The sequence below is a fragment of the Kitasatospora sp. NPDC001095 genome, assembly GCF_053598615.1.
On record NZ_JBSFKQ010000006.1, the window covers coordinates 1 to 115343 of the forward strand.

The following is a 115343-nucleotide window of genomic DNA, read 5'->3' on the forward strand; positions in this document are numbered from 1 at the left end:
GGACGCTTCCTTCGGACCGCCTTCCAGCGGACCCTCCGGGCTTCGTTCTTTCGTGTTTCCAGCTTATCAGACGCTTTCCGCTCCATTTACCGGAGTTTCATTCATCGGATTCGCTTTCCGCTTTGCCGCCCCGGTCTCCCGCGGCGACTCCGGAACTGTACGGGGACGGACCCGCCACATGCAAATCGTCCCGCCCCGCTGTCGCGGGACGGGACGATCCGTCGTTCGAGCGCCGTCAGGCGCGGCCCATCTCCTCGACGACGGCCGCCGCGAAGGCGTCGATGTCGGCCTCCGTGGTGTCGAAGGCGCACATCCAGCGGACCTCGCCGGTGTGCTCGTTCCAGAAGTAGAAGCGGTAGCGCTTCTGGAGTCGCTCGCTCACCTCACGCGGGAGGATCGCGTACACCGCGTTCGCCTGGACCGGGCGGACGACCTCGACGCCGTCGATCTTCCGGACCGCGGCCTCCAAGCGGCGGGCCATCGCGTTGGCGTGGCCGGCGTTGCGGAGGTAGAGGTCGCCGGAGAGCAGCGCCTCGAACTGGACGGAGACGAAGCGCATCTTCGAGGCGAGCTGCATCGAGGTCTTGCGCAGGTACTTGATGTTGCGCACCCGCTCCGGGTTGAGCACCACCACGACCTCGCCGAACAGCAGGCCGTTCTTCGTCCCGCCGAAGGAGAGCACGTCGACGCCCACGTCCGTGGTGAAGGCGCGCAGCGGCAGGTCGAGCGAGGCGGCGGCGTTGGCCAGGCGGGAGCCGTCCACGTGGACGAGCATGCCCAGCTGGTGGGCGTGCTCGGTGATCGCGCGGATCTCGTCGGCAGTGTAGAGGGTGCCGAGCTCGGTGCTCTGGGTGATGGAGACCGCGAGCGGCTGCGCGCGGTGCTCGTCGCCGAAGCCCCAGGCCTGCTGGTCCAGCAGCTCGGGGGTGAGCTTGCCGTCCGGGGTGGGGACGGTGAGCAGCTTGATGCCGCCCATCTTCTCCGGCGCGCCGCCCTCGTCCACGTGGATGTGGGCGGTCTCGGCGCAGACCACCGCGCCCCAGCGCGGGAGCAGCGACTGGAGGGCGACCACGTTGGCACCGGTGCCGTTGAAGACGGGGTAGGCCTCGGCCTTCTCGCCGAAGTGGCGGCGGAAGACCTCCTGGAGGTGCTCCGTGTAGTCGTCCTCGCCGTAGGCGACCTGGTGGCCGCCGTTGGCGAGGGCGATCGCGGCGAGGATCTCCGGGTGGACGCCGGCGTAGTTGTCGCTGGCGAAGCCCCGGACGGCGGGGTCGTGCCGCCGTACCGCGTCCGTACGGGTGGGGTCGGTCATCGTGGGGTCAACCACAGGTGCTGTCCGTTCAGTTCTGCTGCGGGGCGGTCCCAGAGGCCCGCGAGGTGTCCGGCGAGGTCGGCGGTGTCGGTGAAGCCGGCGAACTTCGCCTCCGGCTTCTCGGCCCGCATCTCGGGGCTGACCAGCGCCTTGATGACCAGGATCGCAGCCGCCGCGGTGGGCTCGCCGTCGGGGTCGGTGGTCTCCTTCTTGAAGGAGTCGGCCATGGCGAGGGTCCACGCCTCGGTGGCGGCCTTGGCGGCCGCGTAGGCGGCGCCGCCGGCGGTGGGCTTGTGCGCGGCCGAGGCGGAGATCATGGCGTAGCGGCCGGCGGTGCTGCGGACCAGCGCGGGCTGGAAGGCCAGCGAGGTGTGCTGGAGGGTGCGCACGACGGTGTCGTGCAGGAAGTCCCAGTCGTCCAGCCGGGTGTCGAAGAAGGTCTTGCTGCCGCGCCAGCCACCGACCAGGTGGAACAGGCCGTCGACGTGGCCGTGCTCGGACTCGAGGTGGTCGGCCCAGTCGTGGACCTCCTGCGGGTCGAGCAGGTCGATCACCTGGCCGCTGACCTTGGCTCCGCGGACGGCCACCCGGGTGGCGTCCAGGGCGGACTCCAGCCGCTGGGCGTCGATGTCGGCGCCGATGACGGTGGCGCCGTCGGCGGTGAGACGGCGCAGCACCGCGCGGCCGGCCGGGCCACTGGCTCCGGCGACGGCGATGACCTTGCCGGCCAGCGGGGCGTTGGTGGAGGTGGTCACGCGGCGGCTCCCTGGATCCCGGCGCCGGTGATGCCGGCGGTGGCGGCGATGACGCCGCTCAGCTTCTTGTTGAGGGCCTCGTAGAACATGCTCAGCGGGAACTCGTCCGGGAGCACGGCGTCGCACAGGGCCTTGTTGAGGGCCTTGCCATCGGTGATGTCGAGCGGCAGGGCCTCGGTGCCCTTCGCCCAGGTGGAGGCCGGGTGCGGGGTGAGGTAGCGGGAGACCAGCTCGTAGGCGGCGATCCAGTGGGCCGACTTGGGCCGGTCGATGCCGTCGCGGTAGAGGGTCTCGATCTCGGCGCAGAGCGCGTTGGTGACCTGCTGGGCGCGCTCCCAGTCGATGCTGAGGCGGTTGTCGCGCCAGCGCAGCGCGTCGTGCTTGTGCAGGTAGGCGAAGAGCAGCTGGCCGCCCATGCCGTCGTAGTTGCGCACCCGGTCGCCGGAGACCGGGAAGCGGAACAGGCGGTCGAAGAGGACCGCGTACTGGACGTCGCGGGCGTGCGGGTTGCCCTCGGCCTCCAGCTGCACCGCCTCCTTGAAGGTGGTGAGGTCGCAGCGGAGCTCCTCCAGGCCGTACATCCAGAACGGGCTGCGCTGCTTGATCATGAAGGGGTCGAACGGCAGGTCGCCGTGGCTGTGGGTGCGGTCGTGGATGAGGTCCCACAGGACGAAGGTCTCCTGCGCGCGCTGCTGGTCCTCGAGCAGGCCCTCGGCGTCTGCCGGGATCTCCAGGCCGAGCTGCTGGACGGCGCTGGTGGAGACGGCGCGGAAGCGGGCCGCCTCGCGGTCGCAGAAGATGCCACCCCAGGTGAAACGTTCCGGCGCCTTGCGCACGGCGACCGTCTCGGGGAAGAGCACGGCGGAGTTGGTGTCGTAGCCGGCGGTGAAGTCCGTGAAGGTGATCGGCACGAACATCGGGTTGTCGAAGCGGGTGCGCTCCAGCTCGGCCAGCCAGTCGGGCCACACGACGCGCAGCAGGACGGCTTCCAGGTTGCGGTCCGGGTTGCCGTTCTGGGTGTACATCGGGAAGACGACCAGGTGCTCGAGCCCGTCCTCGCGCTGGTCCGCGGGGTGGAAGGCGAGCAGCGAGTCCAGGAAGTCGGGCTCGCGGTAGCCGGTGTCGGCCCACTTGGCGAGGTCCGCGTCGACGGCGGCGAGGTAGGCGGCGTCGTGCGGGAAGTTCGGGGCGAGCTCCTCGACGGCGGCGCGGACGGTGGCGACCAGCGGGTCGACCGTGTGCCGCTGGACGGCGGACAGGTCGATCGAGCCGTCCTTCGACTGGAGCGGGCGCAGCGTCTCGACGGCCTCCTTCAGGCGCAGCCAGGCCGGGTGGCCGGCGAGGGTCGAGACCGGGGCGTCGGCCGCCACAGCGAGCCTTGGCGAAAGATTCTGCATCGTGGACTCACTTCGACAGGAGTTATTTCAACGAGCACACCATAAGTACGAAAGGTTCTCCTGTTCAAGGGGGGCAGGACCGGCAAAACTCCGGTGCACTGCCGCTCGGGCGTCGAAACCTTCGGCGGGAAGCGGGTTGTCCGGCATGTGGACTGTGATCTGGATGTTCTGGACAGATGTGCCGATCTGATGCGAACCTCCCGGCATGCTCCCGGCGGTGATCACGGTGGTCGAAAGCCACGACGGCCCCTTCCGGGCGCCCTCCCGTCGGCACGTCCACGGTCGGCACGTCTGCCGTCGCCGTCGCGCGCGCGGCCTGCGCTGCCGCTGTCGCCGCTGTTGTTGACCGGTTTGCCGCCGACCCGGCTGCCGCCGGTCCGGCTCGGGGGGCGCCGCGGACGCGCGCCCGTACGCCGACCATGCCGCGTGTGTTCCGGCGCCGCCACCGGGGGGAAGTGACCCGCCGGGATGCGGGCCGCCCGTCGCGCCTTCCCGTGCCCTCCTCGTTTCCCGTCCCCCGCCGGTCCTTCCCTGGAGCCCCGTCATGACCCTCCGCAAGCCGTCCGCCGTACTGCCCGTCGCCGCGCTGGTCGCCGCCGCGGCCGTGCTGACCGCCTGCGCACCGCAGGACTCGAAGTCCGACGCCGCCTCCGGTGCCTCGGGCGCGGCCGGTTCCGCGGCGGGCTGCGCGCCGGGGGCGCTGGCGACTCGCACCGCCGGGACGCTGACCATCGGCACCGACAAGCCCGCGTACGACCCGTGGTTCTCCGAGGACAAGCCGGAGAACGGCAAGGGCTTCGAGTCCGCCGTGGCCTACGCGGTCGCCGAGAAGCTCGGCTACCCGAAGGAGAAGGTCAGCTGGGTGGTCGCGCCGTTCAACAAGGCGACCGCGCCGGGCGCCAAGGACTTCGACTTCGACATCAACCAGGTGTCCGTCAGCGACGAGCGCAAGCAGGCGGTGGACTTCTCCTCCGGCTACTACGACGTGCGCCAGACCGTCATCGCGCTGAAGAACTCCAAGGCGGCGGGCGCGAAGAGCATCGCCGACCTCAAGGGCACCAAGCTGGGCGCACAGGTCGGCACCACGAGCCTGGAAACCATCACCGACACCATCAAGCCGAGCATCCAGCCGGCCGTCTTCGACTCCAACGACCTGGCCAAGGCCGCGCTCAAGAACGGCCAGATCGAGGCCCTCGTGGTGGACCTGCCGACGGCCTTCTACATCACCGGCGCCGAGGTGCCCGAGGCCCAGGTGGTCGGCCAGTTCGAGGCGACCGCGAAGGCCGAGCAGTTCGGCCTGGTGCTGGACAAGGGCTCCAGGCTGACCGGCTGCGTCTCGCAGGCGGTGGATGCGCTGCGCGCCGACGGCACGCTGGCGAAGCTGGAGAAGCAGTGGCTCTCCGACGCCGTCTCGGCACCGGTGCTGAAGTGAGCGCTGATCTGGCCCCCGAACTGAGCGGGGAGTCCTCCGGCGGCGCGGGTTCGAGCGGCGCGGGTTCGGTGGAGCTCGCCAAGGCGCCGGCCGTCGAGGACGGCTACCGCCCGTCCGAGCGCCGGCTGGCGCACGAGGCGTACCGGCGTTCCCGGGCCCGCCGCTCGGCGTTGATCGCCACCGCCTCGACCCTGGTGACGGCCGTGGTGCTGTACCTGCTGGTCGTCAACTCCCCCGGCTGGGAGGTGACTCGGCGGACCTTCTTCAACCTCGACTACGCCCGCCAGGCGCTGCCCGAGGTGTTGCGGGGGCTGCGGCTGAACCTTGAGCTGATGCTCGGCTGCGGGGCGCTGATCCTGCTGTTCGGGCTGCTGCTGGCGGTGCTGCGGACGCTGCGCGGGCCGGTCTTCCTGCCGGTGCGGCTGCTGGCCACCGCGTACGTGGACTTCTTCCTCGGGCTGCCGATGATCATCTGCCTGCTGGTGATGATCACCGGGGTGCCGGCGCTGCGGCTGACCGGGGTGACGACCGATCCGCTGCTGCTGGGCGGTGCGGCGCTGGTGCTGACGTACTCGGCGTACGTGTCGGAGGTGTTCCGCTCCGGCATCGAGTCGGTGCACCCCAGCCAGCGGGCCGCGGCCCGGTCGCTCGGGCTGACCAACGCGCAGGCGATGCGGTACGTGGTGCTGCCGCAGGCCGTCCGGCGCGTGGTGCCGCCGCTGCTCAACAACCTGGTGAGCCTCCAGAAGGACACCGGGCTGGTCTCGATCGGCGGCGCGATCGACGCGGTGTACGCGGCGAAGATCATCGCGGCGCGGTCGTTCAACTTCACGCCGTACCTGGTGGCGGGGCTGGTGTTCATCGTGCTGACCATTCCGCTGACCCGGTTCGCCGACTGGCTGACCGCCCGGATGAACCGCCGCCAGACACAGGGAGGTGCGGTGTGACGTCGAGCGAGGTGCTCCGGCTGGAGTCGGTGCGCAAGACCTTCGGCGGCCAGGTGGTGCTGCGCGACGTGGACATCACCGTGGCCGAGCACTCGGTGACGGCGCTGATCGGGGCCTCCGGCTCCGGCAAGTCCACGCTGATGCGCTGCGTCAACCTGCTGGAGGGGATCGACGACGGGGCGATCTTCCTGGACGGCGAGGAGATCACCGATCCGCGCACGGACGAGGACGCCGTGCGGCGCCGGATCGGCGTGGTGTTCCAGTCGTACAACCTGTTCCCCCATCTGACGGTGCTGGAGAACATCACGCTCGCGCCGCGCCGGGTGCACCGGGTCGCCCGGGCCGAGGCGCAGACGCGGGCGCTGGAACTGCTCGACCGGCTCGGGCTGGCGGCCAAGGCCAAGGAGTACCCGGACCGGCTCTCGGGCGGGCAGCAGCAGCGCGTCGCCATCGTGCGCGCGCTGGCCACCGGGCCGCGGCTGCTGCTCCTGGACGAGATCACCGCGGCGCTCGACCCGGTGCTGGTCGGCGAGGTGCTGTCGGTGGTGCGGGACCTCAAGGACCAGGGGATGACGATGGTCCTCTCCACCCACGAGATGGGGTTCGCCCGCGAGGTCGCCGACCAGGTCTGTTTCCTGGACGGCGGGGTGGTGCTCGAACAGGGGCCGCCGGAGCAGGTGTTCGGCGATCCGCAGGAGGAGCGGACCCGGCGGTTCCTCAGCCGGGTGGTCGCCTCGGGGCGGCTCCAGGGCTGAGCGCCCCTCGCGCCGGAGGCGGCCTTGGGGTGCGGCCGGGTGTGCGGCAGGTGTGCGGCCGGGGCCTTCGCAACGGTGGGCACTACCGTGCGCCCCCGTACGCGCTCTGGTCGCGCGCTGCCGGGTGCGGTGATCGTGGACCGGACGTCCGTCGCCGCGCACGGGGGTCGGCGAACAGGCGACAGCTGACGGACGACGGATGACAGCTGACAAGTGACAGCTGACAGATTTCATCATCTGTTCGCTGAACGCTGTTCGTCGTCGGCTGTCGTCTGTCGGCTGCCATCTGTCCGCTGTCGTCTGTTCGCCCCCCGTCGCCCACCGCCCCGGGAGGCCGCCGTTGCACGGACCCACCCTGGTCAACTGGCTCCTCGCCCTCCTCGCCGCCGGGGCCGGCACCTCCTGCCTGACCCGGCTTCGCCACTCCCCCTGTGCCCCGGGCGGCACGCACCGACCGCTCGCCCGGGAGTCCGACGCCGCCGAGGCCCTGATGGGGCTCGGCATGGCCGCGATGGCCATCACCGGCGCCACCGTCCCACCCGCCGTCTGGGCCGGACTCTTCGGCCTCCCCGCCGCCGCCTTCCTGCTCGCCGCCGCCCACGCCCCGGCCGGCCGGGCACACCGGCTGCACCACGCGGTCGGCGCGCTCGCCATGACGTACATGGGCCTCGCGATGTCGACCGCCTCAGGCCACGGCCACCGGCACGCCGCCGCCCTGGGCCTTCCGGTGCTGACCGGCGTGCTCCTCCTCTACTTCGGCGGCTACACGCTCTGGACCGGGAGCCGGCTGCTGCGCACGCCGGCGGGCACCCTCGCGGTCGGCACCGCCGGACTGCCGCAGGCCTGTCGACTCACCATGGGGATCGGCATGTTCGCCATGCTCCTGACCATGTGACGACCGCGCACCAGGCCCGCCGCCCCGCCCGCCGACCCGGTCGCCGACACCCCAAGACCCCCGCGCGGGCGTGGCGTTGGTCACTGGCCCGTCGAAAGCCGTTCCACCGGGCGTCGCCAGCGCATAGGTTGGCAGGGAGCGCGTTGTCGCGTTCCGTGCGTACTCGGGGAGCCCATCGATGCCTGCCCTGATCGGCCTGCTGCTGCTCGGCCTGCTGCTCTCGACCGTCGCGCCCCGGCTGTTGTCCCGAGCCCGCTGGGCGGAGCGCGAACCGGTGCTGGCCCTGCTGGTGTGGCAGTGCCTGGTGGTGGCTGTGCTGCTCTGCTGCGCGCTGGGCCTGCTGCTGGCCGCCTCCGCCGCCCTGCCGGAACTGCGCGCGCTGGTGTTCGCGGGCGCACCGCACGGCGTGGAAGCCGCATACGCCCTCCAGGACGGCGAGGGCTGGGGACGGCTGTGCGCCGCGGTACTGGCCGCGGGCGGGGTGCAGACGGTGCTGGCGCTCACCCGGGAGGTCCGTACGGCCAAGGCGCTGCGCGATCGCCGGCACGCCCAACTGTCGACCCGTTCCCCGGAGTTGCCGGACACCATCGAGGCCGCGCGGAGCCGCCGGGAGCGGCTGGTGGTGCTGGAGAACGTCCGCCCGGAGGCGTGGTCGCTGCCCGGCCCGGACTCCCGGCTGGTGGTCACCACCGGCGCCCTCCAGCAGCTGACCGACCGGGAGCTGGCGGCGGTGCTGAGCCATGAGCGGGGCCACGTCCGGGCGCGGCACCACTGGCTCCAGCAGTTCGCCCAGGCGCTCGCCTCCGGCTTCCCCGGGGTCGGCGTGTTCAGGGCGTTCCGGGACCAGGTCGCGGAGCTGGTCGAGCTGGCCGCCGACGACCGGGCCGCCCGCCGACACGGCCGGCACACCACCGCCCTCGCGCTGGCCGAACTCAACCTGGACCGCGGGGTGTTCGGCTCCTGCCCGCCCGGCCTGGCGCAGTCCCCGAAGCGGGTGGACCGGCTGCTCGCGGGCCGTCCGCGGCTCTCCGTCCCGCACCGGCTGCGGCTCACCCTGGCGGCACTCGCCGCGCCCGCCGTGGTTCTCCTGCTGGCCGCGGCGCCGGGACTTCACTCACTGCTCTGAGGCGCCGAGCGCCGCCGCGGGGCCGCGGGGCTGACTCCGCCCCGGCGAAGCACCCCTGACGGACAGTCAACCGGCAGGGGGTGGCGCGCAGGAGGGGCCTGGCCCATCACCGAGGGTCTGCTCCAGCACCCGGCGGTGGAACGGCCTGGCCTGCTCGTAGCGCTCCCGACCGCCCTCCGTGAGGGCGAGCAGGACACCTCGCCGGTCGCGTTCGCACATCGCCCTGGTGACCAGCCCGGCCTTCTCCAGGCGGGCGATCAGCCGGGAGAGCGCGCTCTGACTCAGGTGGACGGTGTGGGCGAGCTCGCTCACCCGCACCGCGGGCCTGCCGCCACCGCACTCCTCGACGAGGCGCTCCAGCACCTCGAACTCACTCATGCCCAGCCCGTACCGGTCGCCCAGCTCGCGGTCGAGCGCGCAGGCCGTGGCGGCCTGCCGGGCCAGCAGCTCGCGCCACTGCGCGACGAGACCGGCCTCCGCCGGGGAGTCGAGTTCAGCCACCCCACCACTTTAGCATGCACAGGCAATTGTTGCAGCTACATTTAATGCTCTTGCATTCAATGCATGTGCATGTACTGTCCTCCCCATGACCACCGCGACCGTCACGTCACCCGACGCCCCGTCAACCAGCGGGCCGCACTGGACTCCCCGCCTCTGGGGCACCCTGATCGTGCTCTGCGCCGCCATGTTCCTGGACGCCCTGGACGTCTCCATGGTGGGCGTCGCCCTGCCGTCCATCGGCGCCGACCTGCACCTGTCCACCTCCGCCCTGCAGTGGGTGGTCTCCGGCTACGTACTCGGCTACGGCGGCCTGCTGCTGCTCGGCGGCCGCGCCGCCGACCTGCTCGGCCGCCGCCGGGTGTTCCTGGTGGCCCTGGGCGTGTTCGCCGCCGCCTCACTCGTCGGCGGCCTGGTCGACGACGGCGGCCTGCTGATCGCGGCCCGCTTCCTCAAGGGTGTCAGCGCCGCCTTCACCGCCCCGGCCGGCCTGTCGATCATCACCACGACCTTCGCGGAGGGCCCGGCCCGCAACCGCGCGCTGTCGATCTACACCACCTGCGGCGCCAGCGGCTTCTCGCTCGGACTGGTGCTCAGCGGCCTGCTCACCTCGGTCGGCTGGCGCTGGACCTTCCTGATGCCCGTCCCGGTCGCGCTGCTCGCCCTGCTCTTCGCCGTCCGGCTGCTCCCCCGGCCGGTCGAGGAGCGCGCCAAGGGCGGCTACGACGCGCTGGGCGCGATCACCGGCACCGCGACCGTTCTGCTGCTGGTCTTCACCGTCACCGAGGCCCAGGGCGTCGGCTGGCTGAGCCCGCGCACCCTGGGCTCGCTGCTCGTCGTCGCCGCGCTGGCCGCCGCCTTCCTCCGGGTGGAGAGCCGCACCGCGCACCCGCTGGTCCGGCTCGGCATCTTCCGCAACGGCTCGGTCGCCCGGGCCAACGTGGTCGCCTTCGCGATGACCGGCGCGTACGGCGGGTTCCAGTTCGTGGTCACCCTCTACCTCCAGCACCTGCTCGGCTGGTCGGCCCTGGAGATGGCCCTCGGGCTGCTCCCCGCCGGGGCCATCATCGCGCTCTCGGCCCCCTTCATGGGCCCGATCGTGGACCGCTTCGGCACCGGGCGGCTGCTGCCGATCGGCGTGTTCTCGCTGGTCGCCGCGTTCGCGCTGTTCCTGCGGCTGGACGAGCACAGCTCGTACCCGGGCCTGGTGCTGCCCTCGATGCTGCTGCTCGGCGTGGGCTTCGCGTTCGCCTTCCCTTCGGTGAACATCGCCGCCACCGCCGGCGTGGCCGACGAGGAGCAGGGCCTGGCCTCGGGCCTGGTGAACACCGCCATCCAGGTCGGCACCGCGGTGGTGCTGGCCGGAGCGACGGCGATGATCACGGCCGGCAGCGCGGGCGGCGACGGTCCGCAGGCCCAGCTGGACGGCTACCGGCCGGCGCTGCTGTTCGTCACGGCGGTCGCACTCCTCGGCCTGGTGGTCGCGGCGGTGGGCGCCGTGGTCGACCGGCGCCGCGCGTCGACTCCCGTGACCGAGCCGAACACCGTGGCCAAGCCGAACCCCGTGACCGCGCCTGACCCCGTGAGCGCACCGGTCGGGTCGACCGAGGCCAGGGCCGAAGTCCTGACCGGGCACTGACCCCCCGGCCCCGCGCGGTCGGCATCCGGGCCGCGGGGCCATGGAGCCGGCTCCACCAAACCCCCGTGTCGGTGGAGCCGGCCGTCTTCGTGGCGGCCGCCCGGACCACGCCCCTCGGGGCACGGTTCCTCGGTGCGGCTTTCGGCTCCGCAAGTATATTGGCTCGAAACCAATGAACGTTCGGAGCAGACACGATGGCACCTCGCGGGGATTCGGTCAATGAGGAGATGCGGCAGCGCTCCCGCCGCCGCATCATGCGGGCCACCGTCGAGCTGGTCGACCAGCGCGGCTACGCGGGCACCACGCTGACCGACATCGCCGAGCGGGCCGGGCTCGCCCGCGGGCTGCTCTCCTACTACTTCGACGGAAAACGGCTGCTGATGCAGTCCGCGACGCACCGGATGATGCACCAGGCGCTGGCGGGCGCGCTGGCGGAACTGGCCCCCGACTCCTCCCCCGACGCCCGGCTGGCCCGGGCGATCGACGCCGTGCTCGGACTGGCACTGGACCACCCCCGGGTGATGCGCTCCCACCTGGCACTGATCCTCGACCCGGACACCGGCGCCTTCGTCCAGGACCCCGAGCAGCAACAGCTCGGCGCGATCCTCCAGGGGCTGCTGCGGGACTGGGGCGCACCCGACCCGGTCGCCGAGCACGCGGTACTGCGCAGCGCGCTGATGGGCGGTTGCATCGGGGTGCTGCTGCCGGGCGCCGAGATCCCGCTGGCACCGATCCGGGCCGACCTCTTCCGCCGCTACGACCTGCCCTGGGAGCTGGGCCGCCCGCCGCAGCCGTCGCCGCCGGAACGCGAACGGCCGCCGGCCCGCAGCTGACCGCGGGTGGGCGGCCTGGCGACCGACTGCCGGGGGCCTCGTGGGAGAGGGGGTTCACAGGCCCCGGACGGCAGCGACTCAGCGTTCCTTCAGGATCGAGGCGAGCAGGTCGATCGTGCGCTCCGGCGTGAGACTGTCCACGCAGAGCCGTTCCATGACCTGGATGTAGGCGTCGACGTCGTCGCGCTTGTCCAGGTAGAGGGCACTGGTGAGCTGCTCCAGGTAGACCACGTCCGCGAGGTCCTGCTCCGGGAAGCGCAGGATCGTGAACGCCCCGGACTCGCCCGCGTGCGCGCCGAACCGGAACGGCATGACCTGGATCACCACGTTGGCCTGCTCGGCGACGTCGATCAGGTACTGCACCTGACCGCGCATCACCTTGGGCCCGCCGACCGGCCGGCGCAGCGCGGCCTCGTCGATGACCGCCCACAGGCGCGGGCTGGCGCCCTCGGCCAGCAGCTTCTGGCGGCGCAGCCGGAGGCTGACCCGCCGTTCGACCTCCTCCTCGCTGATGACCGGCCGACTCTGGCCGAAAACCGCCCGTGCGTACTCCTCGGACTGGAGCAGCCCGGGGATGAACTGCACCTCGTAGGTGCGGATCAGCTGGGCGGCCTCCTCCAGGCCGACGTAGGTCTGGAACCAGCCCGGCAGCACGTCGTTGAAGCTGTGCCACCAGCCGGACTTGTTGGCCTCGCGGACGAGGCCGAGCAGGGCTTCCCGCTCGATGCCGTCGTCCACGCCGTACAGGCTGAGCAGGTCGGCGACGTCACGCTCCTTGAAGCTGACGCGGCCGAGTTCCATGCGGCTGATCTTGGACTCGGAGGCCCGGATCGCGTAGCCCGCGTCCTCGCGGGTGATGCCGCGCGCCTCGCGCAGGCGGCGCAGCTGCGAGCCGAGGAGGATCCGGCGGACCATCGAGCCGCCGCCCGGCTGAACTGTGGTCATGCGGTCGAAACCTCCACCTAGGGCAAACAGCGCACAGTCTGCCATCAGTTGAGCGCTCACGGTGCCGATACTGACGGATGTTCCTATCAGTTCTACGCTCCACACACCAGGATGCACGTGCATTCGGCGCTTGCATATGCCAATAGTGCGACTGCACGTGAATCGACTCTTGCATCTGCAGTGAGCGCACACCACCATGGTGCACGTGCACCTGCACATCCCTGGCAATCCCGCGGGCTCCGCGTCGACCCCACGCGCGACTCCGTGCACCGACCCGACGGCGTCCCCCGCGTCATCGGGCGTTCGAGTGCGCGCGCGCCTGGTCGAGGGGGCGGCCGAGCGGCCGAGCGAGTCGGAGGTGACCGGCATGACCCCGGCGGGTCCAGCCGTGTCCGCCCCCTTATGGGAGGAGCTCTTCATGAGCACCGGTACGGCCTTGGCGGTTGACCCCCTTGTGGTCACCTGCACGCTCGCTCCTCGTTTCGAAGCCGTCAGAACCGCGCGCGACTTCGCTCGGACCACGCTCCAGCGCTGGGGCCTGACGGAGCTGTTCGACGACGTCGCGCTGGTGGCCTCGGAACTCGTGACCAACGCGCTCCGGCATGCGATCGGCGCACGGCCCGACCCGTCGGGCGGCGCCCAGGGCGAGTACGACTTTCCCATACAGCCGACCGCGGACGGCCGGCTCCCGATCCGAATAAGCCTCGTGCACCGCGCACCCCAGGTGGTCTGCGCGGTGAGCGATCCGAGCAGCATCGGCCCGGTCGCCCGGGAGGCCGACTTCGTCGCCGAGTCGGGCCGCGGGCTGCACCTGGTGGAGTCGTTCAGCCGCTCCTGGGGCTGGCACCCGCTGGGCAGCGGCAAGGTGGTCTGGGCGATGTTCGAGGCGGAGACGGTCGGCGGCTGCCCGCTGGACGGACACCCCGGGCTCGGCGGCCGCTCACCGCTCGACGGGCCCGTCGAGGTCGGCGGACGGCATCGGCGCTCGGCCTAGGACGGGCCGCGCAGGCGGAACGGATCCGTGCACCCGGGACGGACCCCGCCACCCGGGACGGGCCCCTGCGCCTGACGGCGTGTGGCCGGTCGCGGAAGCCCCGGGAGGACCACACCCCGGGCCCTTCCACCAGGCCCCGCCGAGACCTTCCGGTGCCGCCGACCAGTGAGCGGCCCGGGGCGACGGGACGGCCGCACGGCCCCTTGGGACGCCGCCGGACGAGGCCTCCGCAGAGGGGGTCGTTCGCAGAAGGGGCCTTCCGGAGAAGGGGGCGCCCGGAGAAGGAAAAGACAAAGGCCGTCGTGGTGTCGGCACCCACGACGGCCCCCCGATGGTGGAGCACGGCGGCCGGTCAGACCGCCAGGTGGTCGAACTCCCCGTCCTTCGCCCCCAGCAGCAGGGCGGCGATCTCGGCCCGGGTGTAGATGAGGGCCGGTCCGTCCGGGAAGCGCGAGTTGCGCATCGCCACGTCGCCGCCCGGCAGGGCCGCGAATTCGACGCAATTGCCCTGGGAGTTGCTGTGCAGACTCTTCTGCCAGACCACCCCCTGGAGATCGGCGGCGGCCATCCCGTTGTAGGTGTCGTACGAACCGTGCGTGTCCTGCGAGTCGTGCATAGAAGTCTCCCGAAGAGCTCCGGAGTTGTCGTCCAGCGCGGCGCCCCCGGCACCGCCGAAACGAACGGACCGGCCCCGTACCGGTCCGGCACAACGCCTCACTTGACGCGATGATAGCTGCAGTGCACGTGCATCAGCACGAGACATTGCAGGTGCACGAGGCCTTTTATTCGCAGGCGCGAACTCTTCACGGACCCTTCTCCTGACGGTACGTAAACGGACATAGCCGATGGAATCGCCGGGTTCGCGATAACCGGCCGTGAGCACTTCCCCGCCGAATGTTGATCTTCGAATGCCGGGAGTCGCACGCCCGTGACCCTCAGTCAAACCACCCCCGTGCTGTGAGACATCTCACGCGCCCCGGGTGCAACGCCCGCCCCTCGGATCACGTCGAGGCAATCACCGGCGACCGTACGGGGGTTGGGCGAAGAATGTCCGGATTGTAGGCAAAACGCCCGGACCGGCGCCGAGGACGCGCCGGGTCCGCACCGCGCTCGCGTGAATCCCGCACGGCAGCCGACTGCAAGCCTGACGGGCAGATGTCCTACGATCTCCGGCATGAGCACCGCAGCCATCCCGGGCGCGCCACTGCCCGTCCGCACTCCAGGCTCCCGTGCGCGGGGGCGCCACCGTCGTCCCGAGCGCCCCGAGATCCCGGCCGGCGCCCCGGCCCTGGTGCTCGCCGTGCCCGCGACCGCCGGGCCCGAGTCCCGCTCGGTCGTCGAGGAGCTGCTCTCGATCGTCCGCACCGAGCAGAACGGCGTCCAGACCGCGGTCGGCTACCTCCCGGGTGACGGCACCGAGGGCGCGGACGGCGAGGACCGCACCGTGGCCGAGCTGCTGACCCTGGCCGCCGAGGCCGGGCTGCCGATGCCCGTCCTGGTGCCGCTGGTGCCCGGCCCGCACACCTTCCTGACCGAGCTTCACGCGCTCGCCGCCGAGTACGGCGCGCCCGTCACCGACCCGCTGGGCCCGCACCCGCTGCTGGCCGAGGCCGTGCACGTCCGGCTGTCCGAGGCCGGGCTGGCCCGGGCCGACCGCGCCCGGCTGTTCGCCATCGCGACCGCCGCGGACGGCGTGGTGCTGACCACCGTCGGCGGCGAGGACGCTGCCGCCGCGGCCGGCATCACCGGCGTGCTGCTGGCCGCCCGACTGGCCGTGCCGGTCGTCGCCGCCGCGCTCGACGTGCCCGGCTCGGTGGCCGCGGCCGTCAACCACCTCAAGGAGACCGGCTCGCAGCGCCCGGCGCTGGCCCCGCTGGTGATCGGCCCGGAGGCGGACTCCGAGCTGCTCGCCACCGCCGCCGAGGAGACCGGCTGCCCGTCGGCCGCGCCGCTGGGCTCGTACCCGTCGGTCGGCCAGCTGATCGCCTCCACGTACCTGGCCGCGCTGCCCACGCCGTCCCCGGAGGACCTGGCGCGGGCCGAGGCGGAGGCGGCGGCCGCCGCCGAGGCCGAGGGGGTCGTGGAGGGTGCTCGCGGCGCCCACGCGGCCGCCGAGGCGCCCGCCGGGCAGTAGTTCGACTCCGCGCGCCGCTCGGCGCGCTCCGAAGGGCCCGGAACGGCTTGCGTTCCGGGCCCTTCGCTCTATCCCTCCCACCGCCCGCGCGTCGTCCCTCCCGGATCGCCCCTCCCGCGTCACCCTCCCGCCCGGATGCGGACGGCAATGACGACGATGACGCGAAAAATAGCGCGGAATGTCCGTTCTGGTGGCATTTGAAAGGGAATAGGGAGCGCAGGCCCAGGTGTTCGAATCGCGCCCACTCCCCCACCGCCAGGGTGCGCCGGCTCCGCGACTCGGCGCGGTGTCACATCAGCTCTGAGGTGGAGCCAGTTGTCGACTCCAGCAACGACATTGCCCGAAAACGATCATTTACGATCATGGATGGCGGCAATTTTGGCAGTTCCCACTAAACCGTGATGCGCATCACAGTGGTTTGCAGTTTGAACTTGAGTCTGATTAACGTGCTCCCCGTTCGTGACCACACGAACCCGGTTCATCCGCAACGCCGAGTCCTGCCGTCGGATGTCCTGGCAGCGCGAAAACGCACCACGGCAGGAGCGGGGGACCCACAGGTAAGTCGCCCCGGACCGGTCTGCGGAACGGTCCAGGGCTAGGGGTGAAGCCGCGCCCACCGGCGCGGCCGGGCAACTCCAGCCCGAATCCGACAGCTCACCTCGCAGGCGTGGGAGAGGACTCCGTCTTCATGCTGCCCACCAACGGCACCAGCCTGCCCGGCCGAACCCGCCGCGTGATCGCCGCCCTCGGCGTCGCGGGCGTCGGCCTCACCGTCCCCTGCCTCACCCCGGGCACCGCCTCGGCCGCCTCCGTCGCCACCTGGGACAAGGTCGCCCAGTGCGAGAGCGGCGGCAACTGGAGCATCAACACCGGCAACGGCTTCTACGGCGGCCTCCAGTTCACCTCCAGCACCTGGTCCGCCTTCGGCGGCACCGCCTACGCGACGCGCGCCGACCTGGCCACCAAGGACCAGCAGATCGCGATCGCCGAGAAGGTCCTCGCCTCGCAGGGCCCGGGTGCCTGGCCCGTCTGCTCCGTCAAGGCCGGCCTGGCCAAGGGCGGCACCCCGGCCGCCGTCGACACCTCGGCGGGCTCGGCCACGGGCTCGACCCCTTCCAAGCCCGCCGCGCCCGTCCAGAGCGCCAAGCCGGCCACTCCGGCCGCGACGCCCCAGGCCCCCGCCACGAAGCCCGCCGCGCCCGCCCAGGACGGCGCGCAGGCCACCGCCGGCTCCACCGCCTCCGGCAACCGCGGCGACTGGGTCCAGAAGCGTCAGCAGCAGGCCCAGGGCGGCGACTACACCGTGGTCGAGGGCGACTGGCTGTCCTCGATCGCCGACCAGCACAATGTGCGGGGCGGCTGGCAGCGGCTGTACGAGCTCAACCGCGGCACCCTGACCGAGGGCCCGGACACCATCTACCCGGGCCAGCAGCTGTCCTTCGGCGGTGCGACCGGCTCGGACTCCACCGGGTCCGACCGCTCCCAGAAGTCCGGCCAGTCCGCGAACGGCGGTGCCGTGAACGCCCAGCCGACCGCGCAGACCCCGGCCCCGGCCGCCAAGCCGGCCGCCAAGCCCGCGCCGCAGGCCCAGACCCAGGCTCCGGCCGCCACTGGCAGCATGGCCGCCGCGGTCGCCTTCGCCGAGTCGAAGATCGGTCAGGCGTACGTCTACGGTGGCACCGGCAACGGCGGCTGGGACTGCTCCGGTCTGACCCAGGCCGCGCTGCGCGCCGCGGGCATCTCCGTCCCGCGCGTCGCCGCCGACCAGGCCGCCGCCAGCACCCACGTCTCGCTGGACAGCCTCAAGCCGGGCGACCTGCTGTTCTGGTCCAACAACGGCAAGGACTCCGGCGTCTACCACGTCGCGATCTACGTCGGCAACGGCAAGTACGTCGAGGCCGCCAACCCGAGCTCGGGCGTCCGCGAGCAGAGCATCGCCAACTGGGCCCCGGACTTCGCCGGCCGGGTCTGAGAACGGCGCGCAGTCGGACAGCCGACGGGCCTCAGGTAACAGGTAACAGATTTCATCATCTGTCAGCTGTCGCCCGAACGCTGACCACCCACCGCCCCCGGGGAGAGTCTGGTCGCTCTCCCCGGGGGTTCCGACGTACCTCCGGCCATATCCCCGTGGTGGATCCCCGCTCCAACGGGCATGCTGCTGCTCTGCACCCGAGGACACCCGAGGAGGAGTCCACATGGCCCAGGTCACCGTCACCCTCGACGCGAACCTCGCGATCGACGTGATGATGCTCTCCGGCACCAAGAACCCCCAGGACGCCGTCGAACTGGTCCTGCGCGACTACCTGGCCCGCGGCCGCCGCACCGAGACCCGGACCGGCGACGCGACCGACGGGCACCGCCTGACCGCCGACGGGCCGACCACCCAGGAGGGCTGACCACCCGACGGCCGCCACGACCACCGACGGCCGCCACGACCGGCCGCGCGCACGCCGAAGGGCCCCGGAGGGCAACCGCCCTCCAGGGCCCGTACGTCGGCCGCGGCCGCCGGCGCTCAGCGCGCGCAGGCCCCCGTGGACCCGCGCATCACCAGCTCCGGCTGGAACATGAACTCGCCCCGCTGGGCGGCGTTTCCGCCGACCTCCTCCAGCAGCGCGTCGACCGCCGCCGTGGCCATCGCCTCGACCGGCTGGCGGATCGTGGTCAGCGGCGGCTCGGTGAAGGCGATCAGCGGCGAGTCGTCGAACCCGACCACCGACACGTCCTGCGGCACCGACAGCCCGCGCTGGCGCACCGCCCGGATCGCCCCGAGCGCCATCATGTCGCTCCCGCAGACGATCGCCGTGCAGCCCTTGTCGAGCAGCGCGCCGGCCGCCGCGTGCCCGCCCTCCACGCTGAACAGCGTGTGGTGGACGAGGTTCTCGGCCGCCTCCCCGCTGTGCCCGAGCACCTCGCGCATCGCCGCCGTGAAGCCCTCGATCTTGCGCAGCACCGGCACGTACCGGCGCTGCCCGACGGCCAACCCGATCCGCTCGTGCCCGAGTTCGGCCAGGTGCTGGACGGCCATCCACATCGCGGCCCGGTCGTCCGGCGAGATGAAAGGCGCGTCGATCTTCTCGCTGTAGCCGTTGATCAGCACGAACGGCACCCCGCGTCCGGCCAGCCGGGCGTAGCGGTCGTGGTCGGCGGTGCTGTCGGCGTGCAGTCCGGAGACGAAGACGATGCCCGCCACTCCCCGGTCCACCAGCATGTCCACGAGTTCGTCCTCGGTGGACCCGCCCGGCGTCTGGGTGCACAGCACCGGGGTGTAGCCGTGCCGGCTGAGCACCTGCTCGATCACCTGGGCCAGCGCCGGGAAGATCGGGTTGCTCAGCTCCGGCGTGATCAGACCGATCAGCCCGGCGCTGCGCTGGCGCAGGCGGGTCGGCCGCTCGTACCCGAGCACGTCCAGCGCCGCCAGAACGGTCTGCCGGGTGGCGGCGGAAACGTTCGCCTTGCCGTTGAGCACGCGGGAGACGGTGGCTTCGCTGACCCCCGCCTGCGCCGCGATGTCTGAGAGTCGCGCCGTAGTCACGGTCCCAGAGCCTATTCCAACCACGTCAGACCGCCCACCAGCCGGTGCTGTCCGGTGCGAGCACCGTCTCGCCGCCGTCCACCACGACGTCGGCCGAGGCGAGCAGCAGCGCGCCCGGGGCCGCGATCCGCACCGGCTCGCCGGTGGTGTTCACGGTGCAGACGAAGGCGCCGCGGCGGAACGCCAGGGTGCCCTCGGGGCTCTCCAGCCACTCGACCCCGGTGCCGGCGCCGAGGTCGGGCTGGGCCCGGCGGACGGCCAGCGCGCTGCGGTAGAGCTCCAGGGTGGAGGTCGGGTCGCCGGTCTGCGCCTCGACGCTCAGCCCGGCCCACTCGGCCGGCTGCGGCAGCCAGGACGGTCCGCCGGCGACCGGGCCGAAGCCGTACGGGGCCTCGGTGCCGGACCACGGGATCGGGACGCGGCAGCCGTCGCGGTAGCCGTCCTGGCCGGCCTGGCGGAAGAACGACGGGTCCTGGCGGACCTCGTCGGGCAGGTCGGTGACGTCCGGCAGGCCGAGCTCCTCGCCCTGGTAGACGTACGCCGAGCCGGGCAGCGCGAGCATCAGCAGGGTGGCGGCGCGGGCGCGGCGCAGGCCGAGTTCGCGGTCGCCGGGGGTGCGGATCTGGGTGCCCAGGCCTGGCTCGTTGGCGAACCGGGTGGCGTGCCGGGTGACGTCGTGGTTGGACAGCACCCAGGTGGTGGGGGCGTCGACCGGGCGCATCGAGTCGAGCGAGAGGTCGATCACCTCGCGCAGCGCGGTGGCGTCCCAGTCGGTGCCCAGGTACTGGAAGTTGAAGGCCTGGTGCAGCTCGTCCGGGCGGACGTAGTTGGCGGTGCGCTGGACGGTCGGGGTCCAGGCCTCGGCGACGCCGATCCGCTGGCCCGGGTACTCGTCGAGGATCCTGCGCCAGCTGCGGTAGATCTCGTGCACGCCGTCCTGGTCGAAGAACGGCATGACGTCGTTGCCGAGCAGCTTGAGCTGGTCGGAGCCGCCGAGGTCGGGCAGGCCGGGGGCCTTGACCAGGCCGTGGGCGACGTCGATGCGGAAGCCGTCCACGCCCATGTCGAGCCAGAACCGCAGGATCGAGCGGAACTCGTCGGCGACGGCCGGGTTCTCCCAGTTGAAGTCGGGCTGTTCCGGGGCGAACAGGTGCAGGTACCAGTCGCCGGGGGTGCCGTCCGGGTTCTCGGTGCGGGTCCAGGCCGGGCCTCCGAAGATGGACTCCCAGTCGTTGGGCGGCAGTTCGCCCTGCTCGCCCTTGCCGGGGCGGAAGTGGTAGCGCTCCCGCAGCGGGGATCCGGGGCCCTCGCGCAGCGCGCGCTGGAACCACTCGTGCTGGTCCGAGGAGTGGTTGGGGACGAGGTCGACGATGATCCGCAGGCCCAGGTCGTGGGCGTCCCGGATGAGGGCGTCGGCGTCCAGCAGGGTGCCGAACATCGGGTCCACCGCGCGGTAGTCGGCGACGTCGTAGCCGGCGTCCGCCTGCGGCGAGGCGTAGAACGGCGAGAGCCAGACCGCGTCCACCCCGAGGTCGCGCAGGTAGGGCAGGCGGCTGCGGATGCCGGGCAGGTCGCCCATGCCGTCGCCGTTGGAGTCGGCGAAGCTGCGCGGGTACACCTGGTAGATGACCGCGTCCCGCCACCAGCCTCTGGACGCGCTGACGTTCGCCTCGTGAGCGGTGTCGGCGGCAGGCCGGGAGGTGTCGGCCAGGTTCTGGGTCATGGACGGTATCCCTTGGGGACTAGAGGAGCGGAAGGCGCTGGGATGTGGAGGCGCGTGACGACGCGGCGGCGCGCTACGACTTGGAGGCACCGGCGGTCAGTCCGGTGACCAGGTGGCGCTGCACCAGGTAGAAGAAGGCCGCGGAGGGGATCGCGATCAGCACGGCGGTCGCGGCCATCAGGTTCCACTGGGCGTCGTGCTCGCTGACGAAGGTCTGAAGGCCCACGGCCAACGTGTACTTGTCGGAGCTGAGCATGAACGTGGAGGCGAACGGCACCTCGGCCCAGTAGGTGAGGAAGGAGTAGAAGGCCGCCACCGCCAGGCCCGGGCGGGCGAGCGGCAGCACCAGGCGCCAGAAGGTGCCGAACGGGCTGAGCCCGTCGACCCGGCCGGCCTCGTCGATCTCGACCGGGATGGTGTCGAAGTAGCCCTTCAGCAGCCAGGCGCAGTACGGCACGGTGGTGGTCGAGTAGACCAGGATCAGGCCGGTGTAGCTGTCCAGCAGGCCGAGTTCGGAGAGCATCGTGTACATCGGCACGATCAGCACCGCGATCGGGAACATCTGGGTGACCAGCAGCGACCACATCAGCGGCTTGTGCCCGGGGAACTTCATCCGGGACACGGCGTAGCCGGTGGTGGCGGCGAGCATCACGCCGAACACGGTGGTGATGCCGGAGACCAGCAGGGCGTTGCCGAACCAGGTGAAGAAGTCGGTGTCGGCCAGCACGTGCTGGTAGTTCGACAGCGTCAGCTTGTCGAAGATCTGGCCGGGGTGGAGGTAGTCGGTCTTGTCCGGGCCGAGCGAGACGAACAGGATCCACGCGACCGGGAACAGCGCGATCAGGCCGGCCAGGATCAGGGTGCCGTGGGACAGCGCCCGGGCCAGCGGGCTGCGCTCGCCGCGGCGGCGGGCCTTGGCGGGCCGGGCGGCCGGGGCCCCCGCGCGGGTCGGGAGTTCGGTGGTGGTGCTCATCGGGTTACCTGCCTTCGTGGGTCAACTGGGTCCGGGGCCTCAGCCGTTGGCCTGCTCGTTGCGAGCGAGCCAGCGCCGGTAGAAGGCGGTGAAGACGATCAGGATGGACAGCAGGATCACGCCGTAGGCGGCGGACTGCGCGTAGTCCCGGGGGATCTGGCCGAAGCCGAGCCGGTACGCCCAGGTGACCAACAGCTGGGCGTCGGGGGCGCCGGTGCCGAACAGCAGGAAGATCACGTTGAACTGGTTGAACGTCCAGATCACGCCGAGCAGCACGACCGTGGAGGAGACGGAGCGCAGCCCTGGCAGGGTGACGTACCGGAAGCGCTGCCAGGCGCTGGCGCCGTCCATCTCGGCGGCCTCGTACAGCTCGGCAGGGATCGACTGGAGTCCGCCGAGCAGCGAGATCATCATGAACGGCACGCCGGCCCAGGTGTTCACCATGATCGCGGCCGCCTTCTGCGCCCACGGATCGGTGAGCCAGCCCGGCTCGGGCAGGTGCAGGAAGGAGAGGATGCCGTTGACGACGCCGCCGTCGGCGAGCATCAGGCGCCAGGAGAAGACGGTCACGAAGGTCGGTACGGCCCAGGGCAGGATGAGCAGCATCCGGTAGGCGGCGCGGCCGCGCATCTTCTGGTTGAGCAGCAGCGCGAGACCGAGGCCGAGGGTGTAGTGCAGGAAGACGCAGACCGCCGTCCAGGCGATGGTCCAGACGAAGTGCGACCAGAAGCGGTCGTACGAGCCGGGGCCCCACAGGATGTCGGCGTAGTTGTGGAAGCCGACGAACTCGTAGCTCGCCGGGATCTCGTTGACGCCGATCTTGCGGGCCACGTTGAGGCTGTTGGCGTCGGTGAGCGTGAGCCAGATGCCCTCGGCGAGCGGGTAGAGCACCAGCACGCCGAGCACCAGCACGACCGGCGCGATCATCGCGTAGGCGTACCAGTGCTTGGAGTAGGAGCGCTTCACGCGTTCCAGCAGGCCCGGACGCTGCTCGCGCTCCCGGCTGCCCTTGTCGGTGGCGCCCTGCACGGCGACTGACATCGTTTGCACCTTCTCGGGGGGATTCTCGGGGGAGCCGACGGCCCGGCCCGCCGGAGGGGTGACGGGTGGCGGTGGCGGTGGCAGGAGACAGCGGACGACGGACAGCGAACAGATGACAACTGACAGATGATGAAATCTGTTCTCTGTTATTCGTTCGCCGTCCCGCGTCCGTCGTCACCCGTCCACGGTCACCCGTTCACGGTCACCCGTTCACGGTCACCCGTCGGCCGGCGGGCCGGGCACAGGGACTACTTGGCGAAGCCCGGCAGGAGCTTGGCGTAGTCGGTGGCGACGGTGTTCAGCGCGTCCTGGGTGCTCGTGCCCTGGACGACCTTGCCCAGGTTGGTGTTCAGCGAGGCCAGCAGCGAGCTGTACTCCGGCAGTTCGGGGCGCGGCTTGGCGCTGCTCAGCACGGCCTGGAAGCCGGCGATACCCGGGTCGGCCTTGACGTCGGCGGTGAAGGCGTCGGAGCGGGTCGGCAGGGTGGCGTTCTTCTGCGCGATGAACGCCTGGCTCTCGGCCGAGGTCATGAAGGCGGCGAACTTCTCCGCGGCGGCCTTGTGGGCCTTGTCGGCGCCCGCGTAGACGGAGATGTTGTGGCCACCGGTCGGGGCGCCGCCCTTGCCGGCGGAGCCGCCCGGGACGGCGGCGATGCCGAGGTTGCTCTTGTCCGCGAAGGCCGAGCCCTTGTAGACGTTGGTGATCTCCCAGGGGCCCTGGATGATCGCCGCGACCTTGCCGCTGTTGAAGGCGTCCATCATGTGCGCGTAGGCGTCGGTGGTCACGTCGGCCTTGGCGGTGCCGGGCGAGGTGAACATCGTCTTGTAGGTCTCGACGGCCTTGACGGCCTCCGGCGAGGTGATGGTGATCTTCTTGCCGGCGGCGTCGACGGTGTCGGTGCCCTCGCCGAACAGGAACGGCAGCGCGTAGTAGCCGTCCGCGGCCTTCAGCCAGAAGCCGTCCACGCCCGCCTTGTCCTTGACGGCGGCGGCGTCGGTCTTCAGCTCGTCCCAGGTCTTCGGCGCCTCGGTGATGCCCGCCTTGGCGAACAGCTCCTTGTTGTACATCAGGCCGAGGGTGTCGGTCACCAGCGGGACACCGTACAGCTTGCCCTCGTACTTGGCCTGCTGGACCAGGCTCGGCTGGAAGGCGGAGGTGTCGGCGGCGGCCGGGGTGCCGTCCAGCGGCTCGAGGTAGCCGGCCTTGGCGAAGGCGGCGGTCCAGCCGACCTCGGAGCGGAACACGTCCGGAGCGCCCTTGGCCCCCATGGCGGTCTGCAGCTTGTTCTGCGCCTGGTCGAACGGGACGTTGACGAAGTCGACCTTGATGTTCGGGTTCGCAGCCTCGAACTTCTTGACGAGCTCCTGGTAGTTCGGCGCCTCGTTGGTGGCGTTCGACGTGTCCCAGTACGTGAGGGTGACCGGCCCGTCGGCCTTGCCGTCGGAGCTGGAGCCGCTGCTGCTACAGGCAGCCATCGAGACCGCGAGGGCCACAACGAGGGCAGAGGCCGCGATGCCACGCCGCATGAGAACTCCTTGGAGGGTGGGGGTGCCCGAGATGTTCGGAGACAGGCGCATAATGTGGCTGCCTCGTACCGACCGCACCGTTGCTGCCGTCGGGCTCGGGAAGGAAGTTAACAGCGGCACAAGAAGGACGGAAAGTCCTTGCAGCAAGTTTCTGCAAGAAACCGCGATCGTTACGCCCGCGTGTCCTTGACGTTGCCGCACGGTAGTTGATGGCAGCACCGATTGCCCGAATTCGTCCGATTCGCCCCGCTGTGGACTGGCTGACGAAACCACCGTCCGTGGCCGAAAACGGCCTGCAGCAGACTGGACGCATGCGAATCAGAGCCGTCACCAGGGACGAACTTCCGCTGCTCACCGAGCTGGAGCGGGCCGCCGGCGCACCCTTCGCCGCGATCGGCATGCCCGAGATCGCCGAGGACGAACCCCCCGCGCCGCAGGAGCTGGCGCCCTACCTGGACCGGGGCGTCGCCCTGGTCGCCGAGGCCCCCGACGGAACCGTCGCCGCCTACCTGCTGGCCGAGCCGGTGGACGGCGCGCTCCACATCGAACAGGTCTCCGTACACCCCGACCACGCTCGCCGCGGCATCGGCCGGGCGCTGATCGAGCACCTCGCCGAGACCGCCGACGCCCCCGCGCTCACCCTCACCACCTTCGCCGAAGTGCCCTGGAACGCCCCCTACTACGCCCGCTGCGGCTTCCGCCCGCTGGCCGGGGAGGAACTCACCCCCGGCCTGCGCGAGATCCGCCGCAAGGAGGCCGAGCACGGTCTGGACCGCTGGCCCCGGCTCTGCATGCGCCGGGACCTGCGGCCGTAGGACCGAACCACCGGTCGACCGGTAGGGCCCGACTCACCGATCGGCCCCCACCGATCGGCCCTACCGGTCGGTCCCCAGCCGGAGCACGGTCGTCGAACGGAACTCCTCCCCCGGCCGCAGCTCCGTACTGGGGAACGCCGGGTGGTGCGGGGAGTCCGGGAAGTGCTGGGTCTCCAGCGCGATCCCGGCGAACGGCCCGTACGGGACGCCCCTCGCGCCGGTGACCGTGCCCTGGAACTTGTTCGCCGTGTAGACCTGGATGCCCGGCTCGGTGGTCAGCACCTCCAGGGTGCGGCCGCTGACCGGGTCCTCCAGTCGCGCCGCCCGCGCCGGGCTGCCGTCCGCCGGCCGGGCGCGCAGCACCCAGTTGTGGTCGTAGCCCCCCGGCCCGGTCAGCTGGGGGTGCTCGTCGTGCACCGACTTGCCGACCGGCGTGGCCAGCGTGAAGTCGAACGGCGTGCCGGCCACCGGCTCGGTCCTGCCGTACGGGATCTGCCGCTCGTCGGCCGGGGTGTAGGCGTCGGCGTCCAGGGTGAGCAGGTGGCCGAGGACGTCGCCGCTGCCTTCACCCGAGAGGTTGAAGTAAGCGTGGTTGGTCAGGTTGACGACGGTCGGCTTGCCGGTGACGGCGCGGTAGGCGATCACCAGCTCACCGGAGGCGGCCAGGGTGTACGTGACGGTGACGTCCATCGCCCCCGGGAAGCCCTGGTCCCCGTCCGGGCTGTGCAGTGCCAGCCGCACCCCGCCCTCGACCTGCTCGGCCTCCCACATCCGGTGCGCGAAGCCGTCCGGACCGCCGTGGATGGTCATGCCGCCGCCGGTCCCGGCGAGCTGGTGCTCCTCGCCGTCGATGGTGACCGACGAGCGGTCGATCCGGTTGGCGTACCGGCCCACCACCGTGCCGTAGTGCCGGGCCGGGCCGAGGATCTCGGCCAACCGGTCGGTGGACAGCAGTAGTTGGGCGGAGCGGCCGGCGCGGTCCGGTGCGCTGAGGGTGTGCAGCGTCGCGCCGAGGGTGAGCACGCTCGCCTCGTACGGGCCGGCCGTGAGCGTCCAGCGGCCGATCGCGGCGCCGGCGCCCGAGGGCTCCAGGGGTTCCTGCCGCACGCTGGTGGCCTCGCTCGCCATTGGCCTGCTCCTCACTGGCGGCCCGGTCGCACCGCGGCCGCCCGGTTCCGGGTCCGTCGAGGGGGCGCCGCGGCAGCCCCGTCTCGGTCAGCCTAGCGACGGCAGGCGCGGCGCAGGCGCTTCCGCGCACCCACGCGCCGCCGCGCGCGCCGCCGTCCACCACTTGGGCCCCTGGCCACCCGGCAGGCACCGGCTGGACACCCGTCAGGCACCGGCTACGCGCCCGTCAGGCACCACCGCTCGAGACCCCGCCGCCCGAGACCCTGCGGCCACCGACCGCCACGCGCCACCCACTCCTAGTCGTCCAGGTCCTCCAACCAGCCCGCGTCCCGCTGCTGCTGCGGCAGCCCGAGCGCCGAGGCCAGCCCGTCCGGCCCGCTGCCCGCCTTGCGGTAGACCGCCGCCAGCCGACGGTTGACCAGGCCGATCGGCACCCCGAGCTCGTCGGCGATCCGCTGCGGCGGCACGCCCTGCACGGCCCGCTTGGCGACCTCCCACTCCGCGCTGCTGAGCGTGTCGATGGTCTCCCGGAAGTCGCGCAGCCCCAGCCGGTTGGGCCGCAGGCCGTAGTTGGCCAGCTCCCGCCGGGCCCGGTCGACCAACCCCTCCGCGGAGCAGTGCTGGGCCAGTTCGATGCCCTGGTACAGGTACTCCTGGGCGTCGTCCAGCCGTCCGACCCGCCGCAGCGCGGCGCCCAGGTCGACCAGCGCGACGGCGTGCTCGTAGCCGGCCGGGGACTGCCCGAGGTACGTCACGGCGTCCTCCAGCAGCTCGACCGCCGCCTGGCCGTCCTCGATCCTGGCCTGCAGGCGCAGCGCGCTGCCGATCGCCGAGGCGGTGCCGAAGGCGCGGGCGTCCATGACCGCCTGTTGGGCGTACTCGCGGGCCCGCTCGGGCTCGTCGCGCGCGATCGCGATGGCGAGGTGGCCGGCCCAGGGCGCCCAGACGGTGTTGCGCCAGCCGCGGACCTCCAGTTGGGCGCCGGCCTCGGTGAGCGCGGCGGCCGCGCCCGCGTACTTCTCCTTGGCGACCAGCAGCTTGCCGTACAGCGAGGCGGCGTCCGGCAGCACCATGGCCGTCGAGTGGTACGGCGGGTGGAAGCCGAACTCGTTGGCCAGGTTCCAGGCCTCGTCCACCCGGCCGCGGGCGATCAGGGTGTCGACCAGCACACCGATCGCGTCCCAGGCCAGCGGAAGCTTCTCCCCGATCCGCTCGGAGATGCGGTACGCCCGGCGAAGGAAGTCCTCGGCCTCGGCGAGCAGGCCGCGGCGGAACCGGGCCAGGCCCATCAGGAAGTAGGCGAAGCCCCGGTGGGCACCGCTCCAACCGGCGATCTCGAACTGGATGATGGCGTCCGCGGCCAGCCTTTCGGCCTGGGCGATGCGGTCGTTGTAGATGTACGTCAGGCCGAGCATCGAGGGCAGTTCGAAGCCCCAGGTGGTGTCGGTCCAGCCGAGGCCCTTGGGGAGTCGGCCGACGTCGAGGACCTCGTCGGCGAGCGCGAGCGCCTCGGCGGAGGGGGCGCCGCACAGGGTGAGGTCCCAGGCGCGCATGGCGAGCACGGCCCGGTCGGCCGCCTCCCGGCCGCCCAGGTTGCGGCACATCTCGCCGAGCCGGGCGGAGCGGCCGGGGCCGTCCTCCTCGGACTTGCGGAAGGCGTGCCACATGAACGAGGCGGCCTGGAGCCGCTGGCGCGCGGCCGGGTCGGCGGTGCGCTCGGCCTCGTCCTGGCAGACCACGGCGGCCTGGCCCAGCTCACCGGCGTGGGCGAGCACCTCGGAGAGCCGGAAGGTGGCGTCCACGCGCAGTGCGGGGCGCAGCGGCACCTCGTCGGGGTCGAGGGCCAGCTTGAGCTGGTTGACGGTGGCGACGGGGTCGGTGAGCAGTGCGGAGCAGCCGAGTTCGTACAGCACCTCGGCCTTGATCTCGTCGGCGGGCGGCTCGTTGAGCGCGCGGTGCAGACAGCGCTGGGCGGCCTCGGGGGCGCCGATCAGCTGGTGTTCGACGGCGGCGCGGCGGAGCTTCTTGACGATCCGGTCGTCGCCCTCGCCGGAGTGGGTCTCGACCAGGTGGCGGGAGGCGGCGAGCAGGCCGAGTCCGGCGTTCTCGATCTCGGCGGCGGCGATGCCGTGCATCCCGAGGCGGGTGGCGTCCGGCATGGTGTTGTAGATGGAGCTGGCGATCAGCGGGTGGACGAACTCCAGGTTCCCGTTGGGGGTCTGGGTCAGCACGCGCTGCTTGCGCAGTTGCTTGATGGCCTCGCGGGCGCCCTCGGTGCTCAGGGTGGAGATCCGGGTGGCGAGGTCGACCCGGATGTCGGTACCCAGCATCGCGCAGGCCCAGGCGAAGCGCAGGGTGCTGGCGCCGAGCCGGTCCAGCCAGCTCTTGAGGGTCATCCCGGCGGCGTCGACGGCGAGTTCGCGCAGCTGCCGGGAGTTCTCCTCGACGGGTTCGAGCTCCTGCTCGCGGACCTGGTCGAGCAGGGTGTTGGCCTCGAACGGGTTGCCGTTGACGACGTTCCAGAACTCGTAGCAGAAGGCGTCCTCGGCCTTGTCGCCGAGCTCGGCGCGGATCATGTCGGTGACGGAGTTGAGGGAGAGCCGGTTGAGTTCGTGCTTGCGACCCTTGAGCGCGAGGACGTCCCGGCGGAAGTCCTGGGTCTCGGCGGGCCAGTCGTTCTCGTCCTCCCGGAAGGCGAAGACGAGCAGGACAGGAAGTTCACTCGATCGGATGGCGAACTTGGTCAGCCAGGAGAGTGACTCCCCGTCCGCCCAGTGCAGGTCGTCGACGATCATCACCATCGGCGCGCGGCGCGGCGCGAGCTGGGTGATGACGTAGTCGAGGCCGTCGCGCACGCCCTGCGGGTCGAGGCGGCGGGCACCGACCTTGGGCTGCTTCAGACCCATGGCCGGCCCGACGACCTCCTCCCAGGTGCCCATGACCTGGCTGAACACGTCGGGCTTCAGGTCGGTGAGCACGGGCTGGAGCAGCTGGCGCAGCACGTGGTACGGCTCCTTGAACTGCCGTTCGCCGCCTCGGGCGAACAGCACGGTGGCGCCGTCGCGGACCTTGGCGAGCCGCCGGACCTCGTGCAGCAGACTGGTCTTGCCGATGCCGGGGCGGCCGGAGAAGGTGAGCAGGTCACCGATCTCGGTGCCGCCGGCGGCGAAGCCGCGGCAGAGCCGGTCGACGGCGGCCTCCACCGAGCGCAGTTCGGCGTCGCGGTCTCGCAACCGGACCCGGGGCGCGGTGACGTCGCCGTCGGGGGCGGAACCAGCACCCGCCCCAATTGCGTTCTCCTGCTCGGTCACCCTCGCGCCTCCGCCTCGCCCGCTCGCGTCACAGCTCCATCACTGCGTGGAGCCGAGGTTAGCGCCGCACGGACCTTCCCGTGGGGCATTCGTGCAGGCTGGGGCGGACGGTGGGGGTTCGGGCGTACCGTCGAGGGCAATCGCCCAATATCCCTAACGTCCGATCATTGCATCAGATACCCTACGGCCTTCGAGGCGCAGATGATCTTGCGAAATCCGCCCCCAGCACTCGCGCCCCTCCACGTCAACTCCCCACACCGACAGTGCTCGAATAAGAAGCGCCCCCACCCTCCGCTGCACCGGGAGTCCGATGTCTGACGACACTTCACTTCAGATTCCGTTCCCGCACCGCCGCAGTCCGCACGGCCGGCGCGCCACCGAACTGCACCGGGATTGGCTGATCCGCCATCCGCTGCTGCCCGACGTCGACCACCCCGGCTACGCGCACTGGGAGGTGGTGGACCTCGCCGCGCTCGGCTACCCGGACGCCGGTCCGGACGAACTCGCCCTGGCCGCCGACCTGATGGGTTTCTACTTCCTCTTCGACGACCAGTTCGACGGCCCGCTCGGCCGCCGCCCCGCCGAGGTGGCCCCGATCTGCGAGCGGCTGATCGCCGTCCTGCACGGCGCCCGCCCCGACCAGGGGTCCCCGGTCGAGACCGCCTTCGCCGACCTGTGGAACCGCAGCGTGCAGGGCATGCCGGCCCGCTGGCAGGCCCGCGCCGCCTACAACTGGGAGTACTACCTGGCCAGCCACCCGGCCGAGGCGGCCGGCCGGATCTCCACCCGGCCACCGGACCGCGACGGCTACCTGGAGCTCCGACGGGGCACCGCGGCCATGGAGACCATCTTCGACATGGTCGAGCGCCTGGGCCAGTTCGAGGTCCCGGCCGCCGTCCTGCACCACCCGGTGCTGCGTCAACTCCGCCAGCTGGCGGCCGACATACCGTCACTCAGCAACGACGTGCGCTCGTACCCGCTGGAGGCGCCGCGCGGGGACGTGAACAACCTGGTCATGATCGTCCAGCGGGAGCGGCGCTGCTCGGCCGAGGAGGCCTGCGCCGTGGTCATCGCCGAGGCCCAGCTGATGGTCGACCGCTGCGCCGAGCTGCGCGACAGACTGCCGGACGTGCACCGCGAGTTGGGCCTCTCCCGGATCGAAGGGGCGATCGCCCAACGGTACGCGGACGGGCTGCTCACCTGGCTGGCCGGCTACCTCAGCTGGGAGGCCCGCACCGGCCGGTACCAGGCGGTGTGACCGCCACGCGCCCGGAGCCGTCCGACGGGCGTGCGGTGGCGCGCCCCGAGGGTGCTGCCCCGGCCACGCGGAGGCGTGCGGCGGCACGCCACGGGGGCGGTCCCCCGACGCACGGCGGCGTGCGGCGGCACGCCATGAGGGCGGCCCCGCCTTCACGCGGCGGCGCGCGACAGCGCATGCGGGGGCGCGACCGGAACACGCGCCCCCGCAGTGATCCGTTCCGGGACAGCCGCAGTGATCCCTCTCCGGGCAGCGGCGGTGATCCCTCCCCGGGCAGCCGCGATGATCCCGTTCCGGGACGTCCCGGTGATCCGTGCCGGCCCCTCCCGCCCGCGCACCCCCGAGAGCGACCGGAAGGCGCACCCTCCGTACCCGCCCGGCGCACGGACCGTAGCCGCGTCGGGTGCCCGGCGGCTATCGTGCTCCGCGACGGGCGCCCCCGACGGAGCGCCGGTCCCATTGCGTGTCCGTACCCTCCGCCGGACCGCCCCTGCCGGGCGGCCCGGCGCACCGCCCGTGGCCCGAGCCGCACCGGGCGGTGCCCGACGCAGCGAGGAGACACCCAGCATGACGGTCTACCAACCCCCCGGCACCCCCGGCAGCATCGTCGCCTACCGGTCCCGGTACGAGCACTGGATCGGCGGCGGATGGACGCCCCCGCTGCGCGGCGAGTACTTCGACAACCCGACCCCGGTCACCGGCGAGGTGTTCACCGAGGTCGCCCGCGGCACCGCCGAGGACATCGAGGCCGCCCTGGACGCGGCCCACGCCGCCGCCCCCTCCTGGGGCCGCACCCCGGCCGCCGAGCGCGCGCAGGTCCTGCTGCGGATCGCCGACCGGATGGAGGCGAACCTGGAGCAGCTCGCCGTCGCGGAGAGCTGGGAGAACGGCAAGCCGGTGCGCGAGACGCTGGCCGCCGACCTCCCGCTCGCCGTCGACCACCTGCGCTACTTCGCCGGTGCGCTGCGCGCCCAGGAGGGCAGCCTCTCCCAGCTGGACGAGGACACCGTGGCGTACCACTTCCACGAGCCGCTGGGCGTGGTCGGCCAGATCATCCCGTGGAACTTCCCGATCCTGATGGCGATCTGGAAGCTCGCCCCGGCGCTCGCGGCCGGCAACACGGTCGTCCTCAAGCCCGCCGAGCAGACCCCGGCCTCGGTGCTGCTGCTCGCCGAGCTGACCGCCGACCTGCTGCCGCCCGGCGTGGTCAACATCGTCACCGGCTTCGGCGAGGAGGCCGGAGCCCCGCTGTCCGCCAGCACCCGGGTCCGCAAGATCTCCTTCACCGGCGAGACCACCACCGGCCGGCTGATCGCCCGCTCCGCGGCCGACAACCTGATCCCGGTCACACTGGAGCTCGGCGGCAAGAGCCCCAACGTGTTCTTCTCGGACGTCGCCGCCGCCGACGACGCCTTCTACGACAAGGCCGTCGAGGGCTTCGCGATGTTCGCCCTCAACCAGGGCGAGGTCTGCACCTGCCCCAGCCGCGCGCTGATCGAGTCCCCGGTCTACGAGCGGCTGCTCGGCGACGGACTGGCGCGGGTGCGCGCGATGCGCCAGGGCAACCCGCTGGACACCGAGACCCAGGTCGGCGCCCAGGCCAGCGTCGAGCAGCTGAAGAAGATCCTCTCCTACTTCGAGATCGGCCGGGACGAGGGCGCCAAGGTCCTGGTGGGCGGCGAGCGGGCCGACCTCGGCGGCGCGCTGGCCGGCGGCTACTACGTGACGCCGACGGTCTTCGAGGGCGACAACTCGATGCGGGTCTTCCAGGAGGAGATCTTCGGGCCGGTGGTCTCGGTCACCCGCTTCGACGGCTTCGACCACGCCGTCGCGCTCGCCAACGACACCCAGTACGGGCTCGGCGCGGGCGTCTGGACCCGCAGCCTCAACACCGCCCACCGGGCCGGGCGCGCCATCCAGGCGGGCCGGGTCTGGACGAACTGCTACCACGCCTACCCGGCCCATGCGGCCTTCGGCGGCTACAAGAACTCGGGCATCGGGCGGGAGAACCACAAGGCGCTCCTGGAGCACTACCAGCAGACCAAGAACCTGCTGGTCAGCTACTCCCCCGACGCGGTCGGCTTCTTCTAGGCCGGGGCCCGGACACCCCGGAAGGCTCGTACGACAACGCTCAGGCCCGTACGCCTGGGAGGAACAGCGCACCGGGGAGGACCGCTCAGGCGGGAAAGCGGAGCGGGAGGCCCACCGGGGCCTCCCGCTCCCTCGCCACTCCCCGTGGCGGGCTCCGGGGCGGACCGCCTGTTCAGGGGGATCAAAGCACAGGAATGCGGCCGATTCACCGACGCGCCGCCGACATGCCCGGACAGCCCGCGCGAACGCCGTAGACAGGACTCCCCCAACCCCTCACCCTCCCGGGAGTCCCCGTGACCATCGCCACCGCCAAGCTCAGCGACCCCGTCGTCCGCGCCGCCGTCACCGCGATCAACGCGGGCGACCGCGAGGCCTTCGTCGGGCTGCTCGCCGAGGACGCGACCATGTCCGACGACGGCTCCGACCGGAACCTGGCGGACTGGATCGACCGCGAGATCTTCACCACCCACGGTCGGATGGACGTCCAGACCGAATCCGACGGCGGCCGCACGCTGGTCGCCAACTTCACCAACGACACCTGGGGCGAGATGCGCACCGCCTGGCGCTTCACCGTGGACGGCGGGAAGGTCAGCCGCTTCGAGACCGGCCAGGCCTGAGCCCGGGGCGCGCCCGACGGGTCCCGCCTGACGCCCGACGCCGGGCGCGCGACGCCGACCGTCCGACGCCGGCCGTCCGACGCGCCCTACCGGTCCAGCCCCAGGCACCCCCGCACCGCGCGGATCAGGTTCCGCGAGCGGACGTCCCCGGTGACACCCGGCTGCATGCCGTTGGTGACGTAGCCGAAGCCCAGCCCCAGGTCGGGGTCGGCGAAGCCGAGCGACCCGCCCCGGCCCGGGTGGCCGAAGCTCGCCGGGGAGGCCATCGGCGCGGTCGGGCCGTGCCGCCAGAAGCCCATGCCGAAGGTGGAGTTGACGATCAGCACCCGGTCCGGACCGCTCACCGCCGGGCCGACCGCGCGCGCCAGCACCTCGGGGCCGAGCAGCGGCGGCAGCAGCGCGCCGGAGCCGTCCGGGCGGTCGGCCGCACCGATCAGCGCCGCGTAGAACCGGGCCAGCGACCGGGCCGTGCCGATGCCGCCGGCGCCGGGGATCTCGGCGGCCTGCACCGCCGGGTCGTTGAGGTCCACGCCGGGGAGCACCGAGGCGAAGGAGCGGGCGGTCAGCGAGGCCGGGTCCTGGTAGGCGTCCCGGACGGCCTGCTTGGGCCGCAGCCGCAGCCCGCTCGGCCCGGTCCTGGCCGCCTCCGGGGCCGGCAGGTCGACCAGCTTGCCGACCCTGGGCGCGGCGCCGGCCGGCAGTCCGATCCACAGGTCCAGCCCCAGCGGCCGGGCGATCTCCTCGGCGAAGTACCGGCCTATCGTCCGGCCGCTCACCCGGCGCACCACCTCACCGACCAGCCAGCCGAAGGTGTACGGGTGGTAGCCGTGCGCGGTGCCGGGCTCCCAGGCGGGCGCCTGCGCGGCGACGGCGGCGGCCGCGCGCTCCCAGGTGAGCACGTCCTCCAACCGCAGCGGCACGTCCAGCGCGGGCACTCCGGCCTGGTGCGAGAGCAGCCAGCTCACCGGTACCCGGCCCTTGCCGGCCGCCGCGAACTCCGGCCAGTACGAGGCGACCGGGGCGTCCAGGTCGAGCAGGCCGCGCTCGGCCAGCAGCAGCGCGGTGGTGGCGGTCAGGCCCTTGGTGACCGAGCGCAGCACCTGTGCGGTGTCCGCCGTCCACGGCACCGCGGGCGCCGGACGGCCGCCGACCTCGGGCCGGGCGTCGCCGCCCCACAGGTCGACCACCTTGCGGCCGCGCACGTACAGCGCGAAGGCCGCGCCGAGCTCGCCGTAGTCGGCGAAGTTGCGGGCGAAGGCCGCCCGTACGGGCTCGAACCCCTCGGCCGTCTCGCCCCAGATCTCCACCACCGCGCGCCGCCCTCGACCAGTTCCGTTGTTTCCCGTGCCGCTCACGCTCGTTCTCGATGTCATTCGACTGTCTTCGACCGAACTCGTTCGAACCGAGCCCGGAAACCCTAACCTGTCCCCCATGACCAACCCTGCCGAGGAACTGCTGGACGTCGTCGACGAGCACGACCGCGTGATCGGGACCGCCGCGCGCGGCGAGGTGTACCGGCGCGGGCTCACCCACCGCTGCGTCTTCATCCTGGTCCGTGACCCGGCCGGACGGATCTTCGTCCACCGCCGCACCGACACCAAGCTGTTCGCCCCCGGCGCGTACGACATGTTCGTCGGCGGCGTGGTCGGCTCCGGCGAGACCTACGCCGAGGCCGCCGTCCGGGAGGCCGAGGAGGAGCTCGGCGTCCACGGCATCGCCCCGCGCCCGCTGTTCAAGTTCCTCTTCGAGCAGGACCGGTTCGAGCAGGACGGCTTCGACCAGGACCGGCTCTCCTGGTGGTGCGACATGTACGAGGCCGAGTGGGACGGCCCGGTCTCCCCCCAGGAGTCCGAGGTCGCCTGGCACGCCTGGCTCACCCCCGCCGAACTCGCCGACCGCCTCACCCGTGACCCGTTCGTCCCCGACGGCGTCGAGGCCTACCGCCGCTATCTGGGCCTCCGCTCCGCCTGATCCCGGCGACCGCGGGACTCGGGAGCCGTGCCCGGGCCGGTCGCGCCGGGCCCCTGGCTCCACCGGACGGCCCTCGACGAACTAGGGTGGCGCGCATGGCCTCCCGTACGCCGTCGCCGACGGCCGACCACGCAGCACGGACCTCCGCAGCCGCCGGCGCCGGCGGCTCCGCCCGGCCGGCGGGCGAGCGGCCGCGCCGGCGGCTGAGCGTGGACGAGCGGCGGGAGCAACTGATCGCCGTGGCGCTGGAACTGTTCGCCCGGCGGCCGCCGGAGGAGGTGTCGATCGACGACATCGCCGCCGCCGCGGGCGCCTCCCGGCCGCTGGTGTACCACTACTTCCCCGGCAAGCAGGCACTGTACGAGGAGTCGCTGCGGCGGGCCGGGAAGGAACTGTCGGCCCGGTTCGAGGAGCCGATGGAAGGGCCGCTGTCGGAGCGGCTGCACCGCGTGATGGGCCGCTACCTGGACTTCGTGCAGAGCCACGGGCCGGGCTTCGCCGCGCTGCTTCGCGGCGGCTCGGTGGCGGCCAGCGCGGGCACCTCGGCGGTGATCGACGAGGTGCGCCGGGCCGCGCAGGAGCAGATCCTGGCCCACCTGGCGATCCCGGCGCCGAGTGTCGGGCTGCGGCTGACCGTCCGGGCCTGGATCGCCAACGCCGAGATCACCTCGCTGGAGTGGCTGGCCGAACGCTCGGTGCCGCTGGAGGAGCTCCAGCTGCACCTGGTGCAGGAGTTCGTCGCGGCGCTCACCCTCACCGCCGCCCGCGAGCCGGCTCTCGCCGCCGAACTGGCCTCCTTCTTCGCCGACGAGCGCCCGGACGGCCCGACCGGGCGCCTGGTGCGGGACCTCGCGGGACTGTTCGCCGTGCCCGGGATCGTCGAGGCGGTCACCGCGCTCGCCGCCGGCGCCCCCGACGACGGGTCCGCGCAGGCCGCCGGAGCCGCCGCGGAGTGACCGGAGCCGTCGCCGGGTCGGTCGCGGGGTCGGTCACGGGTCGGTCACGGGTCGGTTACCGGGGAGGGGCCGAGGTCGTCGCCGCGACGGCCGTCCGCGTGATCATCGGGTCATCCTGCGGTTCGGTCCTGACGGTGGGCTCTGATAGGAATGAGCAGGGATCTGACGGCACGCCGCCGCGGCGCGCCCGGTCCCACTCGAACCACCGACGGCAGACGGAGCAGAGCGGGGGGCTCACCAGTTGACCCAGGACGTCCAGTTCAGTGTGGAGGCCAACCCCTTCGCGGCAGCGGAGCAGGTCTGCGCGACCCTCGGCACCCTCACCGACGCCCTCTTCGACGAGCACACCTCTCGCCACCCGGCGGCCTCGCTGAGCGCCCTGCGGACGGGCGAACACCCGGCCGGCGAGGCGCTGTTCGGCCTGCCGCTGGCCCCCAACGGCCCGGTGCACACCGCCGTCGACCGGCTCGGCACGGTGACCACCGCGGGCACCGCCCGTCCCGGCACCGGCGCACGGCTCACCGACCGGGTGGTCGCCGCGCTCCAGACCCGCTACGGCGGCGGCGCGGTGCGCGGCGCCATCGCCGACCGGGGCACCACCTCGGCCGCGCTGTTCCAGCTCCCGGTCACCGGCGAGTTCGCCGACGCCAAGCTGCGTCCGCCGTTCGCCCCCGCGCTGGCCGCGCTGGCGGCCGGGCAGCAGACCCGTCAGCCGGTCGAACTGCCCACCGGCGCGGGCGCCGAGGTCCGGCTGGTCGTACCGCCCGGCTTCCACTCGCTGACCTCCCCGGACGGTCCGCCCGGCGTCTCCGCCCGGGCGGTGCCCCCGCTGCCCGACGGCACGGACCGGACCGGCGGCGCCGCCCCGGCCACCGTGGCGGCCGCCGACGAACTGGCCCGGCACCTGGCCGAGGTCGCCGAGGAACTGTTCAGCGCCACCGGCCCGGAGCCCCGGCGCGACTTCGCGGTGATCTCCGCCACCCTGGCCGACCTGATCCGCGACGCGGGCGTCGTCTACGCCGGCGTCTGCGCCCTGGAGCTGGACGGCCGCTACTCGGACGCCACCCTCGTCGTCTCGCTCGCCCGGCACCCGCTGCCGATCACCGCGCTCGCCACCGAGCTGGCCACCGTCCGGCGGCACGCCGAGGTGTGGACCGTCCTGCTGCCGGCCGGGCCGGCCGCCGTCCTGGTCGAGGGCCGGACCGTCCCGGTGCCAGGCCCGCTGGCCGCCGACGGGCAGCGACGCTGGGTGGTCACCTCGGCCGTCCAGGCCTTCGTCCCGCTGCCGGACGGTGGGACGGTGCTGTGCGCCCAGCTGTCCACGGCGCGGCCGGAGGACTGGGAGCTGTACACGGAGGCGTTCGCGGAGCTGCTGAAGAGCATCCAGTTCGGCTGGGACGGCGTGCCGACCGCGGTGGGAACCGTGCCGACCCAGGCACCTGTTCCGGCTCCGGCTCCCCTTCCCGAGCCTGAGCCCGCGCCTGTTCCTGCGCCCGTTCCTGAACCCGCCGGCGTCGAGGAGGAGTCGGCGGAGAAGCCCGTGCACCTGCGTGGCACGCCGGTACGGGTGCCTCCCGCGGACTTCAACCCCTTCGCGCCGGTGGCGGAGGCCCCCGCTGCCGGTGGGGACGAGACGGCGCAGGATGCCGCGGACAGGCCGAAGGGCACCCCGGTGATGGTCCCACCGCCGGACTTCAACCCCTTCGCCATGGACGGCAGCCCGGACGTGGCGAGCGACCCGCCCGCCACCCAGCCCTCCGCTGCCGCTCCGATCGCCGACCCGTTCGGCACCACGGTCGCGGCCGAGCAGAAGCCCGATCCGTTCGGCACCACGCTGCCCGCCCAGGGCCCGGCCGTCCCGCCACCGCCCACGACCCCGCCCGTCATCCCGGCCCAGTCCCCGCCCACCGCGGCGGAAACGACGGACCAGGGTTCGGGGCAGCCCGCGGACAGCCAGGAACCCACCCCGCGCAAGGGCACCCCGGTGATGGTCCCGCCGCCGGACTTCAACCCCTTCGCCATGGACGGCTTCGCGGACGCGTCGGCGGCCGAACCGGAGCCGGCGGACGAGACGGACGAAGCCAACGCCGCACCGGAGAACCGCCCGTTCGGCTGAGCCGGAGGGATACGGGGAGCTGCTGGTGCGGGAGGAGCCGCTGCGCGCCGCCGCGACGAACGGGTGACAGGTGACACGTGACAGCCGACAGCTGACAAGGTTCAGATTTCAGCGAACGAAATCTGAAATCTGTTACCTGTCGGCTGTCAGCCGTTAGCTGTCATCCGTTACTACCAGTGGTCCTCCGCCCTCAAGCCGCCCGCCGGGCCAGGTGCACCACGTCCGGCACCCCCCGGGCCACCGGAATCTCGTGCGTCATCACATCCGTGAACCCCACCGCCCACAGCGCCTCCTCGAAGGCCGGCGAGGGCTGCGCGCTCCACACGGCCAGCACCCCGCCCGACCGCAGGCGGTGCCACAGCACCGCGAGTCCATCCGCGCCGTACAGCCCGTCGTTGGATTCGGTGACGGTCCAGTCCGGTCCGTTGTCGATGTCCAGGCACAGCGCGTCGTAGCGCTCGCCGTCCGCCGCCGCGAGGTACTCCAGCAGATCGGTGTGGAACACCTCGACCCGCTCGTCGTCCAGGGCGCCGTCCGAGAAGGCGCCGAGCGGGCCGGTCCGGTGCCAGTCGATGATCGCGGTCTCCCGCTCGACGACGGCGATCCGCCCCCAGCGCGGCTCGGCCGCCGCGTACGCCAGCGAGAAGCCGACCCCGAGGCCCCCGATCAGCACCGACGGGCGCTCGGCCGCGCGGCCCGTACGGTCCAGCTCGTCCAGCGCCGCCTGGATGAGCAGCCGCTCCGAGCGCCCATCGGCGGTGTCCATCAGGAAGCAGCCGTTGGCGATGATCTCGAAGTCCCGACCGCGTTGCCGGAGCACCACCTCGCCGTACGGGCCCTCCCGCCGGTCGAGCGTGACAACGGCCTCGTGGCCGTCGCGTTCGGGCAGTGCGGTGGTCATCCGTCCTCCTTGGCGGACTCGGGTCGAACTCGGCTGCGGGGCCGACCCGTTACGGGGCGGGGCGGTCACCCGCCCGACAATAGCCGAGTCCGCATCCGGGCCCGTCAGTTCGTGACCAGCACCCCCGCGTACGAGACGCCCGCGACGACCACCCAGGATCCGAGCCCGAGCAGGGCGATCCGCCCGCCGGTGCGGGCCATGGTCGGCAGGTGGACCGCGCTGCCGAGACCGAACAGCGCGGCGGCCAGCAGCAGTTCCTGGGCGTCCGCGGCCAGGCCGAGCGCCCGCTCGGGCAGTACTCCGGTGGTCCGCAGGACGATCATCGCGAGGAACCCCGCCACGAACAGCGGCACGATCGGCGGACGGCTGCCGGCCTTCACTGACTTCCCACCCGACTTCTCACCCGACTTCCCGCCCGCGCCGTCGCCCGCCCCGTCGCGCGCCCCGCCGACCGCGGAAGCCCCCGCCGGGGCACCCACCGAGGCCCCCACCGGAACCTCCGCCGAAACCGAAACCGAGGCCGCCACCCGCGCCGCCCGCAGGTTCCGCCGCACCGCCACGGCGACCCCCGCGACCAGCGGCGCCAGCAGCACCACGCGCATCAGCTTGACCAGCACCGCCTCCCGCAGCGCCCCCGGCCCGCCGGTCTGAGCGGTGGCGACCACCTGCCCGACGTCGTGCACGCTCGCCCCGACCCAGCGCCCGAACTCCAACTCGCCGAGCCCGAGCGGATGCTGGAGCAGTGGCAGCACGGCGATCGCCAGCGTCCCGCACAGGGTGACCAGCGCCACCGAGGCCGCGACGTCCTCCTCCTCGCTGCCCGCCGCCTGGCTGACCGCGCCGATCGCCGAGGCCCCGCAGATCGAGTAGCCGGTGGCGACCAGCAGCGGCTGGTCCCCCGGCAGGCCGAGCCGCCGGCCCAGCCAGAGCGTTCCCGCGAAGGTGGCCGCGACGACGGCGAGCACCATGGCGACGGTGGCCCAGCCGAGGCCGAGCACGTCGTCCAGGCTGAGCTTGAGCCCGAGCAGGACGATCCCGAGCCGCATCAGCCGCTTCCCGGCCGTGGACAGCCCGGGCCGGGCGATCCCGCGGACCACCGGGCGCAATCCCGGCAGGTGCGCCGCCACCATGCCGAGCACGACGGCGGCGGTGAGCTCGGGCACGGCCGGTACCAGCGCGTGGACGCCCAGAGCGGCGGCCACTCCGAGCGCCGCGAGCAGCAGCCCGGGGGCGTCCCCGCGCGTCGGGGGCAGCGAACGGGTACGGGCGGCGCGGTGCCGGAGCGTCTGCCGAAGAGTCAGTGCCACGCCGCGCTCACTGCTGCCGGTCGGCGGGCAGCCGGTAGACCCGCCGGATGCTGGTGCCGAGCCGTGAGACGTCCGCGCCGTAGACGTGGATGGAGATCGCCGTGCTGCTACAGGAGTTGCGCACCAGGTGGATGTCGCCGGGCGGGGCGAAGGCGGCCACGGTGCCGGCCGGGCCGGCCACGTGCTCGGTCTCGACCAGTCGGGCGGTGGGGCCTTCGGAGACCAGCCGGTAGCGGGTCTCGCTCTCCTGTCCCTGGTGGACGCCGGCCACGCACCAGGAGACGTGGTCGTGGATCGGGGTCTGCTGTCCGGGCAGCCAGACCAGGGCGACGACGGAGAAGCTGCCGTCCTCCTCGGCGTGCAGGACGTGCTGGCGGTAGCGCTGCGGGTCGCCCTCGCGCTGGGCGGCGGTGAGCAGCGCGTCCGGCCCGTCCGGGTCGGCGTGCAGGTGCGGGGCGAGGCGTTCGCCGACCAGGTAGGCGGTGAGCTCCGGCGGGAGCCCGCGGTCCACGACGGCGCGGATCTCACTGATCAGCGCGGTCATCCGCTCGGTGAGTCGGCCGCTGCCGACCGTGGCTGAGGGTGTCATCCCCACAGGTTCGAATGGATCGACCCATCACGTCCAAGGAGGGTTTGTAAGCAACCTCCCCATCAACGCTTATGTGTCGGTCGGACTGCTCAGCACCCGACCCGGCTCGCCGCCGCCTGCCGCAGGTGGTCCAGCACCAGTCCGGTGGCCGGGATCCGGCGGTGCTCGCGCAGCACGTACGCGCTCACCTGCCGCCGCAGGTGCGGTTCGGCGGCCCGCCCGGTGACCTTGCGGTGGCACATGAAGGAGAGCACCAGCGCCGGCATCAGCGCGATCCCGACCCCGGCGGCGACGAGCGACTGCACCGCGAGGTTGTCGTCGGTGGAGAACACGATGTCCGGCGCGAAACCCTCCTCCGCGCAGACGTGCAGCAGGTTGGCCCGGCAGCGCGGACAGCCGGCGATCCAGCGTTCGCCGCCGAGGTCGGCCAGCCGTACGGCGTGCCGGCGGCCGAGCGGGTGCCCGACCGGCAGCAGCACCGTGAGCAGGTCCTCCATCAGCGGGATCTCGTCCAGGCCCTCCGGCACCTCGGTGGCCCCGCCCGGGTAGCGGAAGGCCAGCGCGATGTCGCACTCCCCGCGCAGCAGTCGCTGGACGGAGTCCGGCGGCTCGGCCTCCAGCAGTTCCACCCGCACGCCGGGGTGCTCGGCCAGCAGCCGGGCCATCGCCTGGGGTATCAGGGTGGCGTTGGCGCTGGGGAAGGCGCAGACCCGCACCCGCCCGGCGCGCAGCCGGGCGAGCGCGGCGAGCTGCTGCTGGGCGGCCGACATGCTGCCGAGGATCAGCTCGGCGTGCCGGGAGAGCGCCTCGCCGGCCTCGGTGAGCCGCAGTCCGCGCCCCGCCCGGGTGAAGAGCGGAACGCCGACGGTGCGTTCGAGCGCCTTCATCTGCTGGGTGACGGCGGGCTGGGTGTAGCCGAGTTCGCGGGCGGCGGCCGAGTAGGAGCCGGCCCGGACGACCTCGTGGAACGTCCTGATGTGCCGCGAATCGAACACCGGCTCCATGATCCCTCCCACCCGCTCGTCACCTTCGGCAGCCCGCTCCGGCCACGCGTCGACCACATTCCGGCCGTGCCGATACCGCACTTCGGCCGTGCCCCGGCTGTGCCGCAGCCGTGCTTCAGCCGCGTCCGGGCGCCCGAGAATCATAAGAGGAATTTGGAGGTATCGACCCCGACCCCACCCGCACCTATGGTTCAGCCCCGAACCGGCCTGCTCAGGACCGCTCCTTCTCGGTACCTCACCTTCTCGGTACCTCACCCGTTCTCAGTACCGCACCGTCACTGCTGCACCGAGGGCGGCAGCCCCATCGCCACCCCGGCCTCGACCACCGGCGCCCCGCCGCGCACGCTCGGGCTGCGCCGGCTGCGCCGCTCCACGAAGCGGGCGAGCCAGGAGAGCAGCAGGCACATGCCGATGTAGATCGGCGCGATCACCATGACCACCGGGATGAACGGCAGGTCGTAGTCCAGGTTGGTGGCGATCAGCTTGCCCGCGTGCAGGAACTCCTCGTAGGTGATCAGGAACCCCAGCGAGGTGTCCTTGAGCGCGACCACCAGCTGGCTGATGATGGCCGGCAGCATCGCCCGGTTGGCCTGCGGCACCAGGACGTAGGACATCACCTGGGTCTTGCGCATGCCGAGCGCGTACGCCGCCTCCCGCTGCCCCTTGGGCACGGCGAGCACGCCGGCCCGGAACACCTCGGCCAGCACGGAGCCGTTGTAGAGCACCAGGCCGGCCACCAGCGCCCAGAGCGGCTGCACCTTGAGCGCGACGAAGACGAAGAAGATCATCACCAGCACCGGCATGGCCCGGAAGAACTCCACCACCAGGGTGGCGAACCAGCGCACCACCCGGTGGTCGGAGAGCCGCCCGGCCGCGAACAGCGCGCCGAAGGGCAGCGCGAACAGCACCGTCCAGCCGAAGGCCTTGAGGGTGTTGCCGAGCCCGCGCAGCAGCAGTTCCTGCACGCCCCGGTACTCGAAGGCCATCCACTTCTCGTACGTGAACTGCTGGGTGTGGAACATCATGTAGACGACCCAGCCGATCAGCGCCGCGATCAGCAGCAGCGCGATTCCGCCGTACAGCCGGTGCCGGGCGAGCGCCTTCGGACCGGGGACGTCGTACAGCGCCGAGGATTCAACGGTCATCGGGACACCGCCACTCGTCGTTCCAGCAGGTTGAAGACGGCGCTGATGGCCAGGGTGATGATCAGGTAACCGACGGCGATCCAGACGAAGGTCCAGACGATGCTGTAGCCCAGCTCGTTGATGGTCCGGTAGGTGCCCAGCAGTTCGGTGACGCTGAACGAACCGGCGATCGCCGTGTTCTTCGCCAGTGCGATCATCACACTGCCGAGTGGTGCCACCACCGAGCGGTACGCCTGCGGCAGCACCACCTGGCCCATCGTCTGCCCGAAGCTCATGCCGAGGCTGCGGGCCGCCTCGCCCTGCCCGACCGGCACCGTGTTGATGCCCGAGCGCATCGACTCGCAGACGAAGGCCGAGGTGTAGCAGCCCAGCGCCAGCACCGCGAAGGTGTAGAAGGGCAGGGTGATGTTGAACCGGGGCAGCCCCAGCACCACGATGAAGAACAGCAGCGTCAGCGGCGTGTTGCGCAGCACCGTCACCCACAGCGTCCCGAACACCCGCAGCGGCTTGACCGGTGAGACCCGGAAGCCCGCGACCAGCACGCCCAGCACCAGCGCCAGCACGGCGCTCACCACGAACAGCGAGAGCGTGCCGAGGAAGCCCTCCCAGTAGGTCGACCAGTTGTCGGTCAGCGTCTTCACGGCGTGGCCTCTCAGTACCGGTCGATCTGCGGCGGGGTCGGCGCCGGCTCCCCGGAGAGGCCGAGGGTCGCCTCGAAGGCCCTCTGCCAGTCGCCGTTCTGCATGTGGTGCTCCAGCGCGTCGTTGATCGCGCCGCGCAGCACGGTGTCCTCCTTCGGCACCCCGATCCCGTACGGCTCGGTGGAGAACAGCGGTCCGACCACCTTGAGCTCGTCGGGCACCTTGGCCGCGTAGCCGAGCAGGATCGCGTTGTCCGTGGTCACCGCCTCGACCTGGTCGGTGATCAGGTTGTCGACGCAGGCCGAGTAGGTGTCGTAGCCGATCAGCTTGGCCTTCGGGAACTGCGACTGGATCCGCTGGTACGGCGTCGAACCGGCCGCCGAGCAGACCTTCTTGCCGTCCAGGTCCTCCGGACCGTGGATGGTGTCGTTGTTCCTGCGCACCAGCAGCGACTGCCCGGCGATGAAGTACGGGCCGGCGAAGCCGACCAGCTTCTTCCGGTTCTCGTTGATGGTGTAGGTGCCGACGTAGTAGTCCACCTGACCGTTCTGCAGGGCGGTCTCGCGGTTGGCAGAGGCGATGGTCCTGAACCGGATCCGGTCGGGCGGGAAGCCCAGCGAGGCGCCGACCATCTTGGCGATCTCGATGTCGAAGCCGGAGTACTCGCCGGTGGCCGGGTTCTTCTGGCCCAGGTACGGCTGGTCCTCCTTGGCACCGACCACCAGGTAACCCCGGCTGCGGGCGGCGTCCAGGGTCGGCGAGCCGGTGATCGCGGAGGCGTCCTGCACCTGGTAGGTGGGCAGCGCGCTGGGTTGCGGGCCCTTGGGCGGCGGGGTGCCGGGCTTGCCGCAACCCGCCAGCAGCGCGGTGAGCAGCAGGACGGCGGCGAGCACCCGCCTCCCCGCCCGCGCGGCGGGCCTCGCCACCGGCCTCGTCACGGGCCTCGTCACCGACGTCGCCACGGGCCTCGCGACCGGCTGCGCCGCGGACGACGTCGTCAGAGGCCGAGCCACGGACGTCGTCAGGCGCCGAGCCGCGGGCGTCGTCTCACGGTTCACGGCGCCGCCTCAGTGCTTCAGGATCTTGGACAGGAAGTCCCGGGCGCGATCGCTCTCGGGAGCGCTGAAGAAGTCCTCCGGGGCACGGTCCTCGACGATCCGGCCGTCGGCCATGAACACCACCCGGTTGGCGGAGGCCCGGGCGAAGCCCATCTCGTGGGTGACCACGACCATCGTCATGCCCTCGCTCGCGAGCTGGCGCATGACGTCCAGCACCTCGTTGATCATCTCGGGGTCGAGTGCCGAGGTGGGCTCGTCGAACAGCAGCGCCTTGGGCTCCATCGCCAGCGCGCGGGCGATCGCGACCCGCTGCTGCTGCCCGCCGGAGAGCTGCGCCGGGTACTTGGCGGCGTGCGAGGCGAGGCCCACCCGCTCCAGCAGCGCGCGGGACTTCTCGTCCGCTTCGGCCCTGGGCCGCCCGCGGACCTTGATCTGCGCGAGTGAGACGTTCTGCAGCACGGTCTTGTGCGCGAACAGGTTGAAGGACTGGAACACCATGCCGACCTCGGCGCGCAGCCTGGCCAGGCCCTTGCCCTCCTCGGGCAGCGGCTCGCCGTCGATCAGGATGGTGCCGTCCTCGATCGGCTCCAGCCGGTTGATCGCCCGGCAGAGGGTGGACTTGCCGGATCCGGACGGCCCGATGACCACGACGACCTCGCCGCGCCCGACCGTCAGGTCGATGTCCTGGAGGACGTGCAGGTCCCCGAAGTGCTTGTTGACCCCGCGCACCTCGATCAGCGGGGTGAAGGCCGAGGCGCCGGTCGGGGCCGGCCCGGGGGCCGCGGTCACTTGCTGCGCCGCCCCTTCAACAGCCAGCCCAGCACGACGCCCGCGATCAGCGTGGCCAGCAGCGCGATCCAGAGCGGCGCGGTGACGGTGAAGACCCAGAACTGGATCTGCACCCTGTCGAGGTTGGCGAACAGGAACCACACGGCGAGGACGACGATGACGCCGATCCCGATGTAGCGCGTGGGAATCCCACCGATCTCACCGCGGGAGGAGCGGGACGAGCCGTCTGAAATCTTGGTCACCGGAGCAGTCTGCGGGCCGTACGGCCGATTTGCCCGATTACGCGCCATTCCGGGCCGGGGAGTAACCCGTACGGGGTAATCGAGCCCCGTACGGGTTTGGAAGCTCCCCGGAAGCTCCCCGGCCCGGACCTCCCGCTACCGCTCGTCCCGCCAGGACCGCCAGAGCGCCGCGTACGGACCGCCCGCCGCGACCAGGTCCGGATGGCTGCCGTACTCGCTGATCCGCCCGTCCTCGACCACCGCGATCACGTCCGCGTCGTGCGCGGTGTGCAGCCGGTGGGCGATGGCGATGACCGTCCGGCCCTCCAGCACCCGGGAGAGCGAGCGCTCCAGGTGGCGGGCGGCCCGCGGGTCCAGCAGGGAGGTGGCCTCGTCCAGCACCAGGGTGTGCGGATCGGCCAGCACCAGCCGGGCCAGCGCCAGCTGCTGGGCCTGCGGCGGGGTCAGCGAGGTGCCGCCGGAGCCGACCTCGGTGTCCAGCCCCTCCGGCAGGGCGTCCACCCAGGCCCCGGCGTCCACCGCTTCCAGCGCTGCCCGCAGCTCGGTGTCGTCCGCGTCGGGCGCGGCCAGCCGCAGGTTGTCCCGCAGGGTGCCGACGAAGACGTGGTGCTCCTGGTTCACCAGCGCGACCTCCGCGCGCACCCGCTCGGCCGGCATCCGCGCCAGCGCCGCCCCGCCGAGGGTCACGCTGCCGCGGCCGGGGGCGTAGATCCCGGCGAGCAGCCGGCCGAGGGTGGACTTGCCCGCCCCGGACGGCCCTACCAGCGCGACCCGGCTGCCCGGGGCGACGTCCAGGCTGATCCCGTGCAGGACGTCGGCGCCCTCGCGGTAGCCGAAGCGGACGTCCCTGGCCTCGACCCGACGGCCGTCCGGCCGGGCGGACTCGTCCCCCTCGTGCTCGGGCACCTCGCGCACGCCGACCAGCCGGGCCAGCGAGGCCTGGCCGATCTGGAGCTCGTCGTACCAGCGCAGGATCAGGTCCACCGGACCGGTCAGCATCTGCGCATAGAGCACGCCGGTGGTCAACTGGCCCACGGTGATCCAGCCTCGGAGGGTGAACAGTCCGCCGAGCACCAGGGTGGCGAGCACCGCCGTGGTGTAGACCGCGTCGATGGTCGGGAACCAGACCGAGCGCAGCCACAGGGTGTACCGCTCCCAGGCCAGCCACTCGCGCAGCTTGCGGTCCGTCAACCGGACCCGCTGGTCGCCCAGCCGCAGCGCCTCTACCGTCCGCCCGGCGTCGACCGTCTCGGCCAGCACGTTGCTCACCGCCGCGTACCCGGCCGCCTCGCTGCGGTAGGACTGCGGCGCGCGCCGGAAGTACCAGCGGGAGCTGGCCAGCAGCAGTGGCAGCCCGATCAGCGCGGTCAGCGCGAGCAGTGGCGAGGTGACCAGCAGCGCACCGAGCACCAGCAGCAACGACACCACGGCGACGGCGAGTTCGGGCACCGCCTCGCGTACCGACTTGTCCAGCCGGTCGACGTCGGTGGTGCCCCGGGAGACCAGGTCCCCGGTGCCGGCCCGCTCCAGCACACCGGTCGGCAGAGCCACCGAGCGGACCAGGAAGTCCTCCCGCAGGTCGGCCAGCACCCGCTCGCCGAGCACCGCGCCGCGCATCCGCGACCAGCCGGTGAACGCCGCCTGGGCCACCAGTGCCAGCAGGTACCAGGTGACCGCCACCGCGATGGTGGACCCGGCGGTGCCGGTGGCCAGCGACTCGACCAGGCGGCCGAGCACCCACGGCCCGACCAGCCCGGCCAGGGTGGCCGTCGAGTGCAGCACCACCACGGCGGAGAACCCGGCGCGGTGCCGCCGCGCGAGCAGCAGCAGGTACTCGCGCACGGCGGCCGGGGAACCGACCGGCAGGGTGGCGACGGGCCCCTGTTCCTCCTGGACGGGGGGCTTCATGACGTACTCCTCGCGTGTGGGGCAGGGATTTTGACGGCGGTCCTCATACGGCCCCACCCACCGGACGGGCCGTTTCCTCCTCGCGGGTGACCACGGCCCGGTAGGCCGGCTCGGTCCGCATCAGCTCGCGGTGCCGCCCGGCCGCGACGGCCCGGCCCTCCTGCAGCAGCACCACCCGGTCCGCCTGGTCGAGCAGCAGCGGGCTGGTCGCGAACACCACGGTGGTGCGGCCCGCCCTGGTGTCCCGCAGCCCGGTGGCGATCCGCGACTCGGTGTGCGCGTCCACCGCGCTGGTGGGCTCGTCGAGCACCAGCACCGGCGGGTCCGCCAGCAGGGCGCGGGCCAGCGCGAGCCGCTGGCGCTGCCCGCCGGAGAGCGAGCGTCCGCGCTCGGTGATCCGGGCGCGCATCGGGTCGCCCCCGCACTCGGGCGAGCCGTCCACCAGGGCTTCCAGCACGTCGTCGGACCGGGCCGCCGCCAGGGCCGCGGCTGCCGGGACCCGCCCCGAGGAGGGGATGTCGAACAGCTCGGCCAGCGTGCCGGAGAGCAGCACCGGCTCCTTGTCGTGGACCAGCACCGCCGCCCTGGCCTCGGCCAGCGGCACCGAGTCCAGCTCCGTGCCGCCGAGCCGCACCGAGGCCTGCGCCCGTTCGCCCTCGGCCAGCGGCACGTGCCCGCCCAGCCGTTCGGCCAGCGACCCGGCGAAGTCCGGGTCGCCGCAGACCACCGCGGTCAGCTCGCCGGCCCGCGCGGTCAGCCCGCTCGCCGGGTCGTGCAGGTCCGCCTTGTCCGGCCTGGCCAGCGAGGCCTCGGCGGTGCCGGCGGTCCGGGCCAGCGAGAGCACCCGCACGGCCCGCCCGGCGGAGACCCGGGCCACGCTCCAGGCGTGCGCCGCCTCGCCCAGGACGCGCAGCGGAGCGGCCAGGAAGGCCGTCGCGCCGTACACCGCGATCAGGGTGCCGACGGCGAGCTCGCCGTCGGCCACCAGCCGGGCGCCGTACCAGGTGACGCCGACCACGAACAGCCCGGGCAGCAGCACCTGCTGCGCCTGCATCAGCGACCAGATCCGGGACGAGCGGACGGCCGCCGCGCGGACCTTCTGGGAGGCGGCGCGGTACCGCTCCAGGAACAGCTCCTCGCCGCCGATGCCGCGCAGCACCCGCAGCCCCGCGACGGTGTCGGCCGCCAGCTCGGTGGCCTTGCCGCCGAGGGCGCGCTGCTGCTCGTAGCGCCGCTCGAACGGGCCGATCAGCGGCCAGACGGAGGCCGCCAGCACCGGGACGCCGAGCAGCACCCCGATCCCGAGCACCGGATCGACCGTCAGCACCGCCACGCTCACGGCCAGCCAGACGATCACCGCGGCCCGGACCCGGGCGACCAGCTCGACGTACCAGCCGATCCGCTCGACGTCCCCGCTGCCGACCGCGACGACCTCGCCGGTGGCGATCCGGCGGGACAGCCCGGCCCCCAGGTGCGAGGCCTGCCGGGCCACCAACTGCCGGACGTGGGTGGCCGCGTGGATCCAGTTCCAGACCGCCTGACGGTGCAGCAGCACCGTCCCGAACGAGGCACCCGCGCCCAGCAGCAGCAGGAGCCCGCCGGAGCGCCAGATCCCGCCGGCGTCGCCGTCCACGGCGGCCTGCACGCCGAACCCGAGCGGTACCGGCAGGGCGGCCTGGCACCCCGTCTCGATCAGCGCCCAGAGGGTGGCGAGCAGTTGCCCGCGCCACTGGCTGCGCTGCAGCCAGCGCAGGAAGGCCAGGGGTGAGGAGAGGTCGGGACTGCCGGGGTCGGCCAGCGGCAGAGGGGTGAGCAGCATGACACTCCGATGCGAGCGGTGCGCGGGTGCGGGTGTGCACGGGCGCACGGGGTACGGGGAGTTCGGGGGAACAGGGCGCACGGAACGCCTCGGTGACGTGCGCGCAGCGCGGGCGGCGGCCGAACGGCAGGCGGCCGGAGCCGACGGACGGATGATGCGCGGCGCGGCGGCACGGCGTCGGCGCGACATCGGCGATGCGCCCGGAGGAGACACCGGACGGAGATGGAACGGGCACGAAGGGCCCGGAAGTCAGGAGGTCATGGCCGCGAGCCTGCCAAGCTCCGTGTGATCCGCGCAACAGGTTTTTCCACCGCGGCCTCCCACCCCCGCGCCCCCGCACCCCACGGACCGCGCAACCCCCGCACGCCACACCCCGCACACCGCCGCACCCCATGGCCCGCACGCCCCCTGCACGCCGGGCCGCACGCCCCCGCGCACAGTCTCCGCACGCCCCCCGCACGCGAGTCCACAAGCCCCCACACGCCCCCGGAGGTCCTCACGGCTCCCCGACGGTCCCCCACCAGGGCGGTCTCCGCCCCGCCACCGGCGGGGCCGCCACCCAGGGCAAACCCTCGCAAAGCTTCACTCAAGTTTCGCCCGCTCCGCGGGAACAATCACACCGGGGCACCAGTTGCCCCCACTGGAACCACAGGACAATCAGGAGGGCACCCCTTCCCGTGAGCACCATCCCCACCGTCACCCTCAACGACGGCGCGCAGATCCCGCAGCTCGGCTTCGGCGTGTGGCAGGTCCCGGACGCAGAGGCCACCCCGGCCGTCCGCGCCGCGATCGAGGCGGGCTACCGCTCCATCGACACGGCGGCCATCTACGAGAACGAGGCCGGCACCGGCGCGGCGATCGCCGAGGCACTGGCGGGCGGCGTGGCCCGCGAGGACCTCTACATCACCACCAAGCTGTGGAACTCGGGCACCCGCGACTGGTCCGGCGAGCAGGGCCGCGACGCGGTGCTGCGCGAGTTCGACGCCTCGCTGGCCAAGCTCGGCCTCGAGCAGCTCGACCTCTACCTGATCCACTGGCCGCGCCCGATGCACGGCGACAGCTACCTGAACATCTGGAAGGCGTTCGAGCAGCTGAAGGCGGACGGCCGGGTCAGGTCGATCGGCGTCTCCAACTTCGGCACCGAGCAGCTGACCCGCCTGCTCGACGAGGCCACCGTCGCCCCGGTCCTGAACCAGGTCGAGCTGCACCCGTACTTCCCGCAGACGGAGCTGCGCGCCTTCCACGCCGAGCACGGCATCGCCACCGAGGCGTGGAGCCCGCTGGGCCAGGGCAAGGAACTGCTCGCCGAGCCCGCGCTGGCGAAGATCGCCGAGAAGCACGGCCGCACCGTCGCCCAGGTGGTGCTGCGCTGGCACCTCCAGAACGGCGTGATCGCCATCCCGAAGTCGGTCACCCCGTCCCGGATCCGCGAGAACCTGGACGTCACCGGCTTCGAGCTGGACGCCGAGGACCTCACGGCGATCGCCGCCGTGGCCACCGGCAAGCGGATCGGCCCGGACCCGCAGGAGTTCGACTGGAACTGACGCCCGGTTCGGGGGCCCGGCAGCCGGGCCCCCGAACCGCCTGACGCCCAGTCACGCGAAGACCGCCCGCACCCCTACGGGAGTGGGCGGCCTTCGGTGTGCCCCGATCCGCCGAAGCCCATGACATGGACCCTCAGCGTTTTGGCGAATCGTTTTGGCTACTGCGGCGAAGTTTTGACCTAGAGCCTGGCCGCCTTCGCGACGAGCGCGAGCGCGGCCTCGTGCTCGCCCTCCTCCAGCGGCGCCAGCAGCAGCCGCTGGACCTCGGCCACCCCGGCGGCCGAGCGGTGCAGCAGGTCCTGTCCCGCCGGTGAGAGCGAGAGCAGGTTGCGCCGTCCGTCCGAGGGGTCGCGCCGACGCTGCACCAGACCGCGGCGCACCAGCCGGCTGACCATCTCGGCCATCGTGGCCTTGTCCAGCGAGGCGAGCTCGCCGACCGTGCGCTGGTCGGCGCCCGGTTCCAGCTCCAGCGCGTCCAGCACCGCGTACTGCGGAGCCGTGAGCTCGACGCCCACGTGCTCCGACCAGAGCTTGGTGTGCACCTGCTGGCTCACCCTGATCAGGTAGCCGATCGCCCGTTGGGCGTCCAGTATCGGCCGCGCGTCGGTGATGACGGCGACCGCCGCGGGCTCCAGCCTGGCTATCTTGGCCATCACCCGGACGATCTCGACCTGTTCCTCCGCCGTGAGCGGCTCGAACAGGACGCGCTGCACGCGGACCACACCACCGGTGGCCTCGCGCACCGCCTGGGCTCCGCTCTGCGAGAGCGCCAGCAGCTTGCGCCGGCCGTCGGCCGGGTCGCGCCTGCGCAGCACCAGGCCGCGGCGGACCAGCCGCGCGACCATCTCGGCCATCGTGGCCTTGTCCAGCGAGGCACGCTCGCCGACCGTCCGCTGGTCCGCACCCGGCTCCAGGGCCAGGACCAGCAGCACGGCGAACTGCGGAGCCGTGAGATCGGCTCCGACGTGTTCGGACCACAAGCGGGTGTGAACCTGCTGTGCCACGCGAATGAGGTGTCCGGGCGACTGCTGAAGTCGCGCAGACACGCGGGTTGTCGGGATCTCCCCCAGCACCATGTATCCGTCCCGATGTCACACCCGGTGTGTGTGGGACACCCGGGTGGGGCAGTAACGGCGAGTGGGCGTCCAGCTATGAGGGAGGGCGCTCCAGCCGTGCAGCCGGTGGCTGCTGGCGGACACTATACAAACGGCGGGCCCTTGCTGGCAGGCAGGGGCGGATAGTAGACGCAGGTTCGGCAACATTGGCATATTTACGGGCTGCGAAGGCCTTGCAGTAACCCGTTCTCAGCAGAAAGCCGACCGGTCGGTCCTTACCCACCGTCACCTGCGTCTCTCCACCCTGGCCGTGCCCCCTACCCGCCGGTAGGGTGTGGCCACCCTCTCCGGGGGCTCTCCCCGGGAGGCAACCGAGAGAGACGAGAGCGAGCATGACCGAGCAGAGCACCGCCCCCCGGGTCGCCGTCGTCACCGGCGCCGCCCGCGGTCTGGGCGCCGCCACCGCCGTCCGGCTGGCCGCCGACGGCTACGCGGTCGCCGTCCTGGACCTGGACGAGACGGCGGGCAAGGAGACCGTCGACCGGATCACCGCCGCCGGCGGCCGGGCGCTGGCCGTCGGCGCCGACGTCTCGGACGCCGAGCAGGTCCAGGCCGCCGTCGACCGGGTGGCCGCCGAGCTCGGCGCCCCGGTCGTCCTGGTGAACAACGCGGGCGTGCTCCGCGACAACCTGCTCTTCAAGATGTCCGAGTCCGACTGGGACACGGTGATGAACGTTCACCTCCGCGGCGCCTTCCTGATGACCCGCGCGGTGCAGAAGCACATGGTCGACGCCGGTTTCGGCCGCATCGTCAACCTGTCCTCCTCCTCCGCCCAGGGCAACCGCGGCCAGGCCAACTACTCGGCCGCCAAGGCCGGTCTCCAGGGCTTCACCAAGACTTTGGCCATCGAGCTTGGCAAGTTCGGCATCACGGCCAACGCGGTCGCCCCGGGCTTCATCGCCACGGACATGACAGCTGCCACCGCCGCCCGGGTCGGCATGGACTTCGAAGACTTCAAGCGGGCTGCGGCCTCCCAGATCCCGGTCCAGCGGGTCGGTCGGCCTGAGGACGTCGCCCACACCATCTCGTTCCTCGCGAGCGAGGACGCCGGCTTCGTCTCCGGCCAGGTGATCTACGTCGCGGGCGGCCCCCTCGACTGAGCACGGAACCTACACAGGGTTACCACGGAGTGGGAAGCCGGGCGCACCGGCCTCCCACTCCGCTTGCTTTACCGGCGCTTTTGCAGAAGCATTCGACGACCACACTGACATTCGATCCCGGAATAGCGGAAATCACCCCCCGAGCCGCCCCGATTCGACCCGATTGTCGATTTCCCGGGAAAATGACAATTACCACCGGAATAGCCCTGTCCGGCTGGGTAAGGTCACCCCGTGCAATCCAGAAGTACCCCCGCTCCCATTCCGCGCCAGGGGCCGGGGCGTCCCACCGCGGAAACCGGCCGCCGGGAACGCCCCACCACCCCCTCGCGGCCCCTCGCCCCGGTCGGCCCCGAGCCCCGCGAGCCCGGCTGGCCCCCGATGAGCCGCCGCCGGGCCGCCCTGCTCGCCGTCACCCTCGCCGGCTACCTGCTGGTGCTGGCCGGGGTCCTGCTCAACACCGCGCTGGTCGACCTCGACTGGTCGGTCCGGCTGCTGCGCCCCTACGAGCGGTGGCCCCGGCTGGAGCCGCTGCTCGACACCTGGGTGGTCGCCGGGCAGCGCGGCCCCTCGGCGATCGCCGCCTTCATCTGGCTCGGCTGGCGGGCCCACCGCCTCGGCCGGGTGCGCCCGCTGCTGGTCATGGGCATCGCACTGCTGTTGCTCAACGTCACCGTCGGCGCGGTCAAGATCGTCACCGGCCGGCTCGGCCCGCACTACGCCCAGTACGTCGGCTCACCCGAGCTCTTCTCCGGCGGCACCATCTTCCCCTCCGGCCACACCGCCAACGCGGTGGTCACCTGGGGGGTGCTCGCCTACCTCGCCGTCCGCTGGCGGCGCACCGGCGCGCTGATCGCCGCCGCCACCGCCTGCTCGATCGGCCTGACCACGGTCTACCTGGGCACCCACTGGGTCACCGACGTCCTGGCCGGCTGGGCCGCCGGACTGCTCGTCCTGCTCTCCCTGCCACTGCTGGAACCCCTGGTCGCCGCCGCCGAACAGCGGCTCCACCGGCGCTTCGCCCACCGCCACCTGCCCGGCTGAACCCCGGCCACCCCGAACCCGAACCGCCCGAGCCGCCCGAACCCGCACCGACCTGCGCCCGGGCGGCCCGCACCGACCCGGACGGCAGCCGGCCCGGCGCCCCCGGACCTATCCCTCCCAGCTGCGCTCGACCACCCCGTCGCGCACCGCGAGGTTGAGCCGCCCGTGCCGGTACTCCATGGTCATCAGGTCTCCCGGCTCCAGTACCCGGACCGAAGCCCAGCCGTGCCGCCGGGCCAGCTCCCGGGCCCGCTCGATCCGCAGCCCCGCGTACCCCTCGCCGTCCGGACCGACCTCACCCGAGCCGGAACCCGCGCCCGGGCCCGCGCCTACGCCCGAGCCCGCCGCGTCCGAGCCCGCGTCCGAATCCGCGTCCGAACCCGACATGGCGCCTCCCCGGCTGGTCCCTCGGACGTACGCTGGAATCGTAGCCCGACCGTGCGGTCCGGAGGTGAAGGCATGCGCACCACCATCCCGCGCCGGTGGCGCAGCGGCACCGAGCCGGCCACCGCCCGCAGCGACCTCAAGCTCCGCTACCTGCTCTCGCTCACCTTCACGCCGCTGTTCGCACTGGCCACGGTGGGCTTCGCGCTCTGGGCGGCGGCCTCGCCCGCCTCCGGCGCACCCAGCCGGGGCACCCTCACCGGGTTCGCGGTGGCCTGCGGCCTGCTCACCCTGTTCGCCGTCGTCGATCTCGTGGTGGTCATCCGGCGTCGCCGGACCGAGCTCTGACGCGGTGTCTCCCACGGAGTGGGAAGTCCGCCGGGCCGGCTTCCCACTCCGCGCCACCCGCGGCCCCCGCCTCAGCGGCCGGCGACGGCCTGCTTGACCAGGGTGCGCCCGAAGTCCCACATCAGTCCGCTCCCCCGGTGGGCCTCGTCCATGATCGCGGTGAATGCGTCCACGAACCGGTCCACGTCGTGCTCGGTGATGATCAGCGGCGGGATCAGTTTGATCACTTCCAGGTGGTCCCCGGAGACCTGGGTCAGGATGCGGTGCCGCTGCAGCAGCGGCACCACCACCATCTGCGCGAACAGCCCCTTGCGCGCCGTCTGGAGCGCGGTCCAACCGGTGCGCAGCTTGAGCGACTTGGGCCGGCCGAACTCGATCCCGATCATCAGCCCGCGCCCGCGCACCTCGGCGAGCAGCTCGTACTCGTCGACCAGTGCGGCCAGCCGTTCGCGGAAGTGGTCGCCGACCTTGCGTGCGTTCTCCACCACCTGCTCGTCGCGCATCACCTCCAGGGTCGCCAGCCCGGCCGCCATGGCCTGGGCGTTGGACCCGAAGCTGGCCGAGTGCACCAGCACCCGGTCCATCGAGGAGTACACCTTCTCGAAGATCCAGCTCTTGCCGAGCGTGGCCCCGACCGGCACGTACCCGCCGGACAGCGCCTTGGCCGCGCAGACCAGGTCGGGCAGCACGCCGTCCTCGTGCTGGTAGGCGAAGAACTCGCCGGTGCGGCCGATGCCGGTCTGCACCTCGTCGCAGATCAGCAGTGCCCGGTGCTCGTGGAGCAGCGCCTGGGCGGCCCGCAGCCAGCCGGGCGGCGGCGCCTGGACGCCCTTGCCCTGGATCGGCTCGACGATCAGCCCCGCGACGTCGCCGCGCTTCAGCTCCTTGGCCAGCGCGCCGAGATCGCCGAGCGGGATGGCGGTGTCCGGCAGCAGCGGGTCGAAGCCCTTGCGGAAGCCGCTCTCCCCGTTGACCGAGAGCGAGCCGGTGGTCAGCCCGTGGAAGGCGTGGTCGGCGTAGAGGATCCGCCGGCGTCCGGTGGCGTAGCGGGCGAACTTGAGCGCGGTCTCCACCGCCTCGGTGCCGCTGTTGCCGAAGAACACCCGGTCCAGCCCGGGCGCGTACGACAGCAGCCGCTCGGCCAGCAGCCCGGGCAGCGGCGAGCAGTCGAAGCGGACCAGGTCGGGCAGGTCGAGGTCCATCACCTGTTGGACGGCCGAGCGCACCACGGGATGGTGGCGGCCGAGCGCGAAGATGCCGAAGCCGGCCAGCATGTCGAGGTACTCGTTGCCCTCGGCGTCGTAGAAGTACTGGCCCCGGGCGCGCTCGTAGTACTTGTCGAAGCCGATGGTGTGCAGCATCCGAGGCAGCTGCGGGTTGAGGTAGCGGCCGTGCAGCTCGTAGCGCTCGCCGCCGCGTTCGGCGATCAGCGCGGCGAGGTCGAAGGCGGGGCGGTCTGGTTCAGCCGGCATGGCGCGGGTTCGCTCCTCGGGTCGGTAGCAGGTTCTTGGCGAAGACGGCGGTCTGGGCGGCGACCCCGGTCCCGGTCAGCCCGGCCTCCTCCAGGATCTCCCCGCGCGAGGCGTGGTCGAGGAACTCCTGGGGCAGGCCGAGCACCCGCACCGGCACGTCCACGTCGGCGTCGCGCAGCGCCTGGGCGACGGCCGAGCCGACGCCCCCGGTCCGGCCGTTGTCCTCGACGGTGACCACCAGCCGGTGGGCGGCGGCCAGTTCGGGCAGCACCGGGTCGACGGGTTTGACCCAGCGCGGGTCGACCACGGTCGCGGTGAAGCCCTCGGCGAGCAGCAGCCGGGCCGCGTCCAGGCAGGCGGGGGCGGTGGTGCCGACCGCGACCAGCAGGATCTCCGGCGCCCGCCCGGTGCGCAGCAGCACGTCCACCGCGCCGATCCGCTCGACGGCCGGCACCGCGGGCCCGATGTTCCCCTTGGGGAAGCGCACCACGGTCGGGGCGTCCTTGACCTCGACGGCCTCGCGCAACTGGGCGCGCAGCTGTTCGGCGTCGCGCGGCGCGGCGAGCCGCAGGCCGGGGACGACCTGGAGGATCGACATGTCCCACATGCCGTTGTGGGAGGCGCCGTCCGGCCCGGTCACCCCGGAGCGGTCGAGGACGAAGGTGACGCCCAGCCTGTGCAGGGCGACGTCCATCAGCACCTGGTCGAAGGCCCGGTTCAGGAAGGTGGCGTACACCGCGACCACCGGGTGCAGCCCGCCGGTGGCCAGCCCCGCCGCGCTGGTGACGGCGTGCTGCTCGGCGATCCCGACGTCGAAGGTCCGCTCCGGGTAGGCCTTGGCGAACGGGGCCAGGCCCACCGGCTGGAGCATGGCCGCGGTGATCGCCACCAGGTCCGGCCGCTCGGCGCCGAGGGTGAGCAGCTCGTCCCCGAACACCGAGGTCCAGGAGACGCCGCCGCTGGGCGAGACCGGCAGGCAGGTGTACGGGTCGATCGGGTTGACGGCGTGGAAGCGGTCGGCCTCGTCCTGCTCGGCCGGCCGGTAGCCGCGCCCCTTGACGGTCAGGCAGTGCACGATGACCGGCCCGCCGAAGTTGCGGGCCTGGCGCAGCGCCTGTTCGACCGCGCCCAGGTCGTGGCCGTCGATCGGTCCGAGGTACTTGAGGCCGAGGTCTTCGAACATGCCCTGTGGGGCGAAGGCGTCCTTGAAGCCCTTCTTGGCGCCGTGCAGCGCGTCGAAGATCGGCTGGCCGACCAGCGGGGTGCGCTGCAGGGCCTCCTTGCCGAGGGCGAGGAAGCGCTCGTAGCCCTGGGTGGTGCGCAGGGTGGCCAGGTGGTTGGCGAGGCCGCCTATGGTCCTGGCGTAGGAGCGCTCGTTGTCGTTGACGACGATGACCAGCGGCCGGTCGCGCGCCTCGGCGATGTTGTTGAGCGCCTCCCAGGCGAGTCCGCCGGTGAGCGCGCCGTCGCCGATCACGGCGACGGTGTGCCGGTCGTGCTGGCCGAGCAGTCGGGCGGCCTTGGCCAGGCCGTCGGCGTAGGAGAGCGCGGTGGAGGCGTGCGAGTTCTCGACCAGGTCGTGCTCGGACTCGCCCCGCGAGGGGTACCCGGAGAGCCCGCCGCGCATCCGCAGCCGGCTGAAGTCCTGGCGGCCGGTGAGCAGTTTGTGGACGTAGCTCTGGTGGCCGGTGTCGAAGACGATCCGGTCGTACGGCGAGTCGAAGACCCGGTGCAGCGCGATGGTGAGCTCCACCACTCCGAGGTTGGGCCCGAGGTGGCCGCCGGTGCGGGTGACGGCGTCGATCAGGAAGTCGCGGATCTCGTCGGCGAGCAGCGGGAGTTCAACCGCCGGGAGCTTGCGCAGCTCGGCCGGGGACGTGACGCGGGAGAGCAGTGACATGGGTACACCTCACGACTCGGAGCGGTGCGGTGGTGCCTCCACCCGGCCCGGGCTCGGGGCCGGACCTGGTTCGGGGGCGGACCTGGTTCGGGGGCGGACCTGGTTCGGGGCCGGAGCCGGCCCGGGCGCGGGGCCCGGGCCGGAGCGCCGACCTTGGGGTCAACTCCCCGCTCAGCGGCCCTTGTTGCCGCTGACGGTCTCGGTGATGGCGCGCAGCGACTGCTGGAGCGAGCCCATCGTCGCGAGGACGGCGGTCGGCTCGTAGCCGCAGTGGGCCATGCAGTTCTCGCAGCGCGGGTCCCTGCCGCGGCCGTACTTGCTCCAGTCGGTCTTCTCGACCAGCTCGCGGTAGGTCGGCACGTAGCCGTCGGCCATCAGGTAGCAGGGCCGCTGCCAGCCGAACAGCGAGTAGTTGGGGATGCCCCAGGGGGTGCACTCGAAGTCGGCCTTGCCCTCCAGGAAGTCCAGGAAGAGCGGGCTGTGGTTGAGCCGCCAGCGGTTGCGGTTGCCGCCGGCGAAGGCCTTGCGGAAGAGCTCCCTGGTCTGCTCGACGCCGAGGAAGTGCTCCTGGTCGGGGGCCTTCTCGTAGGCGTAGGCGGGCGAGATCATCATCTCGTCCACCTTGAGCTCGTCGTTGAGGTAGTCCAGCACCTCGATGACGGTCTGCGGGGTGTCGGTGTTGAAGAAGGTGCTGTTGGTGGTGACCCTGAAGCCCCGCCGCTTGGCCTCCTTGATCGCGGCCACCGCCTCGTCGAAGGTGCCCTCCTTGGCCACCGATTCGTCGTGCCGTTCGCGCATGCCGTCGATGTGCACGGCGAAGGTGAAGTACGGCGACGGCTTGAACTTGTCGATCTTCTTGCGCAGCAGCAGCGCGTTGGTGCAGAGGAACACGTACTTGCGGCGTTCGACCAGCTGCCGGACGATCTCGTCGATCTGCGGGTGCATCAGCGGCTCGCCGCCGGCGATCGAGACCATCGGGGCACCTGACTCCAGGACCGCGCCGACCGCCTGGGCGACGGGCATCCGCTGCTTCAGCACGCCCGCCGGGTGCTGGATCTTGCCGCAGCCCTCGCAGGCGAGGTTGCAGGCGAAGAGCGGCTCCAGCTCCACGATCAGCGGGAACTTGTCCCGGCGCTTGAGCAGCTTCTGCTGCATGAGGTAGGTGCCGACCCGCACGGTCTGGCGCAACGGCATGGCCATGGCTAGCTCGCCTCCTGGGGGAGCGTCGAGGATGTGGGGTGGTTCAGGTCTGTGGAGCCGTTCAGATCTGTCGAACCGTTCGAACCCATTGAGCCGTTCGAAGCTGTGGAGCCGTTCAGGCGTACGGAGCCCGGCGCGCGCTCGTGCCGGTACCAGTCGACGAGGGCGGGTACCGTCGCCCGCAGGGTCCGCCAGGCGCGCACCCCGGCCGGGAGGGTGCCGGGCCGCAGCAGTTCGTGCTCGGGCGTGTCCACCACCACCCGCAGGACGGCCGTCGGCAGCGCGGGCCGCACCTCGCACAGCGCGGCCAGGACGGCGGCGGCCTCCATGTCGACCGCGAGCGCGCCCTGGACGTGCAGCGCCCGCCGCTCGATGCCGCGCACCACGTGGTCGGCGGTGTGGTGGACCCCGGTGTGCACGGTCAGCCCGCGCTCCTTCAGCGCCCGGGTGAGCTCCGCCCCGGAGTCGAGCGGGTACAGGTGGCCCTCGGCGTCGCGCACGCCGTCGGCGGCGACCACGTCGCCGGGCAGCACGCCGGGGCCGAGCGCCGCGCCGAAGCCGGCCACCACCACGGCGCCGTAGCCGGTGGGGGCGGAGCCGAGCAGCCGCCGGACGGCTAGCCCGGCGCGCCGCCGGCCGACCCCGGTGCGCACCAGCACCGGGGGCCCGCCGGCCGCGCCCCGCCAGTCACCGCCGCGCAGGGCCCAGACCTCGGGGCCCAGGGCGCACAGCACCAGCAGGGGCGCGGTGGTCACCGCGCCGCTCCGATCGCCGGGGCCCCGTCGGCCCGGCTCGTGCCCGGGGTGCCGTGGAGGTAGCGGCCGAGCGCGGTGACCGGGAACACCAGCCGGTACAGGTGGTAGTTGATGGAGAAGTCCCACGGGAAGCCGGTGCCGGTGAACTGCGGCTCGTCCCAGGTGCCCTCGGGCAGCTGGGTGCGCACCAGCCACTCCACGCCGCGCTCCACCGCCGGGTTGGCCCGCTCCCGCGGCCCCTCGCCGGCCGCGAGCAGCGCCATCAGCGCCCAGGCGGTCTGCGAGGCGGTGGAGTCGCCGCGCCCGGCCCAGCGCGCCGGGTCGTCGTAGGAGCGCATGTCCTCGCCCCAGCCGCCGTCGGTGTTCTGCCGGTCCTCCAGCCAGCGCACCGCCCGGCGGATCGCCGGGTGCTCGTCGGGGACGCCGGCCGCGACCAGCGCGGGCAGCACCGAGCCGGTGCCGTAGATGTAGTTGGTGCCCCAGCGGCCGAACCAGGAGCCGTCCGCCTCCTGGTTGCGCAGCAGCCACTCGATGCCGCGCCGGGTCCGGGGGTCGCGGGCGCGGCCGGTCTCGGCGAGCATCTCCACCACGTGCGCGGTGACGTCGGCGGACGGCGGGTCGACCACCTCGCCGAAGTCGCAGAACGGCAGCTTGTTGGGCAGCGTGCTGGTGTTGTCCACGTCGAAGGCGCCCCAGGCGCCGTTCTTGGACTGCATGCCGAGGTTCCACAGCACGCCCCGGTCCATCGCCGCGTCGACCTTGCCCTGGTCGGGGTGGGCGACCCGGCGCAGCGCGAGCACCACCTCGGCGGTGTCGTCGATGTCGGGGTAGGTGTCGTTCTCGAACTCGAAGGCCCAGCCGCCGGGGGCGAGCGCGGGCCGCTGGACGGCCCAGTCGCCGGGCTTGCGGATCTCCTCGCCGAGCATCCAGTCGACGGCGGAGACCAGCGCCGGGTGGTCGGCCGGCACCCCTGCGTCGACCAGGGCGATGGTGGCCAGGCAGGTGTCCCAGACCGGGGACTGGCAGGCCTCCAGCCAGCGCTTGCCGTCCTCGGTGTGCACGGTGAAGCGGTCGAAGGAGGAGAGCCCGGCCTTCATCACCGGGTGCTCCAGCTCGTAGCCCTCCAGGTGCAGGGCGATCAGCGAGTAGACGGCGGGCGGCTGGATGCCGCCCCAGCAGCCGTCGGCCTCCTGGCGTTCGACGATCCAGCGGCAGGCCTGCGAGACGGCCAGTCGGCGCAGCGGGCGGAAGGCCCGGCGGTGGTAGGCGTGCAGCACCTTGTCGAGGCGCTCGAAGAGGCCGTCCCAGGTGGTGGCGGGGGCGAGCGGCCGGTGGGGGCACGGGTCGTCCGGGTCGGTGTGCAGTTCGGTGAGCGCGAAGGGGGCCGGGCGGACCGGGCGGTGGGAGGAGACGACGGTCAGCGGGACGATCGTCTGGCGGGCCCAGCAGCCGAAGGCGTAGATGTTCAGCGGCAGCCACTTGGGCAGGAAGATGATCTCGGGCGGCATCTCGGGCAGCCGCTCCCAGGGCCACCAGCCGAACAGGGCGAGCCAGATCCGGGTGAACACCCGGGAGGCCGCGATGCCCCCGGCGGAGCGGACGTAGCGCGCGGCGGCCAGCATGTGCGGGGCGTCCGGGTCGTCGCCGGCCAGTTTGAGGGCGACGTAGGCCTCGACGGTGGTGGACAGTTCGGGCGGCCCGCCGTGGAAGGTGGACCAGGTGCCGTCCTCGCGCTGCTGGGAGCGGATCCACTCGGCGGTGGCGCGGGTCTGCTCCTCGGTGCGGATCCCCAGGAACTGGCGGAGCAGTAAGTCCTCGGCGTCCATGGTGACGTTGGTCTCCAGGTCACCCTTCCACCAGCCCTCGGACGACTGCAGGGAGAGCAGGTGGGTGGTGGCGCGGGCCAGGGCCTCCCGCGCGTCGGCCGGTCGGAGCTCCGCCTCACCGGCCGGCCGTAGCTGGTCGGTGTCCTCGGGCTGCCACCGCCCCGTACCCAGCAGGGTCGGGGGGCGGTCGCCCACCGCGACCGGCTCGGAATCGTACTCAGGGTCGAGCCGGCCGTCCGCGGTTGCTGTCAACGTAACGTCACCTCTCTCGTACCACCACGAATTCGGCGAGTGCGACGAAGTGCTCCCGCACCTCGTCGGTCATGGGCACCTCGTCCAGGGCGGCGAGGGCAGTCGTGTGCTGGCGGCGGGCCTCCTCCTGGGTCCAGGCACGGCCGCCGGCCTCCTCGATCAGCGCGGCCCGGGCGGCGAGCTCGGGCTCGCTCTCCTCTCCACGTCCCTTCGGGTCGGCCAGCTGCTCGGCGAGCCGGCGCGAGGCCGCTCCGCCCTCGGCCAGCGCGGCGGCCACCGGCAGGGACTTCTTGCGCTGGCGCAGGTCCCCCCAGTGCGGCTTGCCGGTGACCTCGGTGGCGCCCCAGATGCCGAGCAGGTCGTCCACCGCCTGGAAGGCCAGGCCCAGGTGGTGGCCGTAGCGCTGGAGCGCGTCGGAGACCTTGTCGTCGGCGCCGGCCAGGACGGCGCCGATCGCCGAGGCGGCGGCCAGCAGTGCCGCCGTCTTGCCGCCCTCCATCTCCAGGCACTCGGCGACCGTGACGCTGTCGCGCTGTTCGAAGGCGACGTCCATCGCCTGGCCGTCGATCAGCCGGCGGGTCGCCGTGGTGAGCAGCCGCACGGCCCGCGCGGCGTCGGTGGCGCTCGTGCCGCCGGTCACCGCGGCGTCGAGCAGCACCTCCGTGCCGAGCGTCGCCAGGGCGTCGCCGACCAGGATCGCCTGGGCCGGCCCGAAGACCGTCCAGGCAGTGGCCCGGTGCCGTCGGGTCTCGTCACCGTCCATCAGATCATCATGCAGGAGGGAGAAGTTGTGCACCAGTTCAACCGCGACCCCGCCGGGCACCCCCACCTCGGCCGGCGCGCCCGCGGCCCGGGCGGACAGCAGCGCCAGCGCCGGGCGCACGGCCTTGCCGCCGTCCCCCGTCACCGGGGTGCCGTCGCGGTCGATCCAGCCGAAGTGGTAGGCGGCGACGGTGTCCATGGGTGCGGCCAAACGGGCGACGGCGGCCCGTAGCGGCGGGGTGCAGAGCGTACGGCTGCGGGCGAGCAGCTCCGGCACCGAGACCGGTTCGGCGTGCGCCGTGCCTCCGACGGCGAAGCCGGTGCGTGACTCCACGTGCGTTCCCTCTCCCTCGTGGTGCCGGACCGCACGGAGCGGCCGGGTGCTGTCGGCGCGGCTGGTGTCGAACCGAGTGCCAGTGCCAGTGGTACCGGGGCGGCCGTACGGGCCGTTGCCGGTGGTTGCGCCGATGCGCTCGACGGTACGCCCGTCGGTTCTGGCGGGCTCTCCGGTGTCGGGGCCCGCCGTCACCTGGGCCACCTCCCGTCGCCGCGGTCCACCGGCACCCGGGTGCCGGCCGCGGCCAGCGCGGCGTCGGCCGCGGCGTGGCCGCTGCGCACGGCCCCCTCCATGGTCGCGGGCCAGCCGGTGGCCGTCCACGAGCCGGCCAGCAGCAGACCGGGGACGTCGGTGCGGGCGCAGGGGCGCAGCGACCCGTTGCCCGGGGCCGGGTCGAAGGTCGCGGTGCGTTCCCGGGTGACGAAGAAGTCCAGCACCTCGGCGCGGGCCGCGGCCGGCAGCAGCCGGCCCAGCTCGGGCAGGTAGCGCCGGCGCAGTTCGGCGACCGGCAGGTCGATCTCGTCCTGCGCGGCGGACTGGGACAGCGCCAGGTACTGGGCGCCCGGGTGGGCGTGGCCCAGCGCGGTGGCGGCCAGACCGGAGTGCGCGGTGCGGTCGAAGACCCACTGGACCGGGGAACCGAGCGCGGCGAAGAACGGCCGGCGCAGCACCTTGCGGTCGTAGATCACGTGCACGTTGAGGATCGGCGCGGTGCCGAAGCCGGCCAGCCGCTCCTGCCCGGGGACCGCGTTCGGCGGCAGCAGCGCGGCCGCGCTGTCCTGGGCGCCGGCCAGCACGACGGTGTCGGCGGTGAGCAGTTCCCCGCCCTCCAGCCGGACGGCGTGCTGCGGGACGGCCGGCTTCAGCTCGGCCACCCGGGCCCGCAGCAGCACCCGGACGCCGGCCCGCTCCAGCTCGGCGAGCGCCCGGTCGTGGTGGATCGTGCCGAGCGGGACGGCGGCGACGCCGATGTCCGAGGCGCCCGGGTCGGAGAGCAGGCCGGTCTTGAAGACCATCCCGGCGAGCGCCAGCGACACCCGGTCGGCCCGGGCGTTCAGGGTGGCGACGCCGACCAGGTCCCACAGGGCGGCCTGGGTGGCGGCGTTCTGCCCGTTGCGGCGCAGCCACTCGCCGAAGGAGACCTCGTCCAGCGCCGGGTCGGCGAGGTCCAGGCCCCGCAGGGCGAGCGCGCCGCGGACCACCCGGGCGCGGTCGGCCGGGGACAGGTGCGGGTAGCGGGCCAGGCTTCCGGCCAGGTGCAGCGGGACGGGCAGGCCGGCCCGGCGCAGCCGGCCGAGGGTACGCACGGGGGCGGCCGGCGGCCCGGAGACGGAGAGCACCGGGATGTCGAGGCGGTCCTGGAGGTGGACCAGCCGGGTGGCGCCGAGGCGCTCCAGCAGGCCGCGGTAGGCGGTGCAGCAGCGCAGGTAGACGTGCTGGCCGTTGTCGACGGTCAGCTCGCCGCGCCGGAAGGAGAAGGCCAGTCCGCCGAGCCGGGGCCGTGCCTCGGCGAGGGTGACCCGGTGGCCCGCCTCGGCGAGGCGCAGTGCGGTGGTGATCCCGGCCAGCCCGCCGCCGACCACGACCGCGGCCGGGCGCGCGGCATCGGCTCGCCCGGTCATCGGTCCTCCCCCTCGCAGTCGGTGGACCGCCCGCGGGCGGTCGCTGAAGCCGGTCCTCGTTCGTTCAACACAAAACTATCCGCAGGTGGATCCGCGCTGACACAGCGTGACAGAACTCTCGCGAGAATCAAGAACGCCCCCCGGCGAGCCCGGAAAGCGCCACGTACGCCTTCTCCCAGCCCGGCAGCGAGACCCGGCCGCGCAGCACGGACTCCGGATCGGCGGCGATCCGGCCGAGCAGGCGGTGGTAGATCCCGGCCATCGCGGCGGTGCAGGCGCGGCTGCGGCGGTCGAGCATCGGCAGCAGCCGCAGGCCCTCCTCGAAGGCCGCCTGGGCGCGGGCGGCCTCGAAGGCCACCAGGCCGGTGAAGTCCGCGCCGACCGGCGGCTCGGGCAGGGCGAAGCCCTGCTCGCAGCCGAACCGGACCAGGTCCTCGCTCGGCAGGTAGGTACGGCCGTTGAGGGCGTCCTCGCGCAGGTCGCGCAGGATGTTGGTGAGCTGCAGCGCCAGGCCCAGGGTGTCCGCGTGGCGCGCCCCGAGCTCGGGGTCGTCGCAGCCGTAGACGCCCAGCGAGAGCCGGCCGATCGCGCCCGCCACGCAGCGGCAGTAGACCTTCAGCTCCTCGTAGGTCTGGTACTCGGCGCCCTTGAGGTCCATCTCGACGCCGTCGATCAGCTCGTCGAAGCCGCCGAGCGGGATCGGGAAGCGCCGGGCCGCGTCGGCCAGGGCGACCTTGATCGGGTCGGTGTCGTCCTCGGCGACCACCCCGGAGCGGACCTCGTCCACCAGTTCCCGGGTGCGCAGCAGCGCCTCGGCCTTGCGGTCGTCCGGAAGGTCGCCGTCGCCGATGTCGTCCACCCGGCGGGCCAGGGCGTACAGGGCCGACATGGCCAGCCGCTTGGGTTCGGGCAGCAGCCGGATGCCGTAGCTGAAGTTGCGCGCCTGCAGTCCGGTGACTGCCTCGCAGTACCGGTACGCCGCCATGACCTGGGCCGACGCCAGTGGTGATGCCGCCACGCGGGCGTTCACCTTCCCTTCGCGAAGATGGCCGCCGCCTTCGCTGCGAGGCGGCGCTTGTCCGGCCTCGCCTGCCGGGCGAGTACGTCGTACCCGGCGTCCTCGACGGCCGCCAGGGCCGCGTAGCCGCCTGCGGTGAATCCCGCGAGGAGCAGTCGAAGCCTCCCCCGAACCGTACCTACCAATGGTGCGCCGCGGTCGAGCAGGGTGCGGGCCCGCTCGGCCTCGAAGGCGATCAGCTCGCGGACCGCGCCGGAGGCGCGGGGGGCGGCCAGGTCCTCCTCGGTGACGCCGAAGCGGGCCAGGTCCTCGGCGGGCAGGTAGATCCGGCCGTGGGCCAGGTCCTCGGCCACGTCCTGGATGTGTTCGACCACCTGGAGGCCGCTGCACACGGCGTCCGACAGCTCGGTCCGCTCGGGGGTGGCGACGCCGGCGATGGCCAGCACGAGGCGGCCGACCGGGTCGGCGGACAGGGTGCAGTAGCCGAGCAGGTCCTCGAAGGTGGCGTAGCGGGAGGTGGTCTGGTCCACCCGGTTGGCCTCGATCAGACGGCGGAACGGCTCGGGGGTCAGGCCGTGCCGGTCCACCAGCGGGACGAGCGCGCTCAGCAGGGGGTGACGGGGGCGGTCCGTGGCGGCCGCGGAGCCGCCGGCGGCGCGCAGGGCCGCCTCGAACACCCGGTCGAGCTCCTGCTCCAGCCCGTCGAGCAGGGCGAGCCGGAAGGCGGTCTCCTGCGCGGTGGGCGGGGCGGAGTGGTCCGAAGGGGTGGCCGGGGGCGTCTGCTCGACCCCGAGCAGGCGGGCGGTGGCGGCCGGGTCGGCCAGGTCGCCGTCGCCGGCGTCGTCGACCAGGCGGGCGAAGCCGTACACCGCCATCAGGTCGTCGCGCCAGGCCGCGGGCAGGAAGAACGGGGCGACGGGGAAGTTCTCCGCGCCCGCCTTGTCGAGGGTGTCTCCCGCGGAACCGTTCACCGGCGTATCTCTGAGCTGGGCCGAAGCCGACACTGCTGTCACTCCCCCGTTCTACACCGCGTGGCAGGACCGGCCCGACTCGGACACGCGTCCGAGCGCGGGCGTCACGCAGGGCACACCGTCCCCGACACCACCAGGCTGACACGCCGGGCCGCGCGGGAGAAGACCGCCCCGCCCGGGGCACGGGGCGCTCGCGCCGCGGCGGCGGGCCGCCCGGCGCGCACGAGGGCGCGCGAGGGGCGCGCAGGACGAAGGGCCGGCCCCGGAGGATCCGGGACCGGCCCCTGCGGGAGTGCCGGAGCTACGGCCGCTCGCCGCGCTCGTAGCGCTGGACGACCTCCTCGGTCGGCCCGTCCATGACCAGCTCGCCGGCCTCGATCCATATGGTCCGCTCGCAGACCTCGCGGATCGAGTTGTTGTCGTGGCTGACCAGGAAGACCGTACCGGCGGACGCGCGCAGCTCGTCGATCCGCCGCTTGCTGCGCTGCTGGAAGGCCTGGTCGCCGGTGGCGAGGGCCTCGTCGATCAGCAGCACGTCGTGGGTCTTGGCGGCGGCGATCGAGAAGCGCAGCCGGGCGCCCATGCCGGAGGAGTAGGTGCGCATCGGCAGGGAGATGAAGTCGCCCTTGTCGTTGATGCCCGAGAAGTCGACGATGTCCTGGTAGCGCGCCTTCACCTGGGCCGGGGTCATGCCCATCGCCAGGCAGCCGAGGATGACGTTGCGCTCACCGGTGAGCTCGTTCATCAGCGCGGCGTTGACGCCCAGCAGCGAGGGCTGGCCGTTGGTGTAGATGCCGCCCTTCTCCGTCGGCAGCAGGCCCGCGATGGCGGCCAGCATGGTCGACTTGCCGGAGCCGTTGGAGCCGATCAGACCGATCGCCTCGCCCTTGTACGCGGTGAAGCTGATGCCCCTGACCGCGTGCACCTCGCGCACGCCGGAGGCGCGCTTGCGGCTGATGATGCGGCTCAGCGCCGAGGTGGCGCTGCCCTTGCCGGAGCCGGCGCCGTGCACCTTGTAGACGATGTGCACGTCGTCGACGACGACGGTGGGCTCGCGGGCCACGTCCGCGTCCGCAACGGCGGCGCTCGTGCTCAGGTCGATGTCAGCCACGGCCGTACTCCTCCTCTGCCTTCCAGAAGAAGACGTATCCGACGACGAACATGCCCACGCCCCAGGCGATGCCGTACGCCCACTGGTGCGGCGGGAGGGTCTGGTGCACCGGCTGGTGCGGGTTGTAGATGACCGGCGCGAAGGCGTGCCGCAGCAGGTCCATGTAGACCGACGCCGGGTTCGCCGACATCAGCGTCTGGATGTAGTGCGGCCAGTGGGTGATCTTGTCCTGGATGCTGAACATCACACCGGACAGGAACATCCAGGCGCGCATCACGAACGGGATGAGCTGGGAGATGTCGCTGGTCTTGGAGCCGATCCGGGCCATCACCAGGGAGATGCCGGTGTTGAAGAGCGTCTGCAGGAGCAGCGCCGGGATGATCAGCAGCCAGGTCCGGCCCGGGGTGACGCCGGCGGCGAGCACGGTGACGACCAGGACCACCATGGAGATCAGCAGCTGCTGGAGCTGGATCACGGTGAAGGCGATCGGGAGGCTGGCCCGGGGGAAGTGCAGCGCCCGGATCAGCCCGAGGCTGTCGGAGATCGCCCGGGTGCCGGTCTGCACCGCGTTCTGGGTGAACTGGAAGACGAACACGCCGATGCAGAGCCAGGCGATGTAGGTGTTGTCCGGGAAGCCCTGCTTGCCCGCCAGGATCACGCCGAAGACCAGGTAGAACACCGCGCAGTTGAGCAGCGGGGTCACCACCTGCCACAGCTGGCCGAGCTTGGCGTTGGTGTACTGGGCCACCAGGCGGGCGGTGGCGAAGGCCCAGATGAAGTGGCGCCGGGCCCAGAGCTGCTTGGAGTAGGCGAACAGGCCGGGACGGGCGCCGCTCACCTTCAGACCGTACTTGTCCGCAAGCTGCTTGGGGGTCAGGCCCGCGTCCGCCCCCCTGGGGGCCGAGAGGCTGACGGGTTCACTCACTGTCGACACATTCGTCCTTCACGCGGGATCGGTCGGGGCGGCCGGTCGGCGGGGTCCGCCGGTCTGCACCGATGGGGATCCACTGGGGTCTCGGGAGAGCCGGCCGGTGTGGGGACACCGGCCGCAGCGATCGATCATTCGATGCATATGTCATCAGATGCGATCAGATGATCGGTGGTCGGCCCAGCCTGGTCAGTCGCCAGACGGTACGCCACCGCATGGGCCGCCGCGGACCACAGGGTTCGCGCCAGCCCGCCCGGAATCCGCCCCACCAGGCCTTCAGCGCCTCCGGGGAGGGGCGGCGGGCCAGGGTCAGCAGGAACCAGGTTCCCAGATAGAGAGGCACCAACAGGGCCGGAAGGTTCCGCCTCGCGAGCCAGACCCGGTTGCGGGCCACGTTGTGGAAGTAGCTCGCGTGACGGGCGGGCGAGGTCGTGGGATGGTGCAGAACCACGTCCGCCCGGTAGTCGATGGCCCAGCCGGCGTCCAGCGCGCGCCACGCGAGGTCGGTCTCCTCGTGGGCGTAGAAGAACTCGGCGGGCAGCTGCCCGGCCTGCTCGAACACCTTGCAGCGCACCGCGCTCGCGCCGCCCAGGAACGTCGTCACCCGGGACGAGCGCAGCGGGTCGCTGGCGCGCAGCCGGGGGACGTGGCGGCGCTGGGTGACCCCGGTGTCCGGGTCGGCGATCCGGAAGGAGACGATGCCCAGCTCCGGATCGGCGGTGAAGGCCTCGCGCAGCAGGCGGGCCGAGTCGGTGCGCGGCAGGTTCCCGTCGTCGTCCAGGAAGAGGACGGCGTCGACCTCCGCGCCGTCCCGGCCGAACAGCTCGATGCCGACGTTGCGCCCGCCCGGGATGCCGAGGTTCTCCGGCAGCTCGACGCTGCGCACGCCCTCCGGCAGCGGGGGCAGCGTCACGCCCTGGCCGACCACGGCCAGCTCGACCGCCGGGCCCTCCTGGGCGCGGACGGCTTCGATCAGGGCGTTGAGCTCGGCGGGCCGGTTGCCCATGGTGATGATCACGGCGCCGAGGCGGAAGTCGTCCGCGGCCGTCCGCGCGTTCACCGGAGCCTGCTGGAGAGGACGATGCTCAGCAGGTGCAGCACGGTCTGGAGCATCGCGATCGCCGCCAGGACGACCACCGCGAGCCGGGTGAAGAGGAGTCCGCCGTGCACGGCGTCGGCGACGCCGGCGGCCAGGATGAACAGCGAGGCCTCGACCGCGCCGACCAGGCGGTGGAACTTCAGGAAGGAGGCCGCCCGGCGGGCCTTGGCGACGGAGGACGAGCGCGGCACCGAGGCGCTGTCCTCGACGGCCGTCAGGCCGCTGCGGGCCCGGGCCACGTCCACCAGGTCGGTCTCGGACTTGATCAGGATCGCGCCGAGCGCGGCCAGCGTGCCGAGGAAGGCCCACTCCCAGTGCGAGCCGGCCCCCTCGCGGTGCAGCAGGTCGGTGGCACGCAGGCCGAGGCCGGTCAGCAGCGCCGCCTCGGACATGTAGTGGCCGACCCGGTCCAGGTAGACGCCGGTGAGCGAGGTCTGCCGGCGCCAGCGGGCCACCTCGCCGTCCACGCAGTCCAGCAGCAGGTAGACCTGGATCAGCAGGGCGCCCAGGACGGCGCCCGCGACGCCCGGCACGACCAGCGCGGCACCGGCCAGGATGCCGGTGAACATCATCAGGTACGTCAGGCCGTTGGGCGTGATCGCCGTCATGGTGGACAGCACGCGGGTGATCCGCAGCGAGATCTTCCGCATGTACAGGCGTCCGGCCCAGTGCTCGGCGCTGCGGCGCTGGAGCATGCCCTCCGGGTGGATCACCGCGCGCAGCTCCTCGATCGAGGGCCGGCGGGTCAGGTCCACCGGGGGACGCCCGGCGCCCGCGGTGGAGGGGTCAGCTGTTGACGGCTTGGACATAGTCGGCGTACGCGTCCCTGATTGCGGAAGGGGAGAGGTCGAGGTGTTCGAGGATGGTGAAGCGCCCCGGTCGGGTGTTCGGAGCGTAGTGCACCGCTTCGGTGAACTCCGCCTCGCTGAAGCCGATCTGAGCGGCGGTCACCGGCAGTCCGTGGCTCGCCAGGCGCTCCACGATCAGACCGGTCAGCTCGCGCTCGCCCCGCAGGAAGCTGGCGAAGGCGGCGCCGAGGCCGACCTGCTCGCCGTGCTGGGCGGACCGCTTGGGGTACAGCACGTCCAGGGCATGCGAGATCTCGTGGCAGGCACCCGACGAGGGCCGGGTGCTGCCCGCGATGTTCATCGCGATGCCGGACAGTACCAGGGCCTCGGCCAGCGCCGTCAGGAGGTCCTGGTCCCGGGTGCTCCCCGGATGTCGCAGCAGGTTCTCGCCCGCCGAGCGGGCCATCGCCACGGCCAGCCCGTCCACCGGCTCGCCGGTCACCGCGTGTGACAGCTCCCAGTCCGCGCACGCGGAGATGTTGGAGACGACGTCGCCCACGCCGGCCGCCACGAAGCGCTGCGGGGCCTGCCGGATCACGTCCAGGTCGACCACGATGCCGATCGGGCTGGGCACCCCGTAGGAGCCGCGGCCGGCGTCGTTGTCCAGGGTGGAGACCGGCGAGCAGATGCCGTCGTGGGCCAGGTTGGTGGCCACCGCGACCAGCGGCAGGCCGACCCGGGCCGCGGCGTACTTGGCGGCGTCGATGATCTTGCCGCCGCCGAGGCCGACGATCGCGTCGTAGTGCCCGCCGCGCATCGCCTCGGCCAGCCGCACCGCGCTGTCCAGGCTGCCGTCGTCCACGTTGTACCAGTCGGCGCCGGGCAGGGCCGGCTCCAGGCGGCGGCGCATGGCCGAGCCGGAGCCGTTGCTGATCGCGACCGCGATCCGGCCCGAGGCCGACAGCCGCTGGTCCGCGAGGATGCCGCCGAGCGCGTCCAGCGCGCCCGGGCGGATCTCGACGAACAGCGGCGACGGGACCAGTCGGGTCAGTACCGGCACGCGATCTCCCGCGCCTTCGCCAGGTCGTCGTGGTTGTCCACCTCGACCCAGGAGACCTCGCCGATCGGCTGCACGTCGATCCGCAGGCCGCGGTTCACCATCTCCTGGTAGCCGTCCTCGTAGTACAGCTGAGGGTCGCGCTCGTAGGTGGCGCGCAGCGCGTCGGTGAGGTCGGCGGCGGCGGACGGGTTGATCACGGTGACGCCGATGTACTCGCCGGTCGCCTCGGCCGGCTCCATCAGCTTGGTGATCCGGCGCATCCCGGAGGCCGGGTCGACGACGACCTTCATCTCCTCGTCGGCGAGCTTCTTGACCGTGTCGAGGGCGAGCAGGATGCCGGGGGCGGTGCCGGCCTCGGTCAGTCGCCGGTTGCCCTCCAGCATGGTGCGCTGGACGGAGGCCGGGTGGACGGTGTCGCCGTTGGCGAGCAGCAGGCCCTCGGCGAACAGCTCGCGGGCGCACCAGAGCGAGTACGCGTTGTTCCACTCCTCGGCCTTGTCGTTCTCGACCAGGTGGAGCTTGACGCCGTACTTGCTCTCCAGGGCGTCCTTGCGGTCGTACACCGCCTCCTTGCGGTAGCCGACGACGATCGCGGCGTCGCTCAGTCCGACCTCGGCGAAGTTGCCGAGCGTGAGGTCCAGGACGGTCCGCTCCCCGTCGACCGGCACCAGCGCCTTGGGCAGGGTGTCGGTGTACGGGCGCAGTCGGCGGCCGGCGCCGGCTGCCAGAACGAGGCCGATCATGCGGGTCTCCTGATCCGTCGTGCTGTGCCCGGAAGGCCGTGCCGGAGGGCGGCGCCATTGGTCCTCGAGCCGGTGTTCGACCGGGCCGGGCGGCGGCGCGCCGGTGCCGGCACAGATCCGGGCACCGTGTCGTATGTGATGGTAGGCGACCAGGGCGACCGGCCAGAACGCGCCCGCGGGCCCGGACCGCAGGCCGGACGGCCCGCAGGAGGGCGGGCGGGGCGGCGGACGGAGCAGTGGCGGGGCGGCCGGGGGACCGCTGCGCCCCGCCCGGGGCGCGCTGAGGGACGCCGCGGAACGGTCGAACGGACTCCGAACGCACATAGGACGGTTCTGCGAATCCCTGACCCTTACAGAGACTTCCCGGGCCCTTCTCCGGCCGGTTTCCGACGCCTCCAGGTCATGATCCGTCCGGTTGTGCGTGGTACCCCTGCCGAGTGCCACCCATACGGCAGACTGGACCCCGACGTCGGCGCCGGTGCCCAAGCTGTGTCCGCCGCACACCACCCGGTGCGTCGGAGACGCCCGATGCTCCCGTTGCTCCCGCTCCCGAAAGAGGCCCCATGCCCCAGAGTCTGCCGACCGACCCGACGCACTTCGCCGCCGACATCGACACCGGTCTCGACGTGGAGACCGATGTGACGGTCGACGCCCGGGCCGCCGGCTCCGCCCCGGCCGGCGCCGAGATCCTGCTGGAACTGGTCGACGACGAGGGCGTCACCATCGGCACCGGCGAGAAGCTCTGGGCCCACCAGCAGCCGGGCCGGCTGCACCGGGCCTTCTCGGTCTTCCTGTTCGACCGCCAGGGCCGGCTGCTGCTCCAGCGCCGGGCACTGGGCAAGTACCACTCCCCCGGCGTCTGGTCGAACACCTGCTGCGGCCACCCGTACCCGGACGAGCCGCCGTTCGTCGCCGCCGCCCGGCGCACCGCCGAGGAACTGGGCGTCGCACCGGCGCTGCTGTGCGAGGCGGGCACCGTCCGCTACGACCTGCCGGACGAGGCGTCCGGGCTGATCGAGCGGGAGTGGAACCACCTGTTCGTGGGACTGGTCACCGCTCCGGTCGAGCCGGCCCCGGAGGAGGTGGACGACGTCGCCTTCGTGACCGCGCAGGAACTGCGGGAGCTGCGGGCGGAGCGGCCGTTCTCGGTCTGGTTCGAGACGGTCTTCGAGGCCGCGCTGCCGGGCATCCGGGAGATCGCCGGGAGGGACTGGTAGTCGTCCGGTAGCCGTCCGGCGGCTGGGGCCGCCGCGGTGGACGGCCCGGCCCCCGCGGTGGACGGCCCGGCCGCTCCGGTCGGCGGCCTGGTCCGCCGTCCGGCCGGTCAGTGTCCGGGCTCCGGGGGGACGGGCAGCGAGGCCCAGATGACCTTGCCGCCCTCCCCCGTGTGTTCGACGTCGCACACCCCGCCGGCCTGCAGGGTGACGCTCTTCACCAGCAGCAGGCCGCGCCCGCCGGTGCTTCCGGTGTCGTTCTCCAGCGCCTTCGGCCGGTACGGATCGCCGTCCGCGACCGACACGCGCACCCAGGCCCGGTGCACCGACAGCTCGGTGACCACCTCGGGCGACAGCTCGGCGGCGTGCGTCACCGCGTTGCTCACCAGCTCCGAGACGATCAGCAGCAGGTCGTCCACCAGCTCCTGGTAGCGCACCCCGTTCAGGCCCTGCGCCAGCAGGCGGTCGCGCACCGCGTGCCGGGTCACCGGCACCGAGGCCTCGGTGGCGGGCGCAGGGAAGCGCCACACGCCCTCGGCGGGGCCCGCGGAGGCCCGGGTCCCGCCGGAGCCCTCCGCCCGCCCACCGCGTCTCGGTTCGGCCTTCGCCGCTCCGCTGATCTGCTCCACGTCCAGCCGCCCTTCGTCCGCGACCCGGGAATCAGGCGATCCGCTTCATGGCGCCCTCGGTCCACAGAGGCTAGGAGAGCCGCCGCCACGGCCGTGGCACCGTCGACAAGTTGCCCGTGTCGGATCGGTTCCGGCCTCAACCGACCGCGGACGGGACGGGAGTCGACCGGTTGCTTCGCGGACACCACCGGTTCGATCCGGATTCGAGCGTGTTGGCCGGGCGTACCAACCTGTGCGGGCGCCGTGCGGGGCGGGTGTCCTGCGGGGCCGGTGGTGTGGGGCGGGTGATGCGGGGCGGACCGTGGCGGGGCGGGCGGTGGCGGGGCGGGCGGTGGCGGGGCGGGCGTCGCGGCCCCCGTTGCCCCCCACCGGGGCGTCCGGCGGGGTGGCCCCGAGGAAGCGCTGGTGAGGAGCACTCCAGAACCCTGGTAATGTTCTCTTTGTCGCCGAGGGGGCGAGGAAAGAGCCCCCGAAGCACACACCCGGTCCGGGTGGCGGAATGGCAGACGCGCTAGCTTGAGGTGCTAGTGCCCTTTATCGGGCGTGGGGGTTCAAGTCCCCCCTCGGACACAGCCGAAATTCCCCGTGGAAGCCGAGAGGCTCCACGGGGAATTTCGTTTTTCCGGCCCGCCCCATTTCGTCGGGCCGGCCCGATCATCATTCCCGGCCACCGCCGCCCCCTTCCGGGCGTTGTGGCGTCCGTCTCCTCGCCGGTCCGCACCGACCCGGGAAGCCGGACACGAGATGGCAACAATCGGACGGTCTGAGCTTCCTCTGAGGTTTTCGCCCGTTTTCGGACATAGGCTGCTCTCCGTTTGCTGAAATACCGGCTCAAAATCGCAAAAACACGACACCACCCGATGAACCACGAGCGAGAGGACCGATACGTTGAGTGAGCCCGAATCGTCGACGGCATCACACCAGAACTACCGCCGATCGCTCGGCACGATCAGCCTGACCGCGGTCGGGCTGGGATCGATCATCGGATCCGGCTGGTTGTTCGGTGCCGAGCGGGCCGCCAAGCTCGCCGGACCCGCCTCGATCCTCGCCTGGGTGATCGGCGCCGCGGTGGCGCTGACCATCGCGCTCACCTACAGCGAGCTGGGCTCGATGTTCCCCAAGGCCGGCGGCATGGTCCGGTACGGCCAGTACTCGCACGGCTCGCTGGCCGGCTACCTGGCCGCCTGGGCCAACTGGATCGCCATCGTCTCGGTCATCCCGGGTGAGGCCACCGCCTCCGTCCAGTACATGAGCTCCTGGGACTTCGGCTGGGCGAAGGGGTTGTACGACGGCAAGGAGTTGACCCTCAGCGGCGTGGCACTCGCCAGCGTGCTGCTGCTCGTCTACTTCGCCCTCAACTGGTTCGCGATCACGCTGTTCGCCAAGACCAACACCGCGATCACCGTCTTCAAGGTCGTCGTGCCGACGCTGACCGCCGGCGCGCTGCTCTTCGCGCACTTCGACACCTCGCACTTCACCGACCACGGCGGCTTCGCGCCGAACGGCTGGAGCGCGGTGTTCACCGCCGTCGCGGTCTCCGGGATCGTCTGGGCCTTCAACGGCTTCCAGTCCCCGCTCAACATGGCCGGCGAGGCCCGCAACCCCGGCAAGTCGCTGCCGAAGGCCGTCATCGGCTCGATCCTGATCGCCCTGGTGATCTACGTCGCGCTGCAGATCGCCTTCCTCGGCGCCATCCCGGGCGGCGACCTGGCGAACGGCTGGAGCAACCTCGCCTACACCTCGCCGCTGGCCGACCTGGCCATCGCCTGGGGCCTCAACTGGCTGGCGATCACGCTGTACGCGGACGCCTTCATCTCGCCCTCCGGCACCGGCATGATCTACGCCGCCACCACCTCGCGCATGATCCACGGCGTGCAGGAGAACGGCCACCTGCCGAAGGTCTTCGGCCGGGTCGACGCCAAGACCGGCATCCCGCGCCCGGCGCTGGTGCTCAACCTGGTGGTCGCCTTCATGTTCCTCGCCGTCTTCCGCGGCTGGGGCTCGCTGGCCGAGATCGTCTCGGTGGCCACCGTGATCTCGTACATCACCGGCCCGGTCGCCGTGATGGCGCTGCGCCGCCTGGCCCCCGACCTGCCCCGGCCGGTGCGGCTGCGCGCCATGCCGGTGATCGCCCCGGTCGCGATGGTGTTCGGCTCGCTGGTGCTCTACTGGGCCCGCTGGCCGCTCACCGGCAAGGTCATCCTGCTGATGGCCGCCGGTCTGCCGATCTGGGCCTGGTACGAGCTGCGCAAGCCGTTCGCCGAGCTGAAGCCGCACCTGAAGGCGGGCGCCTGGATGGTCGCGTACCTGTTCGTGATGGCCGGCGTCTCCTGGGCGGGCAGCGCCGACTTCGGTGGGCACGGCTACCTGCCGGAGGGCTGGGACCTGCTGATCGTCGCCGCGATCGGGCTGGCGTTCTACCGCTGGGGCGTCGCCAGCGCCTGGGCCAACCCCTCGCTGGCCGCGGTCCGCGAGGAGATCGCGCAGGCCGAGGGCGCCGCTCCGGTCGACGCCGCGGAGGCCTCGCGGGTCTGAGGCGGAGACGGGCGGGCGCATGAACGCGCCGGCTCACGGTGAAGGGCCGGTCGGATTCGTCCGACCGGCCCTTCGGCGTCCCTGGGGAGGGTGCGCGGTGCGCTCCGTTCCCGGTGTGGATCCATTCTGCCGCGGGCGGCACCCCCGGGTCACCGTCTTCGGGGATGATCTTCGTCGCGATGTCCGCGCCTAGCGTGGTGGCGGGCGGCCCTCGGTGGGAGGGCCCGGGCCGGAGGAGCGGATCGGCATGGCGGACGTACGGCGGCGGGACGGCCAGGCGGGGGCGGCTCCGGGCGGGGAGCCTGTCGAGGGGGCAGGCGCGCGGGCGGTCGAGGGAGCAGGCGCGGGGACAGGCGCGGGGGCGGTCGAGGGAGTGGCCGGGCGGCTGGCCGCGGAGCTGACCGGGATGATGGCCGAGGACGGCGCGGCCGCCCGGTTCGCGAACAGCCCCGACCTGGCCGAGCAGGCGGCGTGGCGGCGGCTCACCGTCCGGCACGGGGACCGGCTCGCGGAGATCATGACGGCGCACGGCTGGCCGACCGAGCAGGCCGTCGGCCCCGAGGCCGCCCGGGCGGCCTGGCTGGTGGCGCAGCACGCGGACCGGCAGCTCGACGTCCAGCGGCGGGCGGCGGCGCTGATGGCCGAGGCCGTCGCCCGGGGCGAGGCGAGCGCCCGCGACCTGGCTTTCCTCGAGGACCGGCTGGCGGTCAACGAGGGGCGGGAGCAGCGCTACGGAACGCAGATCGGCGCGGTGGCGGAGGGCCGCCCGGTGCCGTGGCCGTGCGAGGAGCCGGAGCGGCTGGACGAGCGGCGGGCGGAGGTGGGCATCGAGCCGTTCGACGAGTACACCGCACGGTTCGCTCCGAGGTAACCGTCCGGTCCGCTCGGAGGTAACCGTCCGGTCCGCCGATCCGGATTGACTCTTGCGCGCGGCCGCCCGCGCCGCATTGACTGACCTCCCACTAGCGCTGCTAGTCAAGGCGGGTCGAGTGGATGAGCTGATGAGGGGACGATCGGTGCGGCAGGACGCGGAGTATCCGGAGCACGGCGACCAGTACATCGACGGCGAGTGGCGGCCCTCCGGGGACACCGGGTCCATCACCGTGCTGAACCCGGCGACCGAGCAGGTGCTGGCCACGGTGCCGGCCGGCGGCGTGATCGACGTCGACGCGGCGGTGACGGCGGCCCGGCGGGCGGCCCGCGGCTGGGGCGCGACCACCCGCGAGGAGCGGCTGGCGCTGCTGACCCGGCTGCGGGACGGGATCGCCGCCGCGCAGGGCGAGATCACCGAGACGGTCGTCGCCGAGCTCGGCTCGCCGGTCGGCTTCACCGGTGCCGTGCACGCAGGGCTGCCGCTCGCCGTGGCGACCTCCTACCTGTCCCTGCTCGCCGAGCACCCCTTCGAGGAGCGGATCGGCAACTCCGTGGTGCACGCCGAGCCGGCCGGGGTGGTCGCGGCGATCACGCCGTGGAACTACCCGCTGCACCAGATCGTGGCCAAGGCCGTCCCGGCGCTGGCGGCCGGCTGCCCGGTGGTCCTCAAGCCGGCCGAGGACACCCCGCTGGTGGCCCGGCTGTTCGCCCGGCTGGTGCACGAGGCCGGGTTCCCGGCGGGCGCCTTCAACCTGGTGACCGGCACCGGCGCGGTGGCGGGCGCGGCGCTCGTCGGGCACCGGGAGGTGGACCTGGTCTCGTTCACCGGCTCCACCGCCGTCGGCCGGCAGGTCGCCGAGACGGCCGGCCGGGGGCTGAAGCGGGTCTCCCTGGAGCTGGGCGGCAAGTCGGCCAACGTGGTGCTGCCCGGTGCCGACCTGGCCCGCGCGGTCAAGGCGAACGTCGCCAACGTCTTCGCCAACTCGGGCCAGACCTGCAGCGCGCTGACCCGGCTGCTGGTTCACCAGGACCAGTACGAGGAGGCGGTCGCCCGGGCCGCGGAGGTCGCCGCCCAGTACCGGCCGGGCGACCCGACCGACCCGCAGACCCGGATGGGCCCGCTGGTCAACGCCAGGCAGCTGGCCCGGGTTCGCGGCTACATCGACGGCGCGCTGGCCGAGGGCGCCCGGCTGGTCGTCGGCGGTTCGGAGCCGGTCGCCGACCTGCCCGCGGGCTACTACGTCCACCCGACGGTGCTCGCCGACGTGACCCCGGAGATGACGGTGGCCCAGGAGGAGGTCTTCGGCCCCGTCCTGGCGATCATGCGCTACCGCGACGAGGACCACGCCGCCGAACTCGCCAACGGCACCCCGTACGGCCTGTCCGGGGGCGTCTGGGCCCGCGACACCGACACCGCCGCCGTCTTCGCCCGCCGCCTCGACACCGGCCAGGTCGACCTCAACGGCGGCCGCTTCAACCCGCTCGCCCCCTTCGGCGGCTACAAGAGCTCGGGCCTCGGCCGGGAGCTGGGCCGCCACGGGCTGGAGGAGTTCCTCCAGTACAAGTCCCTGCAGTACTAGCGGGACTGACGGCCTTCGGCGAACAGATGACAGATTTTGAAATCTGCCATCTGTTCGCCGTTCGCTGTTCGCCGTTCGCTGTTCTCTGTTCGTCGTCAGCTGTGCGTCGCCGTCCGTTCGCCGCGCACCGACGGGCCCTTCCCGGCATGGGAGGGTGACCCACGTCTCGGCGGATCGGCCATCCACTGGGCAGTACGGAACGCGGATCGCGCGGACACTGGGGCCACCGAGACCCGTCAACCGAGGGAAGGCCCCGTCATGCGAGCGATCCGCCCCCTTGCCACCGGTCCGACCGGCCCTCAGGCCCCGGGCCGGCTGGCGTCGTCCACCCAGGAGGTCCTGGCAGAGCTGCAACGGAGCGACGCCAAGGCCACCGGCATCGGAGCCGCGGCCGTCGGAGGCATCACCATGGCGACCGCGCTGAGCAGCACGCTGCCTCCGCTCTCCCCGCTGGCCAAGGCGACGCTCCTGGGCGTCATCGCCCTCCTGGTCGGCTCGCTCGCCCTGTCGCTGGCGGCCGCCAGGCCCCAGCTCCGCCACGAGGGCCACCGTGCCCTGTCCTATCTGGAATTCGCCAGTTTGACGCCGGAACAGTTGGTCGAGTCATTCTCGGAGCGGAGTTCCGGGGATCTCGCGACGGCGCACGCGCAGCGTTTGGTGGAGCTTTCCCGGCTGGTCCTGCGGAAGTACCGCCTCCTTCGGCGTGCGGTCGATCTGCTGTCCTGCGGGCTGGTGTTGGGCACACTGGCCGCGGTTCTGGTTCTTGCGGCACACTGAGCGGATCACAGTGTCCGGCCGGCGAACCGGCAGTCCGCCGACCGCGGACCCGGCCACCGGAGGCGCCACGTGCAGGAGTCACACCGAGAGTTCCTGAGTGACGAGAAGTGGGCGCTCCTCCAACAGTTGGCGCCGGTGCGCCACCGCGCGTCCCGCGCCACCCTGCTGCGGCAGGACGAACCGGCCACCTGCGTCGTGCTCCTGGAGACCGGCAGTGTGATGGTGACCGCCGACGGCCCGCTCGGCAGTGAGCAGCTGCTCGCGGTCCGCGGCGACGGCGAACTCCTCGGCGAGATGTCGGTGTTGGCGGAGGGCGTGCGCAGCGCGACCGTACGGACCCTCGAACCCTGCCGGGTTCGCGTGGTCCCGGCCGTGGACTTCACGGACTTCGTCGAATCGCACGGCCTGCTGCGACCTTTGCTCAGGCACTCCTACAGCCGGCTCCGCGAGGCCGACCAGACCAGGCTGGAACTCGCGACCGGATCCGTGGCGCTCCGGCTGTCCGGTCTCCTCATGCGGCTCTCCGGCCCGGCGGCCTCCGGCGGCCCGTCCCGGATCCGGCTGCCGCAGGAGGACCTCGCCAGGCTCATCGGCGCCTCGCGCAACGCCGTCGGCAAGGTCTTGGCGGAGTGGAGCCGGCACGGCTGGCTGACCACGGCTCCGGGCGGCGGTGTGACGGTGACCGACTTGCCGTCGCTGCGCGCGCACGCCGCGGAGCGGTAGGACCGCGGACGTCGGCCGCGCAGTGGCGCAGCTCACTTCCGTCCTGCCATCCGTTGGGCAGCACCGACCGCCCGCTCGGAGGCATGATCGCTGCCGAGCGCGCGGACTCCGGCCCCGGCGCCCCGCTCGCACCCGCACCCGCACCCGCACCCGCACCAGGAGGACAGACAGACATGCTCCCCGCCCCCGTCGACTGGGACGACCTCCCGCCCGACCTCGCCATCCTCGTGGTCGACATCGTCGGCTACAGCAAGGTGCCGGAGACCGCGATGCCCGGCCTTCGGGCCGCACTGGACGCCGCCGTCGCCGAGACCTTCACCCGCATCGGCCTGGCCGCTCTCTGGGCCGACGAACGCCGGGGCAGCGATACGGGGGACGGCTGGATCAGGATCGTGCCCGCCGCGAAGGTCGTGCGGCTGGTCGACCCGGGCATCGCGCTCCTGGAGGACGCGTTGCACCGCCACAACCGGGAGCGACGCGCCCACGAGCCGGTCCTGCGGACCCGGCTGAGCGTCCACCTCGGCCCGCTCTCCCCCGACCACCGGGGCGATGCCGTCAACGACGCGTGCCGTCTGGTGGACAGTGACGAGGTCCGCGCCGCGGCCGGGGTGGCCGCGGAACACGACTCGTTCGTCGCGGCGATCGTCTCGGACGAGGTCCACCGGCGGGCCGTCGCCGCCGGGCGCACCCGCACGCTGTCCGAGCGGGACTTCCTGGACGTCTCGGCGGCCGTGCCGAAGAAGCGGTTCCAGCGCGCCGCGTGGGTCCACGTACCGCGGCTCGCGCCCGCGACGGTCAAGGCGGCCCTCGGCCGGGAGGAGCCTGCCGTGGAGCCCGCACCGAGCCCCACGGCCGGTCCGCAGCTCACCTTCAACGGCAACGTCGGCACAGCCGTCGGATCAGTCGAGACCCTGAACATGGGGGGCGTCAACTTCGCATGACCATGGACGACTTGGAGCGGATTCAGGCCTTCCTGCCCGCGCCGGTCCGCACCGGTCCGGCCGGTACCACCAGGAAACCCGTCACGCCGGAGCGCGCTGCGCCCTCGTTGACGTTCATGGCGGACGTCGGGATCGCCGTCGGCCAGGTCGACAGGATGTACCAGGAGATCCGTCAGGACTTCCTCGAGGCCAGGACGCTGGACCGCACCAAGCTGCTCGAATCCCGGACGTTCGCCCTCCCGTCCACCTGGAACACCGTCCGAACGCAGCTGGTCGACGCGCTGGCGGACCCCGGGGTACGGGTGATCATCGTGGTGGCCCCGCGCGGCTACGGCTCGACCACCTTCGTCCACCACCTGCTGGCGAGCCACGCGCCGGACGAGATGGAACTCGTCGAACTCGAACCGGACGGACCGCGCCCGAGGGTCTCGAGGATCCGCCGGGATCCCGGACGGGCCTACCAGTTGGACCTCAAGGACCCGCAGACCGACCGACCGTCGACGACGTTCCTCGACGACGTCGCCGGAAGCGTCCCGATGCTGCGGCAGGCCCGATCGCTCTGGGTCCTCAACATCGCGGCGGATCTGTGGACCGAACAGCGGACCTGGCCCGTCGCGCCCGGGGTCCGGGTGGTTGAGCTCCGCTCCCCGCCGGAGCCGTACGCGGTCGCGGCGCGCCATCTGACGGCGGCCGGCATGTCCTGGCTCGTGCCGTACCTCCGGTCGGACACCGCCCGGGTCCATCTGTCGTCCCTGCGCAACGCGGTGGAGGCGGTGCGCGCGGCCGGCGCCGTGGCCGAACAGTGGCTGGAGTTCAAGCGCGACCACCCGGAGGAGGCCGGCTGGATCGAGGAGGGACTCGGTCGGCCCGGTGAGGCGGGCGACGACGCCTGCCATCCCGAACTCCGCACGAGCGTCGAGAACGCCCTCGGCGACTGGCGCACCGAGTTGGACGGCGTCTTCGCACACGGCGGCGACAGCGGTGGTGCGCTGTCCCTGCCCGACCGCTGCCTGTTGCTCTCCCTCGCCCTCCACCGGGTCGCGCCGGCCGCCAGGATCTCGCGGGACGCCCGCGCCTTGGAGGAGTTGATCGCCAAGAAGGACCGGACGCACGCTCCGACGAACCTCGGTCAGGTCTTCGCCGGACGCGGACTGCGGCAGCGGCTCACCGCGCTGCACGCGACGGTGAGTTCCCAGGACATCGTCTCGCTCAGTCGTCCTGGCTACGGCCAGGCCGTCCTCACGTACGTCTGGGACAACTACGAGGACATGCGGTCCGTCCTGCTGGAGTGGCTGATCGCGACCGCCCCGGCCGAGCGGGGCGAGGCGGACAAGAGCGTCGCAGCCCTGACCACGCTGGCCGCCCGGCACGGGGCGCCGACGGTTCTGACCGAGATCCGCGACACCGCCCACGAGTCCGGGCGGTCGGACATGTGCGCGGCCGTCATGGCTCGCGTGCTCGAGGACGCGGGGATGGAGCGGGCCGCGTGGGCCCGGCTCTACGACTGGGCCGACGACCGCCGCCACGGGACGCAGTCCGTGGTGGTCGACGTGGCGGAGCGCGTCCTGAGCGCCGAGGACCCGGGGGGCAGGGGGCACCGCAAGGCGATGACGCGGCTGCGCCGGGTCGCCTCGACTTCGAGGGACCAGTCCCTCCTCGGCAGTGTCCTGGCCATCTTCCGTCGTCTCGGCCACCGGGAGGAGGGACGGAACCTGCTGCTCTCCGAGGTGCTGCGCTGGCGCGAGAAGAAGGCCGCCCGATCCGGGAAGATCGCCATGCTGGCGCTGATGGGGCAGTTCGACGGCCCGTGGCCCTGGCTGCTCGGTACGGCCAACGAGAAGGCTCGTACCGAGATCGACGAAGGCCTGCGGGACCTCCTGGCGGACCCGCAGTTCGAGCCCCGGGCGGTCACCGCCATCTGCGCGTGGTTCGAGGCCGCGGCGACCGACACCGAGGCGTACGCCGCCGTCCGGGACCGGGTCGTGCCCGCGCTGGGCGGGCACTCGTCGCGGGACGCCGGAATCGACTTCTTCCGCCAGGTCGACCGACTGGCGCTGCCCGACGGCACCCAGGTCGGCGATGACGTCTGGGCCTCGTTGGTCCGGCTGCGGTGACCTGAGGCCCGCTCACGGCCGGCAGCTCACGGCCGGCAGCTGATGGCTGACGGCTGACGGCCTTCAGCCGACGACTTTCAGCGAACAGATGACAGATTTCGAAATCTGTCATCTGTTCGCTGTCGGCTGTCTTCTGCAGGCCGTCCGCCGCCTGTCGTTCGCCGTCAGGCCAGGTCGACGCCCGGGTAGAGCGGGTACGGGGTGAGCAGGTCGGCGGCGCGCTTGGCGGTGGCGTCGCGGAGGGCGGCGTCCAGGGTGTAGGCGGCCTTGGACGGGGAGCCCTTGGCGGTGGTGGTGGGGGTGGTGGCGGTCAGGACGGTGTGGATCAGGTCGGCGATCTCGTCCATCTCCGCGGTGCCGAGGCCGCGGGTGGTGAGGGCCGGGGTGCCGAGGCGGACGCCCGAGGTGTACCAGGCGCCGTTCGGGTCCTGCGGGACGGAGTTGCGGTTGGTGACGATGCCCGAGTCGAGCAGGGCCGCCTCGGCCTGGCGGCCGGTCAGGCCGTAGCCGGAGACGTCGGCGAGGACCAGGTGGTTGTCGGTGCCCCCGGTGACCAGCTTGCCGCCGCGGCGCAGCAGGCCCTCGGCCAGCGCCCGGGCGTTGGCGACGACGGCGCGGGCGTACGCCTGGAACTCGGGGCGGCGGGCCTCCGCGAGGGCGACCGCCTTGGCGGCCATGACGTGCGAGAGCGGGCCGCCGAGCACCAGCGGGCAGCCGCGGTCGACGTGCTCGGCCAGTTCGGACTGGCACAGCACCATGCCGCCGCGCGGTCCGCGCAGGGACTTGTGGGTGGTGGTGGTGACGATGTGGGCGTACGGGACCGGGTCGTGGTCACCGGTCAGCACCTTGCCCGCGACCAGGCCGGCGAAGTGCGCCATGTCGACCATGAGGGTCGCGCCGACCTCGTCCGCGATCTCGCGCATCCTGCGGAAGTCCACCAGCCGCGGGTAGGCGGAGTAGCCTGCCACGATGATCAGCGGGCGGAACTCGCGGGCGGTCTCGCGCAGCGCGTCGTAGTCGATCAGGCCGGTGGCCGGGTCGGTGCCGTAGCTGCGCTGCTCGAACATCTTGCCCGAGATGTTGGGCCGGAAGCCGTGGGTGAGGTGGCCGCCGGTGTCCAGGGACATGCCGAGCATCCGCTGGTTGCCGAGCTCCTGGCGCAGTCGCGCCCAGTCCTCGTCGGTGAGGTCGTTGACGTTGCGCACCGCGGCGCGCTCCAGGGCCGGGCTCTCGACCCGCTGGGAGAGGACGGCCCAGAAGGCGGTGAGGTTGGCGTCGATGCCGGAGTGCGGCTGGACGTAGGCGTGGTCGGCGCCGAACAGCTCGCGGGCGTGCTCGGCGGCGATGCTCTCGACGGTGTCGACGTTGCGGCAGCCCGCGTAGAAGCGGCGGCCGACGGTTCCCTCGGCGTACTTGTCGCTGAGCCAGTTGCCCATGGTGAGCAGGACGGCCGGGGAGGCGTAGTTCTCGCTGGCGATCAGCTTGAGCGAGTCGCGCTGGTCCGCGAGTTCCTGTCCGATGGCGGCGGCGATCCTCGGTTCGACGCCGGCGACCACGTCGAGGGCGCTGCGGAAGGCGGTGTCGGCCGCGGCGGAGGCGGTGGTGTGGGGCTGCTGGGCCATGGCGGTCTCCTGGTGGGGATTGCGGGGGCCCAGGCGCTCGGCAACTTCACGTGAGGGTTCACGGGGCCGCTTCCCGATGGTTGATTCCATCCCTACGCGCCAGTTGCGGCCCACCGGGATCGTATCAACCCCCGAGGGACTGTGGCGGAGGTCTCAGAATGCGGAACGGGCAGTCCGTTTTGTCCCGCTTTATCCGTTCTATTGCAACGCCGGTGTTTCGGCGAAATGAAGCCGCCACATTTCCCGAAACAGTTCCGCAGGAATGGCTCGAACGAGCCCCGGAGGTGATTTGCGGAACCTCGGACGCATCCGATCAAATGTCGCCCGAACGGCTTTCGGGAAACCTCCGGAGGCCGCACCGGAAATGCACACCAGCGCACCCTCACCCATGGGGCGGCGGAGAATTCGGGGGTTACGCCTCATGGCAGTGGTCGACACCGGCCCAAGCACCGGCGCGGACACCACCCCGACCACGGCGGCAGGCCGCGCGCCCGCAGCCCCCGGGCCGCTCCGCCGGATCCTGCGGGACCGGGTCGGCGCCGCCGCCCTGGCGGTGGTGGTGCTGTTCCTGCTGCTCGCCCTCGGCGCCCCGCTGGTCGCGGCGCTGTACGGGAAGAACCCGGTCGACCACTACGGCCAGAACGTTCCCGGCCTGCTCAGCGATGGTGGCCTGCCAATGCTGCCGAACGGCGGCATCTCCGGGGACTTCTGGTTCGGCCTGGAACCCGGTCTCGGCCGGGACGTGTTCACCCAGCTGCTGTACGGCATGCGCACCTCGCTGCTGATCGCCTTCGCGGCCGCCGCGGTGACCACCACGCTGGGGGTGCTCGCCGGTGTCGCGGTGGGCTACCTCGGCGGGGTCACGGACCGGCTGTTCGGATTCCTCGCCAATGTGCTGCTGGCCTTTCCCACGCTGCTCCTGCTGCTCGCGCTCAGCCCGGTGATCCAGTCCCGGCTGGTCGACCCGGGCACCGCGGAACCGGAGTGGATGCAGTTCCTGGTGCTGGTCCTGGTTTTCTCGGCGTTCGGCTGGATTCCGCTCGCGCTTTCCCTGCGGGCCACCGTCCGCTCGCTCCGGGAAAGGGATTTCGTGCAGTCCGCGCGGGCCCAGGGTGCGAGCCGGTTCCATGTCGTCGTCCACGAACTGCTGCCGAATGTCCGCTCGCAGCTGCTGGTGCACGCCACCATGGCGGTCCCGACGTTCGTCGCGTCCGAGGCCGCGCTGTCCTTCCTCGGCGTCGGCGTCACCGAGCCGGTCCCGGACTGGGGGCGGATGATCGCGCGCGGCTCCGAGGTCTTCCGGGCCGACCCCACCTACATGGTGTTCCCCGGGGTGGCGCTGCTGCTGTTCGTCATCGCCTTCAACCTGCTCGGCGACGCCGTCCGGGACGCGCTGGACCCGCGCGTCGGCGGCGCCCGCTGAAGGCTCTCACCGGGCGCCGCCCGCTGAAGCCCCTCGTCCGCTCCCTTCCGTTCCCCCTTTCGATCCCCTCTTCCATTCGCCCCTCTTTCGTTCAACCGAGCCCGTCCCGGCACGATCCGCCGGGACAAGGAGAGATTCGCCATGCGCTGGACCAGATCGTCCCTCGCCGTCGTCGCCACCGTCCTGCTGGCGACCTCCTGCTCGGCCGGCGCGGGCAGCACCGCGGGATCCGGCGGTGCTGCCGGGGCCTCCGCCAAGGAGACGTCCCCGCTGACCGCCGTGCTCGGCAGCGAGCAGGAGAGCGCCGGCCCGGCCCCGGCCGTCCCCGGCGCCCGCGCCGGCGGCACGGTGAACGTGTACAACAGCGTCGAGTTCCGCCACCTCGACCCGCAGAAGGTCTACGCGGGTGCCACCTACAACGCCTCGCTGCTCTGGGGCCGCCAGCTGACCCAGTACCAGGTCGTGGACGGCAAGGCCAAGCTGGTCGGCGACCTGGCCACCGACACCGGCACCCCGACCGACGGCGGGCGCACCTGGACGTACCGGCTCAAGGCGGGCGTCGCATGGGAGGACGGTCAGCCGATCACCGCCGGGGACGTCAAGTACGGCATCGAGCGCACCTTCGGCAAGGGCTACGAGGTCGGCCCGCCGTACTGGCCGCAGTGGCTCACCGGCGAGGCGAGCTACGAGGCGGCGCGCGCCAAGTACGCGGGCCCGCAGGCCGGCGACCTGGACGCGATCGAGACGCCGGACGAACGCACCATCGTCTTCCACTTCCCGCAGCCGCAGGCCGACGTGCCGTACATGGCCGCGCAGTCCTCCTCCTCGCCGGTGCGCCGGGACAAGGACACCGGGACGGACTACGACCGCCTGCCGTTCGCGACCGGCCCGTACCGGATCGTCGAGCACGTCCAGAACACCCGCATGGTGCTGGAGCGCAACCCCGCCTGGAAGCCCGAGACCGACCCGATCCGCAGCCAGTACCCGGAGAAGTTCGTCTTCACGTACGGCAAGGAGGCGCTCAACCTCAACCAGGAGATCCTCTCCGGCCGGGACGGCGGCGCCAACGCCACCACCGCGTCCGACATCCTCTCCGCCGAGCTGTACCAGACCACCGACAGCGATCCGAAGGCCGGGGAACTGGTCGTCTCCGGCCGGCAGGGCGCCTTCGTCACCCAGCTGATGATCAACAACGAGCGGGTGCCGGACGTCGAGGTCCGCAAGGCGCTGCACCTGGCCTACCCGCGCCAGCAGGCCCGTCAGGTCCAGGGCGGCGCCCGCACCGGCGAGCTGGCCACCACGCTCAGCTCGCCCGCGCTGATCGACTACCAGAAGTACGACCTCTACCCGGCCAGAGCCGAGGGCGACCCGGAGGCCGCGAAGGCCGCGCTCGCCAAGGCCAAGCAGGCGCCCGGCAGCCTGACCTACGCGTACCGGAACACCCCGACCGGGCAGCGCGTCGCGCAGGTGCTGGTCGAGGGCTTCGGCAAGGCCGGGATCACCGTCGTGCCCAAGCCGGTCGACCCCAAGGCCTTCCTGGACGAGGTGCACCGCGCCGACTCCCCGTACGACCTGTTCGAGGAGACCAGCTCGGTCGACTGGCCGACCCCGTCCACCCTCGTCCCGTTCTCCTTCGACGGCCGGGCCGGCAGCGACATCAACTCAGCGCGCTACCGCAACCCGGAGGTCGACAAGGAGATCGACCGGATCAACCAGATCGGCGAGCCGCGCGCCAAGGCCAAGGAGCTGTACGCGCTGGAGCAGACCGTGATGAAGGACGTGCCGGTGCTGCCGTTCGCCTACCCGACCGTCAACCAGCTGCGCGGCAGCAACGTCGGCGGGGCGTTCATCCACCCGATCTACGGGACGGTCTCGCTGGCCTGGCTGTACCTGAAGTCCTGACGGCCGGGCCCGCTCCCGCCCCGGGTTCCTCGGTGGAACGGGCGCGGGCCCCTTCGTCCTCGCTTCTTCGCTTCTTCGCTTCTTCGCTTCTCCCACCTGTCCCCTCCTTCCGCCCGTCCCCCTCTAACGCCTCCCCCGTCACGTCGACCCCGGATCGGCCATGCTCTCCTTCGTCCTGCGGCGGACCGCCCAGGCCCTCGCGGTCCTGGTCGCGGTCTCCGCCGCCGCCTTCGCCCTCTTCTACGCCGCGCCCGCCGACCCGGCCCGCGCCGCCTGCGGCCCGCGCTGCGACAGCGGGCAGGTCGCGGCGGTCCGCCAGAGCATGGGCCTGGACCAGCCGCTGCTCACCCAGTACACCGACTACCTGGTCGGGGTCGTCGCCGGGCGGGACATCGGCGACGTGGACGGCTCGGCCATCCACTGCGACGCCCCGTGCCTCGGCTACTCCTACCGGCTGCACCAGCCGGTCACCGAGGCGCTCGCCGACCACCTGCCCGTCACCCTCTCGCTGACCGCCGGGGCGCTCGCCGTCCTGCTGGTGTTCGGCCTCGGCACCGGGTTCGTCTCCGCGCTGCGGCACGGGCGGCGGACCGACCGGCTGCTGTCGGGCTTCACCCTGGTCGGCGCGAGCGTGCAGATCTACTTCCTCGGGTACGTCGCGCAGTGGCTGCTGGTGTACTCCACCGGGCTGCTGCCGCTGCCCTCCTACACCGCGCCGGCCGACGACCCGGCCGCCTGGGCGGGCGGGATGCTGCTCCCCTGGCTCGTCCTCGGCTTCGTCAACTCGGCCGTGTTCGCCCGGCTCTCGCGCTCGCAGCTGCTGGAGACGATGAACGAGGAGTACGTCCGCACGGCCCGCGGCAAGGGCCTGGGACGGCTGCGCGCCCACCTCAAGTACACCTCGCGCGGCGCCGCGGGACCGCTGGTGCAGCTGATCGGGCTGGAGGCCGGGGCGCTGCTCGGCGGGGCTGTGATCACTGAGACGGTGTTCGGGCTGAACGGGGTCGGGCGGTTCGCCGCGGAGGCCGTCGGCGGGCAGGACCTGCCCGCCGTGGTCGGCGCGGTGCTGCTGGCCGCCTGCTTCATGGTGCTGTTCGTCGCGCTGGCCGACCTCGCGGTCGCCTGGCTCGACCCGCGTGTCCGGCTGAGCTGATGGGGAGTCCGTCGATGAGATCCACTGTTCCGGGGGACGGCGTGAAGACCGTCTCAGCGAAGGCCGCCGGGGAGACGGGCGTCGAGCCCGTGCTGAGCGTCCGCGACCTGACCGTCGCCTTCGCCGACCCGCGCGGCGGCGCGCCGGTGACCGCCGTCCGGGGCCTGTCGTTCGACCTCGCGCCGGGTGAGGTCCTTGGCCTGGTGGGCGAGTCGGGCTCCGGCAAGTCGACCGTCGGGCTCGCCGTCCTCGGCCTGCACGACCCGCGCACCACCACCGTCACCGGCTCGATCCGGCTGGGCGGGCAGGAGGTGGTCGGCGCCGAGGAGTCCGCGCTGCGCGGGGTGCGGGGCGGGACGGCCGCACTGGTCTTCCAGGACGCGCTCACCTCGCTCAGCCCCTTCCACGGTGTGGGCGCCCAGCTCGCCGAGATGTACCGGCTGCACCACCCGGGCGCCGGCCGGGCCGAGGCTGGCCGGCGGGCGGGCGAGATGCTCGACCGGGTGGGCATCCCGGCGGCCAGGTCCCGCGACTTCCCGCACCAGTTCTCCGGTGGCATGCGCCAGCGCGTGATGATCGCGATGGCCCTGATGAACGACCCCCGGCTGATCATCGCGGACGAGCCGACCACCGCCCTGGACGCCCGCGTCCAGCGGCAGGTTCTGGACCTGCTCGGCGAGTTGCAGCGCGAGCACGGGACGGCGGTGCTGCTGGTCAGCCATGACCTGGGCGTGGTCGCCGGGACGACGGACCGCACGCTGGTGCTGCGCGGCGGGGTCGGGATCGAGTCCGCGCCGACCGCCGAGCTGCTGTCCGCACCGCGCGAGCCGTACACCCGGGCGCTGGTGGGCGCGGCGCTCCGGCTGGACTCGGTACCGGGCACCGCCCTGCCGACGGTCGACGAGCCGGCGCCGTCCCGGACGTTCCGGCCGCGGACCGTCCGGCGTCCCGAGCGCTGGCTGGTCGAGGTGGAGGACCTGTCCGTGCACTTCCCCGGTCGCCGGCGCTTCCCCGGCCTGCGGGCCGAACCGGTCCGGGCGGTCGAGGGGGTCGGCCTGCGGATCGCCCCCGGCGAGACGCTCGGGCTGGTCGGCGAGTCCGGCTCCGGCAAGTCCACCACCTCACGGGTCCTGGCCGGGCTGCAACGGCCCACCGGCGGACGGGTGTCGTACGACGGGCAGGACGTCACCCGGCCGGACCGGGAGCTGCGCAAGCGGCTCAGCCGGGAGATCCAGCTGGTCTTCCAGGACCCGTACGCCTCGCTCAACCCGCGCCGGACCATCGCCCGGACCCTGGACACCCCGCTGCGCCTGCACACCTCGCTGAGCCCGGCCGAACGGCGGGAGCGCTCCGCCGAGTTGCTGGAGCAGGTCGGGCTGGAGGCCCGGCACCTGGACCGCTACCCGCACGAGTTCTCCGGCGGACAGCGCCAGCGGATCGGCATCGCCCGGGCGCTCGCCCCGCAGCCGCGCCTGATCATCGCCGACGAGCCGGTCTCCGCACTCGACGTGTCGGTACAGGCCCAGGTGCTCAACCTGCTGATGGAGCTGCGCGAACGGCTCGGCGTCGCCTTCCTGTTCGTCTCCCACGACCTCGCGGTGGTACGGCACTTCTGCGACCGGGTGGCGGTGATGCACCGGGGCCGGCTGGTCGAGTCCACCGACCGGGACCGGTTGTTCGAGGCGCCGCACACCGAGTACACGCGGGAGCTGCTGGCGGCGGTGCACTGAGATGATCGAGGCCCGTCGGACGGGACCGGACCCGTCGGACGCAATCGGAGAGGTGCAGCGACGATGTCCACCACCAGCGACCGGACGACCGTGGACGAGGAACTCGTGGAGGCGGCCCTGGAGGTCGCTCGACGGTACGCGCGGGGCGACAACCACACCGTGGCGGCCGCGGGCCGCAATGCCGACGGGCGGATCGTCACCGCGCTGAACGCCTACCACTTCACCGGCGGGCCGTGTGCCGAGCTGGTGCTCATCGGCGCGGCGGCCGGCCAGGGGGCGTACGAGCTCACCACCGTGGTGGCCGTGGGCGACCGGGAACGCGGGGTGATCCCGCCGTGCGGGCGGTGCCGGCAGGTGCTGCTGGACTACTTCCCCGAGGTGGGGGTCATCGTCGGGCGGGGGCCGGAGCTGCGCACCGTGCCGGTGTCGGCCCTTCTGCCGGGGGCGTACGTCTGGGCCGACCACCAGGAGGAGTGAACGGAAGGTCGTGCACCCTTCGTTCGGCTGCGCCGCTCCGGTTCGAGGCGCTAGCGTGCAGGCGGTGTGACGTAGGAGACCCGGGCAAGGAATCACCAACCGAGGGGGCACATTTGTCGGACGACCTGCTCATCGCAAAGATCAACCACGGCTTCGATCACCTCGACGCCGACGGCGACGGCCTGCTCACCGAGCGGGACCACGTCCTGATGGGCCTCTCGGTGGCCCGCTCGCTCGGCCACCAGGAGGGTTCCGAGGCGGAGGCCGTGATAGTGCGCGCCTACCTGACGACCTGGCACGACCTGCACCTCGCCCGGCTGCCCGCCGGCACCGAGGCGATCACCCGCCAGCAGTTCGTCGCCTCGACCGGCTCGCTCGCCGACGACCCGGAGGCCGCGCAGGACATCCTCGGCGCACTCGCCCGCGCCTTCCTCGCCGTCGCCGACGCCGACCGCAGCGGGACGGTGGACGCCGGCGAGTTCTTCGTCTTCCAGCGCGGCCACTTCGCCGGCCTCTCCCGCGACGACGCCGACGAGGCCTTCCGCCACCTCGACACCGACGGCGACGGCGTGCTCTCCGCGGCCGAGTTCACCAACGCGATCATCGAGTTCTGGACCAGCCGCGACCCGGACGCTCCCGGCAACTGGTGGACGGGCAGGGCGCCGCACTCCTTCTGAGCCGAACGTCGGGCGGCAGGCCAGGGGGATCGTCCCGGTCGGAAGGCCGGGACGGCCGGTTCAGCCGGGACGGCCGGTTCGGCCGGTTCAGCCGGTTCAGCCGGCCTGACGTTCCCGGCGGGGCTGACGTTCCCGGCGGGCCGGACTCCCGGCGCTCGACGAGCGGCCCGGACGCCGCCGGCTGACGCTCACCACCAGGCAGACGCCCGCCACCACGATCGCGCCGCCCGCGAGGGTCGGGCCGGTCAGCGGCTCGGCCAGGATCAGCCAGCCCAGCAGCACCGCGACCACCGGGTTCACGTACGCGTAGGTGGCCACCAGGGTCAGCGGCGCGGCGCGCAGCAGCCAGGCGTACGCGGTGAAGGCGAGCAGCGAGCCGAACAGCACCAGGTAGGCGAGGGCCAGCCAGGACCGGCCGGAGATCGCCCCGAGGTCCAGCCCGTGCTGTTCACCGCGGCCCAGTCCGACCACCAGGTTGCCGAGGCCGCCGGCCAGCATCTGGAAGGCGCTCGCGGCGAGCACGTTGCCGGGCATGGGGATCTTCTTGCTCACGAAGGAGCCGGTCGCCCAGAGCAGGGTGGCGCCGATGATCAGGATCACGCCGCCCGGCTCGATCGACCCGCCGATCGCGGGGGCCGACAGGACGCCGAGGCCGACCAGGCCGAGCAGCACCCCGGCCAGCTCGGCGGGCCTCGGGCGCTCTCCGCCGAACGCCGTCAGCACCACCATCCACAGGGGGACCGCGGCCACCAGCAGGGCGGCCAGGCCGGAGGGGACGGAGGTCTCGCCCAGGACCACCATGCCGTTGCCGCCGGTCAGCAGCAGCAGGCCGACCAGGGCGGAGGAGGCCAGCTGCCGCCGGGTCACCTTCAGACCGGCCGGGCCCTGGCGCACCAGGAGGTAGCCGGCCAGCAGCAGGCCGGCGGTGAGGAAGCGGGCGCTGGCGGAGAGGAAGGAGGGCATCGTCTCCACGGCGATCCGGATCGCCAGGTAGGTCGAGCCCCAGACGACGTAGACCACGAGGAGGGCGAGCCAGACCGCGCCGCCGAGACGGGCGGCGGGGCCCGCGTCGGTGGGCGGGGTGGGGGTCGGGGCTGCCTTGGTCATGGCCTTGCTCTTCGCTTCGGTGGCGGTGGCGGCGGGGATGCCGGGGGTGTCGGGGGTGTCGGGAGCTGAGCCGGGGGTAGCGGCCGGTTGGGAGGGTGAAGCGGGCGATGTCATGCGTGTCCCCCTTGGACGGTGCTGGCCGAACATCCGACATGACAGCGCATGGACGGCCCGGCGCGCCAGTCGGTATCAGAAGTCGGACCGCAGGACGTACCGTGGGCGCTCCCCGACGAGGAGGTCGAACCCGTGTCCGCATCCGAGGAGGCCCTGCCGTTCTTCGTGTACGGCACTCTGCGCAGCGGCGGCCGCAATCATGCCGTCCACCTGGCCGGACGGTACGCCGAGATCCGGCCGGCGGTACTGGAGGGCGCCGCGCTGCACGAGGGCCCCGGCTTCCCGTACGCGGTTGCGGATCCGGCGCCCGGGCGCCGGATCCTGGGCGAGCTCGTCACCGTACGCCCGGGCGCGTACGCCGGAGCCCTGGAGGCGCTGGACCGGCTGGAGGACTGCCGGGCAGACGGGACCGGGCTGTATGTGCGGCGACGGCTGACGGTGCGGACGGCGACGGGCGAGCCGCGCGAGGCCTGGGTCTACCTCGCCGGACCGAGGGCCGAGGCGCGGCTGCGGGAGCAGCCGGCGCTGATCGAGTCGGGGGACTGGGAGGCGGGTGACAGATGACAGCGAACAGAGTTTGAAATCTGTTCGCTGTCATCTGTCACCTGTCATCTGAAATCTGGAATCTGTCGCCTGTCACTTGTCGGTCGTCGGCCGTCGGTTGCCGCCTGTCGGTTGTCATCCGCCACCGAACCTCCCACAGACCGCCAGGTAGGCTGCCCCGGCCAGTGAGTTTTCCTGCTCATCGGCCCATCGATCGACGAGGAGCCACCCGGTGCCCGAGCTGCCACCCCCGATCACCGTCGTCGGGATCGGGGCCGACGGCTGGCCCGGCCTCGCGGTCGGCTCCCGGGCCGCGCTCCGGGAGGCCGAGGTCGTCGTCGGCGGGCCCCGCCAACTGGACCTGCTCCCCCGGGACGAGGTCACCGCCGAACGCGTCCCCTGGCCGTCCCCGCTGCGCCCCGCCGTCCCCGGGCTGGTCGCCGCCCACGCCGGCCGCCGCATCGCCGTGCTGGCCAGCGGCGACCCGATGTTCTACGGCATCGGCCGCACCCTCGCCGAGACCGTCGGCGCCGAACGCCTGCGCGTCCTGCCGCACCCCTCCTCCGTCACCTACGCCTGCGCCCGGCTCGGCTGGCCGCTGGAGGCCACCGAGGTCGTCAGCCTGGTCGGCCGACCGCTGGACTCGCTCGCCCTCGCCCTCCACCCCGGCCGCCGCCTGCTGGTGCTCAGCGCCGACGCCGCCACTCCGGCCGCCGTCGCCGCACTGCTCACCACCCGCGGCTACGGCACCGCCCACCTGCGGGTGCTCGAACAGCTCGGCGCCCCCTCCGAACGCCACCTGGACGGCCCCGCCGACGGCTGGCCGCACCCGCCCGGCGACCCGCTGAACGTCATCGCCGTCGACCTCGGCGACGGCCCCCGCACCTCCGTCGTCCCCGGCCTGCCCGACACCGCGTACGAGAGCGACGGCCAGCTCACCAAGCGGCACGTCCGCGCCGCGACCCTCGCCACGCTGGCCCCGTCCCCCGGCGAACTGCTCTGGGACGTCGGCGGCGGCTCGGGCTCGATCGCGATCGAGTGGCTGCGCGCCCACCGCGACTGCCAGGCCGTCAGCATCGAGCGCGCCCCGGTGCGGGCCGAGCGGATCGCCCGCAACGCCGCCGCGCTCGGGGTGCCCCGGCTCCGTGTGGTGACCGGCCCCGCTCCCGCCGCGCTCGCCGAACTCCCCACCCCCGACGCCGTGTTCATCGGCGGCGGCCTCACCGCGCCCGGTCTGCTGGACGCCTGCTGGTCCGCGTTGCGCCCCGGCGGCCGGATCGTCGCCAACACCGTGACGCTGGAGTCCGAGGCGCTGCTGACCGAGTGGTACCGGCGCCACGGCGGGGAGCTCGTCAAACTCTCCGTCGCCCACGCCGTCCCCGTGGGCGGTTTCACCGGGTGGCGCCAGGCCATGCCGGTCACCCAGTGGTCGGCCGTCAAGCCCGACACCGCCAAGTCCGACACCGCCGACCCAGACATCGCCGACCCCGACGCCGCCGTGTTCAACACCCCTCAGGAGAACGCCTCGTGACCGTTCACTTCATCGGAGCAGGCCCGGGCGCGGCCGACCTGATCACCCTGCGCGGCCAGCGCATCCTGGCCCGCGCCGAGGTCTGCCTGTACGCGGGCAGCCTGGTCCCGCGCGAGCTGCTGGACGAGTGCCCGCCCGGCGCCCGCCTGATCGACACCGCGCAGCTCAACCTGGACCAGATCACCGCCGAACTGGTCGCCGCCCACGAGGCCGGCCAGGACGTGGCCCGGCTGCACTCCGGCGACCCGTCCGTCTTCTCCGCCGTCGCCGAGCAGATGCGCCGCCTGGACGCGGCCGGCGTGCCGTACGAGGTGGTCCCCGGCGTGCCCGCCTTCGCCGCCGCCGCGGCGGCGCTGAAGCGGGAGTTGACCGTCCCGACCGTCGGCCAGACCGTCATCCTCACCCGGATCGCCAAGCGCGCCACCCCGATGCCCGAGGGCGAGGACCTCGCCACCCTCGGTCGCAGCGGCGCCCTGCTGGTGCTGCACCTGGCCGCCTCGTACGTGGACGACGTGGTCGAGCAGCTGCTCCCGCACTACGGCGCCGACTGCCCGGCCGCCGTGGTCGCGATGGCCAGCCGCCCCGACGAGCTGGTGCTGCGCGGTACCGTCGGGGACATCGCCGAGCAGGTCAAGGCGGCGGGCGTGGTCCGCACCGCCGTCATCATCGTCGGCCGCACGCTGGCCGCCGAGCAGTTCCGCGACAGCCACCTCTACTCGGCGGACCGCGAGCGCCCGCACGAGCCCTGCGGCGCCTGATGCGGCACGTCCTGATCCTCGGCGGGACCACCGAAGGGCGGACGCTGGCCGCCGAACTCGCCCCGACCGCGCTCCGGGTCACCAGCTCGCTGGCCGGCCGGGTCGCCCGGCCCCGGCTGCCCGCCGGGGAGGTGCGGATCGGCGGCTTCGGCGGGCCGGAGGGACTGGCGGACTGGCTGCGCACGGAACGCGTGGACGCGGTGGTGGACGCCACCCACCCGTTCGCCGCCGGAATCTCGCGGAACGCCGCCCTCGCGGCCGCCGCCACCGGCGTCCCCCTGCTGGTGCTGCGCCGCCCCGGCTTCACCCGGGTCGACGGCGACCGCTGGCTCCCCGCCCCCTCCCTCGCCGCGGCGGCCGAACTGCTGCCCCGGCGCGGGGAACGGGTCTTCCTCACCATCGGCCGGCAGGGCGTCGCCGCCTTCGCCCACCTGGACGGGGTCCACTTCCTCGCCCGGTCGGTGGACCCGCCCGAGCCTCCGTTGCCGCCCTCGTGCGAAGTCCTGCTGGACCGCGGGCCGTTCACGATCGAGGGCGAGGAGGCGCTGCTGCGGGGGCGCGGCATCGACGTCCTGGTCACCAAGGACAGCGGCGGCGCCGCGACCGCCCCCAAGCTGACCGCCGCCCGCGGACTCGGCCTGCCCGTCATCATCGTGGAGCGCCCACCGGTGCCGGACGGCGTCCCGGTCACACCCGACGTCCCGGGCGCGCTGCACTGGCTGGAGCAACTGCGTTAGAGGGCAAGGCCGTTGACGCTCCCACCAGGCCGCCCGGGCCGGGCTGGGCCGCGGCTGAAGCGGGGCGGGCCGCGCTGGAGCCGTCCGGGCTCTCCCTGCTCGGTCCTGCCCGCCACCTCGCCGAGGTGGAGCGCAGCTGGTTCCGCAACGTCCTCGACGACGAAGGCGCACCCGGTTTCCGGTAGCACCCGGACGGCTCCTTCGCCGAGTTCGACACCGACACCGCCGACCCCGACGAGGCCTTCGCGATCTGGCGTCGCGAGTGCGACCACGCCAGGGAACTCGTCGCCGCCGCGGAGTCGTTGGACGCTCCGCGAACGCCTCGACGGCACCACCGGCGAGTAGCGGCGAAGAGCGCCGAACGGCGCCGAAAAAAGAGCATCGAGCAGCACCGAGCAGCCACCCGAGAGCAAGGAACGAGCAGGCAGTGCGCACCCGCCAGAAGGAACGCGAGACTCCCGGGCCGTCCGAGCCCTGGAACGAGATCGTCCCCGGACTCTGGATGGGCGGGCACTACTACACCCCGCCCGGCGGCGAGCTGGAACTCGCGACCGTGCGGGCGGAGTTCGACCTGGTGGTCAGCCTGTTCACGCTCCCCGGGCACGGCCCGGCGCCAGGGGTGGAGCACGTCGTCCGGGAGGTGCCCGACGGCCCGCTCTCCCCCGGCCAGCTGCTCGCCGTCCAGGAGGCGGCGGAGCTCACCGCGTCCGCCGTCCGCCGGGGCCGGCGCACGCTGGTGCGCTGCCACTCCGGGTACAACCGCTCGGGCCTGGTGGTGGCGCAGGCACTGGTCGGCCTCGGGTACGAGTGCGGCGAGGCGGTCCGGCTGGTCCGGGAGCGACGCTCGCCCTGGGCGCTGAACAACCCGGTGTTCGTGGACTACCTGAACACCGGGTTGGAGGTCGCGGTGCTGCTGACCGGCCTCGACGGCTGAGGCTGGTCAGTGGCACGTCGGCCGGTCAGATGTCGCGGAAGGTCTCGATCCGGGCGCCGATGGAGTTGAGGCGCTCGGCGAGGTCCTCGTAGCCGCGGTTGATGACGTAGACGTTGCGCAGCACGGAGGTGCCCTGGGCGGCGAGCATGGCGAGCAGGATGACCACGGCGGGGCGCAGGGCCGGCGGGCACACCATCTCGGCGGCGCGCCAGCGGGTGGGGCCCTGGACCAGCACGCGGTGCGGGTCGAGGAGCTTGACGTCGGCGCCGAGGCGGGTCAGCTCGGTCAGGTAGATCGCGCGGTTGTCGTACACCCAGTCGTGGATCATCGTGGTGCCGTGCGCGGCCGCGGCGATGGCGGCGAAGAACGGCACGTTGTCGATGTTGATGCCGGGGAACGGCATCGGGTGGATGGTGTCGATCGGCGCGGTCAGCTTGGAGGGGCGCACGGTGAGGTCGACGAGCCGGGTGCGGCCGTTGTGGGCGCGATACTCGGGGGTGCGGTCGTAGTCGAGGCCCATGCCCTCCAGGACCGCGAGCTCGATCTCCAGGAACTCGATCGGCACCCGGCGGATGGTCAGCTCGGAGGAGGTGACGACGGCGGCGGCCAGCAGGCTCATCGCCTCCACCGGGTCCTCAGCCGGGGTGTAGTCGACGTCGCAGGTGATCTCCGGGACGCCGTGCACGGTGAGGGTGGTGGTGCCGATGCCCTCGATCCTCACGCCCAGCTTCTCCAGGAAGAAGCAGAGGTCCTGGACCATGTAGTTGGGCGAGGCGTTGCGGATGACGCTGACGCCGTCGTGCCGGGCGGCGGCCAGCAGGGCGTTCTCGGTGACGGTGTCCCCGCGCTCGGTCAGCACGATGGGACGGTCCTGCGGGGTGCCCGGCTCGACCGAGGCGTGGTAGGCGCCACCGGTGGTGGCGACCTCCAGGCCGAAGCGGCGCAGCGCGGTCAGGTGCGGCTGGACGGTGCGGGTGCCGAGGTCGCAGCCGCCCGCGTACGGGATGGCGAAGCGCTGGGCGCGGTGCATCAGCGGGCCGAGGAACATCAGCACGCTGCGGGTGCGGCGGGCGGCCTCGACGTCCATCGCCGCGAGGTCCAGCTCGGCGGGCGGGGTCAGTTCGAGGTCGCGGCCCTCGTTGATCCAGCGGCTTCTGACGCCGATGCTGGTGAGCACCTCGAGGATGCGGTAGACCTCCTCGATCCGGGCGACGCTGCGGATCGTGGTGCGGCCGGTGGTCAGCAGCGAGGCGCAGAGGATCGCCACGCAGGCGTTCTTGCTGCTGCGGACGTCGATCGCGCCGGAGAGCCGGGTGCCGCCGGCGACGCGCAGGTGCATCGGGCCGGAGTAGCCGAGGGAGACGATCTCGCTGTCGAGGGCTTCCCCGATGCGGGCGATCATCTCAAGGCTGACGTTCTGCTTGCCCTGTTCGATGCGGTTGACCGCGCTCTGACTGGTTCCGAGAGCCTCTCCGAGCTGCGCCTGGGACCAGCCCCGGTGCTGGCGCGCGGTACGGATGAGGGTGCCGATACGGGTGAGGTAGTCGCCTGTCACTCGCCAGACGATATCTCATGGCTGAGATGACGACAGAATCGGGGGTCGATGCAGTACCCGATTTGTCCGTTTCTCATCCCGTATGGGCGTCAGTTCTTCACATCACCAGGTGATGTTGTCGCATCGTCGTGACACTCGTGACAATGTCACGGCTCCGGCGGCGGTCGCCGTCCCGCGGCGTCACGACCCCGGCGGCGGTCGCCGTCCTGCGGCGTCACGGCCCCAGCGGCTCCGCGCGGCCGACGACGGTGCCCGCGCGGTCGATGCAGATGACGTCCACCGCGACCGGCGAGCCCAGCAGCACGCCGAGCGCCGTCGCCCGGGCCGCCTCGGCGACGAGGTCCCCGAGCGGCACCCCGGCGGCGCGGCACAACTGCACCGCCTCCAGGCCGGTGTTGGCGCCCGCGACCGCCTCGGCCAGCACCTCGTCCGCCCCGCCGCGGCGGGCCAGTTCGGCCAGGTACCCCTTGTCCACCTGGGAGCGCGCCGAGTGCAGGTCGAGGTGGCCGGCCGCGAGCTTGGACAGCTTGGCGAAGCCGCCCGCGATGGTCAGCCGGGGCACCGGGTGGCGCTTGAGGTACTTGAGCACGGCACCGGCGAAGTCGCCCATGTCCAGCAGCGCGTCCTCGGGCAGCCCGTGCTCGGCGACCGCGACCTTCTCCGAGGTCGAGCCGGTGCAGCCGGCCACGTGGGTACGCCCCGCCGCCCGGGCCACGTCCACCCCGCGGCGGATCGAGTCGATCCAGGCCGAGCAGGAGTACGGGACGACCACCCCGGTCGTACCGAGGATGGAGAGGCCGCCGAGGATGCCGAGCCGGGGGTTCCAGGTGGACCTGGCGATCTCCTCGCCGTGGTCGACGGAGATCTCGACCACCACGTCTCCGCTGCCGCCGTGCGCGGCGGCCACCTCGGCGACGGCGTCCCGGATCATCTGCCGGGGCACCGGGTTGATCGCGGGCTCGCCGACGGGCAGTGGCAGGCCGGCCTTGGTGACCGTCCCCACCCCCGGACCGGCCCGGAACACCACGCCGGCACCGGGCTCGCCGGACCGCACGGTCGAGCGGATCAGCGCGCCGTGGGTGACGTCGGGGTCGTCGCCCGCGTCCTTGACCACCCCGGCCATGGCGGCGATGCGCTCGCCTCCGGCGGCCGGCCACTGCGCGGCGGTCGACCCGTCGGTGCCGGCGGGCCCCTCGGCACAGGTCGAGCCGTCCGGCCCCTCGGCCCCCGTCAGCTCCTCGGCCCTCGTCAGCTCCTCAGCCGTCGTCAGCTCCTCGGCCGCGAGGGCGAAGGCGGGCTGCTGGCCCTTGGGGAGGGTGACGACCACCGAGTCCGGGAACTCCCCGGTGAGCAGCGCGGTGTACGCGGCCTTGGTGGCGGCGGTGGCGCAGGCGCCCGTCGTCCAGCCGGGCCGCAGGCCACTGCTCTTCAGCTGGCCGGCCCGGCCGCCCGCTCCGGCCGCTCCGTTCGCGGCTCCCACTCCCGGCTCGGCTCCTGCTGCGGCCACCTGCGCCCCGTTTCCGACAGCGCCCGCGCCGTCCCGCTCCGCTCGGCGGCCACCTCGGACGCCGTCGCCGATTTTCCCCCACCGGGCCGGGCGGGGCCCGACCGGGGGTGGTGGCGGGCCGCGTCGTGCGCGGCGTGGAGGCGTCTCGTGCGGGAGCTGCGCAGGGGCGGCCGCCCCGCGTTCCCGAAGAGTTCTCCGCACGGGCCTCGCCCGCCGCGCCTACCAGTGAGTAATCTGGCGGTCCGCCAGAAGCGGGTTCATGACAGACGTGGGCCCGGCCGGGGTCGACTGCCCCGCCGGGCCATCAGCATGTGGGGGTTTTTGTGGCAGGGATGAGTCGGCGTACGTTCCTCACCGGTACGTCGGTGGCTGCCGCCTGGTCGGCCTTGTCGCTGGGCGGCGCGCAGTTCGCCTCGGCCGCGGCGCGCGACCGGGCGCTGGCGACGACGGCCGCGCGGGCGGTCAGGGTCGCCGGGACCACGTTGGAGCAGGTGGCCACGCCGGTCGGCACCGGCGGCTACAAGCGGCTGACGGCCGGTCCCGGCTGGCCGCTGGTGGTGCGCGGCGAGCTGGCGCCGGCGACCACCGGGCGGGACGACCGCCGGACCGGCCTGGCCAGCTTCGTCCAGTTCAGCGACCTGCACCTGGTGGACACCGAGTCCCCGGTGCGCTTCGAGTACCTGGCCAAGTTCAACGGCAGCGCGTACCGGCCGCAGGAGGCCCTGAACGCCCGCGGCGTGTCGGCCCTCGTCGAGCGCGTCAACTCGCTCGCCGGCGGCCCCTACACCGGGATGCCGTTCAGCATGGTGATGGCCACCGGCGACAACACCGACAACCACGAGCTCGCCGAACTCGACTGGTACCTCAAGGTCATGGGCGGCGGCCGGCTCGCCCAGAGCACCGGCGACCTCGGCCGCTACGAAGGTGTCCAGAACTCCGGCAACGCCGCCTACTGGAACCCCGAACTCGCCTACAGCGACGGCTACAAGGCGAAGGGCTTCCCGCAGATACCCGGCTTCCTGTCGGCCGCCGGACGTCCCTTCGACGCGCCGGGCCTGCGCACGCCCTGGTACACCACGGTCGGCAACCACGACGACAGCATCGAGGGCTCGCTGCCGGACCTCGGACTGCTGAACGACCTCTACACCGGCCAGTACAAGCTGGAGGGCTGCGACGACGCCACGGCCGCCCAGCTGATGGACTCGCTGCGCCGCGACCCGGCGGGCGCCGTGCTGCTGCTGGCGAAGCTGATCGCCGGCGGCGACCTGGTGCGCAAGGTCACCCCGGACGAGCGCCGCCGGCCGTTCACGCTCAAGGAGTTCGCCAAGGCCCACCTGAACCCGGCGGTCACCGGCGCCGGCCCGTACGGGCACGGCTTCACCTCGGACATGGCGAACAGCGGCAAGCTCTACTACACCTTCCGCATCTCGGAGAAGGTGGTCGGCATCAGCCTGGACACCACCAACCAGGCCGGGTTCGCCGACGGTTCGCTGGGCACCGCGCAACTGCGCTGGCTGGAGCAGCAGTTGCAGGCGCACAGCGGTCACTGGTACGACGCCGACGGGCGCAAGGTGACGGGCGGGAGCACGGACGAGCTGGTCCTCGTCTTCAGCCACCACACCAGCGGCACGATGGGCAACCTGCTGCCGGACCCGCGCAACATCTTCGAGGGGCGGCACGACGGCAACGAGCTGGTGGCGCTGCTCCAGCGCTACCCGAACGTGGTCGCGTGGGTGAACGGGCACACCCACATGAACAAGATCACGCCGCACGGGCACGCGGTGCCGGAGCGGGCGTTCTGGGAGATCAACACCGCCTCGCACATCGACTACCCGCAGCACGGGCGGATCATCGAGATCGCGGACAACGGGGACGGCACGCTCTCGCTGTTCACCACGCTGATCGAGTCCTCCGCACCGTACGGGACGGACTTCGGCAGCACCTCGGACGCCAACCTCGCGGCGCTCTACCGCGAGCTGTCGTACAACGACCCGAACGGCCGCGCCACGGCACTGCTGGGCACGGGCACGGACCACAACACCGAGTTGCTGATCACCAAGCCGACCCGGTAGCGGGGGGCCGCGGAGCGGAGAGCGACGGCCGGAGGACGGCGAACGAATGACAGATGACAGCGAACAGATGATGAAATCTGTTCGCTGTCATCTGTCGTCCGTCATCTGTCAGCTGACATCCGTCGGCTGACATCTGCCATCCGTCGCCCGTCACCCGGCGCCCGCTACTCCTCCGGGTACCGCCGCGGCGTCCAGACGACCTCCACGCCGCCGCCCCGCTCGACCGCCCGGGTCTGCGAGGAGCCGATCAGCAGGATGGTCCGCATGTCGACGAGCGCCGGGTCGAGTTCGCCCAGCCGGACGATCCGCACCCGCTCGGTCGGGCCGCCGACGTCGCGGGCCATCACCACCGGGGTCTCCGGCGTCCGGTACTCCAGCAGGAGGTCCCGGGCGAGGCCGACCTGGGTGGTCCGGGACTTCGAGCCCGGGTTGTACAGCGCGAGCACCAGGTCCGCCTCGGCCGCGGCCCGCAACCGCTTCGCCACCACGTCCCAGGGCTTGAGCCGGTCCGAGAGCGACACCGTCGCGTAGTCGTGCCCCAGGGGGGCGCCGGCCCGGGAGGCGGCGGCGTGGGCTGCGGTCATCCCGGGGAGCACCCGTACCGGGACGTCCCGGTACGCCTCCTCACAGGCGACCTCCAGGACCGCGGTGGCCATCGCGAACACCCCCGGGTCGCCCGAGGAGACCACCGCGACGCGGTGCCCGCGCCGGGCGAGGTCCAGGGCGAACTCGGCGCGCTCCGACTCCACCTTGTTGTCCGAGCCGTGCCGCCGCTGCCCCGGACGCTCCGGCACCCGGTCCAGGTAGGTGGTGTAGCCGACCAGGTCGGTGGCCTCGGACAGCGCTCCGCGCGCCTCGGCGGTCAGCCAGAGCGGTCCGGCCGGCCCGGTGCCGACCACGGTCACGCTGCCGACGCCGTCCGACAGCCGGACCTCCGGCTCCAGCGGCGCGACCTTGCTCGGCAGCACCGCGACCGAGAAGTACGGCACCGTCTCGTCGTCGACCTCGGCGAGCGGGGCGATCCGCTCGCCCGCCATGAAGGCCCGCTCGACGTACTGCGCGTCGGCCAGCCGTCCCGCCCGCTCCAGGGCGCGGCGGACGGTCGGGAAGGTGCGCCCCAGCTTCATGACCACGGCCGAGTCGGCAGCCGCGATCCGCGCCGTCAGCTCCTCCTCGGGCAGCGTGCCGGGGATGACGGTGAGCGTCTCCTCGGCCTCGGTCAGCGGCTGTCCGAGCCGGGCGGCGGCCGCGCTGATCGAGGTCACGCCCGGCACCACCTCGGTCGGGTAGCGGTGCGCCAGCCGCTTGTGCATGTGCTGGTAGGAACCGTAGAAGAGCGGGTCGCCCTCGGCGAGGACCACCACGTCGCGCCCGGCGTCCAGGTGGGCGGCCAGCCGGGCGGCGGCCTCCTCGTAGAACTCGTCCAGCGCGCCCCGGTAGCCGCCCGGGTGGTCGGTGGTCTCGACGGTGAGCGGGTAGACGAGCTTCTCCTCGATCTGCCCACCCGCCAGGTACCGTTCGGCGATCGACCGCGCGATCGACCGGCCGTGCCGGGCACTGTGGTAGGCCACCACGTCGGCCCTGCCGATGAGTTCGGCGGCGCGGACGGTCACCAGCGACGGGTCGCCCGGGCCGAGCCCGACGCCGTACAGCCGACCCGTGACCTTCTGAGGTTCCGTCACTCTACTTCGCTCGCAATCGCGTTGATGGCGGCAGCGGCTATCGCACTGCCGCCGCGCCGGCCGCGGACCACCAGGTGCTCCAGGCCGGAGGGGTGCTCGGCCAGGGCCTGCTTGGACTCGGCGGCGCCGATGAAGCCGACCGGGACGCCGATCACCGCGGAGGGTCGGGGGGCGCCCGCCTCGATCATCTCCAGCAGCCGGAACAGCGAGGTCGGCGCGTTGCCGACGGCGACCACCGCACCCTCCAGCCGGGGCAGCCACAGCTCCATGGCCGCGGCACTGCGGGTGTTGCCCATCGCCCGGGCGAGTTCGGGCACCGACGGGTCGGTGAGGGTGCAGATCACCTCGTTGTCGGCGGGCAGCCGCTTGCGGGTGACACCGCTCGCGACCATGTTGACGTCGCAGAGGATGGGCGCACCGGCGCGCAGCGCGGCGCGCGCGGAGGCGACCACGCCGGGCGAGTACACCAGGTCCTCGACCAGGTCGACCATCCCGCAGGCGTGGATCATCCGCACCGCGACCTGGGAGACGTCCGCCGGGAGGGCGGCCAGGTCGGCCTCCGCGCGGATGGTGGCAAAGGACTGGCGGTAGATGGACGCGCCGTCCTTCTCGTACTCGATCACTTCGTGGTCCTCCTGGCCTCGGCGACCGCCTCGGCCATCTCCTCGTTCGTCACGTCGATGCTCGTCACATCGATGCTCGTCGCGCCGACGCTCGTCGCCCGGGGATCCGCCGCGTCGGCGGCGGCGCCGTTCACCGTCACCCGGTAGCCGCGCCCCGTCGCCAGCACGTCCACCCACCGCCCGGCGGGATGGCCGCAGCGCCGCTCACAGCCCGACCAGTGGACGGGCAGTCGGACAGGCAGTCGGACGGGCGGCCGGGCGGGCACCGCACCAGCCGGCCCGGCACCGGCACCGGCACCGGCACCGGCACCGGCACCGGCGTCCAACGCCCGGGCCGCGTCGGTACGGACGTCGGCCAGCGACTTGGCGCAGCCCGGCAGTCCGGTGCAGGCGGTGGCCCGCTCCCAGGCCGAGCCCGGCTCGGTGCGGAAGCCGGCCGCGGCGAGCGCGGGCAGCCGGTCGGCCGGTGCGCCGGGCAGGACCGCCCCGCGCCAGGGGGTCAGCCGCAGTTCACCGGCCGAGGCGGCGACCAGCGTCCGCCACTGTCCGGCGCTCGCCCGGCCGAAGCGCAGTCCCACCGAGAGTCCGCCGGGCAGCGCGCCGACGGCGGGCGCGGCACCGGCGAAGGCGGACAGCGGTACCGAGCCGGCCGGCAGCAGTTCGGGGACCTCGCGCAGGTGCCAGGCCTTGCGTCCGTTCGTCCGCAGCGCTGCCAGGAAGGAGCGGGCCGCGTCCAGGACGGCGGTGACCTCCCGCCCGGCCTCGACCGGGTGCCCGTGGTCGTCGCGCCCGAGGCGCAGCAGCCGGGTGCCGTCCGGGCCTGCGATCAATGTCACATCGGCGTCGAGCGCGGCGACGTCGCCGTGCCCGTCGTCCAGCGCGAACAGGAACTTGCCGGAGAGCCCGGCCGCCCAGTCGCTCGCGCACAGGCGCGCGTCCAACTCCCGTACCCAGGCCTGCACATCGGCGTTGCCGCGGCTGCCGGAGGTGCCGTCGGCGGCGTCCAGCCCGGCCGTCGGGGAGGCGACGATGTTGCGGACCCGCTCGTGGGTGTCCGAGGGCAGCAGTCCGACGGCGCGCAACCGGTCGGCGAGCTCGGACGCGCAGTGCGGGGCCAGGCCGCGCAACTGGACGTTGCCGCGCGAGGTGGTCTCCAGTTCGCCGTCGCCGAGGGCCTCGGCCGCCTCGGCCAGTGCGAGCGCCTGACGATCCGTCAGAAGCCCGCCGGGCAGGCGGATCCGGGCGAGGGCGCCGTCGTCGGCCGCATGCAGACGAAGCGCTCCGGGGCAGGCGTCCGCACGCCCCCGGTCGGGCACCTCCCGGTCGGGTCCTGCGGCGCCCGGCGCGGTGGCGTCGGGTGTCGGTGGCATGGCGGCGAGCATACAGATGATCCGATCGCTTGCCTCCGCCTGCTGCGTCACACCCGGCCCGCACCCGGTCCCGTGCCCGCCCGCATCCCGGCCCCGAGCCCACCCGCACCCCGGCCCCGAGCCCGCCCGCACCCCGGCCCCGCCACCGGTCCCGCGGCCCGCCCCGCCACCTGCCTCGCGAACCGGACGTCCGAAAGCTCACTCTCCCCCAGGTCAGCCGTACCCCGTACGATGCTGGCGGACGGTCCCCCGCGGGCCGTCCGAACGCCAGCGACGGCGCAGGGGAGGAAACCGGTGCGAACCCGGTGCGGTCCCGCCACTGTGACCGCGGTTCACCGGTAGCCCGGTGGCCGCGGGAGCCAGGAACTCCTGCCGTCCTCCACCGGCCCGGGGCGCGGACCCCGAGGAAGGCAGAAATGTTCCAGCGCTGTCGCATGCCCGCGCCCGCGTCCTCGGCCGCCACCACGGTCGTTCCGGCCGTCTCCGCGGCCGACCAGGCCGCCGCCACGACCACCCCGGTCGACCGCGCGGCCGACCCGGCCCAGATCCCGGCCACCCCGGCCACCGACGAGGCCGGGAGGGCCTTCGCATGATCCTGCTGCTGTCGACGTCCGACACCGACCTGCTCAGTGCCCGGGCCTCCGAGGGCCCGGTCCGCTACCGGCTCGGCAACCCGGCCCGCCTGACCCCCGAGGACCTGCCCGCGCTGCTGGAGGGCACCGACCTCGTCGTCGTCCGCCTGCTCGGCGGACGCCGCGCCTGGCAGGAGGGCCTGGACTCACTGCTGGCCGGCCCCCGCCCGGTGGTCGTGCTGACGGGCGAACAGGCCCCCGACGCCCAGCTGATGGAACTGTCCACCGTCCCGGCCGGCATCGCCGCCGAGGCGCACGCCTACCTGGCCCACGGCGGCGCGGCCAACCTGGCCGAGCTGGGCGCCTTCCTCTCCGACACCGTGCTGCTGACCGGCCACGGCTTCGCCCCGCCCGCCTCCGCCCCGGCCTGGGGCCCGCTGGAGCGCGAAGCCCGTACGTCCGAGGGCCCGACGGTGGCGGTGCTCTACTACCGGGCCCACCACATGAGCGGCAACACCGCCTTCGTGGAGACCCTCTGCCGGGCCGTCGAGGACCAGGGCGCCCAGGCCCGGGCCTACTACTGCGCCTCGCTGCGCGGTGCCGAGCCCGAGCTGCTGGCCGCACTCGGCGAGGCGGACGCGATCGTCACCACCGTGCTCGCAGCCGGCGGCACCCGCCCGGCCGACGCCCAGGCCGGCGGGGACGAGGAGGCCTGGGACGCGGGCGCGCTGGCCGCGCTCGACCGCCCGATCCTCCAGGCGCTCTGCCTCACCTGGTCGCGGGCCCAGTGGGAGGGCAGCGACGACGGACTGTCCCCGCTCGACACCGCCACCCAGATCGCGGTGCCGGAGTTCGACGGCCGCCTGATCACCGTCCCGTTCTCCTTCAAGGAGCTGGACGAGGACGGCCTCACCGTCTACGCGGCCGACCCGGAGCGCGCCGCCCGCGTGGCCGGCACCGCCGTCAAGCACGCCCGGCTGCGGCACGTCCCGGCCGCCGAGCGCCGCCTCGCGCTGGTGCTGTCCGCGTACCCGACCAAGCACGCCCGGGTCGGCAACGCCGTCGGCCTGGACACCCCGGCCAGCGCGGTACGGCTGCTGGAGCGGCTGCGCGCGGAGGGCATGGACCTCGGGGACGACCTCCCCTCGTTCGAGGACGGCGACGGCGGCCACGAGGGCGACGCGCTGATCCACGCCCTGATCGCGGCCGGCGGCTACGACCAGGACTGGCTCACCGAGGACCAGTTGGCCCGCAACCCGGTGCGCATCCCCGCCGCCGACTACCGCCGCTGGTACGCCACCCTCCCGCAGGGCCTGCGCGACCGGGTCGAGGAGCACTGGGGCCCGGCCCCCGGCGAGCTGTACGTCGACCGCTCGCAGAACCCGGACGGCGACATCGTGCTGGCCGCGATCCGCTCCGGGAACCTGCTCGTGCTGATCCAGCCGCCGCGCGGCTTCGGCGAGAACCCGGTCGCCATCTACCACGACCCCGACCTGCCGCCGAGCCACCACTACCTGGCCGCCTACCGCTGGATCGAGGCCGCCCGGGAGGACGGCGGCTTCGGCGCCCACGCGGTGATCCACCTCGGCAAGCACGGCAACCTGGAGTGGCTGCCCGGCAAGACCGCCGCGCTGTCCGCCGAGTGCGGCCCGGACGCCGTCCTCGGCGACCTGCCGCTGGTCTACCCCTTCCTGGTCAACGACCCGGGCGAGGGCACCCAGGCCAAGCGCCGCGCCCACGCCACGCTCGTCGACCACCTCGTCCCGCCGATGGCGCGCGCCGACTCCTACGGCGACATCGCCCGCCTGGAGCAGCTGCTGGACGAGCACTCCAACATCGCCGCGATGGACCCGGCCAAGCTGCCGGCGATCCGCGCCCAGATCTGGACCCTGATCCAGGCCGCCAGGCTCGACCACGACCTCGGCCTGGACGAGCGCCCCGAGGACGACGGCTTCGACGACTTCCTGCTGCACGTCGACGGCTGGCTCTGCGAGGTCAAGGACGCCCAGATCCGCGACGGTCTGCACGTCCTCGGCCAGGCCCCGACCGGCGCCGACCGGGTCAACATCGTGCTCGCCATCCTGCGCGCCCGGCAGATCTGGGGCGGCGTCAGCGCCCTGCCCGGCCTGCGCGAGGCGCTCGGGCTGGACGAGGCGGCGCTGACCCTGGGCGCCACCGACGCGGCCGAGGCCGAGGCCCGCGCCCTGGTCGAGGCGATGGAGGCCGAGGACTGGGCGCCCGAGGCGGTAGAGAAGGTCGCCGCCGGGCGGCCCGAGGCCGTGCACCGGGTCCTCGCGTTCGCCGCCACCCAGGTGGTGCCCCGCCTGGCCGCCACCACCGACGAGCTGGACGCCGTGCTGCACGCGCTGCAGGGCGGCTTCGTCCCGGCCGGGCCCTCCGGCTCGCCGCTGCGCGGCCTGGTCAACGTGCTGCCGACCGGCCGCAACTTCTACTCCGTCGACCCGAAGGCCGTCCCCAGCAAGCTCGCCTGGGAGACCGGCCAGGCCCTCGCCGCCTCGCTGGTCGAGCGCTACCGCGCGGACAACGACGGCGCCTACCCGCCCTCGGTCGGGCTCTCGCTCTGGGGCACCAGCGCGATGCGCACCGCCGGGGACGACATCGCCGAGGCCTTCGCCCTGCTCGGCGTCCGCCCGGTCTGGGACGACGCCTCGCGCCGGGTCACCGGCCTGGAGCCGATCCCGCCGGCCGAGCTGGGCCGCCCGCGCATCGACGTCACGCTGCGCATCTCCGGCTTCTTCCGGGACGCCTTCCCGCACGTGGTCGCCCTGCTGGACGACGCGGTGCGCCTGGCCGCCGCCCAGGAGGAGCCCGACGAGCAGAACTTCGTCCGCGCCCACGTCCAGGCCGACCTCGCGGTGCACGGCGACGAGCGCAAGGCCACCGTCCGCGTCTTCGGCTCCCGCCCGGGCACGTACGGCGCGGGCCTGCTCCAGCTGATCGACAGCCGGGACTGGCGCACCGACGCCGACCTGGCCGAGGTGTACACGGTCTGGGGCGGCTACGCGTACGGCCGCGGGCTGGACGGGCGCCCGGCGCGCGAGGAGATGGAGACCGCGTACAAGCGGATCACCGTCGCCGCGAAGAACACCGACACCCGCGAGCACGACATCGCCGACTCGGACGACTACTTCCAGTACCACGGCGGCATGGTGGCCACCGTGCGCGCCCTCACCGGCAAGGCGCCGACCGCCTACATCGGCGACTCGACCCGCCCGGAGACGGTCCGCACCCGCACCCTGACCGAGGAGGCCGCCCGGGTCTTCCGCGCACGGGTGGTCAACCCGCGCTGGATCGAGGCGATGCGCCGCCACGGCTACAAGGGCGCCTTCGAGATGGCCGCGACGGTGGACTACCTGTTCGGCTACGACGCCACCACGGGCGTGGTCGCGGACTGGATGTACGAGAAGCTGACCCAGGAGTACGTCCTCGACCCGGTCAACCGGGAGTTCCTGGCGGGCGCCAACCCGTGGGCGCTGCACGGGATCAGCGAGCGGCTGCTGGAGGCGGCGAGCCGCGGGCTGTGGGAGCAGCCGGACCCGGAGCTGATCCAGCAGCTGCAGGCCGCGTTCCTGGAGACCGAGGGGGACCTGGAGGGCGGCGAGGGCTGAGCCCGCACGCGCGGGCGGGGCGAGGTGGGGCCAGGGCTCTCAGTCCTCCGGCCCCGCCCAGGGTTCGCCGGCCCGCCCCGGGTTCGCCGGCCGGTGTGGCCGTCCGTCGGCCGGTGTGGCCGTCCGTCGGCCGGTGTGGCGGTGCGTCGGCCGGTGTGGCGGTGCGTCGGCGGACCGGCTCGTCAGTTCGATCGCGTCCATTGGTACGGCCGAGGCCACTGGTTCCGGACATCATGTTTCCGTCACCCGTTCGGCTGATCAACGTACTGGTGGTGTACGCCCTTCCAGCGGACAATACGGGTCATGCCGCGTCGCTCCGCTCCCGCCAGCCCGCCCCTGAGCACGCCTGCCGCCGAGGAACGGGAGCCCCACGCGCCGCACCGGTACCGCGCGCGGATCGGTGCGCTGGCGGCCGGAGCGGTACCGGTGCTCGCCTTCCCCGCGCCCGGGCAGGCCTGGCTGGCCTGGGTCGCGCTCGTCCCCGGACTGCTGCTGATGCAGCGGGCGCCGTCGGGCCGGGAGGCGGCGGTACGCGGCTGGTGGTTCGGCTCGGGGTTCATCCTGACCGCGATGTACTGGCTGGTCCCGTCCATCGGGCCGGGGCTGCCCGTGCTCGCGGTGCTGTTCGGGGCGCTGCAGAGCGCCGTCGGGTACACCGTGCACCGGCTGCTGCACCCGCGGCTGACCGCCCGTCGGGCGGCGCTGGCGCTGCTGGTCGTGCCGGCGGTCTGGGTGACCACCGAGTACGCACGGTCCTGGCCCGCGCTCGGCGGGCCGTGGGCGCTGCTCGGCGCCACCCAGTGGCAGCACCCGGCGATCCTCGGGCTGGCCTCGGCCGGCGGGATCTGGCTGGTCAGCGCGGCGGTGGCGGCGGTGAACACCGGGGTGCTGATCGCGCTGACCGCGGTGCACTGGCGGCCGCGGGCCCTCGCCGCCGGGTCCGTGGTGCTGGTGCTGGCGTGCGGCCCGCTGCTGTTCGCGCTGCGTGCGGCGCCGGCCGGCGACGGGGCGGTGACCGTGGCGCTGGTCCAGCCCGGCATCGTGGAGGACCCGCAGGCCCGGTTCGAGGCGAGCGCGCGGATCACCGCCGGACTGGTCGGCCGGCCGGTGGACCTGGTCGTGTGGGGCGAGAGCAGCACCGCCGCGGATCTGGACCGCGACCCGGCCGCGCTGGACGCGCTGCGCCGGCTCGCCGCGGCCACCGGCGCCGAGGTCGTCGCCGGGGAGGACGCCCGCAAGGCCGACGGGCCGATCTCCAAGGACGCGGTGCTGGTCTCCCCCACCGGCGTGGTGGACCGCTACCGCAAGATCCGGCTGGTGCCGTTCGGCGAGTACATCCCGCTGCGGCCGATGCTCGGCTGGATCGCCGGGGTCAGCCGGGCCGCGGGCGAGAACCGGGCACCCGGCACGTCCTTCCACCTGCTGGCCGCCACCGACCGGGCGGGTGCGCCGCTGCCCGTCGGGGCGCTGATCTGCTTCGAGTCGGCCTTCCCCGACATGGGCCGCACCGCCGCCCGGGACGGCGCCCGGGTGCTGGTCTACCAGTCCTCGACCTCGACCTTCCAGCACACCTGGGCGCCCGAGCAGCACGTCTCGCTGGCGGCGATCCGGGCCGCCGAGACCGGCCGGCCGGCCGTGCAGGCCTCGCTGACCGGGGTCTCGGCCGCCTTCGACGCCCAGGGCCGGGAGCTCGCCCGGCTCGGTACCGACGGCACCGGGGCGCTGACCGTCCGGCTTCCGCTCACCGCGCCCGGGACGCTGACCTGGTACGACCGGGTCGGCGACGTGGTGCCGCTGGGCGCGCTGGCCGTCACGGCGGGGGCGGCCGGGGTGGCGGTGGCCGGGTGGCGTCGCTCGCGCGCCCTGCGGCGTGCCGGTCAGCCCTCGGCGCCGGCGGTGTAGACGCCGAACGCCGCACCCTGGGGGTCGCGCAGCACGGCGATCCGTCGGCCGCCCGGCGTGCCGGTGGCGGGCATCAGCACGTCACCGCCGAGCGCCGCCGCCCGGCTGACGGTGTTGTCGGCGTCGGCGGCCGCGAAGTACGGCAGCCAGTGCGGGGCCACCTGCGGCGGGAAGCGGTCGTCCATCGTCAGCACGCCGCCGAAGTCCCGGCCGTCCAGCCGCCACTGGGGGTAGCTCTCGGACGGGGCGACGTCCCAGCCGAAGACCGCGGGGTAGAAGGCGAGCGAGCCGGCCGGGTCGCGGGTGAGCAGTTCCGCCCAGCCGAGCGAACCGGGCTCGTTGAACACGCCGGCGCCCTTGAAGGAGCGGCCCTGCCAGAGGATGAACACGGCGCCGGACGGGTCGGCGGCCACCGAGAAGCGGCCGAAGTCGAACGCGTCGGTGGGGTCCTTCAGGATCCGGCCGCCGGACTCCTTGATCCTCGCGGCGGTCGCGTCGGCGTCGGCGACCGCGATGCAGACCGTCCAGGCGATCGGCTGCTGCGGGGCGTAGCGCGGGGTGATGGCGGCGGCCGGGGCGCCCCCGACCAGCATCTGGGTGTAGTCGCCGTCCCCTGGGCGGGCGCTGTGGTCCTCCTGCCAGCCGAAGAGCTCGGTGTAGAAGGCCCGGGCGGCGGGCGGGTCTGAGGTGCCCAGCTCCGTCCAGCAGGGGGCGTTGGTGGTCACGGAGGTCTGCTTCATGGCGTCTGTCCTCGCAGCTTGGTCGTTGCTCGGGAACCCCCGAGTCTTCGGCGCCTCGGCCCCCGCACCTCCTGCCCCAGCATGCGGGGCGGGGGCGG

General features: G+C 72.8%; 95 protein-coding genes, 1 tRNA gene, 1 pseudogene and 3 riboswitches. Of the genes and pseudogenes, 46 read left to right on the forward strand and 51 right to left on the reverse strand.

The features are described 5' to 3' along the window. Positions 1 to 235: 235 nt before the first annotated feature. Genes ACWDBB_RS07710 through ACWDBB_RS07720 form a run of 3 tightly spaced genes read right to left on the reverse strand, consistent with a single transcriptional unit; the run spans position 236 to position 3464 of the window. Positions 236 to 1312: a threonine aldolase family protein gene (locus tag ACWDBB_RS07710; protein WP_449788708.1), complete on the reverse strand. Its 1077-nt coding sequence runs from the start codon at positions 1310 to 1312 to the stop codon at positions 236 to 238. Beyond that, entirely contained in the window at positions 1309 to 2067 is a 759-nt protein-coding gene (locus ACWDBB_RS07715; protein WP_449788709.1) for an SDR family NAD(P)-dependent oxidoreductase, read from the reverse strand. The genes ACWDBB_RS07710 and ACWDBB_RS07715 overlap by 4 nt, the downstream gene beginning before the upstream one ends. Next, a complete protein-coding gene (locus tag ACWDBB_RS07720) occupies positions 2064 to 3464 on the reverse strand; it encodes a DUF6421 family protein (protein WP_449788710.1) in 1401 nt (466 codons plus the stop codon). The genes ACWDBB_RS07715 and ACWDBB_RS07720 overlap by 4 nt, the downstream gene beginning before the upstream one ends. A gap of 544 nt (positions 3465 to 4008) precedes the next feature. Between ACWDBB_RS07720 and ACWDBB_RS07725 the strand changes: the two genes are divergently transcribed. From ACWDBB_RS07725 to ACWDBB_RS07745, 5 genes are all read left to right on the forward strand, one after another. After that, positions 4009 to 4896 (forward strand): ABC transporter substrate-binding protein, encoded by an 888-nt coding sequence (locus ACWDBB_RS07725; protein ID WP_449788711.1) that lies wholly within the window; start codon positions 4009 to 4011, stop codon positions 4894 to 4896. A gap of 68 nt (positions 4897 to 4964) precedes the next feature. Beyond that, on the forward strand, positions 4965 to 5843 hold the full coding sequence (locus tag ACWDBB_RS07730) for an amino acid ABC transporter permease (RefSeq protein ID WP_449788875.1): 879 nt from the start codon (positions 4965 to 4967) through the stop codon (positions 5841 to 5843). After that, a complete protein-coding gene (locus ACWDBB_RS07735; protein ID WP_449788712.1) occupies positions 5840 to 6598 on the forward strand; it encodes an amino acid ABC transporter ATP-binding protein in 759 nt (252 codons plus the stop codon). The genes ACWDBB_RS07730 and ACWDBB_RS07735 overlap by 4 nt, the downstream gene beginning before the upstream one ends. Positions 6599 to 6938: 340 nt before the next feature. Continuing rightward, positions 6939 to 7493, forward strand: coding sequence for a DUF5134 domain-containing protein (locus ACWDBB_RS07740; protein WP_449788713.1), 555 nt, complete (start codon positions 6939 to 6941; stop codon positions 7491 to 7493). A gap of 178 nt (positions 7494 to 7671) precedes the next feature. Continuing rightward, complete coding sequence (locus ACWDBB_RS07745) at positions 7672 to 8619, forward strand: M56 family metallopeptidase (RefSeq protein WP_392875731.1); 948 nt, start codon at positions 7672 to 7674, stop codon at positions 8617 to 8619. 66 nt (positions 8620 to 8685) lie between these two features. On the opposite strand, the gene ACWDBB_RS07750 is transcribed toward ACWDBB_RS07745, so the two are convergent. Beyond that, on the reverse strand, positions 8686 to 9120 hold the full coding sequence (locus ACWDBB_RS07750) for a MarR family winged helix-turn-helix transcriptional regulator (protein ID WP_449788714.1): 435 nt from the start codon (positions 9118 to 9120) through the stop codon (positions 8686 to 8688). Positions 9121 to 9205: 85 nt separating this feature from the next. On the opposite strand from ACWDBB_RS07750, the gene ACWDBB_RS07755 reads away from it, so the two are divergent. Continuing rightward, entirely contained in the window at positions 9206 to 10756 is a 1551-nt protein-coding gene (locus ACWDBB_RS07755) for an MFS transporter (protein ID WP_449788715.1), read from the forward strand. 227 nt (positions 10757 to 10983) lie between these two features. Beyond that, positions 10984 to 11589 carry a TetR/AcrR family transcriptional regulator gene (locus ACWDBB_RS07760; protein WP_449788716.1) on the forward strand — a complete coding sequence of 202 codons (606 nt, stop codon included), beginning with the start codon at positions 10984 to 10986 and terminating at the stop codon, positions 11587 to 11589. 78 nt (positions 11590 to 11667) lie between these two features. Here ACWDBB_RS07760 and ACWDBB_RS07765 read toward each other — a convergent pair whose 3' ends face one another. Continuing rightward, positions 11668 to 12534, reverse strand: coding sequence for a helix-turn-helix domain-containing protein (locus ACWDBB_RS07765; RefSeq protein ID WP_188297256.1), 867 nt, complete (start codon positions 12532 to 12534; stop codon positions 11668 to 11670). Positions 12535 to 12952: 418 nt separating this feature from the next. Here ACWDBB_RS07765 and ACWDBB_RS07770 point away from each other — a divergent pair. Next, positions 12953 to 13423, forward strand: a pseudogene (locus ACWDBB_RS07770) (ATP-binding protein); the annotation flags it as partial. Positions 13424 to 13880: 457 nt separating this feature from the next. Here ACWDBB_RS07770 and ACWDBB_RS07775 read toward each other — a convergent pair. Continuing rightward, complete coding sequence (locus tag ACWDBB_RS07775; protein ID WP_392875719.1) at positions 13881 to 14144, reverse strand: DUF397 domain-containing protein; 264 nt, start codon at positions 14142 to 14144, stop codon at positions 13881 to 13883. Positions 14145 to 14702: 558 nt separating this feature from the next. Between ACWDBB_RS07775 and ACWDBB_RS07780 the strand changes: the two genes are divergently transcribed. The 3 genes from ACWDBB_RS07780 (at position 14703) to ACWDBB_RS07790 (ending at position 18058) form a co-directional block, all read left to right on the forward strand. Next, a complete protein-coding gene (locus tag ACWDBB_RS07780; protein ID WP_449788717.1) occupies positions 14703 to 15662 on the forward strand; it encodes a sirohydrochlorin chelatase in 960 nt (319 codons plus the stop codon). A gap of 517 nt (positions 15663 to 16179) precedes the next feature. Beyond that, positions 16180 to 16343: riboswitch (cyclic di-AMP (ydaO/yuaA leader) on the forward strand. Next, complete coding sequence (locus ACWDBB_RS07785) at positions 16330 to 17634, forward strand: transglycosylase family protein (protein WP_449788718.1); 1305 nt, start codon at positions 16330 to 16332, stop codon at positions 17632 to 17634. (Overlaps the previous riboswitch by 14 nt.) 223 nt (positions 17635 to 17857) lie before the next feature. Then, positions 17858 to 18058: a hypothetical protein gene (locus tag ACWDBB_RS07790; RefSeq protein WP_449788719.1), complete on the forward strand. Its 201-nt coding sequence runs from the start codon at positions 17858 to 17860 to the stop codon at positions 18056 to 18058. A 116-nt stretch (positions 18059 to 18174) separates the two neighbouring features. On the opposite strand, the gene ACWDBB_RS07795 is transcribed toward ACWDBB_RS07790, so the two are convergent. From ACWDBB_RS07795 to ACWDBB_RS07815, 5 genes are all read right to left on the reverse strand, one after another. Then, complete coding sequence (locus ACWDBB_RS07795; RefSeq protein ID WP_449788720.1) at positions 18175 to 19194, reverse strand: LacI family DNA-binding transcriptional regulator; 1020 nt, start codon at positions 19192 to 19194, stop codon at positions 18175 to 18177. Positions 19195 to 19219: 25 nt separating this feature from the next. Beyond that, complete coding sequence (locus ACWDBB_RS07800; protein ID WP_449788721.1) at positions 19220 to 20917, reverse strand: glycoside hydrolase family 13 protein; 1698 nt, start codon at positions 20915 to 20917, stop codon at positions 19220 to 19222. A 73-nt stretch (positions 20918 to 20990) separates the two neighbouring features. Next, entirely contained in the window at positions 20991 to 21890 is a 900-nt protein-coding gene (locus ACWDBB_RS07805; protein ID WP_449788722.1) for a sugar ABC transporter permease, read from the reverse strand. Between the two features lie 39 nt (positions 21891 to 21929). Further along, positions 21930 to 22931: a carbohydrate ABC transporter permease gene (locus ACWDBB_RS07810; RefSeq protein WP_449788723.1), complete on the reverse strand. Its 1002-nt coding sequence runs from the start codon at positions 22929 to 22931 to the stop codon at positions 21930 to 21932. A 248-nt stretch (positions 22932 to 23179) separates the two neighbouring features. Beyond that, positions 23180 to 24457, reverse strand: coding sequence for an extracellular solute-binding protein (locus ACWDBB_RS07815; protein WP_449788724.1), 1278 nt, complete (start codon positions 24455 to 24457; stop codon positions 23180 to 23182). Positions 24458 to 24768: 311 nt separating this feature from the next. Between ACWDBB_RS07815 and ACWDBB_RS07820 the strand changes: the two genes are divergently transcribed. Next, positions 24769 to 25272, forward strand: a complete 504-nt coding sequence (locus ACWDBB_RS07820; RefSeq protein WP_449788725.1) for a GNAT family N-acetyltransferase — start codon at positions 24769 to 24771, stop codon at positions 25270 to 25272. A 60-nt stretch (positions 25273 to 25332) separates the two neighbouring features. Here the strand turns inward: ACWDBB_RS07820 and ACWDBB_RS07825 are convergent, their stop codons facing one another. Together ACWDBB_RS07825 and ACWDBB_RS07830 are read right to left on the reverse strand one after the other, a co-directional pair. Next, entirely contained in the window at positions 25333 to 26400 is a 1068-nt protein-coding gene (locus ACWDBB_RS07825) for an aldose epimerase family protein (RefSeq protein WP_449788726.1), read from the reverse strand. Positions 26401 to 26696: 296 nt separating this feature from the next. After that, positions 26697 to 29711: an ATP-binding protein gene (locus ACWDBB_RS07830; protein WP_449788727.1), complete on the reverse strand. Its 3015-nt coding sequence runs from the start codon at positions 29709 to 29711 to the stop codon at positions 26697 to 26699. Positions 29712 to 30021: 310 nt separating this feature from the next. Here ACWDBB_RS07830 and ACWDBB_RS07835 point away from each other — a divergent pair, with 310 nt between their 5' ends. From ACWDBB_RS07835 to ACWDBB_RS07845, 3 genes are all read left to right on the forward strand, one after another. Beyond that, complete coding sequence (locus tag ACWDBB_RS07835; RefSeq protein ID WP_449788728.1) at positions 30022 to 30969, forward strand: terpene synthase family protein; 948 nt, start codon at positions 30022 to 30024, stop codon at positions 30967 to 30969. A 567-nt stretch (positions 30970 to 31536) separates the two neighbouring features. Then, on the forward strand, positions 31537 to 33060 hold the full coding sequence (gene exaC, locus ACWDBB_RS07840) for an acetaldehyde dehydrogenase ExaC (protein WP_392875681.1): 1524 nt from the start codon (positions 31537 to 31539) through the stop codon (positions 33058 to 33060). Between the two features lie 293 nt (positions 33061 to 33353). Further along, the gene (locus tag ACWDBB_RS07845) at positions 33354 to 33677 is read left to right on the forward strand and encodes a nuclear transport factor 2 family protein (protein ID WP_449788729.1); all 324 of its coding nucleotides are present in this window, start codon (positions 33354 to 33356) and stop codon (positions 33675 to 33677) included. Positions 33678 to 33763: 86 nt separating this feature from the next. On the opposite strand, the gene ACWDBB_RS07850 is transcribed toward ACWDBB_RS07845, so the two are convergent. Further along, positions 33764 to 34987, reverse strand: coding sequence for a serine hydrolase (locus tag ACWDBB_RS07850; protein WP_449788876.1), 1224 nt, complete (start codon positions 34985 to 34987; stop codon positions 33764 to 33766). 121 nt (positions 34988 to 35108) lie between these two features. Here ACWDBB_RS07850 and ACWDBB_RS07855 point away from each other — a divergent pair, with 121 nt between their 5' ends. The 3 genes from ACWDBB_RS07855 to ACWDBB_RS07865 all read left to right on the forward strand — a co-directional run bounded on the left by ACWDBB_RS07855 (position 35109) and on the right by ACWDBB_RS07865 (position 38720). Then, the gene (locus tag ACWDBB_RS07855; protein ID WP_449788730.1) at positions 35109 to 35648 is read left to right on the forward strand and encodes an NUDIX hydrolase; all 540 of its coding nucleotides are present in this window, start codon (positions 35109 to 35111) and stop codon (positions 35646 to 35648) included. 95 nt (positions 35649 to 35743) lie between these two features. Beyond that, complete coding sequence (locus ACWDBB_RS07860) at positions 35744 to 36604, forward strand: TetR/AcrR family transcriptional regulator (protein ID WP_449788731.1); 861 nt, start codon at positions 35744 to 35746, stop codon at positions 36602 to 36604. 241 nt (positions 36605 to 36845) lie between these two features. Continuing rightward, on the forward strand, positions 36846 to 38720 hold the full coding sequence (locus ACWDBB_RS07865; RefSeq protein WP_449788732.1) for a hypothetical protein: 1875 nt from the start codon (positions 36846 to 36848) through the stop codon (positions 38718 to 38720). Positions 38721 to 38910: 190 nt separating this feature from the next. On the opposite strand, the gene ACWDBB_RS07870 is transcribed toward ACWDBB_RS07865, so the two are convergent. From ACWDBB_RS07870 to ACWDBB_RS07920, 11 genes are all read right to left on the reverse strand, one after another. After that, the gene (locus tag ACWDBB_RS07870; RefSeq protein ID WP_449788733.1) at positions 38911 to 39621 is read right to left on the reverse strand and encodes a spermidine synthase; all 711 of its coding nucleotides are present in this window, start codon (positions 39619 to 39621) and stop codon (positions 38911 to 38913) included. 104 nt (positions 39622 to 39725) lie between these two features. After that, positions 39726 to 40922 (reverse strand): YeiH family protein, encoded by a 1197-nt coding sequence (locus ACWDBB_RS07875; protein ID WP_449788877.1) that lies wholly within the window; start codon positions 40920 to 40922, stop codon positions 39726 to 39728. Positions 40923 to 40935: 13 nt separating this feature from the next. Next, the gene (locus ACWDBB_RS07880) at positions 40936 to 41517 is read right to left on the reverse strand and encodes a cysteine dioxygenase family protein (RefSeq protein WP_392875662.1); all 582 of its coding nucleotides are present in this window, start codon (positions 41515 to 41517) and stop codon (positions 40936 to 40938) included. 89 nt (positions 41518 to 41606) lie between these two features. After that, complete coding sequence (locus tag ACWDBB_RS07885; protein WP_449788878.1) at positions 41607 to 42512, reverse strand: LysR family transcriptional regulator; 906 nt, start codon at positions 42510 to 42512, stop codon at positions 41607 to 41609. A 284-nt stretch (positions 42513 to 42796) separates the two neighbouring features. Further along, positions 42797 to 43666, reverse strand: a complete 870-nt coding sequence (locus ACWDBB_RS07890) for an amino acid ABC transporter permease (RefSeq protein WP_449788734.1) — start codon at positions 43664 to 43666, stop codon at positions 42797 to 42799. Beyond that, complete coding sequence (locus ACWDBB_RS07895) at positions 43663 to 44307, reverse strand: amino acid ABC transporter permease (RefSeq protein ID WP_449788735.1); 645 nt, start codon at positions 44305 to 44307, stop codon at positions 43663 to 43665. Before ACWDBB_RS07895 ends, ACWDBB_RS07890 begins: the two co-directional genes overlap by 4 nt. A gap of 11 nt (positions 44308 to 44318) precedes the next feature. Beyond that, entirely contained in the window at positions 44319 to 45200 is an 882-nt protein-coding gene (locus tag ACWDBB_RS07900; RefSeq protein ID WP_449788736.1) for a glutamate ABC transporter substrate-binding protein, read from the reverse strand. A 174-nt stretch (positions 45201 to 45374) separates the two neighbouring features. Beyond that, the gene (locus ACWDBB_RS07905) at positions 45375 to 46154 is read right to left on the reverse strand and encodes an amino acid ABC transporter ATP-binding protein (RefSeq protein ID WP_449788737.1); all 780 of its coding nucleotides are present in this window, start codon (positions 46152 to 46154) and stop codon (positions 45375 to 45377) included. Further along, the gene (locus tag ACWDBB_RS07910; protein WP_449788738.1) at positions 46151 to 46396 is read right to left on the reverse strand and encodes a LapA family protein; all 246 of its coding nucleotides are present in this window, start codon (positions 46394 to 46396) and stop codon (positions 46151 to 46153) included. Before ACWDBB_RS07910 ends, ACWDBB_RS07905 begins: the two co-directional genes overlap by 4 nt. A 135-nt stretch (positions 46397 to 46531) precedes the next feature. Continuing rightward, positions 46532 to 48304: an ABC transporter ATP-binding protein gene (locus tag ACWDBB_RS07915; RefSeq protein ID WP_449788739.1), complete on the reverse strand. Its 1773-nt coding sequence runs from the start codon at positions 48302 to 48304 to the stop codon at positions 46532 to 46534. Between the two features lie 43 nt (positions 48305 to 48347). After that, positions 48348 to 50123, reverse strand: coding sequence for an ABC transporter transmembrane domain-containing protein (locus tag ACWDBB_RS07920; RefSeq protein WP_449788740.1), 1776 nt, complete (start codon positions 50121 to 50123; stop codon positions 48348 to 48350). Between the two features lie 677 nt (positions 50124 to 50800). Here ACWDBB_RS07920 and ACWDBB_RS07925 point away from each other — a divergent pair. Beyond that, positions 50801 to 51667 carry an aldo/keto reductase gene (locus ACWDBB_RS07925; RefSeq protein ID WP_449788741.1) on the forward strand — a complete coding sequence of 289 codons (867 nt, stop codon included), beginning with the start codon at positions 50801 to 50803 and terminating at the stop codon, positions 51665 to 51667. A gap of 179 nt (positions 51668 to 51846) precedes the next feature. Here the strand turns inward: ACWDBB_RS07925 and ACWDBB_RS07930 are convergent, their stop codons facing one another. After that, positions 51847 to 52671 (reverse strand): MarR family winged helix-turn-helix transcriptional regulator, encoded by an 825-nt coding sequence (locus ACWDBB_RS07930; protein ID WP_392875632.1) that lies wholly within the window; start codon positions 52669 to 52671, stop codon positions 51847 to 51849. 443 nt (positions 52672 to 53114) lie between these two features. Here ACWDBB_RS07930 and fabG point away from each other — a divergent pair, with 443 nt between their 5' ends. Beyond that, positions 53115 to 53882 carry a 3-oxoacyl-ACP reductase FabG gene (fabG, locus tag ACWDBB_RS07935; RefSeq protein WP_449788742.1) on the forward strand — a complete coding sequence of 256 codons (768 nt, stop codon included), beginning with the start codon at positions 53115 to 53117 and terminating at the stop codon, positions 53880 to 53882. Between the two features lie 378 nt (positions 53883 to 54260). Further along, entirely contained in the window at positions 54261 to 54923 is a 663-nt protein-coding gene (locus tag ACWDBB_RS07940; protein ID WP_449788743.1) for a phosphatase PAP2 family protein, read from the forward strand. Between the two features lie 108 nt (positions 54924 to 55031). On the opposite strand, the gene ACWDBB_RS07945 is transcribed toward ACWDBB_RS07940, so the two are convergent. Continuing rightward, positions 55032 to 55310: an I78 family peptidase inhibitor gene (locus tag ACWDBB_RS07945; protein WP_449788744.1), complete on the reverse strand. Its 279-nt coding sequence runs from the start codon at positions 55308 to 55310 to the stop codon at positions 55032 to 55034. Between the two features lie 72 nt (positions 55311 to 55382). Between ACWDBB_RS07945 and ACWDBB_RS07950 the strand changes: the two genes are divergently transcribed. Beyond that, a complete protein-coding gene (locus ACWDBB_RS07950; protein ID WP_449788745.1) occupies positions 55383 to 55655 on the forward strand; it encodes a DUF6343 family protein in 273 nt (90 codons plus the stop codon). A 71-nt stretch (positions 55656 to 55726) separates the two neighbouring features. On the opposite strand, the gene ACWDBB_RS07955 is transcribed toward ACWDBB_RS07950, so the two are convergent. The 15 genes from ACWDBB_RS07955 to ACWDBB_RS08025 form a co-directional block, all read right to left on the reverse strand. Beyond that, positions 55727 to 57127, reverse strand: a complete 1401-nt coding sequence (locus ACWDBB_RS07955; protein ID WP_449788746.1) for an aspartate aminotransferase family protein — start codon at positions 57125 to 57127, stop codon at positions 55727 to 55729. Further along, on the reverse strand, positions 57117 to 59027 hold the full coding sequence (dxs, locus tag ACWDBB_RS07960) for a 1-deoxy-D-xylulose-5-phosphate synthase (protein WP_449788747.1): 1911 nt from the start codon (positions 59025 to 59027) through the stop codon (positions 57117 to 57119). Before dxs ends, ACWDBB_RS07955 begins: the two co-directional genes overlap by 11 nt. A gap of 171 nt (positions 59028 to 59198) precedes the next feature. Next, on the reverse strand, positions 59199 to 60227 hold the full coding sequence (gene hpnH / locus ACWDBB_RS07965) for an adenosyl-hopene transferase HpnH (protein WP_392875611.1): 1029 nt from the start codon (positions 60225 to 60227) through the stop codon (positions 59199 to 59201). Positions 60228 to 60229: 2 nt separating this feature from the next. Further along, complete coding sequence (locus tag ACWDBB_RS07970; RefSeq protein WP_449788748.1) at positions 60230 to 60982, reverse strand: 5'-methylthioadenosine/S-adenosylhomocysteine nucleosidase family protein; 753 nt, start codon at positions 60980 to 60982, stop codon at positions 60230 to 60232. Beyond that, a complete protein-coding gene (gene shc, locus ACWDBB_RS07975; protein ID WP_449788749.1) occupies positions 60979 to 63060 on the reverse strand; it encodes a squalene--hopene cyclase in 2082 nt (693 codons plus the stop codon). The genes ACWDBB_RS07970 and shc overlap by 4 nt, the downstream gene beginning before the upstream one ends. A 7-nt stretch (positions 63061 to 63067) precedes the next feature. Then, entirely contained in the window at positions 63068 to 64156 is a 1089-nt protein-coding gene (locus ACWDBB_RS07980; protein ID WP_402408534.1) for a polyprenyl synthetase family protein, read from the reverse strand. 191 nt (positions 64157 to 64347) lie between these two features. Continuing rightward, positions 64348 to 65781, reverse strand: a complete 1434-nt coding sequence (gene hpnE / locus ACWDBB_RS07985) for a hydroxysqualene dehydroxylase HpnE (RefSeq protein ID WP_449788750.1) — start codon at positions 65779 to 65781, stop codon at positions 64348 to 64350. Between the two features lie 127 nt (positions 65782 to 65908). After that, positions 65909 to 66766, reverse strand: coding sequence for a presqualene diphosphate synthase HpnD (gene hpnD / locus ACWDBB_RS07990; protein WP_392915230.1), 858 nt, complete (start codon positions 66764 to 66766; stop codon positions 65909 to 65911). A gap of 41 nt (positions 66767 to 66807) precedes the next feature. Continuing rightward, positions 66808 to 67770, reverse strand: coding sequence for a squalene synthase HpnC (gene hpnC / locus ACWDBB_RS07995; RefSeq protein ID WP_449788751.1), 963 nt, complete (start codon positions 67768 to 67770; stop codon positions 66808 to 66810). A gap of 301 nt (positions 67771 to 68071) precedes the next feature. Further along, positions 68072 to 68881, reverse strand: coding sequence for an ABC transporter ATP-binding protein (locus ACWDBB_RS08000; RefSeq protein WP_449788752.1), 810 nt, complete (start codon positions 68879 to 68881; stop codon positions 68072 to 68074). Further along, complete coding sequence (locus tag ACWDBB_RS08005) at positions 68874 to 69815, reverse strand: ABC transporter permease (RefSeq protein WP_449788753.1); 942 nt, start codon at positions 69813 to 69815, stop codon at positions 68874 to 68876. The genes ACWDBB_RS08000 and ACWDBB_RS08005 overlap by 8 nt, the downstream gene beginning before the upstream one ends. Positions 69816 to 69969: 154 nt before the next feature. Continuing rightward, a complete protein-coding gene (locus ACWDBB_RS08010) occupies positions 69970 to 70815 on the reverse strand; it encodes a glycosyltransferase family 2 protein (protein ID WP_449788879.1) in 846 nt (281 codons plus the stop codon). Positions 70816 to 70865: 50 nt separating this feature from the next. Continuing rightward, positions 70866 to 71603: a CDP-alcohol phosphatidyltransferase family protein gene (locus ACWDBB_RS08015; RefSeq protein ID WP_392875814.1), complete on the reverse strand. Its 738-nt coding sequence runs from the start codon at positions 71601 to 71603 to the stop codon at positions 70866 to 70868. A 91-nt stretch (positions 71604 to 71694) separates the two neighbouring features. After that, positions 71695 to 72756, reverse strand: a complete 1062-nt coding sequence (locus tag ACWDBB_RS08020; RefSeq protein ID WP_449788754.1) for an iron-containing alcohol dehydrogenase family protein — start codon at positions 72754 to 72756, stop codon at positions 71695 to 71697. Continuing rightward, on the reverse strand, positions 72744 to 73499 hold the full coding sequence (locus ACWDBB_RS08025; protein WP_449788755.1) for a phosphocholine cytidylyltransferase family protein: 756 nt from the start codon (positions 73497 to 73499) through the stop codon (positions 72744 to 72746). The genes ACWDBB_RS08020 and ACWDBB_RS08025 overlap by 13 nt, the downstream gene beginning before the upstream one ends. 563 nt (positions 73500 to 74062) lie before the next feature. On the opposite strand from ACWDBB_RS08025, the gene idi reads away from it, so the two are divergent. After that, a complete protein-coding gene (gene idi / locus ACWDBB_RS08030; RefSeq protein WP_449788756.1) occupies positions 74063 to 74716 on the forward strand; it encodes an isopentenyl-diphosphate Delta-isomerase in 654 nt (217 codons plus the stop codon). A gap of 107 nt (positions 74717 to 74823) precedes the next feature. Here idi and ACWDBB_RS08035 read toward each other — a convergent pair whose 3' ends face one another. After that, positions 74824 to 75348 (reverse strand): ATP-binding protein, encoded by a 525-nt coding sequence (locus tag ACWDBB_RS08035; protein ID WP_449788880.1) that lies wholly within the window; start codon positions 75346 to 75348, stop codon positions 74824 to 74826. A 479-nt stretch (positions 75349 to 75827) separates the two neighbouring features. Between ACWDBB_RS08035 and ACWDBB_RS08040 the strand changes: the two genes are divergently transcribed. The 8 genes from ACWDBB_RS08040 to ACWDBB_RS08075 all read left to right on the forward strand — a co-directional run bounded on the left by ACWDBB_RS08040 (position 75828) and on the right by ACWDBB_RS08075 (position 84885). Continuing rightward, a tRNA-Leu gene (locus tag ACWDBB_RS08040) sits at positions 75828 to 75912 on the forward strand. Positions 75913 to 76230: 318 nt separating this feature from the next. Beyond that, positions 76231 to 77877 (forward strand): APC family permease, encoded by a 1647-nt coding sequence (locus ACWDBB_RS08045; protein WP_449788757.1) that lies wholly within the window; start codon positions 76231 to 76233, stop codon positions 77875 to 77877. A 406-nt stretch (positions 77878 to 78283) separates the two neighbouring features. Further along, positions 78284 to 78748, forward strand: a complete 465-nt coding sequence (locus ACWDBB_RS08050; RefSeq protein WP_449788881.1) for a DUF6624 domain-containing protein — start codon at positions 78284 to 78286, stop codon at positions 78746 to 78748. A gap of 130 nt (positions 78749 to 78878) precedes the next feature. Then, the gene (locus ACWDBB_RS08055; protein WP_449788758.1) at positions 78879 to 80330 is read left to right on the forward strand and encodes an aldehyde dehydrogenase family protein; all 1452 of its coding nucleotides are present in this window, start codon (positions 78879 to 78881) and stop codon (positions 80328 to 80330) included. A gap of 258 nt (positions 80331 to 80588) precedes the next feature. Next, positions 80589 to 81107, forward strand: coding sequence for a Pycsar system effector family protein (locus ACWDBB_RS08060; protein ID WP_449788759.1), 519 nt, complete (start codon positions 80589 to 80591; stop codon positions 81105 to 81107). Between the two features lie 69 nt (positions 81108 to 81176). Further along, complete coding sequence (locus ACWDBB_RS08065) at positions 81177 to 81830, forward strand: Crp/Fnr family transcriptional regulator (protein ID WP_449788760.1); 654 nt, start codon at positions 81177 to 81179, stop codon at positions 81828 to 81830. A 173-nt stretch (positions 81831 to 82003) separates the two neighbouring features. Beyond that, complete coding sequence (locus ACWDBB_RS08070; RefSeq protein WP_449788761.1) at positions 82004 to 82771, forward strand: hypothetical protein; 768 nt, start codon at positions 82004 to 82006, stop codon at positions 82769 to 82771. Continuing rightward, positions 82768 to 84885, forward strand: a complete 2118-nt coding sequence (locus ACWDBB_RS08075; protein ID WP_449788762.1) for a hypothetical protein — start codon at positions 82768 to 82770, stop codon at positions 84883 to 84885. Before ACWDBB_RS08070 ends, ACWDBB_RS08075 begins: the two co-directional genes overlap by 4 nt. A gap of 164 nt (positions 84886 to 85049) precedes the next feature. On the opposite strand, the gene ACWDBB_RS08080 is transcribed toward ACWDBB_RS08075, so the two are convergent. Then, positions 85050 to 86507, reverse strand: a complete 1458-nt coding sequence (locus ACWDBB_RS08080; protein WP_449788763.1) for a glycine hydroxymethyltransferase — start codon at positions 86505 to 86507, stop codon at positions 85050 to 85052. A gap of 20 nt (positions 86508 to 86527) precedes the next feature. After that, positions 86528 to 86624, reverse strand: a riboswitch (ZMP/ZTP riboswitch). Positions 86625 to 86928: 304 nt separating this feature from the next. Between ACWDBB_RS08080 and ACWDBB_RS08085 the strand changes: the two genes are divergently transcribed. From ACWDBB_RS08085 to ACWDBB_RS08110, 6 genes are all read left to right on the forward strand, one after another. Continuing rightward, positions 86929 to 87930, forward strand: coding sequence for an ABC transporter permease (locus tag ACWDBB_RS08085; protein WP_449788764.1), 1002 nt, complete (start codon positions 86929 to 86931; stop codon positions 87928 to 87930). 141 nt (positions 87931 to 88071) lie between these two features. Then, entirely contained in the window at positions 88072 to 89832 is a 1761-nt protein-coding gene (locus ACWDBB_RS08090) for an ABC transporter substrate-binding protein (protein ID WP_449788765.1), read from the forward strand. A gap of 160 nt (positions 89833 to 89992) precedes the next feature. Next, positions 89993 to 90985, forward strand: a complete 993-nt coding sequence (locus ACWDBB_RS08095) for an ABC transporter permease (protein WP_449788766.1) — start codon at positions 89993 to 89995, stop codon at positions 90983 to 90985. Positions 90986 to 90999: 14 nt separating this feature from the next. Beyond that, positions 91000 to 92715 carry a dipeptide ABC transporter ATP-binding protein gene (locus ACWDBB_RS08100; protein WP_449788767.1) on the forward strand — a complete coding sequence of 572 codons (1716 nt, stop codon included), beginning with the start codon at positions 91000 to 91002 and terminating at the stop codon, positions 92713 to 92715. A gap of 63 nt (positions 92716 to 92778) precedes the next feature. Further along, positions 92779 to 93192, forward strand: a complete 414-nt coding sequence (locus ACWDBB_RS08105; RefSeq protein WP_402408488.1) for a cytidine deaminase family protein — start codon at positions 92779 to 92781, stop codon at positions 93190 to 93192. Between the two features lie 113 nt (positions 93193 to 93305). Beyond that, complete coding sequence (locus ACWDBB_RS08110; protein ID WP_392875545.1) at positions 93306 to 93869, forward strand: EF-hand domain-containing protein; 564 nt, start codon at positions 93306 to 93308, stop codon at positions 93867 to 93869. A 96-nt stretch (positions 93870 to 93965) separates the two neighbouring features. Here ACWDBB_RS08110 and ACWDBB_RS08115 read toward each other — a convergent pair whose 3' ends face one another. Beyond that, positions 93966 to 94976 (reverse strand): EamA family transporter, encoded by a 1011-nt coding sequence (locus tag ACWDBB_RS08115; protein ID WP_449788768.1) that lies wholly within the window; start codon positions 94974 to 94976, stop codon positions 93966 to 93968. Between the two features lie 246 nt (positions 94977 to 95222). On the opposite strand from ACWDBB_RS08115, the gene ACWDBB_RS08120 reads away from it, so the two are divergent. The 5 genes from ACWDBB_RS08120 to ACWDBB_RS08140 all read left to right on the forward strand — a co-directional run bounded on the left by ACWDBB_RS08120 (position 95223) and on the right by ACWDBB_RS08140 (position 99593). Then, entirely contained in the window at positions 95223 to 95654 is a 432-nt protein-coding gene (locus ACWDBB_RS08120; RefSeq protein WP_449788769.1) for a gamma-glutamylcyclotransferase family protein, read from the forward strand. A gap of 211 nt (positions 95655 to 95865) precedes the next feature. After that, positions 95866 to 97164 (forward strand): precorrin-6y C5,15-methyltransferase (decarboxylating) subunit CbiE, encoded by a 1299-nt coding sequence (gene cbiE / locus ACWDBB_RS08125; protein ID WP_449788770.1) that lies wholly within the window; start codon positions 95866 to 95868, stop codon positions 97162 to 97164. After that, entirely contained in the window at positions 97161 to 97922 is a 762-nt protein-coding gene (gene cobM / locus ACWDBB_RS08130; RefSeq protein ID WP_402408476.1) for a precorrin-4 C(11)-methyltransferase, read from the forward strand. The genes cbiE and cobM overlap by 4 nt, the downstream gene beginning before the upstream one ends. Next, on the forward strand, positions 97922 to 98659 hold the full coding sequence (locus ACWDBB_RS08135; RefSeq protein WP_449788771.1) for a cobalt-precorrin-6A reductase: 738 nt from the start codon (positions 97922 to 97924) through the stop codon (positions 98657 to 98659). The genes cobM and ACWDBB_RS08135 overlap by 1 nt, the downstream gene beginning before the upstream one ends. Positions 98660 to 99086: 427 nt before the next feature. Next, complete coding sequence (locus ACWDBB_RS08140; protein WP_449788772.1) at positions 99087 to 99593, forward strand: protein-tyrosine phosphatase family protein; 507 nt, start codon at positions 99087 to 99089, stop codon at positions 99591 to 99593. Between the two features lie 25 nt (positions 99594 to 99618). Here the strand turns inward: ACWDBB_RS08140 and ACWDBB_RS08145 are convergent, their stop codons facing one another. Beyond that, on the reverse strand, positions 99619 to 101148 hold the full coding sequence (locus ACWDBB_RS08145; protein ID WP_449788773.1) for a UDP-N-acetylglucosamine 1-carboxyvinyltransferase: 1530 nt from the start codon (positions 101146 to 101148) through the stop codon (positions 99619 to 99621). Positions 101149 to 101362: 214 nt separating this feature from the next. Next, positions 101363 to 102628 (reverse strand): cobalt-precorrin-5B (C(1))-methyltransferase, encoded by a 1266-nt coding sequence (locus tag ACWDBB_RS08150; RefSeq protein ID WP_449788774.1) that lies wholly within the window; start codon positions 102626 to 102628, stop codon positions 101363 to 101365. 359 nt (positions 102629 to 102987) lie between these two features. Between ACWDBB_RS08150 and ACWDBB_RS08155 the strand changes: the two genes are divergently transcribed. Next, positions 102988 to 104727, forward strand: coding sequence for a TIGR03767 family metallophosphoesterase (locus ACWDBB_RS08155; RefSeq protein WP_449788775.1), 1740 nt, complete (start codon positions 102988 to 102990; stop codon positions 104725 to 104727). Between the two features lie 164 nt (positions 104728 to 104891). Here the strand turns inward: ACWDBB_RS08155 and ACWDBB_RS08160 are convergent, their stop codons facing one another. The 3 genes from ACWDBB_RS08160 to ACWDBB_RS08170 are packed head-to-tail and all read right to left on the reverse strand — an operon-like array spanning position 104892 to position 108414. After that, positions 104892 to 106409 carry a precorrin-2 C(20)-methyltransferase gene (locus ACWDBB_RS08160; RefSeq protein ID WP_449788776.1) on the reverse strand — a complete coding sequence of 506 codons (1518 nt, stop codon included), beginning with the start codon at positions 106407 to 106409 and terminating at the stop codon, positions 104892 to 104894. Continuing rightward, positions 106406 to 107032 (reverse strand): precorrin-8X methylmutase, encoded by a 627-nt coding sequence (locus tag ACWDBB_RS08165; RefSeq protein ID WP_449788777.1) that lies wholly within the window; start codon positions 107030 to 107032, stop codon positions 106406 to 106408. The genes ACWDBB_RS08160 and ACWDBB_RS08165 overlap by 4 nt, the downstream gene beginning before the upstream one ends. Further along, positions 107029 to 108414 carry a hypothetical protein gene (locus tag ACWDBB_RS08170; RefSeq protein WP_449788778.1) on the reverse strand — a complete coding sequence of 462 codons (1386 nt, stop codon included), beginning with the start codon at positions 108412 to 108414 and terminating at the stop codon, positions 107029 to 107031. Before ACWDBB_RS08170 ends, ACWDBB_RS08165 begins: the two co-directional genes overlap by 4 nt. Positions 108415 to 108686: 272 nt before the next feature. Beyond that, positions 108687 to 108771: riboswitch (cobalamin riboswitch) on the forward strand. Positions 108772 to 108818: 47 nt separating this feature from the next. On the opposite strand from ACWDBB_RS08170, the gene ACWDBB_RS08175 reads away from it, so the two are divergent. The 3 genes from ACWDBB_RS08175 to lnt all read left to right on the forward strand — a co-directional run bounded on the left by ACWDBB_RS08175 (position 108819) and on the right by lnt (position 114505). Continuing rightward, complete coding sequence (locus tag ACWDBB_RS08175; RefSeq protein ID WP_449788779.1) at positions 108819 to 108995, forward strand: hypothetical protein; 177 nt, start codon at positions 108819 to 108821, stop codon at positions 108993 to 108995. Further along, positions 108992 to 112603, forward strand: a complete 3612-nt coding sequence (cobN, locus tag ACWDBB_RS08180) for a cobaltochelatase subunit CobN (protein ID WP_449788780.1) — start codon at positions 108992 to 108994, stop codon at positions 112601 to 112603. The genes ACWDBB_RS08175 and cobN overlap by 4 nt, the downstream gene beginning before the upstream one ends. Before the next feature lie 303 nt (positions 112604 to 112906). Continuing rightward, positions 112907 to 114505: an apolipoprotein N-acyltransferase gene (gene lnt / locus ACWDBB_RS08185; protein WP_449788781.1), complete on the forward strand. Its 1599-nt coding sequence runs from the start codon at positions 112907 to 112909 to the stop codon at positions 114503 to 114505. Here the strand turns inward: lnt and ACWDBB_RS08190 are convergent. After that, positions 114481 to 115245 carry a VOC family protein gene (locus ACWDBB_RS08190; protein WP_449788782.1) on the reverse strand — a complete coding sequence of 255 codons (765 nt, stop codon included), beginning with the start codon at positions 115243 to 115245 and terminating at the stop codon, positions 114481 to 114483. The two genes, lnt and ACWDBB_RS08190, sit on opposite strands and share 25 nt — an antisense overlap. Between the last annotated feature and the right edge of the window lie 98 nt (positions 115246 to 115343).

Coding starts and splice junctions, on each gene's coding strand:
- ACWDBB_RS07710 (WP_449788708.1), bottom strand. CDS start 1,312: ATGACCGACCCCACCCGTACGGACGCGGTACGGCGGCACGACCCCGCC.
- ACWDBB_RS07720 (WP_449788710.1), bottom strand. CDS start 3,464: ATGCAGAATCTTTCGCCAAGGCTCGCTGTGGCGGCCGACGCCCCGGTC.
- ACWDBB_RS07725 (WP_449788711.1), top strand. CDS start 4,009: ATGACCCTCCGCAAGCCGTCCGCCGTACTGCCCGTCGCCGCGCTGGTC.
- ACWDBB_RS07745 (WP_392875731.1), top strand. CDS start 7,672: ATGCCTGCCCTGATCGGCCTGCTGCTGCTCGGCCTGCTGCTCTCGACC.
- ACWDBB_RS07755 (WP_449788715.1), top strand. CDS start 9,206: ATGACCACCGCGACCGTCACGTCACCCGACGCCCCGTCAACCAGCGGG.
- ACWDBB_RS07760 (WP_449788716.1), top strand. CDS start 10,984: ATGCGGCAGCGCTCCCGCCGCCGCATCATGCGGGCCACCGTCGAGCTG.
- ACWDBB_RS07765 (WP_188297256.1), bottom strand. CDS start 12,534: ATGACCACAGTTCAGCCGGGCGGCGGCTCGATGGTCCGCCGGATCCTC.
- ACWDBB_RS07775 (WP_392875719.1), bottom strand. CDS start 14,144: ATGCACGACTCGCAGGACACGCACGGTTCGTACGACACCTACAACGGG.
- ACWDBB_RS07780 (WP_449788717.1), top strand. CDS start 14,703: ATGAGCACCGCAGCCATCCCGGGCGCGCCACTGCCCGTCCGCACTCCA.
- ACWDBB_RS07790 (WP_449788719.1), top strand. CDS start 17,858: ATGGCCCAGGTCACCGTCACCCTCGACGCGAACCTCGCGATCGACGTG.
- ACWDBB_RS07800 (WP_449788721.1), bottom strand. CDS start 20,917: ATGACCCAGAACCTGGCCGACACCTCCCGGCCTGCCGCCGACACCGCT.
- ACWDBB_RS07805 (WP_449788722.1), bottom strand. CDS start 21,890: ATGAGCACCACCACCGAACTCCCGACCCGCGCGGGGGCCCCGGCCGCC.
- ACWDBB_RS07810 (WP_449788723.1), bottom strand. CDS start 22,931: ATGTCAGTCGCCGTGCAGGGCGCCACCGACAAGGGCAGCCGGGAGCGC.
- ACWDBB_RS07815 (WP_449788724.1), bottom strand. CDS start 24,457: ATGCGGCGTGGCATCGCGGCCTCTGCCCTCGTTGTGGCCCTCGCGGTC.
- ACWDBB_RS07820 (WP_449788725.1), top strand. CDS start 24,769: ATGCGAATCAGAGCCGTCACCAGGGACGAACTTCCGCTGCTCACCGAG.
- ACWDBB_RS07825 (WP_449788726.1), bottom strand. CDS start 26,400: ATGGCGAGCGAGGCCACCAGCGTGCGGCAGGAACCCCTGGAGCCCTCG.
- ACWDBB_RS07835 (WP_449788728.1), top strand. CDS start 30,022: ATGTCTGACGACACTTCACTTCAGATTCCGTTCCCGCACCGCCGCAGT.
- exaC (WP_392875681.1), top strand. CDS start 31,537: ATGACGGTCTACCAACCCCCCGGCACCCCCGGCAGCATCGTCGCCTAC.
- ACWDBB_RS07855 (WP_449788730.1), top strand. CDS start 35,109: ATGACCAACCCTGCCGAGGAACTGCTGGACGTCGTCGACGAGCACGAC.
- ACWDBB_RS07860 (WP_449788731.1), top strand. CDS start 35,744: ATGGCCTCCCGTACGCCGTCGCCGACGGCCGACCACGCAGCACGGACC.
- ACWDBB_RS07870 (WP_449788733.1), bottom strand. CDS start 39,621: ATGACCACCGCACTGCCCGAACGCGACGGCCACGAGGCCGTTGTCACG.
- ACWDBB_RS07880 (WP_392875662.1), bottom strand. CDS start 41,517: ATGACACCCTCAGCCACGGTCGGCAGCGGCCGACTCACCGAGCGGATG.
- ACWDBB_RS07890 (WP_449788734.1), bottom strand. CDS start 43,666: ATGACCGTTGAATCCTCGGCGCTGTACGACGTCCCCGGTCCGAAGGCG.
- ACWDBB_RS07915 (WP_449788739.1), bottom strand. CDS start 48,304: ATGAAGCCCCCCGTCCAGGAGGAACAGGGGCCCGTCGCCACCCTGCCG.
- ACWDBB_RS07920 (WP_449788740.1), bottom strand. CDS start 50,123: ATGCTGCTCACCCCTCTGCCGCTGGCCGACCCCGGCAGTCCCGACCTC.
- fabG (WP_449788742.1), top strand. CDS start 53,115: ATGACCGAGCAGAGCACCGCCCCCCGGGTCGCCGTCGTCACCGGCGCC.
- ACWDBB_RS07940 (WP_449788743.1), top strand. CDS start 54,261: ATGAGCCGCCGCCGGGCCGCCCTGCTCGCCGTCACCCTCGCCGGCTAC.
- ACWDBB_RS07945 (WP_449788744.1), bottom strand. CDS start 55,310: ATGTCGGGTTCGGACGCGGATTCGGACGCGGGCTCGGACGCGGCGGGC.
- ACWDBB_RS07950 (WP_449788745.1), top strand. CDS start 55,383: ATGCGCACCACCATCCCGCGCCGGTGGCGCAGCGGCACCGAGCCGGCC.
- ACWDBB_RS07955 (WP_449788746.1), bottom strand. CDS start 57,127: ATGCCGGCTGAACCAGACCGCCCCGCCTTCGACCTCGCCGCGCTGATC.
- dxs (WP_449788747.1), bottom strand. CDS start 59,027: ATGTCACTGCTCTCCCGCGTCACGTCCCCGGCCGAGCTGCGCAAGCTC.
- hpnH (WP_392875611.1), bottom strand. CDS start 60,227: ATGGCCATGCCGTTGCGCCAGACCGTGCGGGTCGGCACCTACCTCATG.
- hpnE (WP_449788750.1), bottom strand. CDS start 65,781: ATGACCGGGCGAGCCGATGCCGCGCGCCCGGCCGCGGTCGTGGTCGGC.
- hpnD (WP_392915230.1), bottom strand. CDS start 66,766: ATGGCGGCGTACCGGTACTGCGAGGCAGTCACCGGACTGCAGGCGCGC.
- ACWDBB_RS08010 (WP_449788879.1), bottom strand. CDS start 70,815: ATGGGCAACCGGCCCGCCGAGCTCAACGCCCTGATCGAAGCCGTCCGC.
- ACWDBB_RS08015 (WP_392875814.1), bottom strand. CDS start 71,603: ATGCTCCAGCGCCGCAGCGCCGAGCACTGGGCCGGACGCCTGTACATG.
- ACWDBB_RS08025 (WP_449788755.1), bottom strand. CDS start 73,499: ATGATCGGCCTCGTTCTGGCAGCCGGCGCCGGCCGCCGACTGCGCCCG.
- idi (WP_449788756.1), top strand. CDS start 74,063: ATGCCCCAGAGTCTGCCGACCGACCCGACGCACTTCGCCGCCGACATC.
- ACWDBB_RS08050 (WP_449788881.1), top strand. CDS start 78,284: ATGATGGCCGAGGACGGCGCGGCCGCCCGGTTCGCGAACAGCCCCGAC.
- ACWDBB_RS08055 (WP_449788758.1), top strand. CDS start 78,879: ATGAGGGGACGATCGGTGCGGCAGGACGCGGAGTATCCGGAGCACGGC.
- ACWDBB_RS08060 (WP_449788759.1), top strand. CDS start 80,589: ATGCGAGCGATCCGCCCCCTTGCCACCGGTCCGACCGGCCCTCAGGCC.
- ACWDBB_RS08070 (WP_449788761.1), top strand. CDS start 82,004: ATGCTCCCCGCCCCCGTCGACTGGGACGACCTCCCGCCCGACCTCGCC.
- ACWDBB_RS08075 (WP_449788762.1), top strand. CDS start 82,768: ATGACCATGGACGACTTGGAGCGGATTCAGGCCTTCCTGCCCGCGCCG.
- ACWDBB_RS08080 (WP_449788763.1), bottom strand. CDS start 86,507: ATGGCCCAGCAGCCCCACACCACCGCCTCCGCCGCGGCCGACACCGCC.
- ACWDBB_RS08085 (WP_449788764.1), top strand. CDS start 86,929: ATGGCAGTGGTCGACACCGGCCCAAGCACCGGCGCGGACACCACCCCG.
- ACWDBB_RS08090 (WP_449788765.1), top strand. CDS start 88,072: ATGCGCTGGACCAGATCGTCCCTCGCCGTCGTCGCCACCGTCCTGCTG.
- ACWDBB_RS08095 (WP_449788766.1), top strand. CDS start 89,993: ATGCTCTCCTTCGTCCTGCGGCGGACCGCCCAGGCCCTCGCGGTCCTG.
- ACWDBB_RS08100 (WP_449788767.1), top strand. CDS start 91,000: ATGAGATCCACTGTTCCGGGGGACGGCGTGAAGACCGTCTCAGCGAAG.
- ACWDBB_RS08105 (WP_402408488.1), top strand. CDS start 92,779: ATGTCCACCACCAGCGACCGGACGACCGTGGACGAGGAACTCGTGGAG.
- ACWDBB_RS08115 (WP_449788768.1), bottom strand. CDS start 94,976: ATGACCAAGGCAGCCCCGACCCCCACCCCGCCCACCGACGCGGGCCCC.
- ACWDBB_RS08135 (WP_449788771.1), top strand. CDS start 97,922: ATGCGGCACGTCCTGATCCTCGGCGGGACCACCGAAGGGCGGACGCTG.
- ACWDBB_RS08155 (WP_449788775.1), top strand. CDS start 102,988: ATGAGTCGGCGTACGTTCCTCACCGGTACGTCGGTGGCTGCCGCCTGG.
- ACWDBB_RS08170 (WP_449788778.1), bottom strand. CDS start 108,414: ATGCTCGCCGCCATGCCACCGACACCCGACGCCACCGCGCCGGGCGCC.
- ACWDBB_RS08175 (WP_449788779.1), top strand. CDS start 108,819: ATGTTCCAGCGCTGTCGCATGCCCGCGCCCGCGTCCTCGGCCGCCACC.
- cobN (WP_449788780.1), top strand. CDS start 108,992: ATGATCCTGCTGCTGTCGACGTCCGACACCGACCTGCTCAGTGCCCGG.
- lnt (WP_449788781.1), top strand. CDS start 112,907: ATGCCGCGTCGCTCCGCTCCCGCCAGCCCGCCCCTGAGCACGCCTGCC.
- ACWDBB_RS08190 (WP_449788782.1), bottom strand. CDS start 115,245: ATGAAGCAGACCTCCGTGACCACCAACGCCCCCTGCTGGACGGAGCTG.